The following is a 114235-nucleotide window of genomic DNA, read 5'->3' as shown; positions in this document are numbered from 1 at the left end:
TTCGCGAGAAGGCGCCGTGCCCCGGTTGTGGAGCCCCGCTTGTACCGAGCGGGGCTTTTTTCGTGTCGCGGTGCGTACGCCAGTGGGCAGCGCAGCACGAATGAAGCCCCGCCCAGTGGTCGAGTCCACTACGTGCGGCCGCCGTCCGACGGTCGCAGCGCAGAAGGTGCAACCAAGGAGGCCCCATCAGCACCGAGCCCCGCATCAACGACCGGATTCGCGTCCCCGAGGTGCGACTCGTCGGTCCCAGCGGCGAGCAGGTCGGCATCGTGCCGCTTGCCAAGGCGCTGGAGCTCGCGCAGGAGTACGACCTCGACCTGGTCGAGGTCGCGGCGACCGCCCGGCCGCCGGTGTGCAAGCTCATGGACTACGGCAAGTTCAAGTACGAGTCGGCCATGAAGGCCCGTGAGGCGCGCAAGAACCAGGCGCACACGGTCATCAAGGAGATGAAGCTCCGGCCGAAGATTGACCCGCACGACTATGACACCAAGAAGGGTCACGTCGTCCGGTTCCTCAAGCAGGGTGACAAGGTCAAGATCACGATCATGTTCCGTGGTCGCGAGCAGTCCCGCCCCGAGCTGGGCTTCCGACTGCTGCAGCGGCTGGCGAACGACGTCCAGGACCTGGGCTTCGTGGAGTCGTCGGCCAAGCAGGACGGCCGCAACATGATCATGGTTCTTGGCCCGCACAAGAAGAAGACCGAGGCCATGGCCGAGGCCCGTGCGATCGCCGACGCCCGCAAGGCGGAGCGTCAGGGTCGCACCGGCAACCCGGACGACGCCCTGGACGCCGACGACGACGCGGCACTCGAGGCCGAGAACGCGGCCCTCGAGGCGGAGGCGGACGAGGACGACGACACCGACGAGGTGGACGTCGACGAGACCGCCGAGGCCGAGGTCGAGGCAGCCGAGGCTCCGGCAGCCGAGGTCGAGAAGCCGACCGAGACCACTCAGGACGCCTGAGCGGGTTCGGTCAAGGTAGTGGGGCGGTCCCGCCCCACCCACCAGATCCATCCGGTTCCCGCCCGCGTGGCAACACGCGGGCGGGTGGCGGACCGACGAGGAAGAGACGGCGATATGCCGAAGCAAAAGACGCACAGCGGCGCCAGCAAGCGCTTCAAGATCAGCGGCTCCGGGAAGGTGCTGCGCGAGCGTGCCGGCCGTCGCCACCTGCTCGAGCACAAGCCCTCGACGCTGACCCGCAAGCTGGCCGGCACCGTTGTCGTTGCCCCGGCCGACGCGAAGAAGATCAAGAAGCTTCTCGGCAAGTGATCGCCTCCCACGGCCCGGCCGTGGGACTCCGGCTGATCCTTCCCGACCCATTCGTTTAACGGACCGCGTGAAGTAGTCCGTGGTCCAACCCAAGGAGTAATGAAGTGGCACGCGTCAAGCGGGCAGTAAACGCCCACAAGAAGCGCCGGGTCATCCTCGAGCGGGCCAGCGGTTACCGCGGCCAGCGGTCGCGCCTGTACCGCAAGGCCAAGGAGCAGGTCACCCACTCGCTCGTTTACAACTACAACGACCGCAAGAAGCGCAAGGGCGACTTCCGTCAGCTCTGGATCCAGCGCATCAACGCTGCGGCCCGTGCCAACGGCATCACGTACAACCGCTTCGTGCAGGGTCTGAAGATCGCGAACGTCGAGATCGACCGCAAGATGCTGGCCGAGCTCGCCGTGAACGACCCGGGCGCGTTCGCCACGCTCGTCGAGGTCGCCCAGAAGGCGCTGCCCGAGGACGTCAACGCCCCGCGCGTCGCCGCCTGAAACTGATCCTCATCGAGGATCGATCGGCAGCTGCTGAGACACACCCAGACCCGCAGGTTCGCCTGCGGGTCTGCGTGCGTTGGGCCCTCCGGCAACCGGGGCCCCGGCCCTCCTGACCGACCGCCACCGCGTCACCCCAGAGACGAGACCATGCAGAGCACCGAACCACCCCTGCTCACCTCCCTGCGTTCGCCCCGGGTGATCGCCGCCCGCAAGCTGGCCCGGCGCAACCAGCGGAGCAAGGAGCGGCGCTTCCTGGCCGAGGGCCCGCAGGCGGTGCGCGAGGCGGTCGCGTACGGGCGGCTGGCGGGCTCGGAGGAGCACGCGGTGGTGGAGGTCTACCTCACCCCGGAGGCGGCCGAGCGGCACGCTGAGATCGTGACCGCGGCACTGGCCGAGGGCCTGCCGGTGCTGACCGCGACCGACGAGGTGATCGCCGAGATCTGCGACACCGTCACCCCGCAGGGCATCGTGGCGCTGTGCCGGTTCCTGGACACCCCGTTCGAGCAGGTGCTCGCGCTGAAGCCGCAGCTGGTCGCCGTGCTGGCGCACGTGCGCGACCCCGGCAACGCGGGCACGGTGCTGCGCACCGCCGACGCGGCCGGGGCGGACGCGGTGATCCTGACCGACGCCTCGGTGGACCCGTACAACCCGAAGGCCGTCCGGGCCTCGGTGGGCAGCCTGTTCCACCTGCCGTTCGCGGTCGGGGTGCCGGTGGAGGAGGCGGTCGGCCGGCTGCGCGAGGCGGGCGTGCGGGTGCTGGCCGCCGACGGGGCGGGCGACCGGGACCTGGACCAGGAGCTGGACGAGGGCACCCTCGGCGCGCCCGGGGCCTGGGTCTTCGGCAACGAGGCCTGGGGCCTGCCGGCGGAGACCCGCGCACTCGCGGACGAGGTGGTGCGCGTGCCCATCCACGGACACGCCGAGAGCCTCAACCTCGCCACGGCCGCCGCCGTGTGCCTGTACGCCTCCGCGCGCGCCCAGCGGTCCCCCGGAGGGTGTCGCGCACAGGGGTAGGGGCGCTAGGGTCGGACAGTGGGGGCACGTGCACGGTGGGTAAGCGGGGAGGGCACCCATGGCCGGTAACGGCGCCGAACTTGACCTGGACGATCTGCCGGACGGGTTGGTGGTCGCCGACGCGTCGGGTGCGGTGATCCGGTTCAACCGCGCCGCCGCCCGGCTGACCGGCATCCGCGCCGAGGCGGTGCTCGGCGCGCAGCTGGAGCACGCGCTGCCGCTGGAGGACCTGGACGGCCGCCGCTGGTGGCCGCTGACCGACCCGTACGGCGGGCTGCCGATCAGGACCGGGCAGCCGGAGCGGAACCTGCTGCTGCCCGGGAGCCGGGAGGTGCTGGTCTCGGCCCGGTACGTCCGGGAGCATCCGCTCGGGCCGGTCCGCCAGGTGGTGGTGGCCCTGCGCGGCACCGAGGCCCGGCGGCGGACGGAGCGCAGCCACGCCGAGCTGATCGCCACCGTGGCGCACGAGCTGCGGTCACCGCTCACCAGTGTGAAGGGCTTCACCAAGACGCTGCTGGCCAAGTGGGAGCGGTTCACCGACGGCCAGAAGCGGGTGATGCTGGAGACCGTCGACGCCGACGCGGACCGGGTCACCCGGCTGATCGCCGAGCTGCTGGACATCTCCCGGATCGACGCCGGGCGGCTGGAGCTGTCCAAGCAGGTGGTGGACCTGCCGGCCGCGGTGCGGCGGCACGTGGAGGGCAAGGTGGCGGCGGGCATCGCGGCCGACCGCTTCGACATCCGGATCGAGCAGCCGCTCACCACGCTCTGGGCCGACCCGGACAAGCTCGACCAGGTGCTGGCCAACCTGCTGGAAAATGCCGTGCGCCACGGTGAGGGAACTGTCACGATCGAGCTGGCGCCCGCCAAGGAAGTGGTGGAGAGCGCCGGTCGGGAACGAGTCCTGGAAGGGACGGCGGTGACGGTGAGCGACGAGGGCAGCGGGATTCCGGAGGAATCCATGCCGCGCGTCTTCACCCGCTTCTGGCGCGGCTCCAAGCGCGGCGGCACCGGCCTCGGCCTCTACATCGTCAAGGGCATCGTCGAGGCCCACGGCGGCACCATCCGGATCAGCCGGGCGCCCTCCGGCGGCGCCTGCTTCCGATTTATCCTGCCCGCCGGAGTGCCCGACTTCATGTTGTGAGGAGTCCGGGCCCGGCGGGCGGTTCGCAGGCTGCGACTACACTCGACCTTTGCGTTGTGTGACGCCCTGCGCGGCTGTGCCGCGGACACCCCTCCTGATCGCTTTCGGGACCGGCTGCCCGTGCCCCGGCCACGCAGTGCGTAGCGCAAGGGCGAGGCACCCCACTTCACGAGCAGGAGCACGGGAAAGATCGAGATGTCGGCACCCAATAAGTCGTACGACCCGGTAGAGGTCGAGGCACTCAAGCCCGAAGAGGTCGAGCGCGCCCGGGACGAGGCCCTCGCGGCCTTCGCCGCGGCCGGCTCCCTGGACGAGCTCAAGCAGGCCAAGGTCGCCCACACCGGCGACCGTTCGCCGCTGTCGCTCGCCAACCGCGAGATCGGCGCGCTGCCCCCGCAGGCGAAGGCCGCGGCCGGCAAGCTGATCGGCCAGGCGCGCGGAGCGGTCAACCAGGCGCTGGCGAAGCGCCAGGTCGAGCTGGAGGCGGAGCGGGACGCCCGCGTGCTGGTCGAGGAGGCGGTGGACGTCACGCTGCCGTACGACCGCACCCCGCGCGGCGCCCGGCACCCGCTCACCACGCTGGCCGAGCGGATCGAGGACACCTTCGTGGCCATGGGCTACGAGGTGGCCGAGGGCCCCGAGGTGGAGGCCGAGTGGCTGAACTTCGACGCGCTCAACCTGGGCCAGGACCACCCGGCCCGGTCGATGCAGGACACCTTCTTCGTGCAGGCGCCGGACGGCTCCGCCGAGTCCGGTGTGGTGCTGCGGACCCAGACCTCCCCGGTCCAGGCCCGCACCCTGCTCGACCGCGAGCCCCCGGTCTACGTGGTCTGCCCCGGCCGGGTGTACCGCACCGACGAGCTGGACGCGACCCACACCCCGGTGTTCCGCCAGGTCGAGGGTCTCGCGGTGGACGAGGGCATCACCTTCGCCGACCTCAAGGGCACGATCGAGCAGCTGGTCGAGAAGCTGATCGGCGGCGGCCTGGAGCTGCGCTGGCGGCCCTCGTACTTCCCGTTCACCGAGCCGAGTGCCGAGATCGACCTGCAGTGCTTCGTCTGCCGGGGCGAGAGCGTCGGCAACCCGGACCGCCCGTGCCGGACCTGCTCCTCCGAGGGCTGGATCGAGCTCGGCGGCTGCGGCGTGGTCAACCCGCGCGTGCTGGTCGCCTGCGGGGTGGACCCGCAGCGCTACAGCGGCTTCGCGTTCGGCCTGGGCCTGGAGCGCATTCTGATGAACCGCCACAACGTCGCCGACATGCGCGACATGGTCGAGGGTGACGTCCGCTTCACCCTCCCGTTCGGGATGGAGATCTGATGCGCGTCCCGCTTTCCTGGCTGCGCGAGTACGTCGACCTTCCGGCGGGTGAGACCGGCCGCGACGTCGCGGCCCGGCTGGTCCGCGCGGGTCTTGAGGTGGAGACGGTCGAGCAGATCGGCGCCGACCTCAAGGGCCCGCTGGTGGTCGGCCAGGTGCTCTCAATCGACGAGCTGTCCGGCTTCAAGAAGCCGATCCGGCACTGCTGGGTGAACGTCGGCGACGCCAACGGCACCGGCGAGCCGCAGGAGATCGTCTGCGGCGCGACCAACTTCGCCGTCGGCGACAAGGTGGTCGTGGTGCTCCCGGGCGCGGTGCTGCCCGGCCCGTTCCCGATCGCCGCCCGGCAGACCTACGGCCACACCTCGGCCGGCATGATCTGCTCCGCCCGCGAGCTGGGCATGGGCGACGACCACAACGGCATCATCGTGCTCCCGCCGGAGTACGAGCCCGGCACCGACGCGATCGAGCTGCTCCAGCTGGTCGACGAGGTGCTGGACATCGCCGTCACCCCCGACCGCGGCTACTGCCTCTCGATGCGCGGGGTGGCCCGCGAGGCCGCCGCCGCGTACGGGCTGCCGCTGGCCGACCCGGCGCTGCTGGACGTGCCCCCGGCCAACAGCTACGGGTACATGGTCAAGGTCGCCGACCCGACCGGCTGCGACCGCTTCGTGGCCCGCACGGTCACCGGGGTCGACCCGGCCGCGCAGTCGCCGATCTGGCTCCAGCGCCGGCTGCAGAAGTCGGGCATCCGCCCGATCTCGCTGACCGTCGACATCACCAACTACGTGATGCTGGAGGTCGGCCAGCCGCTGCACGCGTACGACCGCAGCCGGGTGGACGGGCCGATCCAGGTCCGCCGCGCGTACGAGGGCGAGACGCTCACCACGCTGGACGGCGCGAAGCGCAAGCTCTCCGCCGAGGACCTGCTGATCTGCGACAACTCGGGCCCGATCGGGCTCGCGGGTGTCATGGGCGGCGCCTCGACCGAGATCGTCGACCCGGTGACCGACCCGGAGACCGGTGTCACCACCGGCTCGACCGAGATCATCATCGAGGCCGCGCACTTCGAGCCGGTCACCATCGCCCGTGCGGCGAAGCGGCACAAGCTGCCCTCCGAGGCGTCCAAGCGCTTCGAGCGCGGCGTCGACCCGGAGGCCGCCCGGGCCGCCGCGCAGCGCGCGGTGGACCTGCTGGTGCTGATCGCCGGCGGCACCGCCGAGGCGGGCGTCACCGACATCGCCGCGCCGCACCCGGTGCGCACCATCGCCATCGACGCGGACCTGCCGGACCGGGTCGCGGGCACCGAGTACGGTCGCGAGACCGTCACCCGGCGCCTGCAGGAGATCGGTGCCACCGTCGCGGGCGCCGACATCCTGGAGGTCACCCCGCCGAGCTGGCGGCCCGACCTCACCGACCCGTACGACCTCGCGGAGGAGGTCATCCGGCTGGAGGGGTACGACAACGTCCCCGCCCGGATGCCCACCGTGCCGCCGGGCCGCGGTCTGACCGAGGCCCAGCGCTTCCACCGCCGTACCGGCGTGGCGCTGGCCGGGGCGGGCTTCGTCGAGGTGAACAACTACCCGTTCATCGGCGAGGCCGCGCTGGACGCGCTCGGCCTGGACGCGGGCGACGCCCGCCGACGGACCGTCAAGCTGGTCAACCCGCTCAACGACGAGGAGCCGTCGCTGCGCACCTCGCTGCTGCCGGGCCTGCTCGGCGCGCTGCGGCGCAACATCGGCCGGGGCAACACCGACCTGGCGATCTTCGAGCTGGGCACGGTCTTCCTGCCCAAGCCGGAGCTCAAGGTCGCGCCCCGACTGCCGGTCGACCGCCGTCCGAGCGTCGAGCAGCTGGCCGAGCTGGACGCCGCCCTGCCGAACCAGCCGCGCCGGGTCGCCGTCGCGCTGGCCGGCGAGCGGCTGCCGTCCGGCTGGTGGGGCAAGGGCACCGGTGCCTCCTGGGCGGACGCCGTCGAGGCGGCCCGTACGGTGGCCCGCGCCGCCGGGGTCGAGCTGACGGTCCGCCAGGCGCAGTACGCGCCCTGGCACCCGGGCCGGTGCGCCGAGCTCTCGGTGGACGGCACCGTGGTCGGCCACGCCGGTGAGCTGCACCCGCGCGTCATCAAGGCGCTGCACCTGCCGGAGCGCACCTGCGCGATGGAGGTCGACCTGGACCTGCTGGGCGCCGACCTGTCCGGCCGGGTCTCCGGGCCGCCGGTCTCCGGCTACCCGGTGGCGACCCAGGACGTGGCGCTGCTGGTCGACGCCGCCGTCCCCGCCGCCGAGGTGGAGACCGCGCTGCGCGAGGGGGCGGGCGAACTGCTGGAGTCGATCCGGCTGTTCGACCTGTTCACCGGTGAGCAGGCGGGCGAGGGCAAGAAGTCGCTGGCGTACACGCTGCGCTTCCGTGCCGGCGACCGCACGCTGACGGCGGACGAGGCCACGGCCGCCCGCGAGTCTGCGGTCGCGGCCGCCGCTGCCCGGACGGGTGCGGTGCTGCGCGGCTGACGGTCGTTCACGCAGGTCAGCAGGGCCCTGCCCCCGGTTCGCCGGGGGTGGGGCCCTGTTTCGTTGTGGGCTCAACTGCCGGTTTTTTGGTGCAAGTTGTCGCCGGACCCTTGCGGTCGGGGTGCTGGACGCGCTTCAATCCTCACCAGTTAGGAAAGTTTCCTAACACTCTGGCCCCCACGGAGTGCCCCCCATGCATGCGCTGAACCGTCGTACCGTCATGACCGGCCTGCTGGCCGCCACCGTCTCGTTCGCCCTCCTCGGCGGCACGGCCCAGGCCGCCGGTGTCGGCCTGGACGACCCGGCGAAGAAGGAGATCGCGATGAAGCTGGTCTCCAGCGCGGAGAACTCCTCGCTGGACTGGAAGGCCCAGTACAAGTACATCGAGGACATCGGCGACGGCCGCGGCTACACCGCCGGCATCATCGGATTCTGCTCCGGCACCGGCGACATGCTCGACCTGGTCGAGTACTACACCCAGGTCAAGCCCGGCAACATCCTGGCCAAGTACCTGCCCGCGCTGCGCAAGGTGGACGGCACCGACTCGCACACCGGCCTCGGCTCCGCCTTCGAGAAGGACTGGGCCACCGCCGCCAAGGACTCGGTCTTCCAGCAGGCCCAGAACCACGAGCGCGACCGGGTCTACTTCAACCCGGCGGTCAACCAGGCCAAGTCCGACGGCCTGCGCGCGCTGGGCCAGTTCGCCTACTACGACGCCATCGTGATGCACGGCAACGGCGGCGACGCCACCAGCTTCGGCTCCATCCGCAAGCGGGCCCTGGCCAAGGCCAAGACCCCCGCCCAGGGCGGCGACGAGACCACCTACCTGAACGCCTTCCTGGACGCCCGGGTGTGGGCGATGCAGCAGGAGGAGGCGCACTCCGACACCAGCCGGGTGGACACCGCGCAGCGGGTCTTCCTGAAGGCGAAGAACTTCGACCTCAACCCGCCGCTCAAGTGGAAGGTCTACGGCGACAGCTTCAGCATCAACAGCTGACGGATAACGTTTGGAAATCCGCCCGGCTGCTGTGATCCGATGTCCGCTGCGATCCCGCCACCCGGTGGGCACCACAGACTGGACACCGCTGATCATGCACTCCGACGGCACCACCACCGCGCAGCCGCCCCAGTGGCAGGGCCCGCCTCCGGCTCTGGCGGCGTACCGTTCGCCGCGCGGCCTCGCGGTGGCGGCCTCGATCCTGGTCGGGGTGGTGGCGCTCGCCGACCTGCTGGACGCCGCGATGGCCTTCGTGGTCCGCGGTGACTACCAGCAGCTCGTCGACGAGCCGGAGCTGTCCGGGGACCTCGTGGTCAACAGCGCGGTGGTGTGGGCGGGCACGTCCGGCCTGACGGTCCTGGCGCTGGTGGCCGCCGGCGTGGTCTTCGCCTGCTGGTTCGTCCGGATCCGGAAGAACGCCGAGCTGCTGGCCCCGCAGGCCCCGCACAGTCGGAGTGCGGGCTGGGTGGTCTGGGGCTGGATCGTCCCGGTGGTCTCGTTCTGGTTCCCGTTCCAGATCGCCCGGGACTGCTGGCGGGCGAGCGCGCCGAAGGGCGATCCGTGGGGCTCGGAGCTGGTGCTGCGCCTCTGGTGGGCGGCGTGGCTGCTGTCGCTGGCGGCCGGGCAGGCCGCCCAGCAGCTCGTCGGCGCCGAGGAGACGCCGGAGGCGTACGCCACCGCCTTCGGGGCGGTCGCGGTGGCCGACCTGGTGGACGTGGTCGCGGCGGTGCTGGCGATCCTGGTGCTGCGCAGGCTGACGGCGCTTCAGGACGCCACGGCGGTCCGGGCCGCAGCGGAGTCGCGACCGGCGGCCGCCTGGCAGTGGCAGGCCTGACGGTCGGTCGGTTGGTCGGGGGCGTGGGCTTGTGGGAGCCCGCGCCCCCGATCTTTTTCGTCAGCAGCCGTTCAGCACCGAGGTCAGGGCCGACTTCTCGGCGCTGTCCACGGTGAGGTGGTAGTAGTACTTCACCTGCACCCAGGCGCGGACGTAGGTGCAGCGGTACGCGGTGCGCGGCGGCAGCCAGGTGGCCGGATCCTGGTCGCTCTTGCTCTGGTTGCTGTTGTCGGTGACCGCGATCAGCTGGGGCCGGGTCAGGTCGTTGGCGAAGGCCTGCCGCTGGGCGGTGGTCCAGGCCCAGGCGCCGGAGCGCCAGGCCTCGGCCAGCGGGACCATGTGGTCGATGTCGATGTCGCTCGACGCGGTCTCGGTGATGCCGTCGTACTGGCTGTACCAGGAGCCCGAGGTGGCGGCACAGGAGGAGCTGACCACCACGTTCACGCCGTCCCGCTTGAGCACGGTCTCGCGGGTGTCGCAGGAGCCGGAGACGGTGCTCCAGTGCGGGAAGAGCGCGCGGTCGTAGGTCGAGGCGTGCGAGTCGGCGGCGACGGTCAGGGTGGCCAGGTAGCTCCGGGCGGTGGCGGCCGAGACCGGCGTCGGCAGGGCGGCCTGAGCAGGGGAGGCGAGGCCGATCAGGGTGGCGGAGGCCAGCAGCGCGGCACCGGCCGCGGCGGCGGCGCGACGGACTCGGGACATGGCGAACTCCAGTGCTCGACGGGGGAGTTGGGGCACCCGAGCGGCTCGGGTGGATGCGCTCCGCCATCATGGGGGGCCACTGGTTTACGCGGGTAGACCCGGGAGGTAAATTTCTGCCGGTCCTTCTTCACCGCAGCTGCCCGCCGAGCCGCCCGTCGAGCCGCCCCGGATGCGGCCCGGTCCGGCAGCGGTGATCCTGGGAGGGTCCAATAGCTCCGCAGGAAGGACCGAGCCGTGTTCGACAAGCTGAAGAACATGATCAAGGGCCACGAGGACACCGTGCGCACCGGAGTCGACAAGGCCGGCGACGCGGTCGACGAGAAGACCGGCGGCAAGTACAGCGGCCAGGTCGACAGCGCGCAGCAGAAGCTGAACGAACAGCTCGGCACCCAGGAGCCGCCGGCCCCGCAGTAGCCGCACAGCAGGAAGGCCGGGCCCCGTACCGACGTCGGTACGGGGCCCGGCCTTCGTGCTGCTGCCGGGGTCAGCTCGGCAGGCGGAGTTCGTACAGGTGGTCCGGGGTGGCGACCGAGGTGACCGCGCCGGCCAGCACGGTGCTCGGCTCGCCGCCGTCGGGCAGCAGGATGTCGGTGTTGAGCAGCACCACCATGGTGGCGTCCTGCTCCGGCAGGTACATCGTCACGCTCTCGTAGCCGGGCAGGGACCCGTTGTGCCCGATCCAGCCGTTCGTGCGGAACAGGCCGAGCCCGTACCCGGCGCCCGGGGGGAACCCGGGGACGGGGAGAAACTTCTCCCGCTCCCGCTGGGTCTCGGGGGAGAGCAGCTCTCCGGTGGCGACCACCTTGGCCCAGTGGTGCAGGTCGTGCAGGTCGGAGATCATCGCCCCGGCCGCCCAGCCCCAGCTCGGGTTCCAGTGGGTGGCGTCGGCGACCGAGTCGTCCAGGGTCTGCCTGGTGTAGCCGTGCGCGTACGGCTGCGGGAACTCGGCGCCGGTCGGGAACAGGGTCCGGTCCAGGTGGGCCGGGCCGGTGACGCGGTGGTGGATGAAGTCGGCCAGCGGCATCCCGCCGAGCTTCTCCACCAGCAGGCCGAGCAGGACGGTGTTGGTGTTGGAGTACTGGAACTCCGCCCCGGGGGCGAAGACGTTGTCGTGCTTGAAGGCGTACCCCAGCAGTTGCTGCGGGGTGAACGGGCGGTCCGGGTCGCTGAGCAGGTCGTGGACGAAGTCGTCGTCGAAGGTGTACGAGAACAGGCCGCTGCGCATCTCCGCCATCTGACGGATGGTGATGCAGTCGCCGTCGGGGACGCCGTCGAGGTACTTCCCGATCGGCTCGTCCAGTCCGACCAGCCCCTCGTCGACCAGCTCCAGCACGGCGGTGATGGTGAAGGTCTTGGTCTCGCTGCCGATCCGCATGTTCAGGTCGGGCGTCATCGGCCGGTGGGTCTTGGTGTCGGCCTCGCCGAAGGAGTGGACGTACGTGCCCCGGCCGGGCAGCCACAGGCCGACGGTCACGCCCGGGACACCGGTCTCCTGCCGGGTGCGCTCGATCACCTCGTCCAGCCGGGCCACCAGCGCGGGGTCCAGCGGGGTGTCCTGGCCGTGCGGGCCGGAGCCGGCCACGGCGGCCGTCGGCGGGGCGGCCTGGGCCGTGGGGGCGGCCAGGGCGAGCGGGGTCAGGGTGGCGAGGGCGAGCAGGGCGGCGGCGAGTCTGCGGGCAGGGCGCATGGCGGGGGCGTCACTTCCGGTCCGAGGGACGTTGCCAGGCAACGTCACCATCCGCCCCGCCCCCGGGCCGGGCGCCCACGAACCCCGCCCGGCGAGTCCACCCGTACGGACCTGGCCCCGGATCGTCCGGTCCGGGGCCAGGTCCGTACGGCGGCTCGGGTCAGGCGCTCGCGGTGTAGTCGTAGAAGCCGCGGCCGGACTTGCGGCCGAGCAGGCCCGCGTCGACCATCCGGGAGAGCAGCGGGGGAGCGGCGTAGAGCTGCTCCTTGTACTCGTGGTACATCGACTCGGCGATCGACAGGATGGTGTCCAGGCCGATCAGGTCGCAGAGGCGGAGCGGGCCCATCGGGTGGGCGCAGCCGGCCTCCATGCCCTTGTCGATGTCGGAGGCGGTGGCCACGCCCGACTCGAACATCCGGACCGCCGAGAGCAGGTACGGCACCAGCAGGGCGTTGACCACGAAGCCGGCCCGGTCGCGGGCCCGGATCGGCTCCTTGCCGAGCACCTGGACGGCGAAGCCCTCGGTCCGGGCGGTGGTCTCGGCGGAGGTGGTCAGGGTGGGGATGACCTCGACCAGCTTCTGGACCGGCGCCGGGTTGAAGAAGTGCAGGCCGATCACCTGCTCCGGACGGGAGGTGGCGGCGGCCAGCTTCACGATCGGGATCGAGGAGGTGTTGGAGGCGATGATGGCGTCCCGGCGCTCCATCACCTGGTCCAGGGTCTGGAAGATCTTGATCTTGATGTCCTCGCGCTCCGCCACCGCCTCGACCGCCAGGTCGCGGTCGGCGAAGTCGCCCAGGTCGGTGGTGAAGGCGATCCGGGCGAGGGTCTCGGCGCGCTGCTCCTCCGTCAGCTTCCCGCGCTGGACGGCGGTTTCGAGCGAGTTGGTGATCCGGGTGCGCCCGAGCTCCAGGGCCTCCCCGGTCGCCTCCGAGACCAGCACGTCCAGGCCCGAGCGGGCGAAGACCTCAGCGATGCCCGACCCCATGAGGCCGCAGCCGACTACTCCGACGCGCGCGATGTCACTCACTCAGTTGCCCTCTTCACGGTGGAGCTGGGGGTGCCCAGCATGCGTTTCAGCGGTGGCGCGACGGTGTCGTGGCCGTACGTGCCGCCCGGACGACGGTACTACCCGGCTACCGGCGAGTTCATCTCCGGTCCGGGATGTGATCTCCGTCGGGAGGTGCGTGTACGGAAGCTGGGCTGATCGGCTGACAGGCGGCCCGGTCGGCCCCGGTGATCCGACCGGGGCGGCCGGGCGGCCCGAAGAATACGGAGGAGTCGACGAGGGAGTACTGACGCATGCCTACGGGATCGCTCGCAGGTCAGGTCGCGCTGGTCACCGGGGCGGGCCGCGGGATCGGGCGGGAGATCGCGGTCGGGCTGGCCGCCGAGGGGATGGCGGTCGGCCTGGTCGGCCGCAACCATCCGACGCTGGTCGAGACGCTCAAGCAGTGCGTGCGGCACGGTGCGCGCGGGGTCGCGGTGACGGCCGACGTCACCCGGCCGGGACAGGTGCGCGAGGCGGTCCGGGCGGTCGAGCGCGACCTCGGGCCGGTCGACTTCCTGGTCAACAACGCCGGCCAGGTGGACCGGGACGAGGTGCCGCTCTGGGAGACCGACCCGACGCAGTGGTGGCAGGTGGTGGAGACCAACCTGCGCGGTCCGTACAACCTGCTGCGCAGCGTGCTGCCCGGGATGGTCGAGCGGCGCCGGGGCCGGGTGGTGAACCTCAACTCGGGTTTCGCGCTGCGGCCGGACGGCAACTACACCGCGTACGCCACCTCGAAGGGGGCGCTGCTCCAGCTCTCCGACAACATCGCCGACTCGCTGGCCGCGCACCACGTGGTGGTGCTGGACATCAGCCCGGGGGCGGTGGAGACCGGGATGACGGCCGGGATGCCGATGTTCAAGGACATGAAGGCCTGGGGCAGCATCCCGTACATGGTGGCGGTCACGGTGGACGCGGCCCGGGGGCGGTTCGACGCGCTGCACGGCCGGTTCATCCACGCTGGGCGGGACAACCTGGAGCAACTGGTGGACCTGGCCGGGGAGATCCGGGAGGCGGACGCCCGGACGCTGCGGCTGCGGGCGTACGGCGAGGACGACCCGATCGGCTGAGAACCTCCTTTTCGTCCTCTTGACGATAATGGCCCCCGCCGTTTATCGTCAGGGGGACGATTAGTGCTGCTCCGAGGGGGACACCATGGCCGACATCACCAAGCGGTTCGGCTTCCGGCACCTGCGTGCCGCGCCGACCTCGCACGTGCGCCACCTGCGCCGGGGCGAGCTGGCCCACGACGGCACCGGGCTGGCCTTCTGGTTCCGTCCGCTCACCGCCGCGATATCCGAAGTACCGGCGGACGACCGCGAGTTGGCGATGCTGTTCCACGCCACCACGGCCGACTTCCAGGACCTCACCGTGCAGGCCGCGGTGACCTACCGGATCACCGACGCCGCGGTGGCCGCGACCCGGGTGGACTTCGGAATCGACCCCGACACCGGCCGCTGGCGGGCCGAGCCGCTGGACCAGCTCGGCACCCTGCTCACCGACATCGCCCAGCAGTACGCGCTCGAACTCATCGCCCGTACCTCGCTCGCCGAGGCGCTGGCCGACGGCATCACCGCGCTGCGGCACCGGATCGGGGAGGGCCTGGCCGACGAGCGGCGGCTGGCCGAGACCGGGCTGTCGGTGGTCGCGGTCCGGATCACCGCGCTGCGGCCCGAGGCCGAGATGGAGCGCGCGCTGCGCACCCCGACCCGGGAGCAGGTCCAGCAGGACGCCGACCGGGCCACCTACGAGCGGCGCGCCGTCGCGGTCGAGCGGGAGCGCGCGATCGCCGAGAACGAGCTCGCCAGTCAGATCGAACTGGCCCGCCGGGAGGAGCAGTTGGTCGAGCAGCAGGGCGCCAACGCGCGCCGGCTGGCGGAGCAGAACGCGGCCGCCGACGGCATCAGGGCCGAGGCCGAGGCGGTCCGCCGGACCCGGCTCGCCGCCGCCGAGGCGGAGGCGGCCCGGATCCTGGCCGCCGCCCAGGCCGACTCCGACCGCGACCTCGGTGCGGCGAAGGCCGAGACCGAGGCGGCCTGGCTGAGCGCCCATCAGCAGGCCGGGCCCGAGGTGCTGCGGGCGCTCGCGCTGATCAAGCTGGCCGAGCACCTGCCGAACATCGACAGTGTCACCCTCACCCCCGACGTGCTGACCGGCCTGCTGGCCAGGCTCGGCGCCGACCGGTGAGCCTCGCCCCCCGGGTGGTGCTGGTGCACCGCCGCACCGAGTACGAGGAGCTGCTCGCCCGGCACGGCTCGCGCGGGCAGGCCTCCTTCTTCACCGGCTCGCGCGGCCGCTCGCTGGCCGAGGTCGAGGAGCGCCACCACCGCTCGCTGGCCGCGCTCGCCGAGGTGGCGGGCGCGGTGCCGCTGGACTGGCGGCGCAGCCGGGTCGAGCGGGCCGACCTGGACCGCTTCCTCTTCAGCCCCGAGGACCTGGTGGTCGTGGTCGGCCAGGACGGGCTGGTGGCGAACGCCGCCAAGTACCTCACCGGCCAGCCGGTGATCGGCATCGACACCGAGCCGGGACGCAACCCCGGGGTGCTGGTCCGGCACCGTCCCGAGCAGGCCGGGCTGCTGCTGCGGGCCGCCGCCGGGGCGGGCGGGGAACGGGAGTTGGAGCAGCGCACCATGGTGGAGGCGGTGGCCGACGACACCCAGCGGCTGCTCGCGCTGAACGAGGTCTACCTCGGTCAGAGCGGTCACCAGACCTCCCGGTACCGGCTGACGGCCGGCGGCGGCCCGGAGGAGGCGCAGGCGTCCTCGGGGGTGCTGGTGGGGACCGGTACGGGCGGTACGGGCTGGTGCCGGTCGGCCTGGCTGGAGCGGCACAGCCCGCTGCGGCTGCCCGGTCCGACCGCCGGTGAGCTGGCCTGGTTCGTCCGCGAGGCCTGGCCCTCGCCCGCCACCGGGACCGACCAGGTGCAGGGCCTGCTGACCGGGGGCGAGCAGCTGACCCTGACGGTCGAGTCGGACCGGCTGATCGCGTTCGGGGACGGGGTGGAGTCCGACGCGCTCCAGCTGAGCTGGGGTCAGACCGTCCGGGTGGGGGTGGCGGAGCAGCGCCTGCGGCTGTTCGCCTGACAGGCACCGGCTCTCGGGCTGATCATCGGATCATGAGCGAATCCTCTCTTGACCAGTGGCGTGCCGTCTTCGACATCGAGATCACCTTCTCCAACGGCGGCGGTCTCAGCGCCGAGGGCTTCCGGGTCGACGTCCCGACCGAGCAGGTGGACGACGCCACCGTGGCGAACCTGTTCGTCCGGCAGCTCGGGCTGACGATGGTCGGCGGCGCGGACGTCGCCAACCTGCGGGTGATCCGGGAGGCGCACAAGAACCCGGCGAGCACCCCGAAGGCACCGGGGACCCGGCGCCGGACGGTCGAGCTCAGCCACCCGATCCGGGACGGGCTGATCACCTACCCCGGGCTCCCGGCGCCGCACATCGAGGACCACCTGAGCTGGGCGGCCTCGCACGCGAGCTACGGCCCGGGGACGGAGTTCCAGATCGGCCGGATCGAGATGGTCGCCAACACCGGTACCTACCTCGACACTCCGGCGCACCGCCACCGCGACGGCGCGGACCTGTCCGGCGTCGGCCTGGACCGACTGGCCGACCTGCCCGGACTGCTGGTCCGGGTCACCGGCGCCGCCGCGCGCGCGATCGACGCGGCCGCCTTCGCGCCGTTCGACCTCGCGGGCCGGGCGGTGCTGGTGGAGACCGGCTGGTCCGGGCACTTCGGCACCGAGGCGTACGGCACCGGCCACCCGTACCTGACCGCGGCGGCCGCCGACTTCCTGGTCCAGCAGGGCGCAGTCCTGGTCGGCATCGACTCGCTGAACATCGACGACACCGCCGACCTGGCCCGCCCGGCCCACACCGCCCTGCTCAGTGCGGGCATCCCGATCGTCGAGCACCTCCGCGGCCTGGACCAACTGCCGGTCGACGGCTTCCGGTTCACCGCCGCACCCCCGCTGATCGAGGGCATGGGCACCTTCCCGGTCCGGGCGTTCGCCACCATCGACGAGTAGCCCGGCGCCCGCACTCAGGAGGCGGGCAGGGGCGGTGCGGCCGGGCCCGGGCCGAGGGTGGTGGTGCCGGGGGCGGCGCGGTGGCCGAGGCCGGTGCGGTAGACGTCGAGGGCGAGCTCGGTGCGGCCGGTGCGGCGGTAGAGGTCGCCGAGCAGGCGGCAGAGGTCGGCCAGGTCGCCTGCGGCACCGGCCTGTTCGAGCAGCGAGAGGGCCCGGACGTAGTGCTCCTCGGCGTCCTCCGGGGCGTCCTGCTCCTCGGCGATCAGGCCGAGCAGGCGGTGCGCCCCGGCGGCGTGGACGGCGCCCCGGTGCGGGCCGAGCCGGTCCAGCAGGGTGTGCAGCAGCAGGCCGGCCTCCTGGTGGCTGCCCCGGCGGCGGAGCACGTCGGCGAGCTCCACGTCGACCTGCTGCGCGAAGAGCTCGGCCTGCTGGGCGGTCAGCATCGTCCGGGCGGTGCGCAGTTCGCGTTCGGCCAGGTCGAGGTCGCCGGCCTGGGCGTGCACGTAGCCGCGCATCCAGTGGCACTTGGCCAGGTCGGAGTTGAGCCGCAGCCGCTGGTACAGCTGCTGGGCCCGGGCCAGCGAGGCGTCGGCCTCGGCGGTGCGACCCTCGGCGATCAGGGTGCGGGCGACGCTGCGGTGCAGCCCGGCCACCAGGGCCGGGTCGGTGGCCTCGGGGGCCAGGGCCAGGGCGAGTTCGGCGGCCTGGGCGGCCCGGGCGTGCGCGCCCATGTCCATGTAGGGGCCGATCACGGCGGCGTAGAGCAGCAGCAGGGCGTCCGGGTCGGGCAGGCCGGTGGCGTTGAGCCGGTCGATCGTGCTCTCCAGCAGGTAGCAGGCGTACCGGAGTTCGCCCGCCAGCAGGTGGGTGACCGCGCGGCCGCGGACGGCGGCGGCGCGTTGCGGCAGCGGCTGGTCCGCCAGCAGTGCCTCGGCGGCCTCGAAGTGCTCGCGGGCCGGGCCGAGTCGGCCGCTCTCCAGGGCGCACTCGCCGAGCCCGAGCAGGGCGGCGGGGCGGACGGCGTCCACCCCTTCCTGCTCGGCCCGGGCCAGCACGGCCGCGAACCCGGCGCCGGCCCGGCCGGTGTCCCCGGCCGCGAGCAGCCCCTGCGCCTCGGTCAGGGCCAGCCGCAGCTCGGACGCCAGGTGGGCGGGGCGGCCGGTGGCCAGCTCGTCGGGGGTGATGCCGAGCCGCTCGGCCAGGTAGCGCAGCGCGGCCTCGGAGGGGCGGACCCGGCCGGCCTCCAGGGTGGAGACGTACGCGGCGGTGTACCCGGACCCGGCCAGCGCCCGCTGGGTCAACCCCCGCTCCCGGCGCAGCTGTTGCAGTCGCTGCCCGATCGCCGAAGGCTCGGTCTGCACCGTCATGGCCGCTTCCTCCCGGTCGTTCGTCCGACCCATTGTCCCGGGTGCGGTGGGTGGCCTAGATTAACCCACCGATTAAGTCTGATTAACACTCAACTTATCTTCCGGGGAGGAACCCTCATGCACCGCAGCAGACTCACCACCCTCGCCCTGACCGGCGCCCTCGCCCTGACCGCACTCGGCACCGGCTCCGCCTCGGCGGCCCCGGCTCCGGCGGCCCCCGCCCCGGTGGCCCGGCCCGGCCACCAGGTGGAGGCCTTCGCGGAGGACGGCACCATCTCGCACGCCCAGGCCCCGGCGGGCTCCCGGTTCACCGCCCCGCGCGCGCTCGCGGCCGCGCCGGTGGCCGGGGACGGCACGGTGACCCCGATCGTGCAGAGCGGCCCGACCGCCGCCAAGCTCGACATCGTGATGGTCGGCGACGGCTACACGGCCGGCCAGCAGGCGCAGTTCCGCGCCGACGCCGCCGCCAAGTGGCAGCAGATCGCGGCGGTCGAGCCGTACAAGACCTACCGGGGCCTGTTCAACGTCTGGGCGGTGGAGGCGGTTTCGGCCGAGTCCGGGGTGAGCGGCGACCCGGACAAGGCCACCGTCCGGCAGACCGCGCTGGGCTCGTACTTCTGGTGCGACGACGTGGAGCGGCTGCTCTGCGTGGACACCGACGCGGTGGAGCGCTACGCCGCCAAGGCCCCGCAGGCCGACCTGGTGATCGTGGTGGCCAACAGCGCCAAGTACGGCGGCGCGGGCTACAACGACGTGGTCTCCTCGCTCGGGTACAGCGGAATCGCCACCGTGGCGGGCGGCAACGCGCAGTCGGGCCAGATAGCCGTGCACGAGACCGGGCACTCGCTCGGCAAGCTCGCCGACGAGTACTTCTACGCCGGGCAGGGCACCTACCAGGGCAGCGAGCCCGCCGAGGCGAACATCTCCAAGCTGACGGCCGCTCAGCTCACCCGCACCCGGACCAAGTGGTACCGCTGGCTGGGCCAGACCTCGCCGGACGGCGGCAAGGTCGGTGCGTACCTGGGCGGCGGCTACTACGAGAAGGGCCTCTACCGGCCGACCGACAACTCGATCATGCGGTCGCTCGGCCGGGAGTTCAACCTGCCCGGCCGGGAGGCGATGATCGCCGGGTTCTACCGCTACGCCAGCACCCTGGCCAGCAGCACCCCGACTTCGGCCGGGCTCACCCAGGCCGACCGCCTGAGCGTCGAACTGCCGGTGCCGGGAACGCAGTTGCGCTGGTACCTGGACGGCCGCGAGGTCGCCTCGCTGCGCGACCGCACCGCGCTCGACCTGTCCGCGCTCAAGCTGACCGGCCCCAAGGGCCGGGCGCACCGGCTCACCGCGGTGGCCACCGACCCGACCTCGGCGGTGCGCGACCCCGGGCTGCGCACCGGCCTGACCGACTCGCTGAGCTGGGAGGTCACCCGGTCCCGGTGACGGGAACGCGCAGCGGGGCCGCGCCCGTCAGGACGCGGCCCCGCTCCGGTCGGCCGGGTGTCACCGCAGCAGGGTGGCTCCGGCCCAGTCGGCGTGGTCGCTGTTGATGCCGTCGCCGGCGTCGGTCGCCTTCAGCACCAGTGAGTTGACGCCGGCCACGCTGATGTCGATGGACTGGGTCGGGCTGGTCGGGGTCAGGGCCGAGGGGCTGGAGTAGAGCTTGACGCCGTCGCCCCAGACCTCGAACGTGACCGTGGCGTTCGCGCCGACCTCGTCGTCGATGCCGATGTCCGAACGGAACCGGGTGTAGCCGCCGTTCAGCGTGTAGGTGATGGCGCTGACGGCGTGGGTGCCGATGCCCTTGGCGTAGCCGGTGCCGTTGAGCCTGATCGGGTTGCCGTCGACGCTCCTGTCCTTGTGGACGGTGCCCGACCCGATGGCGGGGGTGCCGGTCCAGTCGAGGTCGCTGAGCGCCATCGGCGTCTGCCGGTTCGCGATCAGCCGGGCTCCGGCCCAGTCGGCGTGGTCGCTGTTGATGCCGTCGCCGGCGTCGGTCGCCTTCAGCACCAGCGAGTTGACGCCGGCCACGCTGATGTCGATGGACTGGGTCGGGCTGGTCGGGGTCAGCGTCGAGGGGCTGGAGTAGAGCTTGACGCCGTCGCCCCAGACCTCGAACCTGACCGTGCCGCTCGCGGTGATCTCGTCGTCGATGCCGACGTCGGAACGGAACCGGGTGTAGCCGCCGTTCAGGGGGTAGGTCACGCTGCTGTTGGCGTGGGTGCCGATGCCCTTGGCGTAGCCGGTGCCGTTGAGCCTGATCGGGTTGCCGTCGACGCTCCTGTCCTTGCGGACGGTGCCGAAGTCGCTCCTGGCGTCGCTCCAGGCCAGCTCGCTCAGGTTGACCGTGGGCGGGGCGGCGGGGGTGGTGACGGCGACGGTGTTGCTCGTGCCGGAGACGTTCCCGGCGGCGTCGACGGCCTTGACCGTGAAGGAGTACGGCGTCGAGGCCGCCAGCCCGGTCGCGGCGAAGGTGGTGCCGGTCGCGGAGCCGACCAGGGTCCCGTTCCGGTAGACGTTGTAGTTGGCCACGCCGACGCTGTCGGTCGACGCGGTCCAGCCCAGGTCCACGCTCTCCGAGGTCAGGTTGGCCGGGGCCAGGGCGGTCGGCGCGGTCGGCGCGGTGATGTCACCGATCGCGGTGCCCGCGACCACGGACGCACCGGCGGCCACCGGCACGGTCACGTAGGAGACCGTCTGGCCGTACAGCGTCTTGGTCTGCGGCGTCCGGGCGACGCCGTTCACGGTGATGGTGGAGGGGGTGCCGTAGAACTGCGCCTCCCAGGTGACCGTGCTGCCGGAGTTGTTGGTCAGCGTCGAGGCCGTGGTGCCGGTGTGCTTGAGCTTCAGGTCGCTGTCGCCGACCTTGAGGTGGTCCAGCTCCACCCACGGCGTGTCCGAGGTCAGCCGCGAGACGGTGGCCACCTTGTGGTTCGGGGCGTCCGGCTGGATGCCCATCATGCCGTCGGTGACGCTGCTGACCGCGAGGAAGGAGATCTCGGGGTAGCTGTCCCGGCCGGTCAGGAGCTTCTTCAGCCAGGACCAGCCCTCGGCGGAGCGGTTGTACTGGTAGTACATCTCCGGCAGGTAGGAGGTCGCCTCGACGTTCAGGTTGTCGTCGTTGGCGGCGATGAAGTCCAGGTAGTTGCTGGTCCGGGGACCCTGGTCGCCCAGGCCGGTCAGCATCATCAGGAAGCTGGCCTCGTGGCCCCAGCTGCTGTAGCCGTTGCCGGCCGCGTCCTTGCCGCGCATGTACCGGTTGGCCGACGCGTCGAACCAGTTGGCGTCGAAGTAGCTGCGCACCCGCTGGGCGCGGTCGGCCCACTTGGTGCTGTTGGCGGTGTCGCCCTTGGCCTTGAGGATCTCCGAGTAGGCCAGCATCGACTGGTACTGGTACCCGAGCGAGTCGGCCGCGGAGACCAGGTTCTCGTTCGGGAACTCGAAGAACGTCGCCGTGTACTCGCCGGGCTGCTTCTTCGATACCGGCTGCTCGGCGGACGGGTTCGCGTCGTTCCAGCTGACCTCGTGGTCGGTCAGGAACTTGCCCATGGTCGAGTCGTAGTACGCGGACAGGGTCGGGTCGTTGATCCAGTCCGCGTTGCCGGTCCACTGGTACTGCTTGTACGCCTTGGCCATCAGGTTGAACGGCGAGGGCAGCTCGCGGAAGCCGGTGCCGTCGATGTAGTACATCGCGCCGGAGGAGCTGTGGGCCCAGAGCGGCCACCCGTTCTGCCCCGGGTCGTCGGCGTCGGCGGCGAACAGCTTCAGCATGTTGAGCGTCTCGGCGTCGAGGCCGAGCATGTGCGCGCCGTCCGACTGGTGGGCGATGTCCCGGTTGTAGAAGGACTCCCGGTTGGTGTACGCACCCCAGTAGCCGGGCGTCACCGTCGGGTTGGCGGCGTTCTGCAGGCGCCACCACTCCGGCTCGTGCCCCATCATCGGGTTGCCCGGGTAGAACGTCATCCCCAGGGCCCGGTTCTTGCCCCAGTTGAAGCCGTCGTTCAGGGTCGCGTTCGGCGAGCTGATGGTGAGTGCGCTGGTCGGTGCGCCCACGTGCGGCTGGACCGTGATCCGGTCCACCCGCGGCACCTCACTGGCCGAGACGGCGGTCAGCTCGATCACGTCGCCGGCCTTGAGCGCCACGCTGCTGGAGGTGCGGGTGTCGATGCTCACCGGGTCGGTGTAGTCCCGGCCGTAGCGCTGGTTGGTGGACCAGGAGTCCACCACGGCGGAGTTCACCGTGATCCGGTAGACCACCCCGTTCGCGACGTCGCCGTTGTAACGGGTGATCAGGTCGTAGCTGCCCGCGGCACCGGTGTAGGTGGTGGTGGCGCTGCTGGTCTGTCCGGCCACGCCCCGGGCGTAGGTGACGGTGTCGACCGGGTTGCCGTTCCAGGTGTGGCTGACGCGCTCCGAGGTGAAGTTGGTGAGCGACATGTTCTCCACTTCGATCACGTACGGTGCTGCCGCCGCCGCCACTGCGGGGGAGACGGGGAGCGCTACGACCGTGCTGACCGATGCGAGTACTGCGGACAGGGCACAGGCAAGTCGCCGCATGAGCGGTCGATCCTTTCGGGTGGGGGAGTCCGTGGGGGTCCTGCGGGGAGGAGCGGGCAGGCGTCGGCAGCGCCGGGCGCGGCAGTGGGGTATGGGGTAACTCCCGCTGTCGCACGGCGTGTTGAAAGACGGTGGACTGTGTCGCCTATTGAGTACTTTTCAGAGAAGTGGTGTCAATAGCTGTGTCGGGTCCGATCGGACCCGACGGCTGCCGCAGTTGCCCGGGCCCGGCCCGGGGGGATTCGCATCTGCACAGGTCAGGGGCATGGTTCGGGGTGGAGGCCGCCCTCAGGATGCCGGATCGGACTGCCAACTTGCAATCATGAAATGATGCGACGTTGGAAAGTTTTCAATGATGCATTGCAGGTCACTGCAAGCGTGAGTAGTCTCTGCCTGCCCCGAAGGGCCCTGTCCGTGCACCCGTCAGGAGGCTCCCGTTGTCCCCCTTCCCGAGCCCGCCGACCCCGGACGGCGCACCGCGATGGCGCGCGGGTGCGGACCGGCGTGGGATGGGCGGGTGACGTACCGTCAGCCCGCATGGACCCGGGCCTGGGCCGACCTGCCGCCCGTGGCGGGTGCCGCCGTGATGGCCACCGGCATCATCTCGATCGCCCTGGAGCTGAGCGGCCACCACGGCCTCTCGGTGGCGGCGCTGGCCCTGGCCGGGGCGCTCTGGCTGGTGCTGGCGGCCGACTTCGGGCGGCTGCTGGTCCGGGACCTGGCCCGGTTCGAGGCCGAGGCGGACACCCCGCCCGCGCTCACGGCGGTGGCCGCCACCACCGTGCTCGGCGCCCGGCTCTCGGTATTCGGATGGGGCCGGGTGGCGGCGGTGCTGCTGGTGCTGGCCGTCCTGCTCTGGCCGGTGCTGCTGACCGCGGTGCTGCGGCACTGGCAGCGGCGGATGCCCGGCGCCGCCTTCCTGGTCTGCGTGGCCACCCAGGGCATCGCCGTCCTGGCCGCCACCCTGGCCGCCGCCGGCCACCGGCCCTGGCTGGACCGGGTGGCGCTGGCGTTCTTCCTGCTCGGCCTGCTGCTGTACGTCGAGGCGCTGGTCCGGTTCGACCGCCGGCAGCTCCTGAGCGGGGCGGGCGACCAGTGGGTGGCGGGCGGCGCGCTGGCGATCTCCGCCCTGGCCGGGGCCAAGCTGACGGCCTCGCAGGTGTGGGGCGGCGAGGCGCTGCGCACCACCACCCTGGTGCTGCTCGGGTTCGCGCTGGCCTGGTACGCGGTGCTGCTCGGGGCCGAACTGGCCCGGCCGCGCCCGCACTACGACGTCCGGCGCTGGGCCACCGTCTTCCCGCTGGGCATGACCTCGGCGGCCTGCCTCACCGTGGCGGACGCCACCGGGGTCGGCTGGCTGCGCCCGCTCGGCGAGGTGCTGCTCTGGGTCGCGGTGGCCGGCTGGGGCCTGGCGGTGGCGGGCGCCGCGGTCAGTCGCGCGTCCTGAGCCAGGCCAGGTGGGCGGCGTACACCTTGCGCCAGAGCCGGCCCCGGTCGGCCTCCGGCAGGTCGAGGCCGAAGACGTCGCCGAGCGCGGCGAACCAGTCGGCGGGGGCGGTGAGTTCGGTGCTGCTCCGGCCGGTGGAGTCGGTGCGGGTCAGCACGCAGCCGCGCAGCGCGTCCAGCCCGTCGGCGTCCCGGCGCAGCACGCAGGCGGTGCCCGCGAACTGCGAGTCGGGGGAGCCCGAGAGCCACTCGTGCTGGGCCAGGAAGTCCGCCCCGGTCGCGGTCTCCTTGCGGAAGTCCATTCCGGGGAACGAGCCCTGCGGGTCGTGGGTGAACCGCCACCCGCCGGGCTCGGCCGCCGAGGGCGCCAGCCCGAAGTCGAACGGACCCTGACGGTACGTCCCCTCGCGCAGCGGCAGCGGCTCGTACAGCCCGTCCCCGAGCCCGGTGTCCGCGAACCAGAGCTGCCCCTCGCACTCCACCGTCAGCGCCAGGTGGTTGGCGTTCGCCCCGGCCGGGGTCGCCGGGTCCACCTGGACCCCGCCCACGTGCCACTCCACCCGGTAGCCCAGCGCCGTCAGCAGCGCCGAGAACGCCCCGTTGAGATGGAAGCAGTACCCGCCCCGCCCGTCCAGGATCCGCCGCACCGAGTCGGCCGGCTCGATCGTGGTCGGCCGCGCCAGCTGGATCTCCAGCGTCTCGTACGGCACCCGCTCCACCTGCGCCCGGTGCAGCGCGAACAACCCGTCCACCGTCGGTTGCCCCGGCCGCTCGACCCCGAGCCGCCGCAGGTACCGGTCGACAACCGTGTCAGTCAGCATGCCCGCACACTAACCGGTATGACCATCACCCAGCAGACCCTTCGTCAGGTCCGCCCGACGCCCCGCCGTGCGGACGTCTGTTCGGCCCGGGTACGGTCGGCGGCATGACAGCGGACCAAGGGCAGGCCGGGCGGATCGTCTTCCTCAACGGGACCTCCAGCTCCGGCAAGTCGAGCCTGGCGGCCGCGCTGCTGCGCCGGCTCGAACCGCTCCACTTCCACCTGGCCGTCGACGCCTTCAACGCGATGTCCGCCAGCAGGGACCTGTCGCCCGAGGAGCTCGACCTCGCGCTCCGGCGGATGCGGAGCGGGTTCCACCGGGCGATAGCGGGCATGGCGGCGGCGGGCAACCACGTCGTGGTGGACCACGTGCTGAGCGAGCCGTGGCGGCTGCGGGACTGCCTGGAGGTGCTGGCCCCGTACGAGGTGCTGCTGGTCGGCGTCCGCTGCGCGCTGCCCGAGCTGGAACGCCGGGAGCGGGCCCGGGGCGACCGGCCGGCGGGCCTGGCGGCGCTCCAGTACGAGCGGGTGCACGCGCACGGCGTGTACGACCTGGAGGTCGACACCGGTCGGTACAGCAGCGAGGAGTGCGCCGCGCAGATCGCCGCCCACCTGGAGGGCGGGGCGAAGCCGACCGCGTTCGACGAGCTGAGGTTCGAGCTCAGCTGAGCTCGGCCGCCAGCAGGTCCATCAGCAGCCCGTCGTGCCACGTCCCGTCCGGGCCGCGCTCGTAGGACCGCATCACCCCCACCGGCCGGAAGCCCACCTTGGCGTAGCAGCGGATCGCGGCCGCGTTGTCGGCCGCCGGGTCGATCACCAGCCGGTGGAAGCCCAGGGTGCCGGTCAGGTGGCGGGCCAGCGTCCGGACCGCGTCCGCGCCCAGGCCCCGGCCGTGCACGGCCGGGTCGAGGAAGATGTCGATGCCCGCGTGCCGGTAGTCCGGGTCGGTCTCGGCGTACCACTGCACCGCGCCGACCACCCGCCCCGCGTGCTCGACCGCGAACACCTCCGTCCCCGGATCGGCCAGGCTCTCCGCCACCTCGGCGGGCAGGTCGCCGGTCCCGTGCCAGCGGGCGAACACCTCCGGGGCGGCCCGGATCTCGGCCAGCGGGGCGACGTCCTCGGCGGTGGCGGGGCGGAGCGTGACGGCGGTGCCGTACAGCGTGGTGGACATGGACCGGACGTTACCCGCCCCGGACGGAACCGGCCCGCCCGTCTCTGACCTCCTGTCAGCCGTGGACACGGGAGCACGGCGACGGGGACGGGGACGACCGGTGGCCGGGACGGCCGTCCTGGTGACGGCGGTACTGCTCCGGCCCGGGCTGGTGCCCAACGGGTGGCTGCGGCTGGGCAGCCTGCTGGAGACCTTCCTGCCCTGGCCCTGCCGGTCCTGGCGCTGCTGCGCCGCTCCGCCCCGGCGGGGGTGGCGGTGGCGCTGGGCGCGGTGGTCTGGGCCGTGCTGTTCGTCCCGGTCGGGGACACCGGGCCGGGGTCGCTGACGGTGGTTCAGCACAACGTGGACGACGCCAACCCGGACCCGACCGGCACCGCCCGGACCCTGGCCGCCGCCGGCGCCGACCTGATCGCGCTGGAGGAACTGCTCCCGGAGCGGCTGCCCGAGTACCAGGCCGTGCTCGGCGCCGACCACCCCCACCGCGCGGTCGAGGGCACCGTCGGCCTCTGGTCCAGGTACCCGCTCACCGACGTCCGCCCGGTCGACCTCAAGCCGCGCGGCCTGGCCGCCGACTGGCGCCGGGCCCTGCACGCCACCCTGCACACCGAGCAGGGCGAGACGGCGGTGTACGTGGTCCACCTGCCGTCCGTCCGGCTCGGCCCGGGCGGCTACCGCACCGACCCCCGGGATGAGAGCGCCCGGCTGCTGGCCGCCGCCCTGGCCGCCGAACCGCTGCCCCGGGTGGTCCTGCTCGGCGACCTCAACGGCACCCTGGACGACCGCGGCCTCGCCCCGGTCACCGATCAGCTGGGCGAGGGCGGCCGACGGGAGCTCAGCTGGCCCCGCTCCTTTCCGCTGGCCCGGATCGACCACGTACTGACCCGGCACGCCGCCGTGACCGGCAGCCGGACCCTGCCCGCCACCCCCAGCGACCATCTGCCGGTGGCGGCGCGGATCAACCTCGGCGGGCTCGGATAGCCTGGGCGGACGATGGAAAGTTTCACGACGCCATGGGGCGAGTTCGAGCTGAGCCGCTTCCCCGAGGACCCGCGCGACCGCCTCCGGGCCTGGGACGCCGCCGACGAGTACCTGCTCCGGCAGGTGCACGGGACCGACGACACCCCGCCGGTGGACCTGACCGGACGGGTGGTGCTGCTCGGTGACCGCTGGGGCGCGCTGGCCACCGCCCTCGCCGCGCACCGGCCCACCCAGATCTCCGACTCCTACCTCGGCCGCCGCGCCACCGCCGCCAACCTGGCCCGCCACGGCGCCGGGCCGGACGCGGTCGAGCTGCTCACCACCCAGGACCCGCCGCCGGAGCGGATCGACGTACTGCTGGTCCGGGTGCCCAAGAGCCTCGCGCTGCTGGAGGACCAGCTGCACCGGCTGGCCCCCGCCGTGCACGCCGGGACGGTGGTGATCGGGGCGGGCATGACCACCGAGATCCACACCTCCACCCTGCACCTGTTCGATCGCATCCTCGGCCCGACCAGGACCTCACTGGCCGTCAGGAAGGCCCGGCTGATCCTCTGCACGCCCGACCCGGCGCTGCCCAGGACCCGCAGCCCGTGGCCGATCAGCTACCAGCTCCCCGACGGCATCGGCCCGGTCTCCGGACGGACCGTCACCAACCACGCGGGCATCTTCTGCGCCGAGCGCCTCGACATCGGCACCCGCTTCCTGCTCGCCAACCTCCCGGCCACCACCGGCCCGAAGCGGATCGCCGACCTGGGCTGCGGCAACGGCGTGGTCGGCACCGCCGCCGCGCTCGCCAACCCGGGGGCCGAGCTGCTCTTCGTGGACGAGTCGCACCAGGCGGTGGCCTCCGCCGAGGCCACCTTCCGGGCCGCGCTCGGCCCGGCCGCCAAGGCCGAGTTCGTGGTCGGCGACGCGCTGGCCGGCGCCGAACCCGACTCGGTCGACCTGGTGCTCAACAACCCGCCCTTCCACAGCCACCAGGCCACCACCGACGCCACCGCCTGGCGGATGTTCACCACCGCCGAGCGGGCGCTCCGTCCGGGCGGCGAGCTCTGGGTGATCGGCAACCGGCACCTCGGCTACCACGTCAAGCTGCGCCGCCTGTTCGGCAACTCGCAGGTGGTCAGCAGCGACCCGAAGTTCGTCGTCCTGCGGGCCGTCAAGAACTAGGCCGCAGTCACTGCGCCGGCCGGATGGCCAAGTCCCGCTCGGCCGGCGGGCCACCCTGGGCCGGCAGCCTGCCGGAGACCGAGACGGTGGCGGTCATGGTGGCTGCGGGCGCCGGGATGGAGCTGATGGACACCCAGGTGTCCACCCCCGCGTAGGACTTGGAGCTGGGGGAGGTGGTGCTGCCGATCGCCGTGTTCCCGCTGCTGCCCGGGTAGGCGTCGCCCGCGTCGCCGCGGTTGTGGGCCAGCTCCAGGTCGCGTCTGGCGTCGGCCTGGACCAGGCCGACCCGGTAGTGGTGCTCGTCCGTGTTGCCGGTCCTGCTCTCGTCGACGTGCCAGACCAGCAGGCCCGCGCCGGGCAGCGAGACGTCGTAGCCGCTCCGCTGGCGGTTCTCCACCAGGAAGTACTCGCTGCCACCGGCGCCGTCCTTCCAGAGCCGGTGCACGGTGTGGCCGGACTTCACGTCCTCGAACGCGACGGTGCCGCCGGTGGTGACCACGTCGACGCCGGCCCAGCCCTGGTTGACCTTGCACCAGGCCGAGGGGTGCACCGGGATGTCGCCGCCGCCGCCCCAGGAACCGCCGCCCATCAGGTACCAGTTGCCGACGCCCTCCGAGCTGCCGTCGGTGTCGTACAGGTCGGGGAAGCCGAACAGCAGGTGGCCCAGCTCGTGCGCGCAGACCCCGATCCTGGCGTCCTCGGGGATGGTGAGGTAGGCGAAGACCCTGGTGCCGTCGGCGTCGAGCGCGGCGGGCAGGGTCCACTTGTGGGACCAGATGTCGCCCGGGTCGCCGCTGACCTCGCCGCCCGAGCCGGCGTGCACCACGATGAACGCGTCCACGAAGCCGTTGCCGTCGTTGTCGTACGGGGCGAGGTCGATCAGCGGGTCGGCGGCCAGGGCGGTGTCACGGGCCATCAGGTGGGCGCGCGGCTCGCCGCCGGGGCGGCCGATGCCGAAGTTGCCGTTGGCGTACCAGGCCAGCGTCTGCGGCAGCCGGATCGGGCCCACCACCTCGCCGACGATGTCGATCAGACCGTGCGTCACCTCCCGGTAGTACTCCCGCACGCTGCCGTGCGGGAGCTCGCCGAGGGAGAAGAACAACTGCTCGAAGTGGGCCTTCGGGGCCGCCATCGCACGGTCGGAGAAGTCGGCCAGCACCACCGCGACCCGGAGCGGGCCGCGCAGCGGGGCCCGGTCGGCGGCGGCCGACTGGATGGTGTCGTACGGGGTGCCGAGCGGGAACTCGTCGGGCGGCAGGATCGCGCCGTCGTCGAAACCGAGCCGCTTCGGGGTCCGGCCCACCGCCAGCTGGCCGCTCAGCTCGTCGGGGCCGGAACGGACCCGGGCCAGCTCCTGCCGCAGGCGCTCGCGCAGCTCGGGACTGGGGGCGACGGCGCAGAAGTCGGACCGGACGGCGCGGGTTCGGGACATGGCGACTCCCTCGACAGCTGACTGCGATCTCGTGGCTACTCATGGTAGGGACGCGAGCGCGCGTTGGATACGGTCGGTCGAGGGAGAACGCCCGCCAGGTCAGTCCTGTTCGACCACGAAACTCTCGGTGGCGGCCTTGCTGGCGCCCAGCCGGCCGAGCAGTCCGTCCGCCCCCTCCAGCTCCAGCAGGGAGAGCAGGACGTGCTCGGTGCCGACGTGGTTGTGGCCGAGCCGGAGCGCCTCTCGGAAGGTCAGCTCCAGCACCTTCTTCCCACCCGCGTCGTACGGGATCAGCCCGGGCACGTCCTCGACCGGCGCGGGCAGCACCGCGCCGACCGCCGCGCGGACCGCCTCGGGGGTCACACCCTGGGCGGCCAGGGCCCGGGCGCCGGTGGACTCGGGGGCGGCGAGCAGGCCGAGCACCAGGTGCTCGGCCCGGATCTCCAGGTTGCCCGCCGCCCTGGCCTCCTCCTGGGAGGCCATCACCACCTGCCGGGCCCGGTCGGTGAACCGGCCGAAGCCCTGGCTCGGGTCGAGATCGCCGGGCTCGCCCGGGTCCTTGGCGACGAAGCGCTTCTGGGCGGCCTGGCGGGTCACGCCCATGCTCCGGCCGATGTCGCTCCAGGAGGCGCCGGAGCGCCGGGCCTGGTCCACGAAGTGGCCGATCAGGTGGTCCGCCAACTCACCGAGGTGGTCGGCGGCGATGACGGCGCCGGAGAGCTGCTCCAGCGCATCGGGGTGGACCTTCTTGATGGCGTCGATCAGGTCGTCGAGCCGCACGGGGATCGTCATGCGTCAACTGTAGGTTGCCTTTTGTCGCAGCGTCAACCACGCGTTGACATCTTCCCGGTCAGGCCCCCGTCGGCTGCTGCCGCACCGCGGGCCGGGCCGCCGGACCGGCCGGCCGCCGGCGCAGCACCGACCGCAGCACCGCGGGTGCGAACAGCCCCTGCGGCGGCGCCTGGAGGTTGGCCACCCGGAGGAAGGCCCGGGCCACCTGCGGGTCCTCGGCCGCCGCCCGGTGCAGCCGGGCGATGTACCGGTTGACCAGCCGCACCCGGAGCGGGCGGCTGCCCTCGACGAACGGGAAGCGCAGATCGCCGCCGACCGACATGTCCCACGGCACGTCGACCGCGGCCGCCGCCCGCCGGAAGAAGTCCCGGACGGCCGCCGCGCCGCTGCCCTGCGCCAGCGACTCCCGCAGCGCCACGGCCTGCACGGCCGCGGCCGTCATGCCCTGCCCGTACGAGGGATTGAACTGGCACAGCGCGTCGCCGAAGACCAGGTAGCCCTTCGGGAGCCGGTCGATCCGCTCGTAGCGGCGCCGGATCGACACCGGGATGCGCATCAGCCGGGGTTCCGTCAGCGGCTCCAGCCGCTCCAGCAGCCGGTGCAGCTCGGGCACCGGCAGCCGGGCCGCGAAGGCGTGGAAGCCCTCCGGGTCGACCGGCGGGTTGTCGCCGTTCATGCCGAACAGCGTCACCAGCCAGCGGTCCCCCTCCGCGCTCAGCGCGACCCCGCCGCGCGGTGCCGACGCCGAGGCGCCGATCACGTACGCGTCGGCCTCCGCCCCGCCCGGCAGTCGCCGGTACTCCCGGGAGACGTACACCAGCCGGGAGTCCACCCGGTCCTCCTCCGGCGGCTCGTAGCCGAGCGAGCGCAGCCAGGCCTCGCCCCGGTTGCTCCGCCCGGTGGAGTCCACGAACAGGTCGGCGGGCACGGTGTGCGGCTCGGTGTTGACCTCCAGCAGCCGCACCCCGGTGATCCGGCTCCGCCCCGGGTCCGCGACCGGCTCCAGCACCTCGCACCGGTCCTGGATGCTCACCCCCGGCAGTGCGGCCACCCGCGAGCGCAGATAGCGCTCCAGCGCGGGACGGCTGACCAGCAGGCAGGGCAGCTCCGAGTGCCCCGCGCTCATCGGGTACCCGTCGTTGAACCAGCGCACGTCCGCCTGCGCGTCCCGGATCAGCGCGCCGCCGGCGACCAGGTCCGCCCCCAGGCCGGGGAACAGCTCCTCCAGCACCTCGAACCCCCGCGACAGCACCCCGTGCGCGTGGTGGCTCTGCGGCACCCCCCGGCGCGCCACGCCCTGCTCCGGCAGTGCGTCCCGGTCGACCACCGTGACCTGCCCGTACGTCTCCGACAGCACCCGGGCCGCCAGCAGCCCCCCGATCCCCGCCCCCGCAACGACCGCGTGCCCGCCCCTGTCACCCGTCATGCTGTCCTCCTCGTCCCCGGCCTCGGGGACGAGCATGGCTCACGCGACTTGACGGACGATTGCCATCCGATTGGCGACCGCCTGCGGCTCCGTCAGGAGCCGCAGGCGGCGCTGCTCAGCACTGGGGCCGACGACCGTGGTTCGCCTTGCGCTTGGCGCGTGCCTTCTTCTTCCGGCGCCGCTTCGACGACATGGCCACTCCTCTCGCAACGGGATGTTCCGACCACCGTTCCACGCCGGGTCCGGCCCCGCCTCCCGGTGCGGCCGTACGGCTGGGGGCCCGACCTGACACACCGTCGGTGCGGGAGCCGGTGACCCGGCAGAGTGTGGCTCTGGCCGCCGAGGGCTCCTTGCATGAATGTTCCGTGATGCGTATATTCATGCCGAGTCCTAGGAGGGATCATGGCATTGCGAGTCGCCGTCGCCGGCGCCAGTGGATACGCGGGCGGGGAGGTGCTGCGCCTGTTGCTCGGGCACCCGGAGATCGAGATCGGGGCACTGACCGGCGGGTCGAATGCCGGCGCCCGGTTCGGTGCGCTCCAGCCCCATCTGCTTCCCCTTGCGGACAGGGTATTGGAGCCGACCACCCCCGAGGTACTGGCCGGTCACGACATCGTCTTCCTCGGCCTGCCGCACGGGCAGTCGGCCGCCGTCGCCGAGGCGCTCGGCGACGACGTGCTGGTGGTGGACTGCGGGGCGGACTTCCGGCTCAAGGACGCGGCGGTCTGGGAGAAGTTCTACGGCTCCCCGCACGCCGGCACCTGGCCGTACGGCCTGCCCGAGCTGCCCGGCCACCGGGCCGCGCTCAAGGGCAGCAAGCGGATCGCCGTCCCCGGCTGCTACCCGACCGCCGTCTCGCTCGCGCTCTTCCCCGCGTACGCCGCGAAGCTGGCCGAGCCCGAGACGGTGGTGGTGGCCGCGTCCGGCACCTCCGGCGCGGGCAAGGCGGCCAAGGCGCACCTGCTGGGCAGTGAGGTGATGGGCTCGATGAGCCCGTACGGCGTCGGCGGCGGCCACCGCCACACGCCGGAGATGGCGCAGAACCTCGGCCCGGTCGCGGGGGAGGACATCACCGTCTCGTTCACCCCGACCCTGGCGCCGATGCCGCGCGGCATCCTGGCCACCTGCAGCGCCAAGGCAAAGCCCGGCGTGACCGCCGCGAGCCTGCGGGCCGCGTACGAGGAGGCCTTCGCGGGCGAGCCGTTCCTGCGGCTGCTGCCGGAGGGCCAGTGGCCGCAGACCAGCTCGGTCTACGGCTCGAACGCCGCGCTGGTCCAGGTCGCCCTGGACGAGCACGCCGGCCGGATCATCGCGATCAGCGCGATCGACAACCTGGTCAAGGGCACCGCCGGCGGCGCGGTGCAGAGCATGAACATCGCCCTCGGGCTCCCCGAGGAGCTCGGCCTCCCGCTGAACGGAGTTGCACCGTGACGAACACCCCCAGCATCGGCGTGACGGCGGCGAAGGGCTTCCGCGCCGCCGGGGTGACCGCCGGCATCAAGGCCAGCGGCACGCCCGACCTGGCCCTGGTGGTCAACGACGGCCCGTCCAACGCGGCGGCCGGCGTCTTCACCTCCAACCGGGTCAAGGCCGCCCCCGTGCTCTGGTCCGAGCAGGTGGCCAAGGGCGGCCGGATCTCGGCGGTCGTCCTCAACTCCGGTGGCGCCAACGCCTGTACCGGACCGCTGGGCTTCCAGGACACCCACGCGACCGCCGAGAAGGTGGCCGCCGAGCTGGAGCTGAGCGCGGGCGAGGTGGCGGTCGCCTCCACCGGCCTGATCGGGCTCCGGCTGCCGATGGACCTGCTGCTGCCCGGGGTGGAGCAGGCCGCCAAGGCGCTCACCGCCGACGGCGGCGAGGCCGCCGCGATCGCGATCAAGACCACCGACACCGTGCACAAGACCGCCCAGGTGACGCGGAACGGCTGGACCGTCGGCGGCATGGCCAAGGGCGCGGGCATGCTCGCCCCCGGCCTGGCCACCATGCTCGTGGTGCTCACCACCGACGCCGACGTGCCGGCCGAGGGCCTGGACGCCGCGCTCCGCAGCGCGACGGACACCACCTTCGACCGGATCGACTCGGACGGGTGCATGTCCACCAACGACACCGTGCTGCTGCTGGCCTCGGCCGCCTCCGGGATCGCCCCGGCGCAGGACGAGTTCGCCGCCGCGGTCTCGGCCGTCTGCGCCGACCTGGCCCGGCAGCTGATCGGTGACGCCGAGGGCGCCAGCAAGGACATCCGGATCGACGTGACCGGCGCCGCCACCGAGCAGGAGGCCGTCCAGGTGGCCCGGGTGATCTCCCGGAACAACCTGCTCAAGTGCGCCCTGCACGGCGAGGACCCGAACTGGGGCCGGGTGCTGGCCGCGATCGGCACCACCGACGCCGCCTTCGACCCGAACGAGCTGAACGTGGCCATCAACGGCGTCTGGGTCTGCCGCGACGGCAGCGTCGGCGACGACCGCGACCTGGTCGACATGACCGGCCGCGAGATCGTCATCACCGCCGACCTGAGGGCCGGTCAGGCCGCCGCCACCGTGTGGACCAACGACCTCACCGCCGACTACGTGCACGAGAACAGCGCCTACTCCACCTGAGCCGGGGGACCCCGTGAAGATCGCACCCAAGGGCGAACAGGCCCGTAACAACACCGCGTTGCCCAAGGCGCGGACCCTGATCGAGGCGCTGCCCTGGCTGGAGCGCTTCCACGGCAAGACCGTGGTGATCAAGTTCGGCGGCAACGCCATGGTGGACGAGTGTCTCAAGGCCGCCTTCGCCCAGGACGTGGTCTTCCTCCGCTACGCCGGCCTGCACCCGGTCGTGGTGCACGGCGGTGGCCCGCAGATCAGCGAGCAGCTGAGCAAGCTCGGCCTGGAGTCCTCGTTCACCAACGGCCTGCGGGTCACCACGCCCGAGACCATGGACGTGGTCCGGATGGTGCTGGCGGGCCAGGTCCAGCGCGAGCTGGTCGGCCTGCTGAACGAGCACGGCCCGTGGGCGGTCGGCATGACCGGCGAGGACGCGCACACCATGACGGCGGTCAAGCGCTACGCCGTGGTGGACGGCGAGCAGGTCGACATCGGCCTGGTCGGCGACATCGTCAACGTCGAGGCGGGCGCGGTCAAGGCGCTGATCGCGGACGGCCGGATCCCGGTCATCTCCTCGATCGCGCGCGGCACCGACGGCCACGTCTACAACATCAACGCGGACACCGCCGCCTCCGCCCTGGCGGTCGCGCTCGGCGCGGAGATGCTGGTGGTGCTGACCGACGTCGAGGGCCTGTACGCCGACTGGCCGAACTCGGACGACGTGATCAGCCAGCTCGGCACCACCGAGCTGGAGGCCATACTGCCCACCCTGGCCAGCGGCATGCTGCCCAAGATGGAGGGCTGTCTGAACGCGGTCCGCTCCGGCGTGGGCACCGCCCGCGTGCTGGACGGCCGGGTGCAGCACAGCCTGCTGCTGGAGATCTTCACCGACGAGGGCATCGGCACCATGGTCGTGCCGGACGACGAAGCAACGGTCCTGGGGGGCCTGGCATGACGAACGATCAGCTCACCCAGCGGTGGCAGCACACGCTGATGGACAACTACGGCACGCCCCGGATCCCGCTGGTGCGCGGCGCCGGCTCGACCTTCTGGGACGCGGACGGCAACGAGTACCTGGACCTGGTCGGCGGGATCGCGGTCAACGCGCTCGGCACCGCCCACCCGGCCGTCGTGGAGGCGGTGACCGCGCAGATCGGCCGGCTCGGCCACGTCTCCAACCTGTTCATCGCCGAGCCGACCGTCCGGCTGGCCGAGCGGCTGCTGGAGCTGTTCGGACGCCCCGACGGCCGGGTGTTCTTCTGCAACTCCGGCGCCGAGGCCAACGAGGCCGCCTTCAAGATCAGTCGGCTGACCGGCCGGACGCACCTGGTCTCGCTCCAGGGCGCCTTCCACGGCCGGACCATGGGCGCGCTGTCGCTCACCGCCCAGCCGGCCAAGCAGACCCCGTTCGTGCCGCTGCCCGGTGACGTCACGTACGTCCCGTTCGGCGACATCGAGGCGCTCCGGGCGGCCGTCACCACCGAGACCGCCGCCGTCTTCCTGGAGCCGATCCAGGGCGAGAACGGCGCGATCCCGCTGCCCGAGGGCTATCTGACGGCGGCTCGGGAGATCACCCGGGCCACCGGCACCCTGCTGGTGCTGGACGAGATCCAGACCGGCGTCGGCCGGACCGGGCACTGGTTCGCCCACCAGGCGTACGAGGGCGTCGAGCCGGACGTGGTGACGCTGGCCAAGGGCCTCGGCGGCGGTCTGCCGATCGGTGCCACGGTGGCCTTCGGCGCGGCGGCCGAGCTGTTCCACGCGGGCCACCACGGCACCACCTTCGGGGGCAACCCGGTGGTGGCGGCGGCCGGTCTGGCGGTGCTCGACACCATCGCCGCGGACGGGCTGCTGGAGCACGTGCAGAAGGTCGGCGAGCAGCTCCGGGCCGGGATCGAGGCGATCGGCTCCCCGCTGGTCGACCACGTCCGGGGCGCGGGCCTGCTGCTGGGCATCGTGCTCACCGCGCCGGTCGCGGCGAAGGTCCAGGCCGCCGCCCAGCAGGCCGGTTTCCTGGTCAACGCCGCCGTGCCGGACGCCGTCCGGCTGGTGCCCCCGCTGGTGCTCACCGAGCAGGAGGCCGACCGCTTCCTGGCCGCTCTGCCGGAGATCCTGAACAGCGTCGCCCCCGACGCGAACGTCTGAGCGACCTCCGGGAGAATCCTCGACATGACCGCACCCAACCCCGACCAGCCCGCCGCCGGGCCGACATCGCAGGTCCCGCAGACCCGCACCGCCCGGCACCGGCGGATCGTGGACCTGTTGACCCGTCAGCCCGTCCGTTCGCAGAGCCAGCTGGCCAAGCTGCTCGCCGACGACGGACTGGTGGTCACCCAGGCCACCCTGTCGCGGGACCTGGACGAGCTGGGCGCGGTGAAGATCCGGAACCGGGACGGCGCGCTCATCTACGCCGTCCCGGCCGAGGGCGGCGACCGCACCCCGCGCGCCCCGATGGGGGAGTCCGCCACCGAGGGCCGGATGGCCCGGCTGGCCGGCGAGCTGATGGTCTCGGCCACCGCCTCCGGCAACCTGGTGGTGCTCCGCACGCCGCCGGGCGCGGCGCAGTTCCTCGCCTCGGCGATCGACCAGGCCGAGGTGTTCGAGATCATCGGCACCATCGCCGGTGACGACACGGTGCTGTTGATCAGCCGTGACCCGTTCGGCGGCCAGGCCCTGGCCGACCACCTGATGCAGCTGGCCCAGGCCAAGGCGCAGTAGCGGTACCACCGCACCATGTTTTGAATTTCATACGGACTAGTGCATACTTATGCCTGTCGTCGTAACCCTGTTCGCACTGTTGTGAAGGAGAAAGCCGTGACCGAGCGCGTCGTACTCGCCTACTCGGGCGGTCTGGACACGTCCGTCTGCATCGGCTGGATCGCCGAGGAGACGGGCGCCGAGGTCATCGCCGTCGCCGTCGACGTCGGCCAGGGCGGCGAGGACCTGGACGCGATCCGTCAGCGCGCGCTGGACTGCGGCGCCGTCGCGGCCGAGGTCGCCGACGCCCGCGACGAGTTCGCGGACGAGTACTGCCTGCCGGCCCTCAAGGCCAACGCCCTCTACCAGGGCCAGTACCCGCTGGTCTCGGCGCTGTCCCGGCCGGCCATCGTCAAGCACCTGGTCGCCGCCGCCAAGAAGCACGGCGCCACCACGGTCGCCCACGGCTGCACCGGCAAGGGCAACGACCAGGTCCGGTTCGAGGTCGGCATCCAGTCGCTGGCCCCCGAGCTGAAGTGCATCGCCCCGGTCCGCGACTACGCGATGACCCGGGACAAGGCGATCGCCTTCGCCGAGGCGAAGAACCTCCCGATCGTCACCACCAAGAAGAACCCGTACTCGATCGACCAGAACGTCTTCGGGCGCGCGGTCGAGACCGGCTTCCTGGAGGACATCTGGAACGCCCCGATCGAGGACGTCTACGAGTACACCCAGAACCCGGCCACCCCGCGTGAGGCGGACGAGGTCGTCATCACCTTCGAGGCCGGCGTCCCGGTGGCCATCGACGGCCGCAAGGTCTCGGTGCTGCAGGCGATCGAGGAGCTCAACAAGCGCGCCGGTGCCCAGGGCGTCGGTCGGCTCGACATGGTTGAGGACCGCCTGGTCGGCATCAAGTCCCGGGAGATCTACGAGGCCCCCGGCGCGATCGCGCTGATCACCGCGCACCAGGCGCTGGAGAACGTCACGGTCGAGCGCGAGCTGGCCCGCTACAAGCGGCAGGTCGAGCAGCGCTGGGCCGAGCTGGTCTACGACGGCCTGTGGTTCTCCCCGCTCAAGCGCGCGCTGGACGGCTTCCTGAACGAGGCCAACCAGGTCGTCTCCGGCGAGATCCGGATGGTCCTGCACGGCGGCCGCGCCGTGGTCAACGGCCGCAAGTCGGACCAGTCGCTGTACGACTTCAACCTCGCCACCTACGACACCGGCGACACCTTCGACCAGTCGATGTCCAAGGGCTTCATCGAGATCTTCGGAATGTCGTCGAAGATCGCGGCCCGCCGCGACCTGGCCTGAGCCACGCAGTGAAAGCCCCGGCTGCCCTGGGCAGCCGGGGCACCGTACTACCCGAACCCGTATGAAGGAGCCCACGCGATGACCGCCGATCAGAACGCAGACGTCCGCCTCTGGGGCGCGCGCTTCGCCGACGGCCCCTCCGAGGCGCTGGCCAAGCTCTCCGCCTCGGTCCACTTCGACTGGCGGCTGGCCCCGTACGACATCGCCGGCTCCAAGGCGCACGCCCGGGTGCTGCACCAGGCCGGGCTGCTCAGCGAGGAGGAGCTGGCCGGCATGCTCGGCGGGCTGGACGCGCTGCTGGCCGACGTGGCGTCAGGCGCCTTCACCGGCACGGTCGCCGACGAGGACGTGCACACCGCGCTGGAGCGCGGCCTGCTGGAGCGGCTCGGCCCCGACCTGGGCGGCAAGCTGCGGGCCGGCCGGTCGCGGAACGACCAGATCGCCACCCTGTTCCGGATGTACCTGCGGGACCACGCGAAGATCATCGGCGGTCTGGTGCTGGACCTCCAGCACGCCCTGGTCGGCCTGGCCGAGGCGCACCCCGACACCGCGATGCCGGGCCGCACCCACCTCCAGCACGCCCAGCCGGTGCTGTTCGCCCACCACGTCCTCGCGCACGTGCAGGCCCTCGGCCGGGACGCCGAGCGGCTGCGCCAGTGGGACACCCGCACCGCCGTCTCCCCGTACGGCTCCGGTGCGCTGGCCGGCTCCTCGCTCGGCCTGGACCCGGAGGCGGTCGCCGCCGAGCTGGGCTTCGAGCGCGGCTCGGTCGGCAACTCGATCGACGGCACCGCCTCGCGGGACTTCGTGGCCGAGTTCGCCTTCGTCACCGCGATGATCGGGATCAACCTGTCCCGGATCGCCGAAGAGGTGATCATCTGGAACACCAAGGAGTTCGGCTTCATCACGCTGCACGACGCCTTCTCCACCGGCTCCTCGATCATGCCGCAGAAGAAGAACCCGGACATCGCCGAGCTGGCCCGGGGCAAGTCCGGCCGCCTGATCGGCAACCTGACCGGCCTGCTGGCCACCCTCAAGGCGCTCCCGCTGGCCTACAACCGGGACCTCCAAGAGGACAAGGAGCCGGTCTTCGACTCCTGTGACACCCTCGAGGTCCTGCTGCCCGCCTTCACCGGCATGATGGCCACCCTGACGGTCCACCGGGACCGGCTGGAGGAGCTGGCCCCGGCCGGTTTCTCGCTGGCCACCGACATCGCCGAGTGGCTGGTCCGGCAGAACGTCCCGTTCCGGGTCGCGCACGAGGTGGCGGGCGCCTGCGTCAAGGTCTGCGAGGGCCTGGGCATCGAGCTCTCCGACCTGACCGACCAGCAGTTCGCCGAGATCTCCGCCCACCTGACCCCCGAGGTCCGCTCGGTGCTCATGGTGCACGGCTCGATCGGCTCCCGGAACGGCCGGGGCGGCACCGCCCCGTCCGCCGTCGCGACCCAGCTGGCCGAGCTGAAGGCCGACCTGGCGGTCCAGCAGGAGTGGGTCCAGGGCTGACGTCCACCCGGTCGAAGGGGCGCCCTCGGGCGCCCCTTCGTCGTTCTCCCGTACGTGATCCGTTACGCCGAACTGCGCCCCGTCCTCACCCGAACGGACTGGGTGGTCCCGTCCGTCGAGGAGCAGGTGCTGACCGCCGCCAGGGAGCGCGCGGTGCGCCGCGCGCTGGCCCGGCTGCCGGGCCGCTGCCCCGAACTGATGACGGCGCTGGCCGAGGCCCCGGAGCTGACGTACCGCCAACTCGCCGAGCGGCTCGGCCTCCCGCAGGGCAGCATCGGACCGACGCGTTCGCGCTGTCTCGCCTGTCTGCGCGCCCTCCTGCACAACGAGCGGCCGCAGTGACGCCCCGGTGCTGCCGGAGTGATGCTCACCACGTCCGGCGGCCGGAAGGTTGCCGGGGGCGGACGAGTGGGTAGAGCGGTGGCGAACGTGCCCTTGACGGTCCCTCAAGCGGCCGGATACTGGGCGTGCGACAGATCCGGCCCGGGGGACAGCCCGGGCACGACTGCGCCACCCCCGGTCAGGGCCGATCCCCGGCCGGGAATCCTTCGCAGGGCAACCGGTGCGCCACCCTCACCCCGTGCACCGGGAACTAACGATGGGGAGGCCCCCGCACATGGGCATGAGCGTGAACATCTCGGTGGCGAACGAAGAGGACGCGGAGCAGATCCTCAAGCTCCAGTACCTCGGCTACCAGTCCGAAGCCGAACTGTACGGCGACTGGGCGATCGAGCCCCTGACCCAGACCCTGGAGAACCTGCGGGCCGAACTGGCCGAGCGCCACGTCCTGGTCGCCCGGCTCGGCGACGAGATCGTCGGCACCGTCCGCGGCTCGGTCGACCGCGAGGGCACCGCGCACGTCCACCGCCTGGTGGTGCACCCCCGGATGCAGCGGCACGGCCTCGGCGGCCGGCTGCTGGAGGCGGTGGAGCGCCAGCTGAGCGCCGAGTACCCGGTCAGCTCGTTCGAGCTCTTCACCGGCCACCGCAGCCTGGGCAACCTGCGCCTGTACGCCCGGCACGGCTACCGGCAGACCGGCGTCCGCGAGGTCAGCCGCAGCCTGAGCATCGTCACCCTGGAGAAGCAGGTCGCGGTCGCCGCCGCGGCCTGACCCCGGGGCCGCAACCCGGACGGCGCCCGACCTGATGACCGGTCGGGCGCCGTTCGGGCTTGGTACGGCTGTGTCGTGTCCGCATTTCGGACCGGAGTTCCTGATAATTGGGACCGTGTCCATATGTCTGATTTACTTTTGCCCATGACCACGACGACGACCTGCATCCCCACCGGCGCCACGCCGGCAGGTGAGCGACGCATGTGTTGTTGTCGAATGTGTCGTTCCTGAGGGCCTTCGCCCCGTTCTCGCCGCGCCCCTCGCACTGACCCGTAAGGGCCATGCCCACGCGCGCCCGGGCCGTTCCGCGGCCACGATCGAACCATGGCCGGACCTGACCCACCATCAGCGGTGCGCCTCCGCACGCCGTCGTCCGCCCCCGACCAACGGAAGCAGCCGTGATCACCACCAAGGACCTGACCAAGGTCTACCGAACCCGAGGCCGCGAGGTCACCGCCCTGGCCGGGGTGGACCTGCACGTGCGCGAGGGCGAGGTCTACGGAGTCGTCGGCACCAGCGGCGCCGGCAAGTCCACCCTGATCCGCTGCGTCAACATGCTGGAGCGCCCCAGCTCCGGCACGGTCACCGTGGACGGCGTCGACCTCACCGCGCTGCCCGGCACCGAGAACCGGGCCGGCCGCGACCTGCGCGACGCCCGCCGCCGGATCGGCATGGTGTTCCAGCACTTCAACCTGCTCGCCTCGCGCACCGTCCAGGAGAACGTCGAACTCCCGCTGGAGATCATCGGCCTGGACCGCACCCAGCGCCGCCGCAAGGCCGGCGAACTGCTGGAGCTGGTCGGCCTGGCCGACAAGGCCCGCACCTACCCGAGCCAGCTCTCCGGCGGCCAGAAGCAGCGGGTCGGCATCGCCCGGGCGCTGGCCGGCGACCCCAAGGTGCTGCTCTCGGACGAGGCCACCTCGGCACTCGACCCGGAGACCACCCGTTCCATCCTGGCCCTGCTGCGCGACCTCAACCGGCAGCTCGGCCTGACCGTGCTGCTGATCACCCACGAGATGGACGTGATCAAGTCCGTCTGCGACTCCGCCGCCCTGATGCGCGGCGGCCGGGTGGTCGAGGCCGGGAAGCTGACCGAGCTGCTCGCCACCGAGAGGTCCGAGCTGGCCCGGGAGCTGTTCCCGCTGGGCGAGTTCGGCCAGGGCCACCCCGGCAACACCGTGCTGGAGATCACCTTCCAGGGCGACACCTCGGCCCGCCCGTTCGTCTCCCAGCTGGCCCGGACCTACCAGATCGACATCAACATCCTGGGCGCCGCGGTCGAGACCATCGCGGGCCGGATGGTCGGCCGGATGCGGGTCGAGCTGCCCGGCGGGCACCAGGACAACGTGGTGCCGATCGGCCTGCTGCGCGAGCAGGGCCTGCAGGTGGACGTGCTGGACGCGACGGACGGGGCAGCGGCATGACCTGGGACGAAATGCTCGAACTGATGAAGCCCGCCACGGTGGAGACCTTCCAGATGGTCGGCGTGGCCTCGGTCTGCACCGTGCTGCTCGGCCTCCCGCTCGGCCTGCTGCTGGTGCTCACCGACCGGGGCGGCGCGCTGCAGAACATCCCGGTCAACCGGGTGCTCGGCACCGTGGTGAACGTCGGCCGCTCGCTGCCGTTCATCATCCTGATGGTCGCCCTGCAGGGCTTCACCAAGGCCCTGACCAGCACCACCATCGGCTGGGAGGCGGCCACCGTGCCGCTGACCATCGGCGCGATCCCGTTCTTCGCCCGGCTGGTGGAGACCTCGGTCCGCGAGGTGGACGGCGGGCTGCTGGAGGCCGTGCACGCGATGGGCGGCGGCACCTGGACCAGCGTCCGCAAGGTGATGCTCCCCGAGTCGCTGCCCGCCCTGGTCTCCTCGACGGTGACCACGGTCATCGCGCTGATCGGCTTCTCCGCGATGGCCGGCACGGTCGGCGGCGGCGGGCTCGGCACCCTCGCGGTCAACTACGGCTACCAGCGGTTCGAGACCACCTTCATGTGGGTGATCGTCGCCGAGCTGGTGATCATCGTGATGGCGATCCAGCTGATCGGCGACCTGATCGTCCGCCGGCTGGCCGACCGGGGCGGCTCCGGTGGAAAGACCCGGCTGCTGCGCCCGCGCGACACCCCCTCCGAGAAGGACGAGGAACTCGTCCTTCCGCACTGACCACGTGGCCGGCCCCGACCGGGCCGACCGCGAGACCTGGCCGCCGGACCGTCAGAAACCGTCCGACCGGCCGTCCGTTCCATGGAGAAAGGCACTTTTCGTGCGTAACGTCCTGAAGTTCACCAGCGTCATCGCCACCGCCGGGCTCGCCCTGTCCCTGACCGCCTGCGGCAGCGACTCCTCGTCCGGCTCCAGCGCGGACGCGCCGCTCAAGGTGATCGCGAGCCCGACCCCGCACGCGCAGATCCTGGACTTCGTCAAGAAGAACCTGGCCGACGCGGCCGGGCTCAAGCTCGACGTCAAGGTGGTCACCGACTACGTGACCCCCAACACCGCCGTCCAGGACGGCTCGGCCGACGCGAACTACTTCCAGCACGTGCCGTACCTCGAGGACTTCAACAAGAAGCACGGCACCGAGATCGTCTCGGTCGAGACCGTGCACCTGGAGCCGCTCGGCCTGTACTCCAAGAAGGTGAAGTCCGCCGGCGAGCTCGCCAACGGCGCCACCGTGGGCCTGCCCAACGACGCCACCAACGAGGGCCGGGCGCTGAAGCTGCTGGCCGACAACGACGTCATCAAGCTGAAGGACGGCGTCGGCACCGCCGCCACCCCGGCCGACGTGACCAGCAACCCGAAGAACCTCAAGTGGAAGGAGCTGGACGCCGCCCAGCTCCCGCGCTCGCTCGGCGACCTCGACGCCGCCGTCATCAACGGCAACTACGCGCTCGACTCGGGCCTCAACCCCTCGACCGACGCCATCCTGCTGGAGAAGGCCGCCGGCAACCCGTACGCCAACATCCTGGCCGTGAAGAAGGGCAAGGAGAACGACCCCCGGGTGAAGAAGCTCGCCGAGCTGCTGCACTCCGACAAGGTGAAGGACTACATCAACACCACCTTCAAGGGCTCGGTCATCCCGGCCTTCTGAGCCGGGTCCTGACGGTCCGTGACGGCACCCCCGCCCCTGGGCGGGGGTGCCGTCGTGCCGTTTGCCGGTACCGTGTCACGGCCCGAGCAGGGCGGGGCGTACCGTGAAGTACACGACCCGGCGAGGAGAGAGACGGATGGCAGCGAGCTTCCCCGAGACCGCGATCAGCACCGAGCGGCTGATGCTGCGCCCTCTCGCGGAGACGGACGCGCCCAGCCTGGTGGCCATGATGGCCGACGAGCAGGTGCACGCCTGGACCGCCATCCCGCAGCCCTTCACCGAGGGCCACGCGCTGGAGTGGATCCGGGAACTGGCCCCGGCCCGCCGGGCGGAGGGCCGAGGAATCGTTTTCGCCGTCACCGAGCACCTCACCCAGCGGGTCGTCGGCGTGGTCGAACTGCGCTGCACCGACTGGCGGTTGCGCTCCACCGAGGCCACCTGCGTGACCGCCGCCTGGGCCCGCGGCGAGGGCTACGCCCCCGAGGCGGTGAACGGGGTGGCCCAGTGGCTGTTCGAGGACCGCGACTTCCTCCGGCTCGAACTGCGCACCGCCGCCGGCAACACCGCCGGCCAGCAGGTGGCCCAGAAACTCGGCTGCATCAGCGAAGGGGTGCTGCGCAGCGCCTGGATAGTGCGCGACGGCGAGGAGAGCCGGACCGACCTGATCCTGTGGAGCCTGCTCCCCGAGGACCTCGAACCGGTCGGACCCCGTGAGCTGCACTTCTCGGCCGAGCGTTAGCGCCATCCGAAAGTGCCGGACCCGGTACGGACGTTGAACGTTCCCGAGCCCGGCGCCGCCGTTCCCCGCACCGGGGACCGACGCAGCGGAGCGTTGGGCGGCCGGACGGCTGTGCGAGCGGGTAGCCTCGCAGCGTGACCGGCCGATCGGCCGTCGGGAGCCGAGGGAGCAGCGGTAGATGGCGGACCGGATCACGGTCATCGGGTGGGACGGCACACCACTGACCGAGGCGGCCGCCTCGGCACTCGCGGGCGCGACCCTGGTCGCCGGGGCGCCCTTCCAACTGGCCGCGCTGCCGGTCCCGCCCGGCGCGGAGCGGGTCGTGCTGGGGAGCGTGCAGCAGGCCGCGCGCCGGATCACCGAGCACCGGGGCGCCGCCGTGGTGGTGGCCGAGGGCGACCCGGGCTGGTTCGGGGTGGTCCGCGAGCTGCGCCGCCCCGAGTACGGCCTCGAACTCGAAGTACTGCCCGGGGTCTCCTCGGTGGCCGCCGCCTTCGCCCGCGCCGGCATGCCCTGGGAGGACGCCCAGGTGGTCAGCGCGCACGGCGGGCGGCTGCGGCGGGCGGCCAACGTCTGCCGGGCGTACCCCAAGGTCGCGGTGCTCACCACCGCCGGCGCGGGGCCGAGCGAGCTCGCCCTGATGCTCCGCGGGGTGCACCGCACCTTCGTGGTCTGCGAGGCGCTCGGCACCCCCGAGGAGGACGTCACCGTACTGACCTCGGACCGGGTGCCCGACCACGACTGGCGCGATCCGGCGGTGGTGCTGGTGATCGGCGGCCCCGGTCCCAACCACGCACCGGCCGAGACGGCCGGCTGGCTCGCGGGCCGCCCGCTCGGCTTCCCGGGCCCGGACCGGGGCTGGGCGCTGGAGGCCGAGGCGTACGCGGGTACGGAGCGGAGCGCGGGAGCGGCGGGCGGCCAGGGTTCCGCGCTGCCCCCGCACGTCCGCGCGCTGGCGCTGGCCCGGCTCGGACCGGTGCCCGGCGAGCTGCTCTGGGCGGTCGGTGCGGGCAGCGGTGCGCTGGCGGTGGAGATCGGACGTTTCGGTGCGGCGGTGGTCGCGGTCGAGGCGTCCCGCTCGGCCTGCGCGCAGATCGCCGTGAACGCCCGCCGGTACGGGGTCGAGGTCGAGGTGGTGCACGGGGTCGGCCCCGAGGTGCTGGGCGGCCTGCCGGAACCGGACGCGGTGGTGGTGGAGTCGGGCGGCGCCGAGGTGGTCAGGGCGGTGCTGGACCGCCGCCCCGAGCGGCTGGTCGCGGTCGCGCACTCGCTGGGCGAGGCGGAGGAGATCCGGGCCGCCATCGCGGGCGCGGGCTACCGGGTGGACGGCGCACTGCTGCAGTCCGCGCCGCTCGGCCCCGGCCGCTCCGGCGCGGCCGGCCTGGGGCTCGGGCCGGGGGAGCAGAGCCTGGTGCTCTGGGGCGAACAGGGCTCCTGACGGGCCTTCCACCGGACCGGCCGGACCGGCGTGATTCGGACACCGGTTCGGAAGTCGATCGCGGATGGCCGGTAGGGTGAGCCGTTCGAGCGCGCATGCGATCGACGGTTCGTGTCCAGTTCGTCCTGTCTGCCACCTTTCTGACGTGGCGGAACCCACAGGCCGGAGCGGTCGCTGACATTCGACGCGAAGCGGGTCGGGCCGGAAGAATGCCATCGGGCCCGGTGCGGTCGTGCCGGTTGTCCCGGGCTGTCGTTGTTTCTGATGGTGTGCCACCCCTCCCACGGGCGGCGCCCGGTCCGGAGCACGGCACGGCGGACGCCGGGCCGGTGGACGGACGGATGAACGGGCGGGAGCACGGCCCGCCCCGAGCGGAGTTGGGCGCGGCGGTCGGCGATCACCGCGCCAAGGGTGCGGCAGCGCCCGGAAGGAGCTTTGACATGACCGATGGCGGCCACGTTCCCAGCGAGGGCCTGCCCGAGCACCTGCTCGGCGGCGCCGACCCGCTCGGCCGCCCGGAGGGCGTCCTGGCGCCGGGTGCCGAACCCCACCCGGCCTACACCTTCCTGGACCAGCCCGACGGGCTGGACGAGGACGAGGACGTCCTGCTGATGCCGGGCCCGCAGGTGTCCTGGGGCGACGCGGCCGTCCACGGGGCGGTCGAGACGGTCGTGGTGAACGAGCCCTTCGCCGCCCCGATCGCCGAGACCATGACCCTGCGCACGGTCGAGGAGCCGCTCGCCGCCCCGGCCGGGCAGCCGGTCGAACCGTCCTGGCCGCCGCTCACCCCGCCCGTCCTGGGCGTCCCGCCGGTGGTTGCAGAACCGGTTGCTCAGCCCGTCCCGGAGACCCTCGGGCAGCCCGCCCAGCCCCGCGAGCAGCTGACGGCCCCTCAGCCGCCGCGCCGCCCGCTGCACGCCGGGCCGCCGATCCCGGACCCCTCACTGATGACCGGCCACGTGCCGGTCCGCTCCCTCGCCGACCGGGGGCCCTCGGGGGGCACCCCGGCGTACGGCGTGCCGATCGTGCCGGTGCCTGCGCCCGTAGCGGTTCCTGTTCCCGTGCCTGTTCCCGTGCCCGTGCCGGTGCCCGCTCCTGTCGTGGCGTCGCCCGTGGCCGAGGCCCCCGTCGTGGCGCCGGTCGAGGTCCAGCCCGAGCCGGTCCCGGTGGTCGAGGCCCCCGCCCCGGTCGTGGCCGAGCCGGTTGCGGTCCCTGTCGTCGTGGCGCCGGTCGAGGTCCAGCCCGAGCCGGTGCCGGTGGTCGAGCTGCCCGTCGTGGCCGAGCCGGTCGCCGTCGAGGTACCGGTCGCGGTCGCGGTCGAGGTCGAGGCCCCCGTGGTGGAGCCCGTGCCCGAGCCCGTGGTCGAGCTGCCCGTCGCCGTCGAGCCGGTGGCCGTCGAGCCGGTGGCGGCCGAGCCCGTCGCCGTCGTGGTCGAGCCGGTCGTGGTGGCCGAGCCGGCCGAGCCGGTCACGGTCGAGGAGGTGCCCGAGCCCGTCGCCATCCCGGCTCAGGCCGCCGCCCCGGCCCGCCAGCCGGGCCGGATCTCCGCGTTCCTGGCCGCCCCGGCCCCGCACGGTCTGCCGACCGTCGAGGCCGAGCCCCGTCCCGAGGCCGTCCCGGCCGCCGAGACGGTCAGCGGCGAGCTGACCCCGGCGACCTTCCCGGTGCAGCTCCAGGAGTCGCCGGAGGCCGAGGTCGCGCCCGAGGCCGAGCCCGAGCTGACGGTCGCTCAGCCCGAAGCCGAAGCCGTACCGGAGCCCGAGCCCGAGTCCGTCGCGGTGCCCGAGCCCGTCGAGGCCCCCCAGGCGCCCGAGGTCCCGGCCGAGGTCGAGCCCGAGCCCGTGGCCGCAGTGCAGCCCGAACCCGAGCCCGAGCCCGACGCCGTCGAGCGCCCGCCCGCCGCCCCCGGCTACGACGAGGCCGGCCGGGACGCGGTGCACCAGGTGATCCGCGAGCGCCGCGACATCCGCAACGGCTTCCGCCCGGACGCGATCCCGCACGAGGTGCTGATCCGGGTCCTGGAGGCCGCCCACACCGCCCCCAGCGTCGGCTACTCGCAGCCGTGGGACTTCGTGGTGATCCGCTCGGCCAAGACCCGCCGCCGGATGCACGAACTGGCGGAGCGCCAGCGCGAGGCGTACGCCGACTCGCTGCCCAAGGCCCGGGCCAAGCAGTTCAAGGAAATCAAGATCGAGGCCATCCTCGAGACCCCGGTGAACATCGTGGTCACCGCCGACCGCACCCGTGGCGGCCGGCACACCCTGGGCCGGCACACCCAGCCGCAGATGGCCCCGTACTCGGCCGCTCTGGCCGTGGAGAACCTCTGGCTGGCCGCCCGCGCCGAGGGCCTGGGCGTCGGCTGGGTGAGCTTCTTCGATGAGGAGGAGATGGTCCGCGAGCTCGGGTTGCCCGAGCACCTGGACGTGGTCGCGTACCTCTGCGTCGGGTACGTGGACTCCTTCCCCGAGGAGCCCGAGCTCCAGCAGCAGGGCTGGGCCAAGAAGCGCCCGCTCTCCTGGGTGGTGCACGAGGAGCAGTACGGCAACCGCGCGCTGCCCGGCGAGGAGCCGTCCAGCCTGCTCGCCGACACCCTGCGCGGCATCCGCCCGCTGGACGCCAAGGCGCTCGGCGAGGCGTGGGACCGGCAGAAGCGGATGACCAAGCCGGCCGGTTCGCTCGGCATGCTGGAGATCATCGCGGCCCAGCTGAGCGGCCTGTCGCGGAAGTGCCCGCCGCCGATCCCGGAGCCCGGCTGCGTGGCGATCTTCGCGGGCGACCACGGCGTGCACGCCCAGGGCGTCACCCCGTGGCCGCAGGAGGTCACCGCCCAGATGGTGGCCAACTTCCTGGCCGGGGGAGCGGTGGTCAACGCCTTCGCCGCCCAGGTCGGGGCCGAGGTCTGCGTGGTCGACGTCGGCGTCGCGGCCGAGCTGCCCGAGCCGATCCAGCAGGGCCGCACCACCGGCCTGCTGCCGCGCAAGGTCAAGCCCGGCACCGACGACATGACGCAGGGTCCGGCGATGAGCCGGGACGAGGCGCTGAAGGCGGTCGAGGTCGGCATCGAGACCGCCCGCGACCTGGTCGCGGCCGGCAACAAGGTGCTGATCACCGGCGACATGGGCATCGCCAACACCACCGCCTCCGCCGCCCTGATCTCGGTCTTCGCGGGCCTGGACCCGGCCGAGGTGACCGGCCGGGGCACCGGCATCGACGACGAGACGCACGCCCGCAAGATCGACGTCATCCGCCGCGCCCTGACGCTGCACCAGCCGGACCCGGCCGACCCGATCGGCGTACTCGCCGCCGTCGGCGGTCTGGAGCACGCCGCGATCGCCGGCTTCCTGCTCGGCGCCGCCTCGCTGCGCACGCCGGTGATCCTGGACGGGGTGATCGCCGGTTCGGCCGCGCTGGTCGCCAAGGCCATCGCCCCCGAGGTCCTGGCCGCCTGCATCGCCGGGCACCGCTCCGCCGAGCCCGGCCACCAGGCCGCGCTGGCCAAGCTCGGCCTGCGTCCGCTGATCGACCTCGACCTGCGCCTCGGCGAGGGCACCGGTGCGCTGTTGGCCCTCCCGCTGGTGCAGAGTGCGGCCCGGGCGATGCACGATGTAGCCACCTTCGACTCCGCCGGCGTGACGGAGAAGAACTGACGTTTCAGCAGGACCCCCGCACCGGCCCGAGGGCGCGCCGGTGCGGGGGAGCGTTGCGCACCACCGTAAAACCCTCTCCTCCCTGCCCCCAGGAGCACCACCGATGACCACCGCGCCCAACCCCCACCCCAGCACCGAGGGCCGCACCCCCTACCCCGTCGGGCTGCTGCTGACCGGCCGACGGGTCGTCGTGGTCGGCGGCGGCCAGGTCGCCCAGCGCCGCCTCCCCGCGCTGATCGCGGCCGGCGCGGACATCCAGCTGATATCGCCCGCCACCACCCCGGCCGTCCAGGCGATGGCCGACGCCGGCGAGCTGACCTGGCACCGCCGCGGCTACGCCGAGGGCGACCTGGCCGACACCTGGTACGTCCTGGTCGCCACCGACGACCCGGCCGTCAACACCGCCGTCTCCGCCGAGGCCGAGCGCCTGCGGGTGTTCTGCGCCCGCAGCGACGACGCCTCGGCCGCCACCGCCTGGACCCCGGCCTCCGGCCGCGACGGCGGTGCCACCGTCTCGGTGCTGACCGGCGACCCCCGGCACTCCGCCGCGCTGCGCAACGCCATCGTCGAGGGCCTGCGGGACGGCTCACTGGCGACCCGTCAGTTCCGCGCCCGGGGTGCGGGCGTTGCGCTGGTCGGCGGCGGCCCCGGCGACCCGGACCTGATCACCGTGCGCGGCCGCCGCCTGCTCGCCGACGCCGACGTGGTGGTCGCCGACCGGCTGGCCCCGCGCGAGCTGCTGGCCGAACTGCCGCCGCACGTCGAGGTGATCGACGCCTCCAAGATCCCGTACGGCCGCTACATGGCCCAGGAGGCGATCAACCAGACCCTGATCGACCACGCCAAGGCGGGCAAGTTCGTGGTCCGGCTCAAGGGCGGCGACCCGTACGTCTTCGGGCGCGGCGGCGAGGAGCTGCTGGCCTGCGTCGAGGCGGGCATCCCGGTCACCGTGGTGCCCGGCATCTCCAGCTCGATCAGCGTCCCGGCCGCCGTCGGCATCCCGGTCACCCACCGGGGCATGACGCACGAGTTCACCGTCATCTCCGGCCACGTCGGCCCGGACGAGCGCTCGCTGACCAACTGGGAGGCGGCCGCCCGGATGACCGGCACCCTGGTGCTGCTGATGGCGGTCGACAAGATCGGCGCGATCGCCGCCAAGCTGGTCGAGCACGGCCGTCCGTCCGACACCCCGGTCGCGGTGGTCCAGGAGGGCACCACGGCCGCCCAGCGCCGGGTCGACGCCACCCTCGCCACGGTCGGCGCCGTGGTGACGGCCGAAGGCATCAAGCCCCCGGCCGTGATCGTCATCGGCGACGTGGTGCACGTCCTCGGCTAGCGCCTCTCAGCGCCGCTCGGGCCGCGGCCGGGCCCGAGCGGTGTGCCAAGATCGAACCGTGGCTGAACCGACCCTGATCACCGACCCCGCCGACCCCCGGCTCTCCGACTACACCGGCCTGACCGATGTCGAGCTGCGCCGCCGTCGCGAACCCGCCGAGGGCCTCTTCATCGCCGAGGGCGAGAAGGTGATCCGCCGCGCGGTGGCCGCGGGCTTCCGGATGCGCTCGATGCTGCTCACCGCGAAGTGGCTGGACGTCATGTCCGACGTGATCGCCGACACCCCGGCACCGGTGCACGTGGTGGAGCCCGACCTGGCCGAGGCCGTCACCGGCTACCACGTGCACCGGGGCGCCCTCGCCTCGATGGAGCGCGCGCCGCTCCGCCCCGCCGCCGACCTGCTGGCCGACGAGGGGCTCCGCCGGGTCGCGGTGTTCGAGGACATCGTCGACCACGCCAACATCGGGGCCGCCTTCCGGAACGCGGCCGCCCTCGGCGTGGACGCCGTCCTGCTCACCCCGCGCTGCGCCGACCCGCTCTACCGCCGGGCCGTGAAGGTCTCGATGGGTGCGGTCTTCCAGGTGCCGTGGACCCGGCTGGAGTCCTGGCCGGCCGACGTCGACACCCTCCGCTCCGCCGGCTTCGCGGTCGCCGCGCTCTGCCTGAGCGACCGGGCCATCACGCTCGACGAACTCGCCGCGCGGGACGACAGCAGGCTCGCCCTGGTCTTCGGTACGGAGGGCGACGGCATCGCCCCCAGGACCCTGGCCGCGGTCGACCTGCACGTCCGGATCCCGATGGACGCCGGCGTCGACTCCCTCAACGTGGCGGCCGCCTCGGCCGTGGCCTTCTACGCCACCCGCCCACGGAGCAGCTGACCCGTCCGGCGAGACGTAACGTCTTGCCAGGACCTGGCGTCGTGCTCTACTCTCAACGAGACGGACCGTTCCGTCTCGTTTTCCCTCCGACAGAGGATGCCCTTGCGCCCTGCTGCTTCTGCCGTCACCCAGATCACCCTCTCCGACGTGGTCAAGCGCTACGACGACCGGATGGTCCTCGACCGTGTCTCCTGCACCGTCCGGCCCGGCGAGCGGATCGGTGTGGTGGGGGACAACGGTGCGGGCAAGTCCACCCTGCTCAGGCTGCTGGCCGGGGCCGAGCGCCCCGACAACGGCACCGTCCGGGTGGTGGCCCCCGGCGGTACCGGCCACCTCGCCCAGACCCTCGCCCTGCCGGACCGGGCCCGGGTCGGCGACGCCGTCGACCTGGCGCTCGCCGAACTGCGGGCCCTGGAGCGACTGATCCGGCAGACCGAGCTGACCCTGCGTCAGGCCGGCCCGGCCGAACTGGCCGCATACGGCGAGCTGACCGCCGCCTGGGAGGCGCGCGGCGGACCGTCCGCCGACCGGGCCGTCGAGGTCACCCTGCGCCGCCTCGGCGAACGCGGCCCGCTGGACCGCGACCGCCGGCTCGGGACGCTCTCCGGCGGTCAGCGGTCCCGGTTGGCACTCGCCGCCACCCTGGCCGCCGAGCCCGAACTGCTGCTCCTGGACGAGCCGACCAACGACCTGGACGACGAGGCCGTGGGCTGGCTGGAGCAGCGGTTGCGCACGCACCGGGGGACCGTGGTCGCCGCCACCCACGACCGGGTCTTCCTGGACCGGGTCACCACCGCGGTCCTGGAGGTGGACGACGCCCTGCACACCGTCCACCGCTACGGGAACGGCTACCCCGGCTTCCTGGCCGCCAAGGCGGCCGCCCGGGCCCGCTGGGCGCACGAGCACGAGCGGTGGCGGGCGGAGGTGGTCCGGCACACGGCGCTGGCCGAGTCCAACATCGGCAGCCTGGCCGCGATCCCGCGCAAGGCCCCGGCCGCCTTCAGCGGTGCCGGCGCCTTCCGGGCCCGGTCCCGGGCGCACGGTGCGATGAGCAGGATCCGCAGCGCGCGGGAGCAGCTGCACCGGCTGACCGAGCGTCCGGTGCCGCCGCCGCCCGTCCCGCTGCGGTTCACCGGCGGCATCGCGGCGGGCGGGGCCCAGCCGGTCGAGCTGGCCGGGGTCGGGGTGGAGGGCCGGCTGGCGCCGGTCTCGCTCCGCCTGCCCCCCGGCGGCCGGCTGCTGGTCACCGGGCCGAACGGGGCGGGCAAGTCCACCCTGCTCCAGGTGCTGGCGGGTGAGCTGACACCCGATCAGGGCACCGTCCGCCGGGCGGCCCGGGTCGGTCTGCTGCGCCAGTACGACGGACCCACCCGGAGCGGCCGTACGGTGCTGAGTGCCTTCGCCGCCGGGCGTCCGGGGGAGCCGGCCGACCAGGCCGACCGGCTGCTCGGCCTCGGACTGTTCCGGGCCGCCGATCTCGGCACGCCGGTCCGCGAGCTCTCCACCGGGCAGCGCCGCAAGCTCGAACTGGCCCGGCTGGTCACCGAACCGGTCGACCTGCTGCTGCTGGACGAGCCGACCAACCACCTGGCGCCCGCCCTGGTGGAGGAGCTGGAGCAGGCCCTGGCCGACTACCGGGGCACCGTGATCACCGTCACCCACGACCGCCGCCTGCGGGCCGCCTTCAGCGGCCCCCGGCTCGAACTCGCCGGGCCGGACCGATCGTCACCCGCCCGTACGGCGGCCGACCCGGGCCGGGCGTAGGGTCAACTGCCGCCGGTCCCGGTGCCGCCGGAGACCCCGGCGCCCGGCCAGGACTCCTCCAACTGCCCGTCACCGCGCACCGTGTAACGCGTCGTCGACCCGGCACCCGTGTGCGAGACCCGCTCCTCCCGGACCAGGGCACCGCTCTCGATCCGCCAGGCGGCGGTCGCCTGCGGGTCGGCCACCGAGGCCCGCGAGGCCAGCAGCACCGGGGTGTCCGCGCTGAAGCCGTACAGCTGCACCAGGTCCACCGGCGCCGAACCCTCGGCCCGCCGCAGCACCACCAGCGCCGCCGGGGCGCCGTGGTAGCGGGCGGGCACCACGGTGGAGAGGCCGACCTGGATGCCCTCCACGGCCGAGCGGCCGTCCCGGAGCCGGATGGCCGGGCCGCCGGACGGGTCGGCGTAGCTGCGGTTGGGCCAGTCCACGGTGGGCAGGGCGACGCCCGCGGCCGGGCCGAGCCCGGCGTCGGCACTGGCCCTGGCCACCGCCGCGAACGGTGCGGCGGGCGGCTGGACGCCGTCGATCGAGACCGAGACGGGCGACCCGGACGCGACCGGGGAGCCCACGGCGGGCACCGGGCGCACGCCCTGGTTGCTGCGGTTCTCGCAGCCCTGGGCCGCCGCGATCGCCAGCGCGACCCCGACGGTGACGGTGACGAAGACCACCACCCGCTGCCGGAGCAGTCGGCGCCTGGCCTCGGCGGGGCGGCCCGGCAGGGTGTGCTGGCGCTCCCGCTGCGGCCCGCCGGTCCGGGCGGGCGGGACGGGGCGCCCGTCCGGGGCGGTCTGACGCTCCCTCAGCAGCTCGGCGGCCACCGCCTGCGGCATCGGCGCGGTGGTCTGCCGGTCCGGCCGGCCCGGGCCCGCGGGCCTGCGGGCCTGCTGGGGCCGGGCGGCTGCGGGCTGCGGCGCGGCGGCGGCGCGCCGGGCGGCGGGGGGCAACAGGGTGGCCCGGGAGGCGAGTTCGGTCAGCCGCTCGTGCAGCGCGGCGGCGCCGGGCCGCTCGGCCGGCTCCTTGGCCAGGCAGGCCCGGACCAGCGGCGCCAGCGACGGCGGTACGGCGGAGAGGTCGGGCTCCTCGTGCACCACCCGGTACAGCATCACCTCGGACGAGGCGCCGGAGCCGAACGGGGAGTCCCCGGTGAGCGCGTACGCCAGGGTGGCGCCGAACGCGAACACGTCCGTGGCCGGCGTCACGGCCGCCCCCCTGACCTGCTCGGGCGCCAGGAAGCCGGGGGAGCCGACGGCGGTGCCGACATGGGTGAGCGTGCTGGCCCCGCGCGACCAGGCGATGCCGAAGTCGATGATCCGCGGACCCTTGGGGGAGAGCAGGATGTTGGACGGCTTGAGGTCGCGGTGCACCACCCCGGCCTCGTGCACCTTCACCAGCCCGTCGGCCAGCGCGGCGCCGATCCGGGCCGCCTCCGGCCAGGGCAGCGGCCCCTCCTCGCCGACCCGCTTGTACAGCGAGGGACCGGGGACGTACGCGGTGGCCAGCCAGGGCCGCTCGGTCTCGATGTCGGAGCCGACCACGCGCGCGGTGCAGCCGCCGCGGATCTTCGAGGCGGCGGCGATCTCCCGGGCGAACCGGGTCCGGAACTCGGCGTCCTCGGCCAGCTCGGCCCGGATCAGTTTGAGCGCGACCCGCTGGCCCTTGCGGTCGGAGCCGAGGTACACCACACCCATCCCGCCGGCGCCGAGCCGACGGTGCAGCCGGTAGGGGCCGACGATGCGGGGGTCCTCACGCCTCAGCCGCATCATCGCCATAGTCAGTTCTTCCCGTCAGCCTGAAGGGTGAGACCCCGTCGGTTGGGGCACCGTCAGAATCCTGTTCCGGCACAGCTTACGGACTCCGTGCTGCGGTGTGCTGATACGCAACACCCGCCGGGCCGGTCGGATTGTCGGATCTGCCCGGACGGCCCTGCTGACCAGCGGCGGAACGACCCCTGGGGGTGGCTCTCAGGGTTGCCTAGGGGCTCACCGGCACCCGGTCTCCCCCTCCGGTAGTAGGCCGGGCGGCCCGGCGTCATCCTCGGGGATGCCCAGGGAACGGTACGCGGGCATGACGACCCCGTCGGTGCCCCCGCATACCTTTGTACTCAGCGGTGGGCGGCCGGCTCGTCCCCCGAGGTAACCGCCCACCGCCACCGACATGACACCAGGTCAGCGACGAGCACGACGAAGGCAGGAGCACCGACCATGGCCACCCAGCTCACCGAAGCCGGCCGCAGCCGCACCGGGTTCCGCCGGTCCCCGGCCGGCGCCGCCGAGCCGGGCACCCGGCACCCGGCGGTGGCCGTGGCCATGGTCCTCCCCTTCGCCGTCGCCCTCCTGGTGCTCTTCGGCGGCTGGGACCAACTGGCGACACAGACCAGGGCCGTCGCCGATCTGATCGGGCGCTGACCTCTGGGGAGAGGTCCGGCGCCGGGCCGGGGTGAGCACCGCCAGGGACACGCGGACGGGCGAGGCGGTGCAGAGCACTCCGGCAGCATGAGCAGGGGCCGGGTACGGATCGTCGGTGAGGACGATCCGTACCCGGCCCCTGCTGCTGTCCGCCGATTTCCGGGAACGCCGAAGGCCCTGATCCGATGTCGGATCAGGGCCCTCGACCTGCGGTGCGCGATACTGGGATTGAACCAGTGACCCCTTCCGTGTCAGGGAAGTGCTCTCCCGCTGAGCTAATCGCGCGGGTGGTGGTGCGGTGCTGCGGACGGGCCCCGGGGGGACCGAGTGCGCGATACTGGGATTGAACCAGTGACCCCTTCCGTGTCAGGGAAGTGCTCTCCCGCTGAGCTAATCGCGCGGGTGGTGGTGCGGTGCTGCGGACGGGCCCCGGGGGGACCGAGTGCGCGATACTGGGATTGAACCAGTGACCCCTTCCGTGTCAGGGAAGTGCTCTCCCGCTGAGCTAATCGCGCGGGGAGGGGCCCTGGCGAACCAGGGACACCTCTTGGAGGTGGAGACGGGATTTGAACCCGTGTACACGGCTTTGCAGGCCGTTGCCTCGCCTCTCGGCCACTCCACCAGGCAACACACACAGAAGAACGATCTTACACTGTTCTCCGTCGAGCGGACGACGAGATTCGAACTCGCGACCCTCACCTTGGCAAGGTGATGCTCTACCAACTGAGCCACGTCCGCCTGTCTCCCGGTCACTTCACCGCTTGTTTGCGGCTCCGTTTCCCGGCGACGTGTTGAACTTTAGCGGATTCCTGGGCCAGCTCAAATTCCGTTCCCGCAGCGTGCCGCCGGGGTGCCTCCGAGATGGCGCCCCGTCAGCTCCCCGGGGCCTCCGCGGCCGACGCCCGGGACCCCCTCCGACCTACACTTCAAGCCACCGCACTCCCTCAGCCTTCCGCACCCACGCACGTGCGGAGCAGCACCGAATCCGCGCAGGAGAACCGTGTCCGGCCGTACCGCACCCCACGCCACCGCCGTTCCGATGGCCCGCTTCGGCGGGCGCCTGGCCACCGGCCTGCGTGAGGTCAGCTCGGACCCGGCCGTCCTGGACACCGAAGGCTTCTGGGCCGTCGCGTACGACTTCGAGGGCCGCCTCACCTGTGCCCGCTTCGACCAGGTGCGGTCCGATCCGGCCCCGCCGCGCACCGGGGGCTGGCGCGGCCCGGACCCGGCCGACTGGCACAGCTCGCTGGACCGGGACGCCTACACCGCGGGCGTCCGCCGCATCCGCGAGCACATCGCGGCCGGCGAGGTCTACCAGGCCAACCTCTGCCGGGTCCTCTCCGCGCCGCTGCCCGATCCGGACCGTACCGACATCGACGCCCTCACCGGGCTGCTCGCGCACGGCAACCCCGCCCCCTACGCCGGGACGATCCGGCTGCCGGAGCACGGCGTCGAGATCGCCACCGCCTCGCCCGAGCTCTACCTGCGCCAGGACGGCCGCGCCGTCTCCTCCGGACCGATCAAGGGCACCGGCCGCACCGAGCACGACCTGCTGGAGAAGGACCACGCCGAGAACGTGATGATCGTCGACCTGGTCCGCAACGACCTCGGCCGGGTCTGCGAGACCGGCAGCATCACGGTGCCCGACCTCTGCGTGGTGGAGAAGCACCCCGGGCTGGTCCACCTGGTCTCCACCGTCGCGGGCCGACTGCACGGCGGTGCGGGCTGGGGCGCGCTGTTCGACGCCACCTTCCCGCCCGGCTCGGTCACCGGTGCCCCCAAGTCCAGCGCCCTGCGGATCATCGACGCGCTGGAGACCGCCCCGCGCGGCCCCTACTGCGGTGCGATCGGCTGGGTCGACGCGGACCGGGGCGAGGCCGAACTCGCGGTCGGCATCCGGACGTTCTGGATCGACCGGACCTACCCCGGCGCCCCCGTCCTGCGCTTCGGCACCGGCGCCGGCATCACCTGGGGCTCGGATCCCGACCGCGAATGGGACGAGACCGAACTCAAGGCCGCCCGCCTGGTCGCGATAGCCTCGGGCACCGATCAGCACCCGAGGAGCAACAACTGATGATCTGGGTCAACGACTCCCTGGTCGACGACGGCAGCGCCGCCGTCTCCGTACTCGACCACGGACTCACCGTCGGCGACGGCGTCTTCGAGACCGTGAAGGCGGTGGACGGACAGCCCTTCGCACTCACCCGCCACCTGGACCGGCTCAGCCGCTCCGCCCGCGGCCTCGGCCTGACCGACCCCGACCACGCGGTGGTCCGCGCGGGCGTCGCACAGGTCCTGGCCGCCAACCCGATGCCGCTCGGCCGGCTCCGGATCACGTACACCGGCGGCATCTCCCCGCTCGGCTCGGAGCGCGGCACCGACCCCACCACCCTGGTGATCGCCCTGGGCAGCGCCAACCCCCGGCCGGACACCACCGCCGTGCACACCGTGCCGTGGCGCCGCAACGAGCACAGCGCGGTGGCCGGTCTGAAGACCACCTCCTACGCGGAGAACGTGGTCGCGCTGGCCGCCGCCCACCGGGTCGGCGCCTCGGAGGCGGTCTTCGCCAACACCGCCGGACAGCTCTGCGAGGGCACCGGCTCCAACATCTTCGTGGTGCTCGGCGGACGGCTGCTCACCCCGGCCCTCGCCTCCGGCTGCCTGGCCGGCATCACCCGGCAGCTGGTGGTCGAGTGGACCGGCGCGGAGGAGGCCGACCTGCCGTTCGCCGTCCTCGCCGACGCGGAGGAGGTCTTCCTCACCTCCACCCTGCGCGACGTCCAGTCCGTCACCCGGATCGACGACCGCACCCTGGCCGGCCCCGGCCCGGTCACCCTCAAGGCGATGGCCCAGTTCGCCGAACGCGCCGCGGACGACCTCGACCCGTAGGCAGCGCCCCGAACCCCCGGTGGGCGGTTGCGCGCAGCCCACCGGGGAAGAGGTCACCACATGACCACCACGCTGCGTCCCGAGCACCCCGAGGAGCTGCGACCCGGCGGGGGCCGGAGCAGGCGGTGGCTGATCTGCGTGAACGGCCGCCCGGTGGGCGGGCTGCGGACCACGGCGACGCCGTACGGGGACCAGCGATGGGGCGAGATCTCCGAGTTGGAGGTCGGCTCGGGGCAGCGCCGGGGCCGGGCCACCGTCGGGGCGCTGGCGGCGGAGGAGGTCCTGCGGGCCTGGGGCTGCCGCCGGGTGGACGTGACCGTCCCGGCCGAGAACGACGCCGCGCTCGCCCTGGCCGAGGCGCTCGGCTACACCGAGCGGATGCGGAATATGGCCAAAAGCCTCGCCGAACTCCCGCCGCTCCCAAGCCGGTTGACGGTCCGTCCGATCGGTCCGGAGCGGTACGAGGGGTGGCTGGAGCAGGCCAAGGCCGGCTATCTGCACGACCTGGCGGCCTCGGGTCTGGGCGAGCGCCAGGCCCGGGCCAAGTCGGACGCCGACCACCTGCGGCTGCTGCGCGATGGCCACGCCACCCCCGGCACGGCCCTGCGCGAACTGACCGACGCGCAGGGCGTCCTGCTGGGAACGCTCTGGCTGACGCTGCGTCAGGACCAGCTGCCGAACGGCGAGGCGCTGGCCTGGGTGATGACCGTCGCGGTCGAGCCCGCGCACCGGGGCCACGGCCACGGCCGCACCCTGATGCTGCTCGCCGAACGCGAGTGCCTGACGGCGGGGGTGGCCCAGCTCGGGCTGAACGTCTTCAGCAGCAACGCGGTGGCGATCCGGCTGTACGAGTCGCTGGGCTACCGGGTCACCCGCAGGGTGCTGGGCAAGTCGCTTGCCTGAGCCCCGGCGCCCCCTCGGTCAGCCCGCCTCGATCAGGGCGACGATCCGGTCCAGCAGGCCGTCCTGGCTCTTGCCGCCGTCCAGCCGCTGCCCGGCGATCACGTACGTCGGGGTCCCGGTGATCCCGATCGCCCGGCCCTCGGCCTGGTCGGCGTCGATCACCAGCATGTGCCGGCCGTCGATCAGCGAGAGCTCGACCTCCTCGGCGTCCAGACCGAGCTCTCCGGCCAGCGCGGTGAGCACCGGCTGTCCGGTCCGGGCGAGCTCGTCGCAGCGCGCCAGCAGGGCCTCCGCGTACGCCCAGCCCTGCCCCTGGGCGAACGCCTCCTCGGCCGCCTCGGCGGCGGCGTACGCGTGCTTGTTCTTCTCCAGCGGGAAGTGCCGCAGCTCGATGGCGAGCGCGTCGCCGTACCGGGCGCGCAGGGTCCGGACGTCGTCCAGGGCGGTGCGGCAGTCGGGGCACTGCAGGTCGCACCAGAACTCGAGGCGGGGGAGGGGGGCATCAGTCATGCCGCCCAGTCTTTCACCCGCCGCAGCCCGCCCGGGCCAGGCCGGGTGGTCAGCCGGCGGCGACGGTCTCCGCCCGCTGGCGGGCCCGGTACGCGGCCACGTGCAGCCGGTTGCCGCAGGTGCGGCTGTCGCAGTACCGGCGGGAGCGGTTGCGGGACAGGTCGACGAAGACCCGGGCGCAGTCCGGCGCCTCGCAGCGGCGCAGCCGCTCGCGCTCGCCGGCCATCACGATGAACGCCAGCGCCATGCCCAGCTCGGCGGCCAGGTGGTCGCCGATGGCGGCGTGCGGGGCGAAGTAGTGGATGTGCCAGTCGTGGTGGTCGTGGTTGGTCAGCCGGGGCGTGGTCCCGGCGGCCGCGACCACGGCGTTGACCAGCTCGGCGGCCTCCTCGGTGGAGCCGGCCGAGAACACCTCGCGCAGGCGGCCGCGCAGCAGCTGGACGGCGGCCAGGTCGGCCGGGGTGAGCGAGTCGACCTCGCTGATCTCGTGCCGGGCGACGAAGGCGCCGAGCGCCGTCAGCTCGGGCAGCTGTTCGGTGCCGCAGGCATCCGGCGAGGTGTTGAGCAGCTCGACCAGAATGCCCAGGGCGCATTCGGTGTCATGGGTGATCAGCACGTGAGGCTCCTCGCGCGGCGGGGGGCCGAGGGCCCCCGCGTCGGTCGTCACCGTGGACTCTACCGGGAGCACCGGTTCGGACGCGGCGTTCCCGGTACGGCGGGCGGACGGGCGAAGGCCCCGGCACGCTCCGGTCGGAGTGGTGCCGGGGCCTGGCCCCGAGGCCGCGTGCTGGGCGGCTGTGAGTGCGACCGTGCCCCCGAGTAGGACGGACGCGGTGGCGGGACGACCCGTCGTCGAGGCGGTTCAGCTCTCGGCGAGGATGTGGGACAGCTCCCGGTCGAGATCGAAGTGACGGTGTTCGGTGCCGGGTGGCACCGCGGCGTCGGTGCGCTTGAGGAACGACTCGAGCGCGCGAGCCGGGGCTTCCAGCAGGGCTTCTCCTTCCGGAGAACTCAGGGCGATGCAGACCACCCCCTGACCGTGGCTGCGCGAGGGCCACACCCGGACGTCGCCGGTACCGGTGGGTCGGTGCAGCCCCTCCGCAAGGAGGTCGCGGGCGAACACCCACTCGACGGTCTCGTCGGCACCCGTATGGAAGGTGGCGTGCACGGCATAGGGGTCGGCAGTGTCGTAGCGCAGGCCCGCGGGGACGGGCAGTGACGACTCGCTGGACACGATGAGGCGCAGGTGCAGCTCGCAGCTGACCGTGGTGTTCATAAGCGCCAGGGCCTTTCGCTCAGTGTGCGCTCGGGGAATCGCACGTCGGCGAACGGACCATCCCACCTGAAAGCCCGGTGTAAACCCGTCTGTCCCGATTCAGGCGCGAGTCGTACCCCTTCCGGCGCATTGCAGAATCGCTACGGCAGCCGGATCAGCCCCATCGGGCCGGGCGCCTCCGGTAGTTTTCGCCGCATGGCTGTACGAAACGACAATCCTGAGCCCGAGGGCCCGGAGCAGAGTGCCGCGGAGACCACCGACCCGGGTCTCGGTTCCAAGGCTCCGCACTTCATCCGCCGGTCCCGTCCGCTGCACCTCAGCTGGCAGGTGGCGATCTTCCTGGTCGGCCTCGCGGTGGTCGCGCTCGGCGTGGTGATGCTGCCGCTGCCCGGTCCGGGCTGGGTGGTCATCTTCCTGGGCATGGGCATCTGGGCGACCGAGTTCGTCTGGGCCCAGCTGGTGCTGCGCTGGACCAAGCGCAAGGTGACGGAGGCGGCACAGCGCGCGCTCGACCCCAAGGTGCGCCGCCGCAACATCATCATCACCAGCATCGGCCTGGTGATCATCGCGGGCCTGGGCGGCTGGTACCTGTGGAAGTACGGGCTCACCATGCCGTGGAAGCTGAGCTGACCGCCGGGGTGTTCGGAGCACCCCATGGCATGCGGTAATGTTTTCCCTGCACCCGGGCGATTAGCTCAGCGGGAGAGCACTTCGTTCACACCGAAGGGGTCACTGGTTCGATCCCAGTATCGCCCACCCGGAATGCACAGTAAGGCCCCGGCCAATTCAATTGGCCGGGGCCTTCTGCCGTTTCCGGGTTCCGTTCCGGCGACCTGACTGATTCACCATCAGTCTCCGCCGCCGGCGCGGGAACTGGGGGCCCGTCGGGTGCACCCCGGCGGATGCGGTTTGCGGAGTCACCCCCAAGTGGTGCTACTGTTCTTCTCGTTGCCCGGGCGATTAGCTCAGCGGGAGAGCACTTCGTTCACACCGAAGGGGTCACTGGTTCGATCCCAGTATCGCCCACCCGGAGTCAACACTCAGGCCCCGACCGGAAGTTCGGTCGGGGCCTGAGGCGTTCCCGGAGCCGGGCGGCGCGGCTCAGGCAGCCGCCTCGCAGCGGTGGTCCAGCGCGAGCCGGCGGCCGCAGGTGCAGCGGGCCGGGCGGAGCGGCCAGGCGAAGTCGACCCGCTCGCGGGTGCCCTCGCGGTCGAACCAGTTCTGCAGCCCCCGGGCCTGCGCCGCGTGCCAGACCGCCTGCCGCAGGTGCAGCTCGGCCGGCGTCAGCGTCCCCAGCGGCACCGGGTACCTGACGCCCAGTGCGCGCACCAGTTGCAGCGTCGCGGTCGCGTCGGCCGTCGCGTCGTGCGCCCCGTACAGGGTCACGCCGTAGTGCGCGCACAGGTCGGTCAGGGTGCGCCGGCCCTTGCGGTAGCGATCGACGTACTTGTCCATCACCCGGGGGTCCAGCACCAGCAGTTCGGTCCCGCCCAGGCTGTCGGCGAGCGAGCTGCCGCGGTGCCGGCGCAGCTCGCGGTCCAGCAGGGTGAGGTCGAACGGGGCGTTCATCACCACCAAGGGCACGTGCGCCAGGGCCTGTTCGGCCAGCGCGCGGGCGATCTCGGCGACCACCACCCGGGGCGGGCGGCCGAAGTCGCGGGCCCGCTGGTCGGTGATGCCGTGCACCGCGCGGGCCGCGTCCGGGATCGGTACGCCGGGATCGGCGAGCCAGCTCACGGTACGGGCCGGTGCGGCCGGTCCGGACTGGACCACCAGCGCGGCCGAGACGATCCGGTCGGTCTCGACGTCCACACCGGTGGTCTCGGTGTCGAATGAGGCGAGTGGGCCCTGGTACCAGGGCTGAGTGTGCGGCACGGCTGCGGCCCCCGATCCCCACCGGGCGGTGCCCGGCGCGCCACCGAGGACCAGTGGCGCGCCGGGCACAGCGGCGTTCTCCCTTGGTGATACCGCAGTTGACGCCCCCTCAATCCCGCGGTTCGGAGCGTCGCCGCCGCCGGGGGTATATGGGTGCGCGGTCGGGGCTCCGCTCTCGGTACCATCGGACACGCGCAGCATGGTGCTGTGGCGCACAGATGTCAGGAGAGACCGGTGACCGACGTCCGGATCATCATCAACCGCGAACCCGATCGGGAAGAGCGCGTGGTGACCACGGGCACTACCGCCGCCGAGCTCTTCGCCGACGACCGCTCGATCATCGCCGCCCGGGTCGCCGGTGCGCTGAAGGACCTGGCGTACCAGGTGCAGGACGGCGACGAGGTCGAGCCCGTCGTGATCTCCAGCAAGGACGGCCTGGACATCCTGCGGCACTCCACCGCGCACGTGATGGCGCAGGCCGTGCAGCAGCTCTTCCCCGAGGCCAAGCTGGGCATCGGCCCGCCGGTCAAGGACGGCTTCTACTACGACTTCGACGTCGAGAAGCCGTTCCACCCCGATGACCTCAAGGCCATCGAGAAGAAGATGCAGGAGATCATCAAGCGCGGGCAGAAGTTCTCCCGCCGGGTGGTCACCGACGAGGCGGCCGCCCAGGAGCTGGCCGGCGAGCCGTACAAGATCGAGCTGATCGGTCTCAAGGGCTCCGCCGCCACCGCGGGCGAGGGCGCCGACGTCGAGGTGGGCAGCGGCGAGCTGACCATCTACGACAACGTGGACGCCAAGACCGGCGAGCTCTGCTGGGGCGACCTCTGTCGCGGCCCGCACCTGCCGAGCACCCGGATGATTCCGGCGTTCAAGCTGATGCGCAACGCGGCCGCCTACTGGCGCGGCAGCGAGAAGAACCCGATGCTCCAGCGCATCTACGGCACCGCGTGGCCGACCAAGGACGAGCTGAAGGCGCACCTGGAGTTCCTGGAGGAGGCCGCCAAGCGCGACCACCGCAAGCTCGGCGCCGAGCTGGACCTGTTCTCCATCCCGGAGGAGATCGGTTCGGGCCTGGCGGTGTTCCACCCCAAGGGCGGCATCATGCGCCGGGTGATGGAGGACTACTCGCGGAAGCGGCACGAGGAGGCGGACTACGAGTTCGTCTACACCCCGCACGCCACCAAGGGCAGCCTGTTCGAGCTCTCGGGCCACCTGGACTGGTACGCCGACGGCATGTACCCGCCCATGAAGCTGGACGGCGAGGTCGACTACTACCTCAAGCCGATGAACTGCCCGATGCACAACCTGATCTACCGCTCGCGCGGCCGCTCGTACCGCGAACTGCCGCTGCGGCTGTTCGAGTTCGGCACCGTGTACCGGTACGAGAAGTCCGGCGTGGTGCACGGCCTGACCCGGGCCCGGGGCTTCACCCAGGACGACGCGCACATCTACTGCACCCGGGACCAGATGGCGGACGAGCTCGACTCGCTGCTCACCTTCGTGCTGGACCTGCTGCGCGACTACGGGCTGAACGACTTCTACCTGGAGCTGTCCACCAAGGACCCGGAGAAGTTCATCGGCTCGGACGAGGACTGGGAGGAGGCCACCGAGACCCTGCGGGCGGCCGCCGAGAAGCAGGGCCTGGAGCTCGTGCTCGACCCGGCCGGTGCCGCGTTCTACGGTCCGAAGATCTCGGTGCAGGCCCGGGACGCGATCGGCCGGACCTGGCAGATGTCGACCATCCAGGTCGACTTCCAGCTGCCGCAGCGGTTCGAGCTGGAGTTCCAGGGCTCGGACGGCAACCGGCAGCGGCCGGTCATGATCCACCGGGCGCTGTTCGGCTCGATCGAGCGGTTCTTCGCGGTGCTGCTGGAGCACTACGCCGGCGCCATGCCGCCGTGGCTCGCCCCGGTCACCGTGGTCGGCATCCCGATCACCGACGAGCACATCCCGTACCTGCAGGAGATCGCGGCCGAGCTCAAGAAGCAGGGCATCCGGATCGAGGTCGACTCCTCGGACGACCGGATGCAGAAGAAGATCCGCAACGCCCAGAAGGCGAAGATCCCCTTCATGCTGATCGCCGGCAACGACGACGTCGAGGCGGGCGCGGTCTCCTTCCGCTACCGCAACGGTGAGCAGAAGAACGGCGTGCCGGTCGCCGAGGCGGTCGCGGAGATCGTCGACGCGGTCAGCCGCCGGGTCCAGGTCTGACGCACAAGTACGTGTGCGGGGCAGCCTCTTCAACGAGTCTGCCCCGCACTGCTATGCACGGACGCTGCGGCGAATATGCTGATCAGCATGACGAGTGAGCCGGAACTGCAGCAGGGCGTGGGGGAGCCGGACGGCTTCCGGCGCCTGTGGACGCCTCATCGGATGGCATACATCCAAGGTGAGAACAAGCCCACCGGGCCCGCCCCGGACGACGGTTGCCCGTTCTGCTCGATCCCCGCGCTCAGCGACGAGGACGGGCTGATCATCGCCCGGGGCGGTTCGGTCTTCGCGGTCCTCAACCTCTACCCGTACAACGGCGGGCACCTGATGGTGGTCCCGTACCGGCACGTGGCGGACTACACCGACCTGGACGCCGCGGAGACCGAGGAGCTCGCCGACTACACCAAGCGCGCCATGACCGCGCTGCGGGCCGCCTCCGGTGCGCACGGCTTCAACATCGGGATGAACCAGGGCGCCGCCGCCGGGGCGGGCATCGCCGCGCACCTGCACCAGCACGTGGTGCCGCGCTGGGGCGGGGACACCAACTTCATGCCGGTGGTGGGCCACACCAAGGTGCTGCCCCAACTGCTGGCGGACACCCGGAAGATGCTCGCGGAGGCGTGGCCGCAGAGCTGACCGCACGACAGTGGGGCCGCACCGGACGCCGGTGCGGCCCCACCTGCTGTCCGGCCGGGTCAGCCCGCGTCGACGCTGTCCGCCTTGAACGGCCGGACGCCCTGCATCTCCGACCTGAGGATGCCGATCCGGTTGGTGAAGCGGTCGATGTTGACGTCGTGCTCGGCCAGGAACTCCAGCGTCGCCGCCATCACCGCGTTGACCACCGGGGTGGCGCTGAACAGGACGTCGTCCGACTTGAACCGGCTGGTCCAGGTCCGGTCCGCCCAGGCGCCGCGGAGCGAGAACGGCTCCGGCAGCGAGACCGAGCCGCCCAGCCAGGTGAGCAGGGTCGGCAGCTTGAGGAACGGGGCGCGGAGGGCCTGGCGGACCACCTCGTCGTTGTTCACCAGCGGGAGGACGACGGTGCGCTCCTCCCAGAACTTGCCGGTCTTCGGGACCTTGATCTCCTTGGGCTTCGGCTTGGCGCCGAACAGCGAGTGCAGCGGGCCGAGCGCGTGGCCGGAGACCGAGACCCGCAGGGTGTTGTTCATCACGGTCACACCGATCAGCACGGTGGAGACCAACTGGCCCTTGTGCAACACCAGTTGGGCCGAGGTGCGGTGCCGGCTGTCGGTGCCGAGGGTCTGCCGGTTGGCGATCGCCTGGAGCGCGAAGTCACGCATCCGGTAGCCGTCCATGTCCGGACCGCCGGGGCGGCCGATCTCGTCGGCGCCCTCGGGGATGTCCACCACCAGCCACTGCTGGACCGCCATGTGCGGCATGCCGCCGCCGGAGACCTCGCTCTGGCCGAGCGTGCCCAGCCTGGCGGTGATCCGCCGGGCCAGGTCCCACGGGTGGAAGGCGCGGAAGTCCGCCTGGCCCTCGGCCGGGCGCAGCTCCTCCACCACCTGCCAGTCGCCCCAGCGCATCCCCGCACCGAGCAGGCCCTTCGCGCCCGCGTAGTGGTGGATGTTGGTCTCCTGCTCGACCGTCAGCCGCTCCAGCGAGGCCCGCAGCTCGGTCGCCTTCTTGTCCAGGTCGTCCCGGGGGACGGCCTTGGGCACGGTCGCCGCCAGGGCGCTGCCGTCGATCAGACCGCCCCAGCGCTCGCGCAGTTGGATGGTGCTGCGCAGGCTGATCCGCTTGGCCAGGTACCAGCCCAGCACCGGCGCCAGCGCCATCACCCGGAAGTACAGTCCGAACGGGCCGGCGATCGGTGGCCAGAGCGCGAGCACCGCCGCGACCGCGACCGCGACCAGCACCAACAGGGTGTTGAAGAAGCCCTGGCGGCCGGGCGACTTCTTCCTGAAGAACGCACGGCCGTAGAACACCGCGAGCCAGATCAGCGCGCCCGGCAGGAACAGCACGCCGGTGAGCAGGGTGACCACCATCAGCTGGCGGTCGCGGGCGTCCCGCAGCTCCTGGGCGGCCAGGCAGTGCTCGACCACCATCCGGGTGTCGGTGCCGAACGACGGCACCAGCGGGTTGCGGCCCTTGCCGATCGTCCGGTCGAGCACCGCGCGGGTGAAGGCCTCGCCGGTGCTGGGCCGGAACAGCTTGAAGAACTTGCCCTCTTTGAGCTTGACGCCTTCGAGCGCGGCGAGCGCCTCGACCTCGGTGTCCCGGTAGGCCGCCGAGGAGAGCAACTGGGTGACCGCGGTCTGCGGCCCGACGTCCGTACGGGGTATCTGCGCGCCCGGGGTCATGTCGAGCTTGGTCACGGCGGCTCCCCTCCTCCCCTTGTGTCAGCGGCAGGTTACCGCGCGACCGGTACGGCGCGCGGATGATCCTCTGAACAGCCGTCACTTCCGGTACACGTCGGCCTTGGAGGCATCGTGCCCAGTTTCGGACGGCTTCGATCCTGTGGGCGGGGTCGTGCCGGTGCGGGCCGGGCGATGGTGCAGGATCGGGGGTATGAGCGAGCTTCGACCGACCGATCCGGTGCTGATCTACGACGGCGACTGCGCGTTCTGCACCAGCAGCGTGCAGACCGCCGAGCGCTACCTGCGGGCGAGCCTCTCGGCGGGCAACTGGGAGGCGGTGCCGTACCAGTTCGCCGACCTGGCCGCGCTGGACGCCCGGGCGGGCGGGCTCGGGCTGATCACCGCGGAGCGGGCCGAGCAGGAGGTGCTCTGGCTGACACCCGCCGGGGACGTCCACAGCGGTGCGCAGGCAGCGGCCCGGCTGCTGCTGCGGAGCGGCGGCGCCTGGGCCTACCTCGGCGCGCTGCTCACCCTCGCCCCGGTCCGCCCCCTGGCCGCCCTCGGCTACCGCTGGGTCGCCCGCAACCGCCACAGCCTCCCGGGCGGCACCCCGGCCTGCTCGCTGCCGCGCCGCTAGCGGTACTGCGCGGCCAGCGCCGCCGGCATCGGTGCGTGGCGGACGTAGCTGCGGGAGAAGGTGCCCGTGCCGTGGGACAGCGAGCGGAGGTCCACCGGGTAGTGGGCCAGCTCCAGCTCGGGGACCTCGGCGCGGAGCAGGCTGAGGCCGGGGCCGCCCGGCTCGGTGCCGAGGACGTGGCCCCGGCGGGCGGAGAGGTCGCTGAGGACCGCGCCCTGGTACTCGTCGGGCAGCAGCACCCGTACCTCGGCGACGGGCTCCAGCAGCCGTACCGAGCCGTCGGCGGCGGCCTCCCGCAGGGCCAGTGCGGCGGCGGCCTGGAAGGCCGCGTCGGAGGAGTCGACCGAGTGCGCCTTGCCGTCGGTCAGGGTGACCCGGACGTCGACCACGGGGTAGCCGGCCAGCACGCCCTTGGCGAGCTGGCCGCGGACGCCCTTCTCCACCGAGGGCACGAAGTTGCGGGGGACGGCGCCGCCGACCACGTGGTCGACGAACTCGACGCCGCCGCCCGGCAGCGGCTCCACCGTCAGGTCGCAGATCGCGTACTGCCCGTGCCCGCCGGACTGTTTGACGTGCCGTCCGTGGCCGGTGCCCGGGGCGGCGAAGGTCTCGCGCAGGGCGACCCGGTACGCGACGGCGTCGACCTGGACGCCGTAGCGGGTGCGGAGCCGGTCCAGCACGACGGCCTGGTGGGCCTCGCCGGTGCACCAGAGGACCAGCTGGTGGGTGTCGGGGTTCTGCTCGACCCGGAGCGCCGGGTCCTGGGCGGTGAGGCGGGCCAGGCTCTGGGCCAGCCGGTCCTCGTCGGCCTTGCTGTGGGCCTCGACGGCGGTGGGCAGCAGCGGTTCCGGCTGGGGCCAGCGGTCCAGGGCGGCTCCGTCCGCGCTCAGGGTGTCGCCGGTGCGGGCGGTGCCGAGCCGGGCCAGGCAGACCAGGTCGCCGGGGAGCGCCTGCGGTACGGGGCGCTGGTGGTGGCCGAACGGGCTGGTGATCGCGGTGACCCGTTCGCCGCCGAGCGGGGTGTCGGGGCGCAGGGTGCCGGTGAAGACCCGGACCAGGCTGAGCCGGCCGACGTACTGGTCCTCGCCGGTGTGCACCACCTGGGCCAGCACGGGGGCGTCGGGGTCGGGGGCCGGGAGGCCGTCGGTGCGTTCGGCGGGGGAGGGAAAGGCGTCGACCACCAGGTCGAGCAGTTCGGTGGCGCCGAGCGGGGCGGCGGTGCAGAGCAGCGGGTGGACGGTGTTCTGCCGGAGCTCGCGGCGCAGTGCGGCGGTGAGGGCGTCCGGCTCCAGCTCCTCGCCGGCCACCCAGCGCTCCAGCAGGGTGTCGTCCTCGCCGGCGATGGCCTCCACCAGGGCGCCGCGGGCGGCCCGGTCGGGTTCGGGAGCGTCGCCGTAGCCGCGGCCGGTGAGCAGCTCGACCGAGCCGGTGAGCCGCCCGTCCCGGAAGCCGGGCAGGAACAGCGGCAGGACGGTGTCGGGGTGGCCCTCGCCGAAGGCCTGCTGACAGGCCGTCACGGCCTCGGGGCCGTGCACCCGGGTGAGCGCGATGGCGGTGGGGAGCCCGGCGGCCCGGCACTCGCGCCAGAGGGCCAGCACGGTCGGGCCGACCGGTTCGGTGGCGGAGACGACCAGGACGGCGGCCTCGGCGGCGCGCATGCCGGCCCGGCGCTCGCCCGCGAAGTCGGCGTAGCCGGGGGTGTCGATCAGGTTGATCTTGTGGCCGCGCCAGGCCAGCGGCAGCACGGCGAGCTGGACCGAGCGCTGCTGCTGGTGCTCGATCGCCTCGTGGTCGGAGACGGTGCTGCCGTCCGGCACGCTGCCGGCCCGGGTGATCGCCCCGGCGGCGAGTGCGAGGGCCTCGGCCAGCGCGGTCTTGCCGGAGCCGGGGGCGCCGACCAGGACCACGTTGCGCAGCCGGCCGGGGTCCTCGACGGGCGGCGGCGGTGGGGCGGTCCGGTCCGACATGGCGCACCTCCGTGACGGTGGGTGTGCCCTCAACTGCCCTGGGTGGCGGCCGGGTGGGCCGGGGTCCGGCTCGCGGGCGTGGGGCGGCGGAGCGTGCGAGCGGCGTGGATACCATTGTCCAGCCGGGCGGGCCGATCCGCTCGGCCGCCCGCCGCCCGCTGGGTGGGGGCGGGTTCCGTGAGATCGGGGCGGTCCGGAAGGCCATGCTCAACAAGTACGCACGTGCCTTCTTCACACGTGTCCTGACGCCGTTCGCCGCTCTGCTCCTCCGCTGGGGAGTGAGCCCGGACGCGGTGACACTGATCGGGACGGCCGGGTCGGTCGCGGGTGCGCTGGTGTTCTTCCCTCGCGGGGAGTTCTTCTGGGGCACCATCACGATCACCCTCTTCATCTTCTCCGACCTGGTGGACGGCAACATGGCCCGCCAGGCGGGCACGTCCAGCCGGTGGGGTGCGTTCCTGGACTCCACCCTGGACCGGGTCGCCGACGCGGCGATCTTCGGCGGCCTGGCGCTCTGGTACGCGGGCAAGGGCGACAACGACCTGCTCTGCGCGGTGGCGCTCTGCTGCCTCGCCAGCGGTCAGGTGGTCTCGTACACCAAGGCCCGGGGCGAGAGCCTGGGCTTCCCGGTGGACGTCTCCGGGCTGGTCGAGCGGGCCGAGCGGCTGGTGATCACCCTGGTCGCGGCCGGGGTGGCGGGCCTGCACGGGTTCGGGGTGCCGTACGTGGAGTGGCTGCTGCCGGTGGCGCTCTGGGTGGTCGCGGCGGGCAGTCTGGTGACGGTCGCGCAGCGGATGCTGACGGTGCGCCGGGAATCCCGGGAAGCGGAGGCGGCGGCGTGAAGGAGCGATTGGTCGACGGGGCGTACGCGCTCGGCTGGGCGGCGCTCAAGCACCTGCCCGAGCCGGTGGCGCGCGGGTTGTTCCAGCAGATCGCGGACTACACCTGGCGCCGGCGCGGCAAGGGCGTGCTGCGGTTGGAGACCAACCTGCGGCGGGTCCGGCCTGAGCTGGACGAGGCCGGGCTGCGGGAGCTGTCCCGGGTCGGGATGCGGTCCTACCTGCGGTACTGGAAGGAGTCGTTCCGACTCCAGACCTGGGGCACCGACCAGCTCGCCGCACAGTGCCAGGTGAAGGGCATGGAGCAGCTGGAGCAGGCCCTGGCCGACGGTCGGGGCGCGGTCGCCGCGCTGCCGCACATGGGCAACTGGGACCTGGCCGGGGCCTGGGTGGCCGGGGCGGCGGGGCACCCGTTCACCACGGTCGCCGAGCGGCTCAAGCCGGAGTCGCTGTTCGACCGCTTCGTGGCCTACCGGGAGAGCCTGGGCATGGAGGTGCTGCCGCTCACGGGGGCCGGGGTCTCGGTGATCGGCACGCTGGCCCGGCGGCTGCGGGCCGGGAAGCTGATCTGTCTGGTCGGTGACCGGGACCTGTCCGAGGCCGGGCTGCCGGTGGACTTCTTCGGTGAGCAGACCCGGATGCCGGCCGGTCCGGCGGCGCTGGCGCTGCGCACGGGGGCGGCGCTGTTCCCGGTGACGCTCTGGTACGACGGCCCGGTGATGCGGGTGGTGATCCACCCCGAGGTGGTGCCGCCCGCCGAAGGGGACCAGCGGGAGAAGACCTCCGCGATGACGCAGGCGATGGCCGACATCTGGGCGGACGGCATCCGCGAGCACCCGGAGGACTGGCACATGCTGCAGAAGTTCTGGCTGGCCGATCTCGAGGGAGTCAAGTGAGGATCGGGATCGTCTGCCCGTACGACTGGGACGTGCCCGGCGGGGTGCAGTTCCACATCCGCGACCTGGCCGAGCACCTGATCGGCCTCGGCCACCAGGTCTCGGTGCTGGCCCCGGCCGAGGACGAGTCGGCGCTGCCGCCGTACGTGGTCTCGGCGGGCCGCGCGGTCGCCGTGCCGTACAACGGCTCGGTGGCCCGGCTGAGCTTCGGCATCCTGTCGGCGGCCCGGGTGCGGCGCTGGCTGAACGACGGCCACTTCGACATCCTGCACGTGCACGAGCCGTCCTCGCCGAGCCTGTCGATGCTGGCCGCGTGGTCGGCCTCCGGGCCGATGGTGGGGACCTTCCACACCTCGAACCCGCGTTCGCGGGCGATGATCGCGGCCTCGCCGATCCTCCAGCCCGGCCTGGAGAAGATGAGCGCCCGGATCGCGGTCAGCGAGTACGCCCGCCGGACCCTGGTCGAGCACCTGGGCGGCGACGCGGTGGTGATCCCGAACGGGGTCGACGTCCGCTTCTTCGCCGACGCCTCGCCGGACGAGCGGTGGCAGGGCGGCGCCCTGGACGGCGGGCCCGGCACGATCGGCTTCATCGGCCGGATCAACGAGCCGCGCAAGGGGCTGCCGACGCTGCTCGCCGCACTGCCGAAGATCCTGGCCGCCCGGCCCGGGGTCCGGCTGCTGGTGGCCGGCAAGGGCGACGAGGAGGAGGCGGTCGCGGGGCTGGCGCCCGAGGTGCGGGACCGGATCGAGTTCCTCGGGATGGTGAGCGACCGGGAGAAGGCGCAACTGCTGCGCAGCGTCGACCTGTACGTGGCGCCGAACACCGGCGGCGAGAGCTTCGGGATCATCCTGGTCGAGGCGATGTCGGCGGGTGCGCCGGTGCTGGCCAGCGACCTGGACGCGTTCAAGCAGGTGCTGGACGGCGGCGAGGCGGGGGAGCTGTTCCCGGTCGAGGACGCGGGGGCGCTGGCGGAGGCGGCGGTGCGGCTGCTGGCCGATCCGAAGCGGCTGGTCGAGCTGCGGGAGGCCGCGTCGCGGCACGTCCGCCGGTTCGACTGGTCCACGGTCGGCGCGGACATCCTGGCGGTGTACGAGACCGTCACGGACGGCATGCCGGAGGTGGCCGAGGACGTCCGCGGCGGCTGGCGCGAGCGGCTCGGCCTGGCCCGGGACTAGGGCCCGAAGTGCCTGCCCCGGTGGGTATGTTGAACGCAGCTGGGGGCGGCGCCGCCGTTCCCGAACCCCTGACCGCAGACGGGTAGTGCAGCGTGCCGCAGATTCTGGTTGACCATTCGGCCGGCCTCGACCTCGACCGGGTCGGTCTCGCCAAGGAGTTGCACGTGGCGATCACCGAGGTGATCGACGCGGAGGTGGCGGCGTGCAAGGCGGTGTTCCGGCCGGCCGCGGAGTACGTGGTGGGTGACGGGACGTCGGACGAGGCACTGGTGCTGGTGGAGATCAAGATCCTGGCGGGCCGCAGCAGCGAGCAGCGGGCCGAGCTGACCCGGCGGGTGCACGAGCTGCTGCTCGCGCACGTGCGGGTGCCGGTCGCGATCGGGGTGCAGGTCACCGAGCTGGACCGGGCCACGTATCGCTTCGAGCACCACCCGGCGAGGTAGCGTACCGCTCCGTGACTACCTGGATCTGGGCCGCGGTCGCGGTCGTGCTGTTCGGCATGTACCTCAGTTGGACGGCGGGACGGCTCGACCGGCTGCACGCCCGGATCGACGCGGCGAAGGCCTCGCTGGACGCGCAGTTGCTGCGGCGGTCGGCGGTGGCGCTGGAGCTGGCGACCTCGAAGCAGCTGGACCCGGCCGCGTCGATCCTGCTCTACCAGGCGTCACATGCCGCCCGGCAGGCGGAGGACGACCACCGGGAGGTGGCGGAGAGCGAGTTGAGCCTGGCGCTGCGTGCGGTCTTCGCCGATCCGGAGCAGGTCGCGGCGCTGACCGCGGTGCCCGGCGGGGAGGACACCGTGAAGGAGCTGACGACGGCGGTGCGGCGGGTGCCGATGGCGCGGCGGTTCCACAACGACGCGGTGCGGGCGGCCCGGGCGGTGCGCGAGCACCGGCTGGTCCGCTACTTCCGGCTGGCCGGGCGGGCGCCGTTCCCGCTGGCGTTCGAGATGGACGACGAGCCGCCGCTGGTACTGACTCCGCAGGGCGCCCCGGCCTGACCCCATAAGGAGGGAAATCGGTGGCTGTTCAGCCTCTTTGTCGTAACCCGTAGGCCCTTCTGGCCCGGATGGTGCGTGGTCCGCGCCCCGTTCGGGCCTACGATAGGGCGATAGCACTGGTTCATCTTCGAGTGAGGTCTCACGTGTCCACCACCCCCATCACCGCTGACCAGCCGCAGATCGGCACCGCCCGCGTGAAGCGCGGAATGGCCGAGCAGCTCAAGGGCGGTGTGATCATGGACGTGGTCAACGCCGAGCAGGCGAAGATCGCCGAGGACGCCGGTGCCGTGGCCGTCATGGCCCTGGAGCGGGTGCCCGCCGACATCCGCAAGGACGGCGGCGTCGCCCGGATGTCCGACCCGAACATGATCGAGGAGATCATCGCCGCGGTCTCCATCCCGGTCATGGCGAAGTCCCGGATCGGCCACTTCGTCGAGGCCCAGGTCCTGCAGTCGCTCGGTGTCGACTACATCGACGAGTCCGAGGTGCTGACCCCGGCCGACGAGGTCAACCACTCGGACAAGTTCGCCTTCACCACCCCGTTCGTCTGCGGCGCCACCAACCTCGGTGAGGCGCTGCGCCGGATCGCCGAGGGCGCGGCCATGATCCGCTCCAAGGGCGAGGCCGGCACCGGCAACGTGGTCGAGGCCGTCCGCCACCTGCGCCAGATCAAGAACGAGATCGCCCGCCTGCGCGGCTACGACAACAACGAGCTGTACGCGGCTGCCAAGGAGCTGCGCGCTCCGTACGAGCTGGTCAAGGAGGTCGCCGAGCTCGGCAAGCTCCCGGTGGTGCTGTTCTCCGCCGGTGGCGTGGCCACCCCGGCCGACGCCGCGCTGATGCGCCAGCTCGGTGCCGAGGGCGTCTTCGTCGGCTCCGGCATCTTCAAGTCGGGCGACCCGGCCAAGCGCGCCGCCGCCATCGTGAAGGCCACCACCTTCTACGACGACCCGAAGATCATCGCGGACGCTTCCCGCAACCTGGGCGAGGCCATGGTCGGCATCAACTGCGACACCCTGCCCGAGAGCGAGCGGTACGCCAACCGCGGTTGGTAGTACCGGTCCGGTCGGCCCGCCGCGCAGCCTTGATCGCGCGGCGGGCCGCCGCACGTCCCACCGCACCAACGTGACGAAGAGGTAGTAACCGTGAACACCCCCGTGATCGGCGTCCTGGCACTCCAGGGCGACGTCCGTGAGCACCTGATCGCGCTGGCCGCCGCCGACGCCGTGGCCCGCGAGGTCCGTCGGCCCGAGGAGCTGGCCGACGTCGACGCGCTGGTGATCCCCGGCGGGGAGTCCACCACGATGTCGAAGCTGGCGCTGCTGTTCGGCCTGATGGAGCCGGTCCGCGAGCGGGTCCGGGCCGGGATGCCGGTCTACGGCACCTGCGCGGGCATGATCATGCTGGCCGACAAGATCCTGGACGGCCGGGACGACCAGGAGACGGTCGGCGGGATCGACATGACGGTCCGTCGGAACGCCTTCGGCCGGCAGAACGAGTCGTTCGAGTCCGGCGTCGCCTTCGACGGCCTGGGCGAGCAGCCGGTGCACGGCGTCTTCATCCGCGCCCCCTGGGTCGAGGAGGTCGGCGCCGGGGTCCAGGTGCTGGCCGAGCTCCCCGCGGCGGACGGTCCGGACAGCCGGATCGTGGCGGTGCGTCAGGGCAACCTGCTGGCCACCTCGTTCCACCCCGAGCTGACCGGTGACCACCGGGTGCACGAGTACTTCGTACGCATGGTCGAGAGTGCCGGTCGCTGAAGCGGCCTGCGGCACCGGTAGGATCCCTTCTGTTCATTTCCCCCTGGCGACGAAAAGGAGCTGGTGATGTCCGGCCACTCTAAATGGGCTACCACCAAGCACAAGAAGGCCGCGATCGACGCCAAGCGCGGCAAGCTCTTCGCCAAGATGATCAAGAACATCGAGGTGGCGGCCCGGACCGGTGGCAGCGACCCGGCCGGCAACCCGACGCTCTACGACGCCATCCAGAAGGCGAAGAAGAGCTCCGTCCCGATCGACAACATCAACCGCGCGGTCAAGCGCGGCGACGGTGCCGAGGCCGGCGGGGCCGACTACTCGACCATCATGTACGAGGGCTACGGCCCGAACGGCGTGGCGGTCCTGATCGAGTGCCTCACCGACAACCGCAACCGTGCGGCCTCCGACGTCCGGGTCGCGATGACCCGCAACGGCGGCAACATGGCCGACCCGGGCTCGGTCTCGTACCTGTTCAACCGCAAGGGCGTCGTCATCGTCCCGAAGGCGGACGGGGTCGACGAGGACAAGGTCTTCGAGGTCGTCCTCGAGGTCGGCGCCGAGGAGGTCAACGACCTCGGTGACTCGTTCGAGGTGATCAGCGCGGCCACCGACATGGTCGCCGTGCGCAGCGCGCTGGTGGACGCCGGGATCGACTACGACTCGGCCGACGCCAACTTCGTGGCCGACCTCCAGGTCCCGCTGGACGTCGACGGCGCCCGCAAGATCTTCAAGCTGATCGACGCCCTGGAGGACAGCGACGACGTGCAGAACGTCTTCGCCAACTTCGAGATCAGCGACGAGGTCGGCGCCGAGCTCGACGCCGAGTAGGTCGGGCAATTCGCCTGTCGCTCCGGCCCGGTGGTCCTCCCAGGACCGCCGGGCCGGTGTCGTTCGTCCGGTTGTCCGACCCGACCGGTAGCCTTCGCAGGTCGGACGACTGGAGGCGGGGCGAAGGTGCGGGTGCTGGGAGTTGACCCTGGTCTGACCAGGTGCGGAGTCGGCGTGGTGGAGGGGACTCCCGGCCGGCCGCTCACCATGGTCGGGGTCGGGGTGATCCGCACGCCCGCCGAGGCGGAGATCGGGCCGCGGCTGCTGCTGATCGAGCAGGGCCTGGAGCAGTGGCTCGACACCCACCAACCCGAACTCGTCGCGGTGGAGCGGGTGTTCGCCCAGCACAACGTCAGCACCGTGATGGGCACCGCGCAGGCCAGCGCGGTCGCGATGCTCTGCGCCACCCGGCGCGGCATCCCGGTCACCCTGCACACCCCCAGCGAGGTCAAGGCCGCCGTCACCGGCTCCGGCCGGGCCGACAAGGCCCAGGTCACCGCGATGGTGACCAGGCTGCTGCGGCTGGCCGAGCCGCCCAAGCCCGCCGACGCCGCCGATGCGCTGGCGCTGGCGATCTGTCACATCTGGCGCGGCGCGGCGCACAACCGGATCGCCGCCGCCGTCGCGAGTCAGCCCCGTCGTGCCACCAGCAGGGAGTACCGCCGATGATCGCCTTCGTCCAGGGCCCGGTCGCCGCCCTCACCCCCGGCAGCGCCGTGGTCGAGGTCGGCGGGGTCGGCATGCTGGTGAGGTGCACCCCGCGCACGCTGGCCGCGCTGCGGATCGGCGAGCCCACCCGGCTGACCACCGCGCTGATCGTCAAGGAGGACTCGCTCACCCTGTACGGCTTCGCCGACGAGGACGAGCGCGCCACCTTCGACGTGCTGCTCACCGCCAGCGGGGTGGCCGCCACCATGGCCCTCGGCATGCTGGCCACCTTCACGCCCGACGAGCTGCGCCGGATCGTCGCCCAGGGCGACGCCAAATCGCTCACCGCCGTCCCCCGGATCGGCCCCAAGCTCGCGCAGAAGCTGCTGCTGGAGTACAAGGACAAGCTCGGCGCCCCGCACGGCAGCGTCCCCGCGCAGAAGCCGATCGCCGCAGGTCCGGCCCCGTGGAGCGAGCAGCTGCACGCCGCCCTGGTCGGCCTCGGCTACGCTCCGCGCGAGGCCGACGAGGCGGTCGTCGCCGTCACGCCCGAGGCCGAGGCGCAGCGCAGCACCGATGTCGGCGCCCTGCTCAAGGCCGCGCTGCGCACCCTCAACCGCACCCGCTGATGGACTTTCAGGAGCCCGCCCAGATGAGCCCGTACGACTCCGAGGACCGGGTGGTGGCCGCGGCCGCCGACGGCGAGGACCAGGCGGTCGAGGCCGCGCTGCGGCCCAAGCTGCTGGACGAGTTCATCGGGCAGGAGCGGGTCCGCGAGCAGCTCTCGCTGGTGCTGCAGGCCGCCCGCAAGCGCGGCACCACCCCGGACCACGTGCTGCTCAGCGGCCCGCCCGGGCTGGGCAAGACCACACTGTCGATGATCATCGCGGCCGAGCTGGGCGCCCCGATCCGGATCACCTCGGGCCCGGCGATCCAGCACGCCGGCGACCTGGCGGCGATCCTCTCCTCCCTGGCCGAGGGCGAGGTGCTGTTCCTGGACGAGATCCACCGGATGTCCCGCCCGGCCGAGGAGATGCTCTACCTGGCGATGGAGGACTTCCGGGTCGACGTGATCGTCGGCAAGGGGCCCGGCGCCACCGCGATCCCGCTGGAGCTGCCCCCGTTCACCCTGGTCGGCGCGACCACCAGGGCCGGGCTGCTGCCGCCGCCGCTGCGCGACCGCTTCGGCTTCACCGGCCACATGGAGTTCTACGCGCCGAGCGAGTTGGAGCGGGTGGTGCACCGCTCGGCCGCCCTGCTGGACGTGGAGATCGACCCGGCGGGCGCCGCCGAGATCGCCGGCCGCTCGCGCGGCACGCCCCGGATCGCCAACCGACTGCTGCGCCGGGTCCGGGACTTCGCGCAGGTCAGGCACGACGGCGTGGTGGACCGGGAGATCGCGGCCCGGGCGCTGGCCGTCTACGAGGTCGACGCACGTGGTCTGGACCGGTTGGACCGGGCGGTGCTCGACGCGCTGCTCCGGCTGTTCGGCGGCGGCCCGGTCGGCCTGTCCACGCTGGCCGTCGCGGTGGGGGAGGAGGCCGAGACGGTGGAGGAGGTGGCCGAGCCGTTCCTGGTCAGGGAGGGGCTGCTGGCCCGGACGCCGCGTGGCCGGGTCGCCACCGCGGCCGCCTGGCAGCACCTCGGGATGGTCCCGCCGCCGCAGTCGCCGCGGGGCGCGGTGCCCGGGCAGCCGGATCTGTTCGGCGGCGCGAGCAGCTGATCCTCCGTCGGACGGTTCGGTTCAGGCCACAGGTCGTAAGCAAACTGTGCAGGCGGATGGTCGCCACCAACGGCGGCAGGATGACATGCTTGGCGTTGTCCGATCAGAGCGGGTCGCTTAGACTCCGCCGGACCGCCCCTCTCGACCTGATGGGCCGACCAAATCTCCACTGGCCACCCCTCGGTGGGCGGCCTGATAAGGACACCAGGCTGTGGAAACGCTCCTCCTTCCCCTGATCATGATCGCTGTGCTGTTCATGCTGTTCCGGTCCAACAAGAAGCGCCAGGACCAGGCCAAGCAGATGCGCTCCGCGATCGAGCCCGGTTCGGGCGTCCGCACCATCGGCGGTATGTACGCGCTGGTGAAGTCGGTCAACGAGGAGACCGTGGAGCTCGAGGTCGCGCCGGGCACGGTGGTGCACTACACCAAGGGCGCGATCGCCGCGGTGCTGGACCCGGAGGAGTACGACGCGATCATCAACGGCCGTCCGATCGAGGACGAGTCCGTGGACGCCGTCGACGAGGCCGATGAGGCGGACGAGAAGCCGCTCAGCCTCGACAAGAAGGACGAGTCGGACACCGACGGTACCGACGACGAGGCTCCGAAGAGCAAGTAGTACGGTCGGGCACACCCTCGGCCGCGCGCCAACCGGTCGCGCGTTCACAGGACCTCACGGGCCGTCGGGCCACCTTCCCCCTATCCGCCACCTACCGGACAGGGGTCCGGGGACCGGCGCCATGGACAGGGAGAAACGAGCAAGGTGGCATCACCCAAGTCGCGCCCGCGCGACGGTTACCCGGGGCGGGCACTGGCCTTCATCCTGGTGATCACCGTCGGACTGGTCGCCCTCATGTTCGGGACGGGCCACACCACGCCGCGTCTCGGGATCGACCTCGCCGGTGGCACCAGCATCACGCTGACCGCCAAGTCGGATGACCCTGCTGCGATCAACAAAGACAGCATGGCCACCGCGGTCAACATCATCCAGAAGCGCGTCAACGGCTCTGGTGTGACCGAGGCCGAGGTGCAGACCCAGGGCTCCAGCACGATCATCGTGAACATCCCCAAGGGGAACGGTGACAACCAGGAGGCCATCAAGAAGGTCGGCGAGACGGCCAAGCTCTACTTCCGTCCGGTCCTGGCCCTGGCGCCGACCGGTGTCGCGGCGCAGCCGCCCGCGGCCACCCCGAGCGCTGCGGCCTCGGGCGCGCCGTCGGCCACCCCGAGCGCCGGTGCCTCGGCCGCCGCGGCCCCGTCCCCGAGCGCGAGCAAGACCGCCGGGCGCGCCGTGACGGACGGCCTCAAGGCCGACCCGACCGCGAGCGCCACGCCGAGCGCGGCCGCCACGCCGTCCGCCGCTCCGAGCGCCCCGAGCGCCGCCGAGATGACCGCCGCGCTCACCCAGGGCACCGTCCCGCCGGAGCTGGCGACGCAGTTCGCCGGGCTGGACTGCTCCGACCCGAGCAAGCGGCTGGACTACCAGAGCGACCCGACCAAGAACGCGGTCGCCTGCAGCTACGACGCCGAGCAGGGCCTCTGGTACAAGTTCGCCCTCGGCCCGGTGGCCGTGAACGGCCAGGACATCGACAAGGCGCTCGCCTCCTTCGACACCCAGCAGGGTGCCGGCTGGCAGGTCCAGCTCCAGTTCAACGGTGACGGCTCCAAGGCCTTCGCCGCGACCACCGGCCAGCTCGCCACCCAGGCCTCGCCGGCCAACCAGTTCGCGATCGTGCTCGACGGTCGGGTGGTCTCCCACCCGTACGTGAGCCAGTCGATCAGCGGCAGCGCGGTCATCTCCGGCAACTTCACCCAGACCGAGGCCAAGGCCCTGGCCAACGTGCTGAGCTTCGGCGCCCTGCCGCTGACCTTCGAGACCAGCGACGTCACCACGGTCTCCCCGCAGCTCGGTGGCGACCAGCTGAAGGCCGGCCTGGTGGCCGGCGGCATCGGCATGCTGCTGGTGGTGCTCTACTCGCTGGTCTACTACCGCGGCCTCGGCCTGGTGTCGATCGCGGGCCTGGTGGTCTCCGCCGCGCTGACCTACGCGATCATGTCGCTGCTCGGCGCGGGCATCGGCTTCGCGCTGAACCTGCCCGCGGTCTGCGGCGCCATCGTGGCGATCGGTATCACCGCGGACTCCTTCATCGTGTACTTCGAACGGATCCGCGACGAGGTCCGCGACGGCGCCCCGCTGCGCCCGGCGGTCCAGCGCGCCTGGCCCCGGGCCCGGCGCACCATCCTGGTCTCGGACTTCGTCTCGTTCCTCTGCGCCGCCGTGCTCTACCTGGTCTCGGTCGGCAAGGTGCAGGGCTTCGCCTTCACCCTCGGCCTGACCACCGCGCTCGACGTCGTGGTGATCTTCCTCTTCACCAAGCCGCTGATCACCCTGCTGGCGCGCACGAAGTTCTTCGCCGAGGGCCACAAGTGGTCCGGCCTGGACCCGAAGCGCCTGGGTGCCCGTCCTCCGGTGCGCGGTCGTCGCCGCACCTCCGCCACCGCAGCGAAGGAGGTCTGACGCGATGTCACGCTTCAGCAACCTCGGTCACCGTCTCTACCAGGGTGAGGTCAGCTTCGACTTCGTCGGACGGCGCAAGCTCTGGTACAGCCTCTCCGCCCTGATCGTGCTGATCGCCGCCCTCGGGCTGGCGCTCGGCCTCAAGCTCGGCATCGAGTTCCAGGGCGGTTCGGTCTACACGATCACCAAGCCGGGTCTGACGGTGGCCCAGGCCAAGTCCGCCTCGGAAGAGATCCTGCACGACACGGCCGCGCTGGTGCAGTCCACCGACAAGGGCACCATCCGGATCCAGGTCAGCTCCGAGGAGCAGCTCCCGGCGACCACCTTCGTCGCCGAGCTCTCGTCCAAGCTGGCCGTCCCGGCCGACGACATCAACGCCCAGGTGGTCGGCCCCAGCTGGGGCGAGGAGATCTCCAAGAAGGCGCTGCTCGGCCTGGTGATCTTCATGGTGCTGGTCACCATCTACCTGGCCATCGCGTTCGAGTGGCGGATGGCGATCGCGGCCCTGGTGGCGCTGATCCACGACCTCCTGATCACCATCGGCGTCTACGCCCTGGTCGGTTTCGAGGTCACCCCGGGTACCGTGATCGGCTTCCTGACCATCCTCGGCTACTCGCTCTACGACACGGTGGTCGTCTTCGACACCGTGAAGGAGAACGCCAAGGGCATCACCAAGCAGAACAAGCGCACCTTCAGCGAGGCGGCCAACGCCGGCCTCAACCAGACCCTGGTGCGCTCGATCAACACCACCGTGGTGGCGCTCCTCCCGGTCGCCGCGCTGCTCTTCATCGGTGGCGGCCTGCTCGGCGCGGGCACCCTGAACGACATCTCGCTCGCCCTGTTCATCGGCCTCGCCGCCGGTGCGTACTCCTCGATCTGCGTGGCGACCCCGCTGTACGCGCAGCTCAAGGAGATGCAGCCGGAGATGAAGGCGCTGGCCAAGCGGGTCGCGGCCCGCCGGGCCTCCGACGCCAAGGAGGCGGCCGAGAAGGCCGCGTCCGGCGAGACGGACGCGCCGCAGGACGACGAGGAGGACGGGGAGCCGACGGGTATCGTCGGTAACCGCAACCAGCCGGTCAGCCGGTCCCGCACCAAGGGCCGTCCGTCCGGCAAGCACTGACCGAATCGTCGAAGGACCCCCGTGACCTCTCCCGACCCCGTCCTGGCCGAGCTGCTCAACAGCCGGATCAGGGACGTACCGGACTACCCGAAGCCCGGCGTGCTGTTCAAGGACATCGCGCCACTGCTCGCCGACGCCGAGGCCTTCGCGGCCCTCACCACGGCGCTGGCGGACCGGGCCAGGGCGCTCGGTGCGACCAAGGTGGTCGGTCTGGAGGCACGGGGGTTCGTGCTGGCCGCCCCGGCGGCCTTCGCGGCCGGGCTCGGCTTCGTGCCGATCCGCAAGAAGGGCAAGCTGCCCGGTGAGGTGCACGCGCAGTCCTACGACCTGGAGTACGGCTCCGCCACGCTCGAGGTGCAGTGCGACGCGTTCACCCCGGGGGAGCGGGTCCTGGTGGTCGACGACGTGCTGGCCACCGGCGGCACCATCGGCGCCTCGCTGGACCTGGTCCGCCGGGCCGGCGCCGAGCTGGCCGGCGTGGTCGTCCTGATGGAGCTCGGCTTCCTGGACGGCCGCGAGCGGCTCGCCCCGCACCTGGGCGACGCGCCGCTGGAGACCCTGGTGACGGTCTGAGACCTGCGGGACCACTGAGGCACGGGCATCCTGAGGATGCCCGTGCCTCAGCCTTTACCAGGGCTCGGTACCATGAAGAATCATCCGTTCCCCTTCTCGTGCGAGGGGAAGGCACCGCGCCACGAGGAGTGTCCTTGCCCGACGAGGTTGTGCCCACGGCCAAGGCCGCCGCCCCCGACAGTCGGCCCACGCCCTCGGGGGCCACCCCGGTACGGTCGACGCCGCCCCCCGCAGTGGTCAAGCCCTCCGCCACCGGCGGCATGCGGGCCCGGCTGGCCCGCCTCGGCGGTCAGCGCAGCACCGTGCTCAACCCGGTGCTGGAACCGCTCTTCCGGACCATCAGGGCCCAGGACCCGAAGGCCGACCCGGCCCTGCTGCGCGACATCGAGCGCGCGTACGAGATCGCCGAGAAGTGGCACCGGGGCCAGAAGCGCAAGAGCGGCGACCCGTACATCACCCACCCGCTCGCAGTGTCGACCATCCTGGCCGAACTCGGGATGGACGCCGCGACCCTGATGGCGGGTCTGCTGCACGACACGGTGGAGGACACCGACTACGGCCTGGAGACCCTGCGCAAGGACTTCGGCGACTCGGTGGCCCTGCTGGTCGACGGCGTGACCAAGCTGGACCGGGTGAAGTTCGGCGAGGCCGCGCAGGCGGAGACCGTCCGCAAGATGGTGGTCGCGATGGCCAAGGACCCCCGGGTCCTGGTGATCAAGCTGGCCGACCGGCTGCACAACATGCGCACCATGCGGTACCTCAAGCGGGAGAAGCAGGAGCAGAAGGCCCGCGAGACGCTGGAGATCTACGCCCCGCTGGCGCACCGGCTGGGCATGAACACCATCAAGTGGGAGCTGGAGGACCTCGCCTTCGCGATCCTCTACCCCAAGATGTACGACGAGATCGTGCGTCTGGTGGCCGAGCGGGCGCCCAAGCGGGACGAGTACCTGGCCACCGTGATCGACCAGGTCCAGGGCGACCTGCGGGGCGCGCGGATCACCGCCCAGGTGACCGGCCGTCCGAAGCACTACTACTCGGTCTACCAGAAGATGATCGTGCGAGGCCGCGACTTCGCCGAGATCTACGACCTGGTGGGCATCCGGGTCCTGGTCGACACCGTCCGCGACTGCTACGCGGCGCTGGGCACCATCCACGCGCGGTGGAACCCGGTGCCGGGGCGGTTCAAGGACTACATCGCGATGCCCAAGTTCAACATGTACCAGTCGCTGCACACCACGGTGATCGGTCCCGGCGGCAAGCCGGTCGAGCTGCAGATCCGTACCTTCGACATGCACCGCCGCGCGGAGTACGGCATCGCCGCGCACTGGAAGTACAAGCAGCGCGCGGTGGCCGGCGCCTCCAAGGTCCGCACCGACACCCCGTCGCAGGTCCGCAAGGACGACAAGGCCGGCGCGGTCAACGAGATGGCCTGGCTGCGGCAGCTGCTGGACTGGCAGAAGGAGACCGAGGACCCGAGCGAGTTCCTGGAGTCGCTGCGGTTCGACCTCTCCAACAACGAGGTCTTCGTCTTCACGCCCAAGGGTGACGTGATAGCGCTGCCGGCCGGTGCGACGCCGGTGGACTTCGCCTTCGCGGTGCACACCGAGGTCGGGTACCGGTGCATAGGAGCACGGGTCAACGGCCGGCTGGTGCCGCTGGAGTCGACGCTGGAGAACGGCGACGCGGTGGAGGTCTTCACCTCCAAGGCGGAGAACGCCGGGCCGTCCCGGGACTGGCTGGGCTTCGTCAAGTCGCCCCGGGCCCGGAACAAGATCAAGGCCTGGTTCTCCAAGGAGCGCCGCGAGGAGGCGATCGAGCAGGGCAAGGAGGCGATCGCCCGGGCGATGCGCAAGCAGGGTCTGCCGATCCAGCGCATCCTCACCGGCGACTCGCTGGTCACGCTGGCGCACGAGATGCGCTACCCGGACATCTCGTCCCTGTACGCGGCGATCGGCGAGGGCCACGTCGCGGCGCAGAACATCGTCCAGAAGCTGGTCCAGGCGCTCGGCGGCGAGGACGGCGCGACCGACGACCTGGCCGAGACGGCGACCCCGACGACCCATCAGAACCGGGCCACCAGGCGCCGGGCGAAGGGCGACCCGGGCATCATCGTCAAGGGCGTGGACGACCTCTGGGTCAAGCTCTCCCGCTGCTGCACCCCGGTGCCGGGGGACCCGATCGTCGGCTTCGTCACCCGGGGCAACGGCGTCTCGGTGCACCGGGCGGACTGCGTCAACGTCGAGTCGCTGACCCAGCAGCCCGAGCGGATGATCGAGGTCGAGTGGGCCGCCACCCAGTCCTCGGTCTTCCTGGTGGCGATCCAGGTCGAGGCGCTGGACCGGTCCCGACTGCTCTCGGACGTCACCCGGGTGCTCTCGGACCAGCACGTCAACATCCTGTCGGCGGCGGTGCAGACCTCCCGGGACCGGGTGGCGATGAGCCGCTTCACCTTCGAGATGGGCGACCCGAAGCACCTCGGGCACGTGCTCAAGGCCGTCCGCGGCGTCGAGGGCGTGTACGACGTCTACCGGGTCACCTCGGCCCGGAAGTAGGGCGGCAGACGGAAAGGACCCCCACCGCCGGAAGGCGGTGGGGGTCCTTTCTTTCAGCGGCCGGTCGATCCGATCAGCCGCTGAACTCCTGCAGGCTCTTGAGGGCCTGGTCGAGCAGCTCCTGCCGGCCCGCCAGCTCCTTCTCCAGCTTGGCGACCTTGCTCGCGTTGCCGGCCGCACGGGCCTTGTCCAGCTCGCCCTGGAGCTTGTCCACGGCGGACTGCAGCAGGCTGCTCATGCCGGTGGCCCGGGCGCGGGCCTCCGGGTTGGAGCGCTGCCACTCGGCGTCCTCGGCCTCGCGGACGGCCCGCTCGACCGTGTTCAGCCGGCCGTCCAGCTTCGGCTTCGCGTCGCGCGGGACGTGGCCGATCGCCTCCCAGCGCTCGCTGACGTCCCGCAGTGCGGCCTTGGCGGCCTTGAGGTCGGTGATCGGCAGGATCGCCTCGGCCTCGACCAGCAGGGCCTCCTTGAGCTTCTGGTTCTCGCCCTGCTCGGCGTCCCGCTCGCTGAAGGTGGCCGAACGGGCCTGGAAGAAGACGTCCTGCGCGCCCCGGAACCGGGCCCACAGCTCCTCCTCCGCGTCCCGCTGGGCGCGGCCCGCCGCCTTCCAACTGGTCATCAGGTCCCGGTAGGCGGCGGCGGTGTCACCCCACTCGGTGGAGTTGGAGAGCGCCTCGGCCTGGGCGACCAGCTTCTCCTTGACCGCGCGGGCCTCCTCGCGCTCGGCGTCCAGGGTGGCGAAGTGCGCCTTGCGGTGCTTGGAGAAGACCGAGCGGGCGTGCGAGAAGCGGTGCCACAGCTCGTCGTCGCTCTTGCGGTCCAGCCGGGGCAGGCCCTTCCAGGTGTCCACCAGCGCGCGCAGCCGGTCCCCGGCCTCCCGCCACTGGGTCGACTCGGCGAGCTGCTCGGCCTCGGCGACCAGCTTGTCCTTGGCCGCCCGGGTCTCGTCCTGGGCCTTGGCCTTGGCCGCCTTGCGCTCGTTCTGCCGGGTCTCGATCTCGCCGGTCAGGGTGTCCAGCCGCTTGGCGAGCGCCGCCAGGTCACCGACCGCGTGCGCCTCGACCACCTGCGCGCGCAGGTGGTCGAGCGCGGTCTGGGCGTCCTTGGTGGCCAGGTCCGTCTTGCGGACCCGGTGCTCCAGCAGGGCGATCTCGGCCGCCAGGCCCTGGAACTTGCGCTCGAAGTAGGCGAGGGCCTCCTCGGGGGAGCCTGCCTGCCAGGAGCCGACGACGCGCTCGCCGTCAGCGGTCCTGACGTAGACGGTCCCCTGCTCGTCGACACGGCCCCACGGGTCGCTGCTCACAGCGCGCCTCCTCCACATGACGTCGCGGTCCGCACGGAGCGCGTACGTCGTCCACAGTTGATGTGCGGCGGACCGATGGAGTCCGCCGTCCGAGCCGTCTGGGTGGTGCGCCGAGGGTGACGGCCGACGGTCAGGGCACCCTATACAACAAGCAAGATAGGCGACCAGCACCGGCGTTGTCCGTATCCGGGCCGGGCGGGTTCCGGCGTGGCCGGGCCCCGGTCGCCCGGGGCCCGGCCACGCTGCGGATCAACTCTTGGTCGCGGTCACCGAGTTGAGCACCACGTTGGCGTTCGGCGCACCGTCGCCGCCCCCGCCCTGGACACCGCCGCCGGCGATGTTGGTGAGCACGTCGAGCCCACCGGTGATCTTCCCGAACGGGGTGTAGTTCGGGGGCAGCTGGGTGTCCTTGTAGACCAGGAAGAACTGGCTTCCGTTCGTGCCCGCACCGGCGTTGGCCATCGCGACGGTGCCCGCCGGGTAGGTCGCGCCGGTCAGGTTCTCGTCCGCGAACTGGTAGCCGGGGCCGCCCGAGCCGGTGCCGGTCGGGTCGCCGCACTGGAGCACGTAGATGCCCTCGGTGGTGAGGCGGTGGCACTTCACGTGGTCGAAGTACTGCTCGCTGGCCAGGTAGGCGAAGGAGTTGACGGTGTGCGGGGCCTTGGCGGCGTCCAGCGCGATGGTCACCTCGCCGCAGCTGGTGGCCAGCTTCGCGGTGTAGCCGGCCTTGGTGTCGATCGCGAGCGGCGGCTCGGTCTTCCACTGCTTGCCGTTCGGCGCACCGGCGGCCGGCGGCTCGCAGCCCTTGACCGGGACGGCCGCGGCGGTGGGCGTCGGCGCCGCCTTCGCGGCGGTGTCCTTCGCCTTGGGGTCGGAGTCGAAGACCCCGCCGGCCCAGGCGCCGCCGGCGGCGATCACCACGACGGCGAGGGCGCCGCCGATGACCGCGTTCCGCCGCTTGGCCTTCTTCTGGGCCTCGGCCCGGCGCTCCGCCTGCCGCTCGTACTTCTCGCGGGCGAGCTGACGTCGACGCTGTTCGCTGGTGACCACCGGCCGTGTCTCCTGAAAGGTGGGGGGTTCTTCGGATGCTGACTTCGGGAATGCTGCTGCGGATCATCGCATCCACAGGCGGCCAAGTGTAGGGACCTCGTGTGTAAGTACGAGATCAGCTGTGAAGGTCCGGGGTCACGATTCCGCCGATAGGACGGCCCCGGACTCGCGCACAACCGGTTAGGAGCCGGTGCGGTGCCGCCGGTAGGCTGCAGGTGGTCCATTCAGGGGCCGCCAGCCGATCGATACCCGATTGAGAGGAATCACGTTGTTCGTCGCCGGATTTCCCGCCGGAGCCTGGGGCACCAACTGCTACCTGGTCGCGCCGGCAGCCGGTGAGGAGTGCGTGATCGTCGATCCCGGGCACGAGGCGACGCAGGGGGTCGAGGACCTGATCCGCGAGCACCGGCTCAAGCCGGTCGCGGTGCTGCTGACGCACGGGCACATCGACCACATCGCCTCGGTGGTGCCGGTCTGCGGCGCCAAGGGCATCCCGGCCTGGATCCACCCCGAGGACCGCTACATGATGGCCGACCCGGCCCGCGGCCTGGGCCGCTCGCTCGGGCAGCAGATCATGGGCTCGATCACGGTCGGCGAGCCGGACGACGTACGGGAGTTGACCGATCGCAGCGTGCTGGAGCTGGCCGGTCTGAGCCTGACGGTCGATCATGCGCCCGGCCATACCAAGGGGTCGGTGACCTTCCGGACGCCTTCGCAGGACGACATCCCACCGGTGCTGTTCTCGGGCGACCTGCTGTTCGCCGGCTCGGTAGGGCGTACGGACCTCCCGGGGGGAGACGGCGAGGCGATACTCCGCTCGCTGGCCCGGGTCTGCCTGCCCCTCGACGATTCCACCGTGGTCCTCTCCGGCCACGGCGGCCAGACCACCATCGGCCGTGAGCGCGCCACCAACCCCTACCTCCAGCAGGCGGCGGGAGCGCTCGACGCTCCGGCCTTCCCGCGACGAGGAATGTGACGGATAGAGAAGTTGAGCACCTTCGCCGCCCCCAAGGGCACCTACGACCTGCTGCCGCCGAGCTCCGCCACCTACCTGGCGATCCGCGAGCGGCTGTCCGCTCCGCTCCGGCGCTCCGGCTACGGCTACATCGAGACCCCGGTCTTCGAGGACATCAAGCTCTTCTCCCGGGGCGTCGGTGAGTCCACCGACATCGTCTCCAAGGAGATGTACAGCCTGACCACCAAGGGCGGCGACGAGCTCGGGCTGCGGCCCGAGGGCACCGCCTCGGTGGTCCGCGCGACGCTCCAGGCCAACCTGCACAAGCTCGGCAACCTGCCGGTCAAGCTCTGGTACTCCGGCTCCTTCTACCGCTACGAGCGGGCCCAGAAGGGCCGCTACCGCCAGTTCGCCCAGATCGGTGCCGAGGCGATCGGTGCCGAGGACCCGGCGCTGGACGCCGAGTTGATCATCCTGGCCGACGACGCGTTCCGCTCGCTCGGGCTGAGCGACTACCGGCTGCTGGTCAACAGCCTGGGCGACAAGCAGTGCCGCCCGGTCTACCGGACCGCGCTGGTGGACTTCCTGGCCGGGCTCGACCTGGACGAGGAGACCCGCCGCCGGGCCGAGATCAACCCGCTCCGGGTGCTGGACGACAAGCGGCAGTCGGTGCAGGACCAGCTGGTCGGCGCGCCGATGCTGCGCGACTACCTGTGCGGGGAGTGCAAGGCGTACGACGAGCAGGTCCGGGCGCTGCTGACCGCCGCGGGCGTGCCCTTCGTCGACGACCCCAAGCTGGTCCGGGGTCTGGACTACTACACCCGCACCACCTTCGAGTTCGTGCACGGCGGTCTCGGCGCCCAGTCCGCGATCGGCGGCGGCGGCCGCTACGACGGCCTGTCCGAGATGCTCGGCGGCCCCGCGCTGCCGTCCGTCGGCTGGGGCCTCGGCGTGGACCGCACCTTCCTCGCGATGGAGGCCGAGGGCATCGTCCTCGACCTGCCCGCCACCACCTCGGTGTACGCCGTGGCGCTGGGCGAGGAGGCCAAGAACGTGCTCTTCGGCAAGGTCGTCGAGCTGCGCCGGGCCGGGATCGCCACCGACCTCGCCTTCGGTGTGAAGACCATCAAGAACGCCATGAAGTCCGCCGACCGTTCCGGCGCCCGCTTCGCCCTGGTCGCCGGGGACCGAGATCTCGCCGCCGGTGTGGTCCAGCTCAAGGACCTGACCACCGGCGAGCAGACCCCCGTCGAACTCGAAGCACTCGTCACCACCCTGAAGGAGAAGCAGCTGTGATCCGCACGCACGACGCGGGCACGCTCCGCGCGGAGCACGCCGGAACGACCGTCACCCTGGCCGGCTGGGTAGCCCGCCGCCGCGACCACGGCGGCGTGGCCTTCATCGACCTGCGCGACGCCTCCGGCACCGTGCAGATCGTCGCCCGCGACCTGGAGGCGATCGGGGACCTGCGCTCCGAGTACTGCGTCAAGGTCGTCGGCGAGGTCCGGGTCCGCCCGGAGGGCAACGAGAACCCCGAGATCCCGACCGGCCAGGTCGAGCTCGTGGTCGGCGCCCTCGAGGTGCTGTCCGAGGCCGCCCCGCTGCCGTTCCAGGTCGCCGAGTACGAGCCGGGCACGGTGAACGAGGAGGTCCGCCTCCGCTACCGCTACCTGGACCTGCGCCGCGAGGGCCCGGCCCGCGCGCTGCGCCTGCGCTCCAAGGTGAACCACATCATCCGCACGGTGATGGAGGAGAACGACTTCCTCGACATCGAGACCCCGTACCTGACCCGGTCCACCCCCGAGGGTGCCCGCGACTTCCTGGTCCCGGTCCGGCTCCAGCCGGGCCACTGGTACGCCCTGCCGCAGTCGCCGCAGCTGTTCAAGCAGCTGCTGATGGTGGCCGGCATGGAGCGGTACTACCAGATCGCCCGCTGCTTCCGGGACGAGGACTTCCGCGCCGACCGGCAGCCGGAGTTCACCCAGCTCGACATCGAGGCCTCGTTCGTCGACCAGGAGGACATCCTGGCGCTCGGCGAGAAGGTCGTCTCCCGGATCTGGTCCGAGGTGCACGGCTACGAGCTGCCCAGCCCGCTGCCCCGGATGACCTACGCGGACGCGATGAACCGCTACGGCTCCGACAAGCCGGACGTCCGCTTCGGCCAGGAGCTCACGGACCTCACCGAGTACTTCAAGGGCACCGAGTTCCGGGTCTTCCAGGCCCCGTACGTCGGCGCCGTGGTGATGCCCGGTGGCGCCTCCCAGCCGCGCAAGCAGCTGGACGCCTGGCAGGACTGGGCCAAGGCGCGCGGCGCCCGCGGCCTGGCCTACGTGCTGGTGGACGCCGAGACCGGCGAGCTGCGCGGCCCGGTGGCCAAGAACCTGTCCGAGGAGCACCTGGCCGGCCTCGCGGCCGCCGCCGGTGCCAAGCCGGGCGACGCGGTGTTCTTCGCGGCGGGCAAGAAGACCGCCTCGCAGGAGCTGCTCGGCGCGGCCCGGCTGGAGATCGGCCGCCGCTGCGACCTGATCGACGCGTCGCAGTGGGCCTTCCTCTGGGTGGTCGACTTCCCGATGTTCGAGCCGATCGAGGACGACAAGGGCGAGTTCCAGGGCTGGCACGCGGTGCACCACCCGTTCACCGCCCCGACCGCCGAGTCGCTCGCCTCCTTCGACACCGACCCGGGCGCCGCGCTCTCCAACGCGTACGACCTGGTGCTCAACGGCTCGGAGCTGGGCGGCGGTTCGATCCGTATCCACCAGCGCGACGTGCAGAAGCGCGCCTTCGACGCGATCGGCCTGTCGGAGGAGGAGGCGCAGTCGCAGTTCGGCTTCCTGCTCGACGCCTTCAACTACGGCCCGCCGCCGCACGGCGGGGTCGCCTTCGGCCTGGACCGTATCGTCACCCTCCTCGGCGGGTACGACACCATCCGGGACGTCATCGCGTTCCCGAAGACCTCCACCGGCGGCGACCCGCTGACCGGTGCGCCGACCCCGATCACCCCGGCCCAGCGCCGGGAGGCCGGTGTCGACGCGAAGCCGAAGCAGCGCGACGAAGCGAAGTCGGAGACGGCCGAACAGGCCTGACGCTCCATCGGTACGATCAGGGCCCCGGTCGGTGCGAGGTTTGCACCGGCCGGGGCTCTCGTATCATCTCGTCCACAAAGGCGTGGAAGGATCAACCATGAACGTCAGCACCAGAGTTGAGCTCCCCTCGGACGCACCCGCGACCCGGCGGGTGCACATGGCGGCCTTCCCCGGACCGGACGAGGCCGACCTGGTGGACGCGCTGCGGCGGGACGGCAGCTGGCTGCCGGAGCTCTCCGTGGTCGCGGTGGACGAACGCGAACTCATCGTCGGCCACGTCCTGTTGACCCGGCTGGAGGTCGGCGACTCCGGCGCCCTGGCGCTCGCCCCGGTCGGCGTCGCCCCCGAGTGGCAGCGCAAGGGCATCGGCCGGCTGCTGGTCCGGGCCGCCCTCGACGCCGCGGCCGCCGCGGGCGAGAAGCTGGTCGTGGTCCTCGGCGACCCGGCCTACTACGGCCGCTTCGGCTTCACCCCGGCCGCCGACCACGAGGTCAGCGGGCCGTTCGACGTCCCCGCCGAGTACTTCCAGGTGCTGCCCCTGCCCGCGTACGACGGCACCCCGAAGGGGCACTGTCGCTACCCGGAGCCGTTCGGGGACTGTTAGGGCGGAGCCGCCGGTCAGCAGAGCTCCGAGGCCGCCGCAGGCGCCTGGAGGGTGACGGTCGCGCGGCAGCTCTCGACGAAGGCGGCCATCGCGGCGGACTGCGGGCGCTCGCGGAGCCAGTAGAGGCCGACCTGGCTGGGGCTGAGGCCGGTGACGTCGCGGTAGACGACGTCGGGGCGGGAGGCGAGGCGGCGCATGGACTCGGGGGCGAAGCCGATGCCCTGGCCGCAGGCGACCGCGGCGAGCCATTCGTCGGCGTTGTGGACCACCGTGCCGATCCGGGTGGCGCCGCCGAGCCAGTAGTCCCGCCAGAAGCCGGCCTCGGCCGGGATGGCGACGAAGGGTTCGTCCAGCAGCTCGGCCAGGTCCAGCACCTCGCGTCCGGCCAGCGGGTGCTCGACGGAGAGCACGGCCACCCGGGGCGAGACGCCGATCGGGGCACCGGCGTAGGCGGGGCCGAGGTCGGCGGGGGCGTGCCAGAGGGCGAGGTCGATCTCGCCGGTGCCGAGACCCGCGGTGACGTCGAACCAGTTGTTCTGCCGCATCCGGACCTGCCAGCCGGGCATCCGGCGGCCGAAGTCGGCCAGGGTGGCCCGGCCGACCAGGTTGATGGTGCTGCCCTCGAAGCCGACCCGGAGCAGCCCCTCGGCCTCGGTCGCGGCCTGCCGGGCGGCCCGGACGGCGCCGTCCCAGCCGTCCAGCACGGCCGCCGCGTGGACGGCCAGCGCCCCGGCCGCCGGGGTGGGGGTGACCCCGGCCCGGGTGCGCTCGAACAGCTGCACCCCGAGCAGGGCCTCCAACTGCCGGATCTGCTTGGTCAGGGTCGGCTGGGAGACGAACAGCCGGGCCGCCGCCGCGGTGAGCTGCCCCTCCTCGCAGACCGCGGCGAAAGAGCGCAACAGCCGGGTGTCGATATCCATGCCCCAAGGTTATGGAACGGTGAATTGGACCCGGGGCCGGGGGCTGCGGCAGGGTGGGCCCTCCGCCGGCGGGAGCCGGTACCGGCAGTACAGGGGTCTTCCGGTACCGGGGCCGCGCCGACCTGCGCGGGCTGCTGATCGGCCGTAACGTGAGTGCTCATCAGCACCCGTGACTGGAGGGCCCGATGGCGGCGGACGGCAGGAAGCGACTCCCGAAGAAGCCGTACGAGAAGGAGCTGCTCCGGCTGCAGAGCGAGTTGGTGAAGCTCCAGGAGTGGGTCAGGGCCGAGGGGGTCCGGCTGGTGGTGCTCTTCGAGGGCCGGGACGCCGCCGGCAAGGGCGGCGCCATCAAGCGGGTGACCGAGTACCTCAACCCCCGGGTCGCCAGGATCGCCGCGCTGCCCGTCCCGACGGAGCGTCAGCGCGGGCAGTGGTACTTCCAGCGGTACGTGGAGCAGCTGCCCGCCGCCGGCGAGATCGTGCTGTTCGACCGGAGCTGGTACAACCGGGCCGGGGTGGAGAAGGTGATGGGGTTCTGCACCCCGGAGGAGTACTGGCAGTTCCTGCACCAGGCCCCGACCTTCGAACGGATGCTGATCGAGGCGGGCATCGAGCTGCGCAAGTACTGGTTCTCGGTCAGCGACACCGAGCAGGAGCGGCGGTTCCGGGACCGGCTGGAGGACCCGCTGCGGCGCTGGAAGCTCTCGCCGATGGACACCGAGTCGATCTCGCGCTGGGAGGAGTACTCCCGGGCCAAGGACGAGATGTTCGTCTACACCGACATCCCGGAGTCGCCCTGGAACGTGGTGGAGAGCGACGACAAGCGGCGGGCCCGGATCAACATGATCGCCCACCTGCTCTCCACGCTGCCGTACCACGAGGTCAGCCTGCCCGACGTGGAGCTGCCGCCCCGGCCGTCCTCCCGGGGCTACCAGCGGCCGCCGCGCGACCTGCAGAAGTACGTGCCGGACCACGCGGACCGGTTGAAGAGGTAGGGCTGTCGGCGCACTGGCATACCCTTCAAGGCGTGGAACCGGACCTCTTCACCGCAGCCGCCGAGGAACGCCAGCTCCAGGAGCCCGGGCGGGCCCCGCTGGCCGTACGGATGCGCCCGCGCACCCTGGACGAGGTGGCGGGGCAGCGGCAGCTGCTCAAGGACGGGTCCCCGTTGCGGCGGCTGGTGACCAGCACCCGAGGCCCGGCCGCGACCAGTTCGGTGATCCTCTGGGGGCCGCCCGGGACCGGTAAGACCACGCTGGCGCACGTGATCAGCCAGGCGGTGGAGGGCCGGTTCGTCGAGCTCTCCGCGATCACGGCCGGGGTCAAGGAGGTCCGGGCGGTGATCGAGGGCGCGCGGCGCGCGGTCGGGATGAGCGGCCGGGAGACGGTGCTGTTCCTGGACGAGATCCACCGCTTCTCCAAGGCCCAGCAGGACTCGCTGCTGCCCGCGGTGGAGAACCGCTGGGTGACCCTGATCGCCGCCACCACGGAGAACCCGTACTTCTCGGTGATCTCCCCGCTGCTGTCCCGCTCGCTGCTGCTCACCCTGGAGTCGCTGACCGACGACGACATCCGGGTGCTGCTGCGCCGCGCGGTGGCCGACGAGCGCGGTCTGGGCGGGCAGCTGACACTCAGCCAGGAGGCGGAGGACCACCTGGTCCGGATGGCCGGGGGAGACGCCCGCCGCTCGCTCACCACGCTGGAGGCGGCGGCCGGGGCGGCGCTGGAGAAGGGCGAGGAGTCGATCTCGCTGGCCACCACCGAGACGGCGGTGAACCAGGCGGCGGTCCGCTACGACAAGGACGGCGACCAGCACTACGACGTGGCCAGTGCCCTGATCAAGTCGATCCGGGGCAGCGACGTGGACGCCACCCTGCACTACCTGGCCCGCATGATCGAGGCGGGCGAGGACCCGCGCTTCATCGCCCGTCGGCTGATGATCTCGGCCAGCGAGGACGTCGGCCTGGCCGATCCGACGGCGCTCCAGACGGCGGTCGCGGCCGCCCAGGCGGTGGCCCTGATCGGCTTCCCCGAGGCCCGGATCATCCTCTCCCAGGCCGCCATCGCGCTGGCCCTGGCGCCGAAGTCCAACGCGGCCTACCTGGCGATCGACGCGGCACTGGCCGACGTCCGGCAGGGCCTGGCCGGCGCGGTGCCGCCGCACCTGCGGGACGGGCACTACAAGGGCGCCGCCAAGCTCGGCCACGCCCAGGGGTACCAGTACCCGCACGACCTGCCCGAGGGCATCGCGACGCAGCAGTACGCGCCGGACGAGGTGCACGGCAGGGAGTACTACCGGCCGACCAGGCGCGGCGGCGAGGCCAGGTACGCGGACACGGTCGAGTGGACCAGGGCCCGGCTCAAGGGCGATCAGTAAACCTGTACACTTTGCCGAAGTGCCTTGTCCCGGGTACGGCGGTGAGCGAGAGCCCACCGACCGTCCGCACCAGCGGGGCAGTGGCCCGAGCCTCCCTCTCGCAGGGAGTCTCCTGGAGCGTTGCGCACCGTTTTCGGTGTCGCGGGCAGCCCACCACCTTCCCGGCGGTGGGCCGGACGTGTGCAAGCACAGATGTGCCCGGCTCGGAGAGCGGCTGATCACCCTTCGGGGTGGTTTTTCTCCGGGTCGCGAGGAGCGACCTCCATCAACACCTGGTGCAGCCGTATTCATTCGCAAGGAAGGTTTGGTTCATGGCGAACCAGAAGCGCCCCAAGGTCAAGATTGCCCGTGCCCTGGGCATTCCGCTGACCCCGAAGTCCGTCAAGTACTTCGAGGCCCGCCCGTACCCGCCCGGCCAGCACGGCCGTGGCCGCAAGCAGAACTCTGACTACAAGGTCCGTCTGACCGAGAAGCAGCGTCTGCGCGCGCAGTACGACCTCAGCGAGAAGCAGATGGCCCGCGCGTTCGACCGCGCGAAGAAGGCCGAGGGCAAGACCGGTGACGCGCTGATCGCCGAGCTCGAGGTCCGCCTCGACTCGCTGGTGCTGCGTTCGGGCATCGCCCGCACCATCTACCAGGCCCGCCAGATGGTCGTTCACGGCCACATCGAGGTCAACGGTGGCAAGGTCAACAAGCCGTCGTTCCAGCTGAAGCCGGGCTACGTCGTCACCGTGCGTGAGCGTAGCAAGGAGAAGGTCCCGTTCCAGGTCGCCCGTGAGGGTGGCTACGCGGGTGAGGGTCAGACCCCGAAGTACCTCGAGGTCAACCTCCGCGCCCTGGCGTTCCGCCTGGACCGTGCCCCGCAGCGTCGTGAGGTCCCCGTGATCTGCGACGAGCAGCTGGTCGTCGAGTACTACTCGCGCTGACCCGCGGTCGGTACCGAGCCCCGCAGCCTTCCGGCTGCGGGGCTCGGCCCGTTTCCGGGGGCCTCCACCAGGGCCTGGCCGAGCACCCGGGCGGCCGCCTGGTCCAGGTCCAGCGCCGCGCCCAGCGCGAACGCCTCGGCGAACTCCTGCTCCGTCAGCCCCTCCCGGGCCCGCTCCTCGCAGGTCCGGTACGGGCCGTTGAACGAGCTGGACCCGAAGAACGGCTTCCCGACGGCCCGCCAGATCCGGTGCGCCGCGCCCTGCAGCACCCGGGCCTCGTACAGGTCGGGGGCCGGGCCCTCGGTCTCCAGCACCGCCAGCACGTCCAGCGCCAGCACCACCCCGAGCAGGTCCCGGAACAGGTGGTTCAGCCGCACGCACTCCCGCGCGTGCGCCCGGGCCGTGCGCAGCTCGCCGGACACCCAGTTCGAGTACGCCATCGCGTAGAGCCCGTAGGCGTACGCCCACTGCTCGCCGTGCTCCTCGCAGGTCTCCCGGACCTTCTCCAGCCAGTGCTGGCCGGCCTCGGTCTCGCCCTGGAACAGGTAGGCGACGCCGAGCTCGAACATCGCCATCAGGACGTTGCTGTTCAGCTCGCCGATCGCGTCGTAGTGCCACAGCGCGTCCTCGAACAGCTCGGTGGCGCGGCCGAGTTCGTCCCCGATCAGGGCGGCGCAGCCCTGCCGGTGCACGGCGTAGGCCAGCGCCCGGTCGTCGCCGGTCTCCAGCGCCTGCCGGTGGCACTCCGCCAGCGCCGGCCTGGCCCGGACCAGGTCGCCCTGCAGGGTGGCCATGTACCCGGTGACCCAGAGCGCCTTGGCCCGGGCCTCGGTCGGCTCCGGGGCCAGCGCGAGCGCCCGGTCCAGCCAGTGCCGGCCCTCGCCCAGGTGGCCGGAGCCGACCCAGTAGAACCAGAGCGTGCCGGCCAGCAGCAGGGCGAGCTGCTCCTCGCCGGGCTCGGCCAGGCAGAACTCCAGCGCGGTGCGCAGGTTGGGGTGGGCCAGTCTGGTCCGCTCGGCGGTCTCGCTCTGGCGCGGGCCGAACCACTCGATCTCGCCCCAGGTGGCCACCCCGAGGTACCAGTCCCGGTGCCGGCAGCGCAGCCGGTACTCGTCGCCGGTGGCGCGCAGCCACTGGGCGCCGTACTCCCGCAGGGTGTCCAGCAGCCGGTACCGGACGCCGAGTTCGCCCTCCTCCCGGAGCAGCACCGACTTGCCGATCAACTCCCCGATCAGGTCGAGGAGTTCGTCGGCGGCCAGGCCGTCTCCGGCGCAGACGTACTCGGCCGACTCCAGGTCGAAGCTGCCGGCGAAGACGGAGAGCCGGGCCCAGGTCAAACGTTCCTGCGGTGTGCAGAGCTCGTGACTCCACCCGATCGTCGTCCGCAGCGTCTGGTGCCGCTCCGGCGCGGTCCGGTCGCCGCCGGTCAGCAGCCGGAACCGGTCGTTCAGCCGGAGTGCGATCTGCTCGACCGACAGCGCCCGCAGCCGTCCGGCGGCCAGCTCGACCGCGAGCGGGATGCCGTCCAGCCGGCGGCAGAGCCGGGAGACCTCGGCCAGGTTCCGGTCCGTCAGCTCGAAGCCGGGCAGGACCGCGGCCGCCCGGTCGGCGAACAGCCGGACCGCCTCGGCGGGCCCGCCGCCCGGGTCGCTGACCGGGAGCGGCGCGATCGGCAGCCGGTGCTCGCCCGGAACCCGCAGCGTCTCCCGGCTGGTGGCCAGGACCCGCAGGCCCGGCACCGCCCGCAGCAGCGTCCCGACCAGCTCGGCGCAGGGCGCCACCAGGTGCTCGCAGCCGTCCAGCACGATCAGCAGCTCGCGGTCGGCCAGCTGCTCGACCAGCACCTCCTCGGGCGGGCGGGCGGTCGAGTCGGTCAGCCGCAGCGCCTCCAGCACGGCGTGCCCGAGCAGCAGCGGGTCCCGCACGCTGCCCACCTCGACCAGGCGGACGCCGTCCGCGAAGCGGGGAGCCGCGGCGGCGGCCGCGCGCAGCGCCAGCCTGGTCTTCCCGACTCCGCCGGGACCGGTCACCGTGACCAGTCGCCCGACCGTCAACAGCCCGGCCAGCCCGGCGAGTTCGGCCTCCCGCCCGACGAAGCTGGTCATCTCGGCGGGCAGCCGGTTCGCGGTACTGAACACTTCCGTCGCCCCCGTGGGTCCGACCCGGGGCCCGCGACCTGCGAGCCATCCCGCCCAACGACCTGACCCGCCGGTAGGTTACTGAGCCTGGCCGGTCGGCACCCGGTGCGGCGGGCCCCTGGGCGGTGCAACCCGAGGTCTGCGGAGCGCGATAGGGTTCAAGTCTGAGATACGTGGCAAGTAGGGAGCGCGCAAGGTGTCCGTGGGAGAGCTGGCCGGCCTGTTGGTGGCCGTGTTCTGGGCGGTCCTGGTCACCCTGCTCGCCGTGGTGCTGGTGCGGCTCTCGAAGGTGCTGCGGGAGGCGACGGTGCTGGTCGCGGCCGTGACCGAGCAGGCCGTGCCGCTGCTGACCGACGCGGGCGCCGCCGTCCGCAGTGCGAACGAGCAGCTGGAGCGGGTCGACGAGATCACCGCCAACGTGCAGGACGCCGCCGCGAACGCGAACGCGCTGTCCTCCACGGTGGCCGCCACCATCGGCGGGCCGCTGGTGAAGGTGGCCGCGTTCAGCTACGGCGTGCGCAAGGCGGTCAGCCGCCAGCAGGCCGGTCTGACGGTGCCGCAGCAGGCGGGCGAGCGCGAGGAACTGGCCCGGTTGATCCGGGCCGAGGTCAGGGCGGCCACCGCTCCGCGCGGTGGCGGCCTGCTGGGGCGGGTACGCCGAGCGGTGAGGGGCTGACCATGGTGCGACGCATCTTCTGGATGGCGGTCGGCGCCGGTGCCGCCGTCTGGGCCATGGGCAAGGCCAACGAGGCCGTGCACCGGCTGACTCCGGACAGCCTGTCGGGGACGGCCGCGCGCGGCGCCCTGCACCTGGGCGACACCGCCAAGCGCTTCGCCGCCGACGTCCGCGCCGGGATGGCCGAGCGCGAGGAGCAGCTGCGCGGCGACCTCGGCCTGGACGGCACCGCCGTGGTCGAGCCGCCCCGGCGGCGGGCGCTCCGCGGCGAGCCGCCGCTCTCCATCGACGGAGGGGCCCGAGCTATCTCGGCGGCACCGGGTTCACCCGCTGCCGCCCTGCGCCCCAGCAAGCAACGCAAGACCCCCCAAGCCATTGATTCGACGCCGCGTCAGCTCGACGAGCTGCCCGGCGGAACCACCAACCGGAAGGACCAATGATGGAGTCGGCAGAGATCCGCCGCCGTTGGCTGCGCTTCTTCGAGGAGCGCGGCCACACCGTTGTTCCGTCGGCGTCCCTGGTCGCCGACGACCCCACCCTGCTGCTGGTCCCGGCCGGCATGGTGCCCTTCAAGCCGTACTTCCTCAGCGAGGTGAAGCCGCCCTTCAGCCGCGCGACCAGCGTGCAGAAGTGCGTCCGGACCCCGGACATCGAGGAGGTCGGGAAGACCACCCGGCACGGCACCTTCTTCCAGATGTGCGGCAACTTCTCCTTCGGCGACTACTTCAAGGAGGGGGCGATCAGCTATGCGTGGGAGCTGCTGACCACCCCCGTCGCGGAGGGCGGCTACGGCCTGGAGCCCGAGAAGCTCTGGATCACCGTCTACCAGGACGACGACGAGGCCGAGGCGATCTGGCGGGACAAGATCGGCGTCCCGGCCGAGCGGATCCAGCGCCTCGGCAAGGCCGACAACTTCTGGTCGATGGGCGTCCCCGGCCCGTGCGGCCCGTGCTCGGAGATCAACTACGACCGCGGCCCCGCGTACGGCGAGGAGGGCGGCCCGGCCGTCAACGGCGAGCGCTACATGGAGATCTGGAACCTGGTCTTCATGCAGTACGAGCGCGGCGCCGGCTCCGGCAAGGACGACTTCCCGATCCTGGGCGACCTGCCGAACCAGAACATCGACACCGGCCTCGGCCTGGAGCGCCTGGCCACCATCCTGCAGGGCGTCGACAACCTGTTCGAGATCGACACCAGCCGGATGATCCTGGACCGGGCGGCCCAGCTGACCGGCCACACGTACGGCGCCGAGGAGAAGTCCGACGTCTCGCTGCGCGTGGTCGCCGACCACATCCGCACCTCGGTGATGCTGGTCGCCGACGGCGTGACCCCTGGCAACGAGGGCCGCGGCTACGTGCTGCGCCGGATCCTGCGCCGTGCGATCCGCAACATGCGCCTGCTGGGCGCGACCGAGCCGGTCGCCAAGGTGCTCGCGGACGTCACCATCGACGCGATGGGCCCGCAGTACCCGGAGCTGTTCACCGAGAAGACCCGGATCGAAGCCGTGATCGTCGGGGAGGAGGCCTCCTTCCTGGAGACGCTGCGCAGCGGCACCACCCTGCTGGACACCGCCGTCGCCGAGACCAAGTCCGCGGGCTCGGCCGTGATCACCGGGGCCAAGGCGTTCCAGCTGCACGACACCTACGGCTTCCCGATCGACCTCACCCTGGAGATGGCCGCCGAGCAGGGCCTGTCCGTGGACGAGGACGGCTTCCGCTCCCTGATGAAGGAGCAGCGGGACCGGGCCAAGGCCGACGCCAAGGCCAAGAAGCACGGCCACGCGGACGTCTCCGCCTACCGCGAGGTGGCGGACCGCTCCGGCGCGACCGTCTTCACCGGCTACACCGACTCGCACGGCGAGGCCACCGTGGTCGGCCTGCTGGTCGACGGCGTGTCGGCCCCGGCCGCGCACGAGGGCGACGACGTCGAGCTGGTGCTCGACCGCACCCCGTTCTACGCCGAGGGCGGTGGCCAGCTGGCCGACCAGGGCCGGATCCGGCTGGACTCCGGCGCCGTGGTCGAGGTCCGCGACGTGCAGGCCCCGGTGCCCGGTGTGGTCGTGCACAAGGGCCGCGTGGTGGTCGGTGAGGTCGTGCTGGGCGCCCAGGCGTTCACCCAGATCGACCTGGACCGCCGCCGGGCGATCGCCCGCGCGCACTCCGCCACCCACCTGACCCACCAGGCGCTGCGGGACGCGCTCGGCCCCACCGCCGCCCAGGCCGGGTCCGAGAACGCCCCGGGCCGGTTCCGGTTCGACTTCGGCTCGCCCAACGCCGTACCGGGCTCGGTGCTGGTGGACGTCGAGCAGAAGATCAACGACGTGCTGACCCGTGAGCTCGAGGTCACCGCCGAGGTCATGACGATGGATCAGGCCCGCAAGTCGGGTGCGATCGCGATGTTCGGCGAGAAGTACGGCGACGCCGTCCGGGTGGTGACCATCGGGGACTTCTCCAAGGAGCTCTGCGGTGGCACCCACGTCGGCAACACCGCCCAGCTGGGCCTGGTGAAGCTGCTCGGCGAGGCCTCGATCGGCGCCGGTGTGCGCCGGGTCGAGGCGCTGGTCGGCGCCGACGCGTACCGGTTCCTGGCCAAGGAGCACACGGTGGTGGCCCAGCTGACCGAGCTGGTCAAGGGCCGTCCGGAGGAGCTGCCGGAGAAGATCTCGGGCATGCTCGCCAAGCTCAAGGACGCCGAGAAGGAGATCGAGCGCTTCCGCGCCGAGAAGGTGCTCGCGCTCGCCTCCGGCCTCGCCGCGGGTGCCGAGGACGTCAACGGCGTCTCGGTGGTGGCGGCCCGGGTGGCCGACGGCACCGGCGCCGACGACCTGCGCAAGCTGGTCCTGGACGTGCGGGCCCGGCTGGGCTCCCGCCCGGCCGTGGTGGCCGCCTTCACGGTGGCCAACGACCGTCCGGTCACCGTGATCGCCACCAACGAGGACGCCCGCTCGCGCGGCGTCAAGGCCGGCGAGCTGGTCCGGGTCGCGGCCAAGACCCTCGGTGGTGGCGGCGGCGGCAAGGACGACGTGGCCCAGGGCGGCGGCACCAACCCGGCCGCCGTGGACGAGGCGATCGCCGCCGTCCGCGGCCTGGTCGCGGAGCGCGCCAGCTGATGGAGGATCAGGACGAGAAGGTCTTCCGCCGGGGCCGCCGGATCGCCGTGGACGTGGGGGACGCCCGGATCGGGGTCGCCTGCTGCGACCCGGACGGGCTGATCGCCACCCCGGTGGAGACGGTCCCGGCGGGCGGCCGGTCCCAGGCGAGGCTGAAGGAGATCGTCGAGGAGTACGACGCGCTGGAGGTGGTGGTCGGCCTGCCCCGCTCGCTGAGCGGCAAGGAGGGCCCGGCCGCCGTCAAGGTGCGCGCGTACGCGGGGCGGCTGGCCGCGCTGGTCGCCCCGGTGACGGTGCGTCTGGTGGACGAGCGGATGACCACGGTCACTGCCGCCCAGGGCCTGCGGGCCTCGGGGCGCAGCTCCAAGAAGGGCCGCTCGGTGATCGACCAGGCCGCCGCCGTGGTGATCCTGCAGAGCGCCCTTGAGGCCGAACGGGTGAGCGGACGGGCGCCCGGCGAGAGCGTCGAGCCGGTCAGCTGATCATCCTGGTCTAGCGTCCCGGACGGGGCACCTGCTGGTGAGTCACCGGCAGGGGCCCCGTTTCCGCTTTCCGGAGGGGACGATGACCGATCCGTACACCGCACCCGGCCTGACGCCCGGTCACCTCGGCGCGCCGGTGGCCGAGCCCGAGGGGCTGCCGCCCGGCCGGGGCCCGGAACCGCCCGACCCGCGCCGGCTGCGGACCGGTCTGGCCTGCTGCCTGAGCGTGCTGGCACTGGCCGGGGTGGGCGGACTGGCGGCCCTGGCCGTCCTGCTGCTCCTGCCCGGCGGCCAGGAGAAGGCGGCGGACTTCGCCGGCGCGGGCACCGGCTCCGCGCAGGTCTCGGTGGCCCAGGGGGCGACCCTGACCCAGATCGGCCAGACCCTCCAGAAGGAGGGCGTGGTGGCCAGCACCCGGGCCTTCACCGAGGCCGCGGCCAAGAGCCCGGCGGGCACCCGGATCCAGCCCGGCACCTACACGCTCCGGCAGCGTATGGCGGCCGTCTCGGCCCTGAACGTGCTGCTGGACCCGGCGAACGCCAACGCGCTGACCATCCCCGAGGGCCGGCGGGCCGAGCAGATCTACGCCGCCGTCGACCAGAAGCTCAGACTGGCGGAGGGCACCACCAAGGGGGTGGCCGGGCAGCACGCCGCCGCGCTGGGTCTGCCGGAGGCGGCCCAGGGCAATCCGGAGGGGTTCCTGTTCCCGTCCACCTATCCGGTCACCGGTGAGACCACCCCGCTCGGGCTGCTCCAGCTGATGGTGGCCCAGGCGGCGAAGCGGCAGGCGGCCAACGGGGTGGCCGAGGCGGCCGACGCGTACGGCCGGAGCCCGTACGAGATCGTCACGGTGGCCAGCCTGGTGCAGGGCGAGGCGGACAACCCGGAGGACATGGCCAAGGTGGCCAGGGTGGTCTACAACCGGCTGGCGAAGTCGATGCCGCTGCAGTTCGACTCCACCATCAACTACGCGCTCGGCCGGTCGACCCTGACCACCACCACCGGCGACACCAAGCTGGACTCGCCGTTCAACACCTATCTGCACCAGGGCCTGCCGCCGACCCCGATCGCCAACCCGGGCCGGGACGCGCTCCAGGCCGCGACGCACCCGGCGGACGGGGACTGGCTGTACTTCGTCACGGTCGGGCCGGGCGACACCCGCTTCACCGACAGCTTCGACCAGCACCAGCGCAGTGTCACCGAGTTCAACTCCCGGCAGGCGAAGCGCTCGTCCTCACCCAGCGGCAGCGGGCGCTGACCGTCCGTCCGCAACTTCCTTGGTGAACTCCCGGGTACGGTAACGTCTCCCTCCAGGCGTTGCGCTAGCACGCCGGTTCGAGATGCGTTGCCGGATCGGCTTAAGGGGATCGATGACTGATCTGGGCGGGGGCTACCAGCCCCAGGGCACGCAGCCTTGGCAGCCGGGCGACCCCGGTCAGGGCGGCGTCCCGGGCGAGCAGTGGCAGCAGCCGCAGTACGCCCAGGACCAGTACGGCGGCGGCCAGCAGGGGTACCCCCAGCAGCCGCAGCAGCCCTGGCCGCAGCAGCAGCCGCAGCCCCAGTACGGCCAGCCGCAGCAGCCCCAGCAGCCGGGCTACCCGCAGCAGGGCCAGTACGGCTACGGCCAGCAGCAGCCCCAGCCGCAGTACGGCCAGCCGCAGCAGCCGCAGTACGCGCAGCCGCCGCAGCAGCCGCGCCGCCCGATGCCGCCGCAGCAGCAGCAGCAGCAACCGCAACAACAGCCCCAGCCGCCGCAGTACCAGCAGCCGCCGGCCGCGCCGCAGCCGTCGGGCCCCGGTCCGGACGGCATCGACTGGGAGGCCGAGGCCGCCGCGCTCGACGCCCCGCGCCCCGCGCCCCGGATCGACCCCGAGCCCGAGCCGTGGGCGGACGACGTGGTCGAGTCGTACGAGGAGCCGGAGGAGGAGTCCTTCTTCGGCTCCCAGGACGACTCCCGCTCCGCCGAGCGCAACCGCAAGGAGAAGGGCAAGAAGTCCGGCCGCCGCAACAGCGGTGCCTGCCTGGTGGTCGCGCTGGTGCTGCTCGGCGGTGTGGGCGCGGCCGGCTGGTGGGGGTACGGCTTCTACCAGGACCACTTCGCCCCGCCGCCGGACTTCAGCGGCACCGGCACCGGCAGCGTGCAGGTCGAGATCAAGCCGGGCCCGGGCGAGGCGATGGGCGTCACGCTGAAGGAGGCCGGCGTGGTGAAGAGCACCAAGGCCTTCGTCACCGCCTTCAGCAACAACCCGAAGGCGAACACCATCCAGCCCGGGTTCTTCACCCTGCACCACGAGATGTCCGCCGCCGAGGCGGTCAAGCTCCTGGTCGAGTCGGCCGGCGGCAACGCGCTGATCGTGCCCGAGGGCCGCAAGGCCATCGACACCTACGCACTGATCGACGGCAAGCTGAAGCTCGCGCCCGGCACCACCGCGGGCGTCGCCAAGGCCCAGGTGGCCAACCTCGGCCTGCCGCCGTACGCCAACGGCAACCTGGAGGGCTTCCTCTACCCGACCAAGTACTCCATCGCCGACGGCATGAAGCCCGAGGAACTGCTGAAGCAGATGGTCGCCAACGCCACCCAGCACTACCAGGAGCTCAACCTGGACGCGGGGGCGCAGAAGATCGGCCTCAAGAGCGGCTACGAGGTGCTGATCGCGGCCAGCATCCTGCAGGCCGAGGGCAACAACTCGGCCGACTTCGGCAAGATCGCCCGGGTGCTCGCCAACCGCCTGAACACCAACGCGACCCAGGGCAAGCTGCAGCTCGACACCACGCTGCAGTACAAGCTGGGCCGCACCAAGTTCACCGTGGCGGAGAAGGACGGCGACAAGAGCCCGTACAACACGTACGTGAACAAGGGCCTGCCGCCGACCCCGATCTCCAACCCCGGTGACGACGCGATCAAGGCGATGCTCGACCCGACGCCGGGCGACTGGGTCTACTTCGTCGCGCTCTCCCCGCAGGAGACCCGCTTCGCGGCCACGTTCGACGCGTTCAAGAAGGACGTCAAGGACTACTGCACCGCGAACAAGTGGGCCTTCGACGAGGCCGCAGGCATGTGCAAGACGAGCTGACACAGCGGCCGGGAGCCCGCTGAGCACGGGCGGTAGGGTGGCTGCGCCCATGGGAGCCATGGGGCCCGTCTCAGGAAAGGTGGCCACCTCGTGACCACGCAGCACCGGGCGGCCGTGCTCGGCTCGCCGATCGCGCACTCGCTCTCGCCGGTCCTGCACCGGGCGGGCTACGCCGCGCTCGGGCTGACGCAGTGGCAGTACGGCCGGCACGAGGTGGACGAGGCCGGGCTGTCGGCCTTCGTCGCCGGGCTCGACCCGGCGGAGTGGGCCGGGCTGTCGCTGACCATGCCGCTGAAGCGGGCCATCCTGCCGCTGCTGGACGAGGTGAGCGAGACCGCGCTGAGCGTGGACGCGGTGAACACCGTGGTGTTCGGCCCCGGCGGCCACCGGCGCGGGGACAACACCGACGTGCCCGGGCTGGTGAACGCGCTGCGCGAGCGCGGCATCGCCTCGGTCGACGCCGCCTCGGTGCTCGGCGCGGGCGCCACCGCCTCCTCCGCGCTGGCCGCGCTGGCACAGGTCTGCACCGGTGAGGTCACCGTCTACGTGCGCAGCCCCGAGCGGGCCGCCGAGATGCGGGAGCTGGGGGAGCGGCTCGGTCTGGCCCTCCGTACGGCGGACTGGGCGGACGGGGCCGCGGCGCTGGCCGCCCCGCTCACGATCTCCACCACCCCCGCCGGGGCCACCGACGACTTCGGGGCGGGCCTGCCCGCCGCGCCCGGCGCGCTGTTCGACGTGCTCTACCACCCCTGGCCGACCAAGCTGGTCGCGGCGGTCGCCGAACGGGGGGCCACCGTGCTGGGCGGGCTGGACCTGCTGGTGCATCAGGCGGTGCTGCAGTTCGAGTACTTCACCGGCGTGGCCGAGGGACCGCTGGCCGCGATGCGGACCGCGGGCGAGGCGGCGCTGGCCGGGCCGAGCTGACAAGGTTCGGACCGTTCATGTCCGTAACGCGGACCATGCGCCCGATGGCTCGCGGGACGTGAAAGGATCGTGGCGAACGAACGCCTGGCCTGCTGGCCGCTGACGAAGGAGCTCCGTTGGGTACGTTGCGCTGGCTGACGGCGGGGGAGTCGCACGGTCCCGCACTGGTCGCGACGCTGGAGGGCCTGCCGGCCGGAGTGCCGGTGACCACCGAGCTGGTCGCCGACGCGCTGGCCCGCCGCCGACTCGGCTACGGCCGGGGTGCCCGGATGAAGTTCGAGCAGGACGAGGTCACCTTCCTCGGTGGCGTCCGGCACGGCGAGACCATGGGGTCCCCGGTCGCCGTGATGGTCGGCAACACCGAGTGGCCCAAGTGGGAACAGGTCATGTCGGCCGACCCGATCGACCCGGAGATCCTCGCCGGTCTGGCCCGGAACGAGGCGCTGACCCGCCCCCGCCCCGGCCACGCCGACCTGGCCGGCATGCAGAAGTACTCGATCGACGAGGCCCGCCCGATCCTGGAGCGCGCCTCCGCCCGTGAGACCGCGGCCCGGGTCGCGCTCGGCGCGGTCGCCCGCTCCTACCTCAAGGCGACCTGCGGCATCGAGATCGTCTCGCACGTGGTCGAGCTGGCCGCCGCCAAGGCGCCCGCCGGTGTGCTGCCGCTGCCCTCGGACGAGGCCCGCCTCGACGAGGACCCGGTGCGCTGCCTGGACCCGGACGCGAGCAAGGCGATGGTCGCCGAGATCGACCAGGCGCACAAGGACGGCGACACCCTCGGCGGTGTGGTCGAGGTGCTGGCGTACGGCGTGCCGGTCGGCCTGGGTTCGCACGTGCACTGGGACCGCCGGCTGGACGCTCGGCTGGCCGCCGCCCTGATGGGCATTCAGGCGATCAAGGGCGTCGAGGTCGGCGACGGCTTCGAGCTGGCCCGGGTGCCGGGCTCGCAGGCGCACGACGAGATCGTCCCGGGCGAGGACGGCCTCAAGCGGACCTCCGGCCGCTCCGGCGGCACCGAGGGCGGCCTCTCCACCGGCGAGCTGCTCCGGGTGCGCGCCGCGATGAAGCCGATCGCGACCGTGCCGCGCGCGCTGCAGACCGTGGACGTGCGCACCGGTGAGGTCGCCAAGGCGCACCACCAGCGCTCGGACGTCTGCGCCGTGCCGGCCGCGGGCATCGTCGCCGAGGCGATGGTGGCCCTGGTGCTGGCCGACGCGGTGGCGGAGAAGTTCGGCGGCGACAACGTCTCCGAGACCCGCCGCAACGTGCAGGGCTACCTCGACAACCTGATCGTCCGATGACCGCACCGGTCGTCGTGCTGGTCGGCCCGCCCGGGGCCGGCAAGAGCACGGTCGGCAGGCTGCTCGCGGAGCGGCTCGGGGTCGCCTTCCGGGACACCGACGCCGACATCGAGCAGCTCGCGGGCAAGCCGATCCCGGAGATCTTCATCGACGAGGGCGAGCCGCACTTCCGGGCGCTGGAGGTGCGCGCCGTCGAGGCGGCCGCCACCGCGCACGAGGGCGTGCTCGCGCTCGGCGGCGGCGCCGTGATGGCCGAGCAGACCCGTGGCCTGCTGCGCGACCTCCCGGTGGTGTTCCTGGAGGTGGCGCTCGGCGACGCGGTCAAGCGGGTCGGCCTGGACGCCCCGCGCCCGCTGCTCGCGGTGAACCCGCGGGCCGCCTGGCGCGAGCTGATGGAGGCCCGCCGCCCGCTCTACCTGGAGGTGGCCACCGCGGTGGTGGGCACCGAGGGCCGTTCGCCGGAGCAGGTCGCGGACGCCGTACTGGAAGCACTGGAGTTGAAGACAGCATGAGCGACACCGTCACGATCCACGTCGGCGGCAGTGCCGGGCACGACCCGTACGACGTGCTGATCGGCCGTCAGCTGCTGGGCGAGCTGGGCCGGCTGATCGGCACCCGGGCCAAGCGGGTGGCGATCATCCACCCGGAGGCGCTGGAGGCCACCGGCGAGGCGATCCGCGAGGACCTGGCCGCCGAGGGCTACGACGCCATCCTGCTCCAGGTGCCCAACGCCGAGGAGGCGAAGAGCGCCGAGGTGGCCGCGTACTGCTGGTCGGTGCTCGGGCAGACCGGCTTCACCCGCAGTGACGTGATCGTCGGCCTGGGCGGCGGCGCCACCACCGACCTGGCCGGCTTCGTGGCGGCCACCTGGCTGCGCGGGGTGCGCTGGGTGTCGATGCCCACCACGCTGCTCGGCATGGTGGACGCGGCGGTCGGCGGCAAGACCGGCATCAACATCGCCGAGGGCAAGAACATGGTCGGCGCCTTCCACCCGCCGGTGGGCGTGCTGGCGGACCTGGCCACGCTGGAGACCGTGCCCACGCACGACTACGTCTCCGGCCTGGCCGAGGTGATCAAGTGCGGCTTCATCGCCGACCCGGCCATCCTGGACCTGATCGAGGCCGACCCGGAGGGCGCCAGGACGCCGGCCGGGCAGCACACGGTGGAGCTGATCCGCCGGGCGATCCAGGTCAAGGCCGACGTGGTCTCGGGCGACCTCAAGGAGAACGGCCTCCGCGAGATCCTCAACTACGGCCACACCCTGGGCCACGCGATCGAGCGCAACGAGCGGTACAAGTGGCGGCACGGCGCCGCGATCTCCATCGGCATGGTCTTCGCCGCCGAACTCGGCCGGCTGGCCGGGCGGCTGGACGACGAGACGGCCGACCGGCACCGGTCGGTGCTCGGCTCGGTCGGCCTGCCGCTGACCTACCGCGCGGACGCCTGGCCGAAGCTGCTGGACGCGATGAAGATCGACAAGAAGTCGCGCGGCGACCTGCTCCGCTTCATCGTGCTGGACGGTCTGGCCAAGACCTCGGTGCTGGAGGGCCCGGACCCGCAGGTGCTGGCGGCCGCGTACGCCGAGGTGTCGGCATGACCCGGGTGCTGGTGCTGAACGGCCCCAACCTCGGCCGCCTCGGCAGCCGGGAGCCGGACGTCTACGGCGCCACCTCGTACGCCGGGCTGGTCGAGCGCTGCACCGCGCTCGGCAAGGAGCTCGGCTTCGAGGTGGAGGTCAAGGAGACCAACTCCGAGCAGCAGATGATCGAGTGGCTGCACTGGGCGGCCGACGAGAAGACCCCCGTGGTGATCAACCCGGGTGCCTTCACGCACTACTCGTACGGGATGCGGGACGCCGCCGCGCAGCGGACCGCCCCGCTGATCGAGGTGCACATCTCCAACCCGTACGCCCGGGAGACCTTCCGGCACAACTCGGTGATCGCCTCGGTCGCCTCCGGCACCATCGCCGGATTCGGCCTCGGCAGCTATGAGCTGGCGCTTCGTGCGCTCGCGGAGCAGCTCACCACCCGCTGACGCATGATCAGCAAATATTGATCACTGCCTGGTGGCGGGCTGTGCCCGCCACCGGGCCGACGTGTAGTGTCCCCGTCGGGAGGTGCTCAGTGACGCAGTACGCAGGGGGAGGACACGTGCCGCCGCGGCCGCCGGCGGCACCGCCGGGCTACTCCGTCCAGCCACCGCCCTACCCCGCGCAGACCGGGCACTTCGTGCTGCCGACCGGCGCGCCGGTGCAGCTCCCGCCGCCGCAGGCCCCCGCGCTCACCCTCGCCGTGCTGCTGATCGGCCCGGCCGGAGCGGGCAAGACCACGGTGGCCAGGCACTGGGCCGAGCGCCGGCCCACCGCCACCGCGCACATCAGCCTGGACGACGTCCGCGAGTGGGTGCAGTCCGGCTTCGCCAACCCGCAGTCGGGCTGGAACGACGCCTCCGAGGCGCAGTACCGGCTGGCCCGCCGCACCTGCGGCTTCGCCTGCCGCAACTACCTGGCCAACGGCATCTCCTGCATCATCGACGACGCCGTCTTCCCCGACCTGCCCGCGGTCGGCCTCGGCGGCTGGAAGCGGCACATCGGCCCCGGCATGATCCCGGTGGTGCTGCTGCCCGGCCTCGACTCGGTGCTGGCCCGCAACGCCCGCCGGGCCGGCAACCGCCGGCTCAGCGACGAGGAAGTGGCCCGGATCCACGGCCGGATGGCCGGCTGGTACAACTCCGGGCTGCCGATCATCGACAACTCCCAGCTGGATGTCCCGGCCACCGCGGCGGCGCTGGACCAGGTGATAGCGGCCCGGCTGGCCGGCCGCTAGGGCCTGTCGTCGAACCCCCCGTCTGCGGGCCGCCGCCGGGGCACGCACCTCGCCGGCTTCTCGTCGGTCGATGATGCTCCGCATCTATCTCCCTCCTCGGCACCGCCGAGCCACGCACCCCAACGACGCCCCACCCGCCCTCCGGGCGGACGACGGGGGTTCGACGACAGGCCCTAGTACACCTGGGGCCCGGGCCCGGGCTTGCTGCCGAACGGGAACAGCGGCCAGCCCTGCATGCAGGGGCCGCCGGGCTCGATCGCCTCCGGCCAGCCCATCCCGGCCCGGTAGAGCAGGGTCAGCACCACGGCTGCCGCGAGGACCACAACCCAGCGGAACAGGTGCTCGTCCGGCCCGGTCTTCGCCCGGAGCAGGAACTGAAGCGCAATCAGCAGCGCTGTCGTCAGCAGCCACACCGCAGGCACGGTCAGGAGGAGCAGCCCGCTCCGCGCGGCCGCGTCGTTGCCGAGCGGACAGTCCGCCCAGGCCTGCGTGGTCCACCGGGTCCCGAGCAGGGTGCCCACGAGCGCCAGGACCGGTGCGGCCGGCAGCCACCCGGCGCTCAGCAGCCCGTGCTGCCGCCCCGGCCGGTCCGAAGTCACTGTCATGGGGCCCCCGCTCGATGGATCCGTCTCCGTACAGCAGGGAGAGACAGACCGGAGCGGCCCGCGGTTCCACGGCCCCGCCGACCAGCTCGGGCTGTCGGTCCCACCTGCGAGAATGGGTGCAAAGCCGGACGTCACCAGGGGGAGCAGCCGTGCCCGAGGGCCACATCATCCACCGCCTCGCCGTCGAGAACGCGAAGGCGTTCGCGCACCGCCCGGCCCGGGTCTCCAGCCCGCAGGGCCGGTTCGCGGAGGGCGCCGCGCTGATCGACGGTCAGCAGCTGACGGCCGCCGAGGCGCACGGCAAGCACCTCTTCCTCGGCTTCGAGGCGGGCGCCTGGCTGCACATCCACCTCGGCCTCTACGGCGGCTTCACCTTCGGCACCGGCCCGGCCCCCGCCCCGGTCGGCCTGATCCGGCTCCGGCTGGAGAACGACGCGTCCTACGCCGACCTGCGCGGCCCGAACACCTGTGAACTCCTCACCGGCGCCGAGAAGTCGGCGATCCACGCCCGGCTCGGCCCGGACCCGCTGCGCCCCGGCACGGACCCGGACCCGGCCTGGCAGCGGATCTCCCGCAGTGGCACCACGATCGCCGCGCTGCTGATGGACCAGAAGGTGCTGGCGGGCGTCGGCAACGTCTACCGGGCCGAGGTGCTGTTCCGTCTCGGCATCGACCCGCACCGCGCGGGCCGGGACCTGACCCGGGCCGAGTGGGACGCGATCTGGGCCGACCTGGTCGAGCTGATGCAGGACGGCGCGGGCATCGGCCGGATCGACACCGTCCGCCCCGAGCACACCCCCGAGGCGATGGGCCGCCCGCCCCGGGTGGACGACCACGGCGGCGAGGTCTACGTCTACCGCCGGGCCGCCCTGCCGTGCCTGGTCTGCGGCACCGAGGTGCGGACGGAGTCGCACGCCGCCCGCAACCTCTTCTGGTGCCCGCGCTGCCAGCAGCGTTA

General features: G+C 72.3%; 103 protein-coding genes, 7 tRNA genes and 2 pseudogenes (2 of these 112 only partly in view). 83 read left to right on the top strand and 29 right to left on the bottom strand.

What is annotated here, in order from left to right; all coding sequences use genetic code 11:
• Nucleotides 1-185 precede the first annotated feature (185 nt).
• The 9 genes from infC to ABT118_RS10160 all read left to right on the top strand — a co-directional run bounded on the left by infC (nt 186) and on the right by ABT118_RS10160 (nt 9582).
• Nucleotides 186-962, top strand: coding sequence for a translation initiation factor IF-3 (gene infC, locus ABT118_RS10200; RefSeq protein ID WP_350646586.1), 777 nt, complete (start codon nt 186-188; stop codon nt 960-962).
• 114 nt (nt 963-1076) lie between these two features.
• A complete protein-coding gene (rpmI, locus tag ABT118_RS10195) occupies nt 1077-1271 on the top strand; it encodes a 50S ribosomal protein L35 (RefSeq protein WP_329486877.1) in 195 nt (64 codons plus the stop codon).
• A 104-nt stretch (nt 1272-1375) separates the two neighbouring features.
• Nucleotides 1376-1762 (top strand): 50S ribosomal protein L20, encoded by a 387-nt coding sequence (gene rplT, locus ABT118_RS10190; protein WP_184911856.1) that lies wholly within the window; start codon nt 1376-1378, stop codon nt 1760-1762.
• 150 nt (nt 1763-1912) lie between these two features.
• Nucleotides 1913-2779, top strand: a complete 867-nt coding sequence (locus ABT118_RS10185) for a TrmH family RNA methyltransferase (protein WP_350646272.1) — start codon at nt 1913-1915, stop codon at nt 2777-2779.
• A 58-nt stretch (nt 2780-2837) separates the two neighbouring features.
• On the top strand, nt 2838-3923 hold the full coding sequence (locus ABT118_RS10180) for a sensor histidine kinase (protein WP_350646271.1): 1086 nt from the start codon (nt 2838-2840) through the stop codon (nt 3921-3923).
• A gap of 195 nt (nt 3924-4118) precedes the next feature.
• Nucleotides 4119-5240: a phenylalanine--tRNA ligase subunit alpha gene (gene pheS, locus ABT118_RS10175; protein ID WP_350646270.1), complete on the top strand. Its 1122-nt coding sequence runs from the start codon at nt 4119-4121 to the stop codon at nt 5238-5240.
• Entirely contained in the window at nt 5240-7750 is a 2511-nt protein-coding gene (gene pheT, locus ABT118_RS10170; RefSeq protein ID WP_350646269.1) for a phenylalanine--tRNA ligase subunit beta, read from the top strand. Before pheS ends, pheT begins: the two co-directional genes overlap by 1 nt.
• Before the next feature lie 220 nt (nt 7751-7970).
• On the top strand, nt 7971-8747 hold the full coding sequence (locus ABT118_RS10165; protein ID WP_502884519.1) for a chitosanase: 777 nt from the start codon (nt 7971-7973) through the stop codon (nt 8745-8747).
• Nucleotides 8748-8811: 64 nt separating this feature from the next.
• A complete protein-coding gene (locus ABT118_RS10160) occupies nt 8812-9582 on the top strand; it encodes a DUF4328 domain-containing protein (RefSeq protein WP_350646267.1) in 771 nt (256 codons plus the stop codon).
• A gap of 60 nt (nt 9583-9642) precedes the next feature.
• On the opposite strand, the gene ABT118_RS10155 is transcribed toward ABT118_RS10160, so the two are convergent.
• A complete protein-coding gene (locus ABT118_RS10155; RefSeq protein WP_350646266.1) occupies nt 9643-10281 on the bottom strand; it encodes an HNH endonuclease family protein in 639 nt (212 codons plus the stop codon).
• A gap of 234 nt (nt 10282-10515) precedes the next feature.
• On the opposite strand from ABT118_RS10155, the gene ABT118_RS10150 reads away from it, so the two are divergent.
• Entirely contained in the window at nt 10516-10695 is a 180-nt protein-coding gene (locus tag ABT118_RS10150; protein WP_350646265.1) for an antitoxin, read from the top strand.
• 70 nt (nt 10696-10765) lie between these two features.
• On the opposite strand, the gene ABT118_RS10145 is transcribed toward ABT118_RS10150, so the two are convergent.
• Both ABT118_RS10145 and ABT118_RS10140 read right to left on the bottom strand, forming a co-directional pair.
• A complete protein-coding gene (locus ABT118_RS10145; RefSeq protein WP_350646264.1) occupies nt 10766-11968 on the bottom strand; it encodes a serine hydrolase domain-containing protein in 1203 nt (400 codons plus the stop codon).
• Between the two features lie 160 nt (nt 11969-12128).
• Nucleotides 12129-12998: a 3-hydroxybutyryl-CoA dehydrogenase gene (locus ABT118_RS10140; protein ID WP_350646263.1), complete on the bottom strand. Its 870-nt coding sequence runs from the start codon at nt 12996-12998 to the stop codon at nt 12129-12131.
• A 272-nt stretch (nt 12999-13270) separates the two neighbouring features.
• On the opposite strand from ABT118_RS10140, the gene ABT118_RS10135 reads away from it, so the two are divergent.
• The 4 genes from ABT118_RS10135 (at nt 13271) to ABT118_RS10120 (ending at nt 17049) form a co-directional block, all read left to right on the top strand.
• Nucleotides 13271-14089 (top strand): SDR family NAD(P)-dependent oxidoreductase, encoded by an 819-nt coding sequence (locus tag ABT118_RS10135; RefSeq protein WP_350646262.1) that lies wholly within the window; start codon nt 13271-13273, stop codon nt 14087-14089.
• Between the two features lie 85 nt (nt 14090-14174).
• Nucleotides 14175-15206, top strand: a complete 1032-nt coding sequence (locus ABT118_RS10130) for an SPFH domain-containing protein (protein WP_350646261.1) — start codon at nt 14175-14177, stop codon at nt 15204-15206.
• Nucleotides 15203-16102: an NAD(+)/NADH kinase gene (locus tag ABT118_RS10125; RefSeq protein WP_350646260.1), complete on the top strand. Its 900-nt coding sequence runs from the start codon at nt 15203-15205 to the stop codon at nt 16100-16102. The genes ABT118_RS10130 and ABT118_RS10125 overlap by 4 nt, the downstream gene beginning before the upstream one ends.
• Before the next feature lie 32 nt (nt 16103-16134).
• Nucleotides 16135-17049: a cyclase family protein gene (locus ABT118_RS10120; RefSeq protein ID WP_350646259.1), complete on the top strand. Its 915-nt coding sequence runs from the start codon at nt 16135-16137 to the stop codon at nt 17047-17049.
• Nucleotides 17050-17063: 14 nt separating this feature from the next.
• Here ABT118_RS10120 and ABT118_RS10115 read toward each other — a convergent pair whose 3' ends face one another.
• Nucleotides 17064-18416, bottom strand: a complete 1353-nt coding sequence (locus ABT118_RS10115) for a helix-turn-helix domain-containing protein (RefSeq protein WP_350646258.1) — start codon at nt 18414-18416, stop codon at nt 17064-17066.
• Nucleotides 18417-18533: 117 nt separating this feature from the next.
• Between ABT118_RS10115 and ABT118_RS10110 the strand changes: the two genes are divergently transcribed.
• Complete coding sequence (locus tag ABT118_RS10110) at nt 18534-19856, top strand: M64 family metallopeptidase (RefSeq protein ID WP_350646257.1); 1323 nt, start codon at nt 18534-18536, stop codon at nt 19854-19856.
• Nucleotides 19857-19916: 60 nt separating this feature from the next.
• On the opposite strand, the gene ABT118_RS10105 is transcribed toward ABT118_RS10110, so the two are convergent.
• Entirely contained in the window at nt 19917-22868 is a 2952-nt protein-coding gene (locus tag ABT118_RS10105; protein ID WP_350646256.1) for an NPCBM/NEW2 domain-containing protein, read from the bottom strand.
• Nucleotides 22869-23487: 619 nt separating this feature from the next.
• On the opposite strand from ABT118_RS10105, the gene ABT118_RS10100 reads away from it, so the two are divergent.
• Nucleotides 23488-24417 carry a tellurite resistance/C4-dicarboxylate transporter family protein gene (locus ABT118_RS10100; protein WP_350646255.1) on the top strand — a complete coding sequence of 310 codons (930 nt, stop codon included), beginning with the start codon at nt 23488-23490 and terminating at the stop codon, nt 24415-24417.
• Here ABT118_RS10100 and ABT118_RS10095 read toward each other — a convergent pair.
• Nucleotides 24401-25237: an arylamine N-acetyltransferase family protein gene (locus tag ABT118_RS10095; RefSeq protein ID WP_350646254.1), complete on the bottom strand. Its 837-nt coding sequence runs from the start codon at nt 25235-25237 to the stop codon at nt 24401-24403. The genes ABT118_RS10100 and ABT118_RS10095 overlap by 17 nt on opposite strands.
• Nucleotides 25238-25341: 104 nt before the next feature.
• On the opposite strand from ABT118_RS10095, the gene ABT118_RS10090 reads away from it, so the two are divergent.
• Complete coding sequence (locus ABT118_RS10090; protein WP_350646253.1) at nt 25342-25905, top strand: chloramphenicol phosphotransferase CPT family protein; 564 nt, start codon at nt 25342-25344, stop codon at nt 25903-25905.
• Here the strand turns inward: ABT118_RS10090 and ABT118_RS10085 are convergent.
• A complete protein-coding gene (locus ABT118_RS10085) occupies nt 25898-26410 on the bottom strand; it encodes a GNAT family N-acetyltransferase (RefSeq protein ID WP_350646252.1) in 513 nt (170 codons plus the stop codon). The genes ABT118_RS10090 and ABT118_RS10085 overlap by 8 nt on opposite strands.
• Here ABT118_RS10085 and ABT118_RS10080 point away from each other — a divergent pair.
• Together ABT118_RS10080 and ABT118_RS10075 are read left to right on the top strand one after the other, a co-directional pair.
• Nucleotides 26409-27388, top strand: a pseudogene (locus tag ABT118_RS10080) (endonuclease/exonuclease/phosphatase family protein). The gene ABT118_RS10085 and the pseudogene ABT118_RS10080 sit on opposite strands and share 2 nt — an antisense overlap.
• A gap of 12 nt (nt 27389-27400) precedes the next feature.
• On the top strand, nt 27401-28558 hold the full coding sequence (locus tag ABT118_RS10075; protein ID WP_350646250.1) for a methyltransferase: 1158 nt from the start codon (nt 27401-27403) through the stop codon (nt 28556-28558).
• 7 nt (nt 28559-28565) lie between these two features.
• Here the strand turns inward: ABT118_RS10075 and ABT118_RS10070 are convergent, their stop codons facing one another.
• The 4 genes from ABT118_RS10070 to ABT118_RS32745 form a co-directional block, all read right to left on the bottom strand.
• Nucleotides 28566-29990: a M6 family metalloprotease domain-containing protein gene (locus ABT118_RS10070; RefSeq protein WP_350646249.1), complete on the bottom strand. Its 1425-nt coding sequence runs from the start codon at nt 29988-29990 to the stop codon at nt 28566-28568.
• A 99-nt stretch (nt 29991-30089) separates the two neighbouring features.
• A complete protein-coding gene (locus ABT118_RS10065; RefSeq protein WP_350646248.1) occupies nt 30090-30782 on the bottom strand; it encodes a Clp protease N-terminal domain-containing protein in 693 nt (230 codons plus the stop codon).
• A gap of 58 nt (nt 30783-30840) precedes the next feature.
• Nucleotides 30841-32208, bottom strand: a complete 1368-nt coding sequence (locus ABT118_RS10060; protein WP_350646247.1) for an NAD(P)/FAD-dependent oxidoreductase — start codon at nt 32206-32208, stop codon at nt 30841-30843.
• 115 nt (nt 32209-32323) lie between these two features.
• The gene (locus tag ABT118_RS32745; protein WP_502884518.1) at nt 32324-32401 is read right to left on the bottom strand and encodes a 50S ribosomal protein bL37; all 78 of its coding nucleotides are present in this window, start codon (nt 32399-32401) and stop codon (nt 32324-32326) included.
• A gap of 209 nt (nt 32402-32610) precedes the next feature.
• On the opposite strand from ABT118_RS32745, the gene argC reads away from it, so the two are divergent.
• The 18 genes from argC (at nt 32611) to abc-f (ending at nt 54302) form a co-directional block, all read left to right on the top strand.
• The gene (gene argC, locus ABT118_RS10055) at nt 32611-33639 is read left to right on the top strand and encodes an N-acetyl-gamma-glutamyl-phosphate reductase (protein WP_350646246.1); all 1029 of its coding nucleotides are present in this window, start codon (nt 32611-32613) and stop codon (nt 33637-33639) included.
• A 14-nt stretch (nt 33640-33653) separates the two neighbouring features.
• A complete protein-coding gene (argJ, locus tag ABT118_RS10050) occupies nt 33654-34805 on the top strand; it encodes a bifunctional glutamate N-acetyltransferase/amino-acid acetyltransferase ArgJ (protein ID WP_350646566.1) in 1152 nt (383 codons plus the stop codon).
• A 13-nt stretch (nt 34806-34818) separates the two neighbouring features.
• A complete protein-coding gene (gene argB, locus ABT118_RS10045; RefSeq protein WP_350646245.1) occupies nt 34819-35751 on the top strand; it encodes an acetylglutamate kinase in 933 nt (310 codons plus the stop codon).
• Nucleotides 35748-36941: an acetylornithine transaminase gene (locus ABT118_RS10040; protein WP_350646244.1), complete on the top strand. Its 1194-nt coding sequence runs from the start codon at nt 35748-35750 to the stop codon at nt 36939-36941. Before argB ends, ABT118_RS10040 begins: the two co-directional genes overlap by 4 nt.
• A 24-nt stretch (nt 36942-36965) precedes the next feature.
• Nucleotides 36966-37514, top strand: a complete 549-nt coding sequence (locus ABT118_RS10035) for an arginine repressor (protein ID WP_057241209.1) — start codon at nt 36966-36968, stop codon at nt 37512-37514.
• 96 nt (nt 37515-37610) lie between these two features.
• Nucleotides 37611-38804, top strand: a complete 1194-nt coding sequence (locus ABT118_RS10030) for an argininosuccinate synthase (RefSeq protein WP_350646243.1) — start codon at nt 37611-37613, stop codon at nt 38802-38804.
• 78 nt (nt 38805-38882) lie between these two features.
• The gene (argH, locus tag ABT118_RS10025) at nt 38883-40307 is read left to right on the top strand and encodes an argininosuccinate lyase (protein ID WP_350646242.1); all 1425 of its coding nucleotides are present in this window, start codon (nt 38883-38885) and stop codon (nt 40305-40307) included.
• A 54-nt stretch (nt 40308-40361) separates the two neighbouring features.
• Nucleotides 40362-40649 (top strand): sigma-70 RNA polymerase sigma factor region 4 domain-containing protein, encoded by a 288-nt coding sequence (locus tag ABT118_RS10020; RefSeq protein WP_350646241.1) that lies wholly within the window; start codon nt 40362-40364, stop codon nt 40647-40649.
• 274 nt (nt 40650-40923) lie between these two features.
• Nucleotides 40924-41418: a GNAT family N-acetyltransferase gene (locus tag ABT118_RS10015; RefSeq protein ID WP_350646240.1), complete on the top strand. Its 495-nt coding sequence runs from the start codon at nt 40924-40926 to the stop codon at nt 41416-41418.
• A 398-nt stretch (nt 41419-41816) separates the two neighbouring features.
• Entirely contained in the window at nt 41817-42842 is a 1026-nt protein-coding gene (locus ABT118_RS10010; RefSeq protein ID WP_350646239.1) for a methionine ABC transporter ATP-binding protein, read from the top strand.
• Nucleotides 42839-43576, top strand: coding sequence for a methionine ABC transporter permease (locus tag ABT118_RS10005; protein WP_350646238.1), 738 nt, complete (start codon nt 42839-42841; stop codon nt 43574-43576). Before ABT118_RS10010 ends, ABT118_RS10005 begins: the two co-directional genes overlap by 4 nt.
• Before the next feature lie 100 nt (nt 43577-43676).
• A complete protein-coding gene (locus ABT118_RS10000; RefSeq protein ID WP_350646237.1) occupies nt 43677-44501 on the top strand; it encodes a MetQ/NlpA family ABC transporter substrate-binding protein in 825 nt (274 codons plus the stop codon).
• Between the two features lie 136 nt (nt 44502-44637).
• Nucleotides 44638-45240, top strand: coding sequence for a GNAT family N-acetyltransferase (locus ABT118_RS09995; RefSeq protein ID WP_350646236.1), 603 nt, complete (start codon nt 44638-44640; stop codon nt 45238-45240).
• A 178-nt stretch (nt 45241-45418) separates the two neighbouring features.
• Complete coding sequence (gene cbiE / locus ABT118_RS09990) at nt 45419-46678, top strand: precorrin-6y C5,15-methyltransferase (decarboxylating) subunit CbiE (RefSeq protein WP_350646235.1); 1260 nt, start codon at nt 45419-45421, stop codon at nt 46676-46678.
• 440 nt (nt 46679-47118) lie between these two features.
• Nucleotides 47119-50325, top strand: a complete 3207-nt coding sequence (gene cobT, locus ABT118_RS09985; protein WP_350646234.1) for a nicotinate-nucleotide--dimethylbenzimidazole phosphoribosyltransferase — start codon at nt 47119-47121, stop codon at nt 50323-50325.
• Nucleotides 50326-50428: 103 nt separating this feature from the next.
• Entirely contained in the window at nt 50429-51661 is a 1233-nt protein-coding gene (gene cobA, locus ABT118_RS09980; protein ID WP_350646233.1) for a uroporphyrinogen-III C-methyltransferase, read from the top strand.
• Between the two features lie 58 nt (nt 51662-51719).
• A complete protein-coding gene (locus ABT118_RS09975) occupies nt 51720-52538 on the top strand; it encodes a TrmH family RNA methyltransferase (protein ID WP_350646232.1) in 819 nt (272 codons plus the stop codon).
• A 96-nt stretch (nt 52539-52634) separates the two neighbouring features.
• The gene (gene abc-f / locus ABT118_RS09970; RefSeq protein WP_502884510.1) at nt 52635-54302 is read left to right on the top strand and encodes a ribosomal protection-like ABC-F family protein; all 1668 of its coding nucleotides are present in this window, start codon (nt 52635-52637) and stop codon (nt 54300-54302) included.
• A gap of 596 nt (nt 54303-54898) precedes the next feature.
• Here abc-f and ABT118_RS09965 read toward each other — a convergent pair.
• Nucleotides 54899-56071: pseudogene (locus tag ABT118_RS09965) on the bottom strand (serine/threonine-protein kinase); the annotation flags it as partial.
• A gap of 432 nt (nt 56072-56503) precedes the next feature.
• Between ABT118_RS09965 and ABT118_RS09960 the strand changes: the two are divergent.
• A complete protein-coding gene (locus ABT118_RS09960) occupies nt 56504-56707 on the top strand; it encodes a hypothetical protein (protein ID WP_350646231.1) in 204 nt (67 codons plus the stop codon).
• Between the two features lie 213 nt (nt 56708-56920).
• On the opposite strand, the gene ABT118_RS09955 is transcribed toward ABT118_RS09960, so the two are convergent.
• The 5 genes from ABT118_RS09955 to ABT118_RS09935 all read right to left on the bottom strand — a co-directional run bounded on the left by ABT118_RS09955 (nt 56921) and on the right by ABT118_RS09935 (nt 57445).
• Nucleotides 56921-56992 (bottom strand) — tRNA-Val (locus ABT118_RS09955).
• Between the two features lie 43 nt (nt 56993-57035).
• Nucleotides 57036-57107: transfer RNA gene (locus ABT118_RS09950), tRNA-Val, on the bottom strand.
• 43 nt (nt 57108-57150) lie between these two features.
• Nucleotides 57151-57222 (bottom strand) — tRNA-Val (locus tag ABT118_RS09945).
• Between the two features lie 33 nt (nt 57223-57255).
• Nucleotides 57256-57329: transfer RNA gene (locus ABT118_RS09940), tRNA-Cys, on the bottom strand.
• Nucleotides 57330-57372: 43 nt separating this feature from the next.
• A tRNA-Gly gene (locus ABT118_RS09935) sits at nt 57373-57445 on the bottom strand.
• Nucleotides 57446-57746: 301 nt separating this feature from the next.
• Between ABT118_RS09935 and ABT118_RS09930 the strand changes: the two genes are divergently transcribed.
• Genes ABT118_RS09930 through ABT118_RS09920 form a run of 3 tightly spaced genes read left to right on the top strand, consistent with a single transcriptional unit; the run spans nt 57747 to nt 60499 of the window.
• A complete protein-coding gene (locus tag ABT118_RS09930) occupies nt 57747-58781 on the top strand; it encodes a chorismate-binding protein (protein WP_350646545.1) in 1035 nt (344 codons plus the stop codon).
• Nucleotides 58781-59596 carry an aminotransferase class IV gene (locus ABT118_RS09925; protein ID WP_502884509.1) on the top strand — a complete coding sequence of 272 codons (816 nt, stop codon included), beginning with the start codon at nt 58781-58783 and terminating at the stop codon, nt 59594-59596. The genes ABT118_RS09930 and ABT118_RS09925 overlap by 1 nt, the downstream gene beginning before the upstream one ends.
• 60 nt (nt 59597-59656) lie before the next feature.
• On the top strand, nt 59657-60499 hold the full coding sequence (locus ABT118_RS09920) for a GNAT family N-acetyltransferase (RefSeq protein WP_350646230.1): 843 nt from the start codon (nt 59657-59659) through the stop codon (nt 60497-60499).
• Nucleotides 60500-60517: 18 nt separating this feature from the next.
• Here the strand turns inward: ABT118_RS09920 and ABT118_RS09915 are convergent, their stop codons facing one another.
• The 3 genes from ABT118_RS09915 to ABT118_RS09905 all read right to left on the bottom strand — a co-directional run bounded on the left by ABT118_RS09915 (nt 60518) and on the right by ABT118_RS09905 (nt 62285).
• A complete protein-coding gene (locus ABT118_RS09915) occupies nt 60518-61009 on the bottom strand; it encodes a DsbA family protein (RefSeq protein WP_350646229.1) in 492 nt (163 codons plus the stop codon).
• 49 nt (nt 61010-61058) lie between these two features.
• On the bottom strand, nt 61059-61625 hold the full coding sequence (locus ABT118_RS09910; protein ID WP_350646228.1) for a CGNR zinc finger domain-containing protein: 567 nt from the start codon (nt 61623-61625) through the stop codon (nt 61059-61061).
• 246 nt (nt 61626-61871) lie between these two features.
• Nucleotides 61872-62285, bottom strand: coding sequence for an SsgA family sporulation/cell division regulator (locus tag ABT118_RS09905; protein WP_030056266.1), 414 nt, complete (start codon nt 62283-62285; stop codon nt 61872-61874).
• A gap of 195 nt (nt 62286-62480) precedes the next feature.
• On the opposite strand from ABT118_RS09905, the gene ABT118_RS09900 reads away from it, so the two are divergent.
• From ABT118_RS09900 to ABT118_RS09890, 3 genes are all read left to right on the top strand, one after another.
• On the top strand, nt 62481-62915 hold the full coding sequence (locus ABT118_RS09900; RefSeq protein WP_350646227.1) for a TIGR02611 family protein: 435 nt from the start codon (nt 62481-62483) through the stop codon (nt 62913-62915).
• A gap of 54 nt (nt 62916-62969) precedes the next feature.
• Nucleotides 62970-63041 (top strand) — tRNA-Val (locus tag ABT118_RS09895).
• A 198-nt stretch (nt 63042-63239) separates the two neighbouring features.
• Nucleotides 63240-63311 (top strand) — tRNA-Val (locus tag ABT118_RS09890).
• Nucleotides 63312-63386: 75 nt separating this feature from the next.
• Here ABT118_RS09890 and ABT118_RS09885 read toward each other — a convergent pair.
• Complete coding sequence (locus ABT118_RS09885) at nt 63387-64160, bottom strand: exonuclease domain-containing protein (RefSeq protein WP_350646226.1); 774 nt, start codon at nt 64158-64160, stop codon at nt 63387-63389.
• A 234-nt stretch (nt 64161-64394) separates the two neighbouring features.
• Between ABT118_RS09885 and thrS the strand changes: the two genes are divergently transcribed.
• Both thrS and ABT118_RS09875 read left to right on the top strand, forming a co-directional pair.
• The gene (gene thrS / locus ABT118_RS09880) at nt 64395-66374 is read left to right on the top strand and encodes a threonine--tRNA ligase (RefSeq protein ID WP_350646225.1); all 1980 of its coding nucleotides are present in this window, start codon (nt 64395-64397) and stop codon (nt 66372-66374) included.
• Between the two features lie 75 nt (nt 66375-66449).
• On the top strand, nt 66450-67010 hold the full coding sequence (locus tag ABT118_RS09875) for an HIT family protein (protein ID WP_350646224.1): 561 nt from the start codon (nt 66450-66452) through the stop codon (nt 67008-67010).
• 59 nt (nt 67011-67069) lie between these two features.
• Here the strand turns inward: ABT118_RS09875 and ABT118_RS09870 are convergent, their stop codons facing one another.
• On the bottom strand, nt 67070-68713 hold the full coding sequence (locus ABT118_RS09870; protein ID WP_350646223.1) for an AbeC-like domain-containing protein: 1644 nt from the start codon (nt 68711-68713) through the stop codon (nt 67070-67072).
• 193 nt (nt 68714-68906) lie between these two features.
• Between ABT118_RS09870 and ABT118_RS09865 the strand changes: the two genes are divergently transcribed.
• On the top strand, nt 68907-69332 hold the full coding sequence (locus ABT118_RS09865; protein ID WP_350646222.1) for a thiol-disulfide oxidoreductase DCC family protein: 426 nt from the start codon (nt 68907-68909) through the stop codon (nt 69330-69332).
• Here the strand turns inward: ABT118_RS09865 and ABT118_RS09860 are convergent.
• On the bottom strand, nt 69329-71299 hold the full coding sequence (locus tag ABT118_RS09860; protein ID WP_350646221.1) for an elongation factor G: 1971 nt from the start codon (nt 71297-71299) through the stop codon (nt 69329-69331). The genes ABT118_RS09865 and ABT118_RS09860 overlap by 4 nt on opposite strands.
• Before the next feature lie 203 nt (nt 71300-71502).
• Here ABT118_RS09860 and pgsA point away from each other — a divergent pair, with 203 nt between their 5' ends.
• The 16 genes from pgsA (at nt 71503) to ABT118_RS09780 (ending at nt 86925) form a co-directional block, all read left to right on the top strand.
• Nucleotides 71503-72141 (top strand): phosphatidylinositol phosphate synthase, encoded by a 639-nt coding sequence (gene pgsA / locus ABT118_RS09855; RefSeq protein WP_350646521.1) that lies wholly within the window; start codon nt 71503-71505, stop codon nt 72139-72141.
• Complete coding sequence (locus ABT118_RS09850) at nt 72138-73034, top strand: phosphatidylinositol mannoside acyltransferase (protein WP_350646220.1); 897 nt, start codon at nt 72138-72140, stop codon at nt 73032-73034. The genes pgsA and ABT118_RS09850 overlap by 4 nt, the downstream gene beginning before the upstream one ends.
• Nucleotides 73031-74212: a glycosyltransferase family 4 protein gene (locus ABT118_RS09845; RefSeq protein WP_350646219.1), complete on the top strand. Its 1182-nt coding sequence runs from the start codon at nt 73031-73033 to the stop codon at nt 74210-74212. The genes ABT118_RS09850 and ABT118_RS09845 overlap by 4 nt, the downstream gene beginning before the upstream one ends.
• A gap of 92 nt (nt 74213-74304) precedes the next feature.
• Nucleotides 74305-74655, top strand: a complete 351-nt coding sequence (locus tag ABT118_RS09840) for a 5-carboxymethyl-2-hydroxymuconate Delta-isomerase (protein ID WP_350646218.1) — start codon at nt 74305-74307, stop codon at nt 74653-74655.
• A 56-nt stretch (nt 74656-74711) separates the two neighbouring features.
• Entirely contained in the window at nt 74712-75212 is a 501-nt protein-coding gene (locus ABT118_RS09835; protein WP_350646509.1) for a hypothetical protein, read from the top strand.
• A 143-nt stretch (nt 75213-75355) separates the two neighbouring features.
• Nucleotides 75356-76267, top strand: a complete 912-nt coding sequence (gene pdxS / locus ABT118_RS09830; RefSeq protein WP_184911749.1) for a pyridoxal 5'-phosphate synthase lyase subunit PdxS — start codon at nt 75356-75358, stop codon at nt 76265-76267.
• 90 nt (nt 76268-76357) lie between these two features.
• Nucleotides 76358-76969: a pyridoxal 5'-phosphate synthase glutaminase subunit PdxT gene (gene pdxT / locus ABT118_RS09825; protein WP_350646217.1), complete on the top strand. Its 612-nt coding sequence runs from the start codon at nt 76358-76360 to the stop codon at nt 76967-76969.
• 66 nt (nt 76970-77035) lie between these two features.
• Nucleotides 77036-77794, top strand: coding sequence for a YebC/PmpR family DNA-binding transcriptional regulator (locus tag ABT118_RS09820; protein ID WP_350646216.1), 759 nt, complete (start codon nt 77036-77038; stop codon nt 77792-77794).
• A 126-nt stretch (nt 77795-77920) separates the two neighbouring features.
• Nucleotides 77921-78463: a crossover junction endodeoxyribonuclease RuvC gene (ruvC, locus tag ABT118_RS09815; protein ID WP_350646215.1), complete on the top strand. Its 543-nt coding sequence runs from the start codon at nt 77921-77923 to the stop codon at nt 78461-78463.
• The gene (ruvA, locus tag ABT118_RS09810; protein WP_350646214.1) at nt 78460-79071 is read left to right on the top strand and encodes a Holliday junction branch migration protein RuvA; all 612 of its coding nucleotides are present in this window, start codon (nt 78460-78462) and stop codon (nt 79069-79071) included. The genes ruvC and ruvA overlap by 4 nt, the downstream gene beginning before the upstream one ends.
• A 23-nt stretch (nt 79072-79094) precedes the next feature.
• The gene (ruvB, locus tag ABT118_RS09805; protein ID WP_502884508.1) at nt 79095-80165 is read left to right on the top strand and encodes a Holliday junction branch migration DNA helicase RuvB; all 1071 of its coding nucleotides are present in this window, start codon (nt 79095-79097) and stop codon (nt 80163-80165) included.
• 211 nt (nt 80166-80376) lie between these two features.
• Nucleotides 80377-80781 carry a preprotein translocase subunit YajC gene (yajC, locus tag ABT118_RS09800; protein ID WP_350646212.1) on the top strand — a complete coding sequence of 135 codons (405 nt, stop codon included), beginning with the start codon at nt 80377-80379 and terminating at the stop codon, nt 80779-80781.
• 144 nt (nt 80782-80925) lie between these two features.
• Nucleotides 80926-82680 carry a protein translocase subunit SecD gene (gene secD, locus ABT118_RS09795; RefSeq protein WP_502884507.1) on the top strand — a complete coding sequence of 585 codons (1755 nt, stop codon included), beginning with the start codon at nt 80926-80928 and terminating at the stop codon, nt 82678-82680.
• 4 nt (nt 82681-82684) lie between these two features.
• Nucleotides 82685-83800 carry a protein translocase subunit SecF gene (gene secF / locus ABT118_RS09790; RefSeq protein ID WP_350646211.1) on the top strand — a complete coding sequence of 372 codons (1116 nt, stop codon included), beginning with the start codon at nt 82685-82687 and terminating at the stop codon, nt 83798-83800.
• A 21-nt stretch (nt 83801-83821) separates the two neighbouring features.
• Nucleotides 83822-84373, top strand: coding sequence for an adenine phosphoribosyltransferase (locus ABT118_RS09785; RefSeq protein WP_350646210.1), 552 nt, complete (start codon nt 83822-83824; stop codon nt 84371-84373).
• Between the two features lie 149 nt (nt 84374-84522).
• A complete protein-coding gene (locus ABT118_RS09780; RefSeq protein WP_502884517.1) occupies nt 84523-86925 on the top strand; it encodes a RelA/SpoT family protein in 2403 nt (800 codons plus the stop codon).
• Between the two features lie 73 nt (nt 86926-86998).
• On the opposite strand, the gene ABT118_RS09775 is transcribed toward ABT118_RS09780, so the two are convergent.
• Nucleotides 86999-88228 (bottom strand): DUF349 domain-containing protein, encoded by a 1230-nt coding sequence (locus tag ABT118_RS09775; protein ID WP_350646208.1) that lies wholly within the window; start codon nt 88226-88228, stop codon nt 86999-87001.
• Nucleotides 88229-88477: 249 nt separating this feature from the next.
• Complete coding sequence (locus tag ABT118_RS09770) at nt 88478-89278, bottom strand: peptidylprolyl isomerase (protein WP_350646207.1); 801 nt, start codon at nt 89276-89278, stop codon at nt 88478-88480.
• A gap of 268 nt (nt 89279-89546) precedes the next feature.
• Between ABT118_RS09770 and ABT118_RS09765 the strand changes: the two genes are divergently transcribed.
• The 4 genes from ABT118_RS09765 (at nt 89547) to ABT118_RS09750 (ending at nt 93920) form a co-directional block, all read left to right on the top strand.
• Complete coding sequence (locus ABT118_RS09765; protein WP_350646206.1) at nt 89547-90254, top strand: MBL fold metallo-hydrolase; 708 nt, start codon at nt 89547-89549, stop codon at nt 90252-90254.
• 12 nt (nt 90255-90266) lie between these two features.
• Nucleotides 90267-91529: a histidine--tRNA ligase gene (hisS, locus tag ABT118_RS09760; protein ID WP_350646205.1), complete on the top strand. Its 1263-nt coding sequence runs from the start codon at nt 90267-90269 to the stop codon at nt 91527-91529.
• Entirely contained in the window at nt 91526-93316 is a 1791-nt protein-coding gene (gene aspS, locus ABT118_RS09755) for an aspartate--tRNA ligase (RefSeq protein WP_350646204.1), read from the top strand. Before hisS ends, aspS begins: the two co-directional genes overlap by 4 nt.
• 97 nt (nt 93317-93413) lie before the next feature.
• Nucleotides 93414-93920, top strand: coding sequence for a GNAT family N-acetyltransferase (locus ABT118_RS09750; RefSeq protein ID WP_350646203.1), 507 nt, complete (start codon nt 93414-93416; stop codon nt 93918-93920).
• Nucleotides 93921-93934: 14 nt separating this feature from the next.
• Here ABT118_RS09750 and ABT118_RS09745 read toward each other — a convergent pair whose 3' ends face one another.
• Nucleotides 93935-94840 (bottom strand): LysR family transcriptional regulator, encoded by a 906-nt coding sequence (locus tag ABT118_RS09745; protein WP_350646202.1) that lies wholly within the window; start codon nt 94838-94840, stop codon nt 93935-93937.
• A gap of 185 nt (nt 94841-95025) precedes the next feature.
• Here ABT118_RS09745 and ppk2 point away from each other — a divergent pair, with 185 nt between their 5' ends.
• From ppk2 to rpsD, 3 genes are all read left to right on the top strand, one after another.
• Nucleotides 95026-95835, top strand: coding sequence for a polyphosphate kinase 2 (gene ppk2 / locus ABT118_RS09740; protein ID WP_350646201.1), 810 nt, complete (start codon nt 95026-95028; stop codon nt 95833-95835).
• 32 nt (nt 95836-95867) lie between these two features.
• Complete coding sequence (locus ABT118_RS09735) at nt 95868-97217, top strand: replication-associated recombination protein A (protein WP_350646200.1); 1350 nt, start codon at nt 95868-95870, stop codon at nt 97215-97217.
• 311 nt (nt 97218-97528) lie between these two features.
• On the top strand, nt 97529-98143 hold the full coding sequence (gene rpsD, locus ABT118_RS09730) for a 30S ribosomal protein S4 (RefSeq protein WP_184911720.1): 615 nt from the start codon (nt 97529-97531) through the stop codon (nt 98141-98143).
• On the opposite strand, the gene ABT118_RS09725 is transcribed toward rpsD, so the two are convergent.
• On the bottom strand, nt 98131-100281 hold the full coding sequence (locus ABT118_RS09725) for an ATP-binding protein (RefSeq protein WP_350646199.1): 2151 nt from the start codon (nt 100279-100281) through the stop codon (nt 98131-98133). The genes rpsD and ABT118_RS09725 overlap by 13 nt on opposite strands.
• A gap of 196 nt (nt 100282-100477) precedes the next feature.
• Here ABT118_RS09725 and ABT118_RS09720 point away from each other — a divergent pair, with 196 nt between their 5' ends.
• The 12 genes from ABT118_RS09720 to ABT118_RS09665 all read left to right on the top strand — a co-directional run bounded on the left by ABT118_RS09720 (nt 100478) and on the right by ABT118_RS09665 (nt 112672).
• Nucleotides 100478-100957: a DUF948 domain-containing protein gene (locus ABT118_RS09720; RefSeq protein ID WP_057228183.1), complete on the top strand. Its 480-nt coding sequence runs from the start codon at nt 100478-100480 to the stop codon at nt 100955-100957.
• A 2-nt stretch (nt 100958-100959) separates the two neighbouring features.
• Nucleotides 100960-101397: a DUF6167 family protein gene (locus tag ABT118_RS09715; protein ID WP_350646198.1), complete on the top strand. Its 438-nt coding sequence runs from the start codon at nt 100960-100962 to the stop codon at nt 101395-101397.
• Nucleotides 101397-104066 (top strand): alanine--tRNA ligase, encoded by a 2670-nt coding sequence (alaS, locus tag ABT118_RS09710; protein WP_350646197.1) that lies wholly within the window; start codon nt 101397-101399, stop codon nt 104064-104066. Before ABT118_RS09715 ends, alaS begins: the two co-directional genes overlap by 1 nt.
• On the top strand, nt 104066-104548 hold the full coding sequence (gene ruvX, locus ABT118_RS09705; RefSeq protein ID WP_350646196.1) for a Holliday junction resolvase RuvX: 483 nt from the start codon (nt 104066-104068) through the stop codon (nt 104546-104548). The genes alaS and ruvX overlap by 1 nt, the downstream gene beginning before the upstream one ends.
• An 82-nt stretch (nt 104549-104630) precedes the next feature.
• A complete protein-coding gene (mltG, locus tag ABT118_RS09700) occupies nt 104631-105806 on the top strand; it encodes an endolytic transglycosylase MltG (RefSeq protein WP_350646195.1) in 1176 nt (391 codons plus the stop codon).
• A gap of 112 nt (nt 105807-105918) precedes the next feature.
• The gene (mltG, locus tag ABT118_RS09695; protein ID WP_350646194.1) at nt 105919-107622 is read left to right on the top strand and encodes an endolytic transglycosylase MltG; all 1704 of its coding nucleotides are present in this window, start codon (nt 105919-105921) and stop codon (nt 107620-107622) included.
• A gap of 90 nt (nt 107623-107712) precedes the next feature.
• Nucleotides 107713-108546, top strand: coding sequence for a shikimate dehydrogenase (locus ABT118_RS09690; RefSeq protein WP_350646193.1), 834 nt, complete (start codon nt 107713-107715; stop codon nt 108544-108546).
• Nucleotides 108547-108662: 116 nt separating this feature from the next.
• Nucleotides 108663-109847 (top strand): chorismate synthase, encoded by a 1185-nt coding sequence (gene aroC / locus ABT118_RS09685; protein WP_350646192.1) that lies wholly within the window; start codon nt 108663-108665, stop codon nt 109845-109847.
• Nucleotides 109844-110359 (top strand): shikimate kinase, encoded by a 516-nt coding sequence (locus tag ABT118_RS09680; RefSeq protein ID WP_350646191.1) that lies wholly within the window; start codon nt 109844-109846, stop codon nt 110357-110359. Before aroC ends, ABT118_RS09680 begins: the two co-directional genes overlap by 4 nt.
• Nucleotides 110356-111444, top strand: coding sequence for a 3-dehydroquinate synthase (aroB, locus tag ABT118_RS09675; RefSeq protein ID WP_350646190.1), 1089 nt, complete (start codon nt 110356-110358; stop codon nt 111442-111444). The genes ABT118_RS09680 and aroB overlap by 4 nt, the downstream gene beginning before the upstream one ends.
• A complete protein-coding gene (gene aroQ / locus ABT118_RS09670; protein ID WP_350646189.1) occupies nt 111441-111881 on the top strand; it encodes a type II 3-dehydroquinate dehydratase in 441 nt (146 codons plus the stop codon). The genes aroB and aroQ overlap by 4 nt, the downstream gene beginning before the upstream one ends.
• 41 nt (nt 111882-111922) lie before the next feature.
• Nucleotides 111923-112672 (top strand): AAA family ATPase, encoded by a 750-nt coding sequence (locus ABT118_RS09665; protein ID WP_502884506.1) that lies wholly within the window; start codon nt 111923-111925, stop codon nt 112670-112672.
• A 173-nt stretch (nt 112673-112845) separates the two neighbouring features.
• Here ABT118_RS09665 and ABT118_RS09660 read toward each other — a convergent pair whose 3' ends face one another.
• Nucleotides 112846-113277, bottom strand: coding sequence for a hypothetical protein (locus ABT118_RS09660; RefSeq protein ID WP_350646187.1), 432 nt, complete (start codon nt 113275-113277; stop codon nt 112846-112848).
• A 149-nt stretch (nt 113278-113426) separates the two neighbouring features.
• On the opposite strand from ABT118_RS09660, the gene ABT118_RS09655 reads away from it, so the two are divergent.
• Nucleotides 113427-114235 carry the 5' portion of an Fpg/Nei family DNA glycosylase gene (locus ABT118_RS09655; protein ID WP_350646186.1) on the top strand. The gene runs 1 nt beyond the window's last position, so the window shows 809 of its 810 coding nt (coding positions 1-809); it begins with the start codon at nt 113427-113429; the stop codon is cut by the window's right edge — 2 of its three bases fall inside, at nt 114234-114235.
• Nucleotides 114233-114235, bottom strand: the final stretch of a protein-coding gene (locus ABT118_RS09650; protein ID WP_350646185.1) for an NADH:flavin oxidoreductase. The gene runs 1116 nt beyond the window's last position; 3 of the gene's 1119 nt are visible here — the last part of the coding sequence; its start codon lies off the right edge, out of view — the gene reads right to left on this strand; it ends in the stop codon at nt 114233-114235. The genes ABT118_RS09655 and ABT118_RS09650 overlap by 4 nt on opposite strands.

Origin of the sequence: Kitasatospora sp. NPDC002040 (genome assembly GCF_040296785.1) — a bacterium.
GTDB lineage: Bacteria > Actinomycetota > Actinomycetes > Streptomycetales > Streptomycetaceae > Kitasatospora.
The sequence above is the reverse complement of the archived record's forward strand: the minus strand, read 5'-3'. Positions and strand labels throughout refer to the sequence as shown.

Coding starts and splice junctions, on each gene's coding strand:
- ABT118_RS10110 (WP_350646257.1), top strand. CDS start 18,534: ATGCACCGCAGCAGACTCACCACCCTCGCCCTGACCGGCGCCCTCGCC.
- mltG (WP_350646195.1), top strand. CDS start 104,631: ATGACCGATCCGTACACCGCACCCGGCCTGACGCCCGGTCACCTCGGC.
- ABT118_RS10155 (WP_350646266.1), bottom strand. CDS start 10,281: ATGTCCCGAGTCCGTCGCGCCGCCGCCGCGGCCGGTGCCGCGCTGCTG.
- argC (WP_350646246.1), top strand. CDS start 32,611: ATGGCATTGCGAGTCGCCGTCGCCGGCGCCAGTGGATACGCGGGCGGG.
- ABT118_RS10165 (WP_502884519.1), top strand. CDS start 7,971: ATGACCGGCCTGCTGGCCGCCACCGTCTCGTTCGCCCTCCTCGGCGGC.
- ABT118_RS10015 (WP_350646240.1), top strand. CDS start 40,924: ATGGGCATGAGCGTGAACATCTCGGTGGCGAACGAAGAGGACGCGGAG.
- ABT118_RS09925 (WP_502884509.1), top strand. CDS start 58,781: ATGATCTGGGTCAACGACTCCCTGGTCGACGACGGCAGCGCCGCCGTC.
- ABT118_RS10180 (WP_350646271.1), top strand. CDS start 2,838: ATGGCCGGTAACGGCGCCGAACTTGACCTGGACGATCTGCCGGACGGG.
- ABT118_RS09860 (WP_350646221.1), bottom strand. CDS start 71,299: ATGTCGGACCGGACCGCCCCACCGCCGCCGCCCGTCGAGGACCCCGGC.
- cobA (WP_350646233.1), top strand. CDS start 50,429: ATGACCACCGCGCCCAACCCCCACCCCAGCACCGAGGGCCGCACCCCC.
- ABT118_RS10075 (WP_350646250.1), top strand. CDS start 27,401: ATGGAAAGTTTCACGACGCCATGGGGCGAGTTCGAGCTGAGCCGCTTC.
- ABT118_RS10035 (WP_057241209.1), top strand. CDS start 36,966: ATGACCGCACCCAACCCCGACCAGCCCGCCGCCGGGCCGACATCGCAG.
- cobT (WP_350646234.1), top strand. CDS start 47,119: ATGACCGATGGCGGCCACGTTCCCAGCGAGGGCCTGCCCGAGCACCTG.
- ABT118_RS09905 (WP_030056266.1), bottom strand. CDS start 62,285: ATGAACACCACGGTCAGCTGCGAGCTGCACCTGCGCCTCATCGTGTCC.
- rpmI (WP_329486877.1), top strand. CDS start 1,077: ATGCCGAAGCAAAAGACGCACAGCGGCGCCAGCAAGCGCTTCAAGATC.
- abc-f (WP_502884510.1), top strand. CDS start 52,635: ATGCCCTTGCGCCCTGCTGCTTCTGCCGTCACCCAGATCACCCTCTCC.
- ABT118_RS10115 (WP_350646258.1), bottom strand. CDS start 18,416: ATGACGGTGCAGACCGAGCCTTCGGCGATCGGGCAGCGACTGCAACAG.
- ABT118_RS10130 (WP_350646261.1), top strand. CDS start 14,175: ATGGCCGACATCACCAAGCGGTTCGGCTTCCGGCACCTGCGTGCCGCG.
- ABT118_RS10085 (WP_350646252.1), bottom strand. CDS start 26,410: ATGTCCACCACGCTGTACGGCACCGCCGTCACGCTCCGCCCCGCCACC.
- ABT118_RS09995 (WP_350646236.1), top strand. CDS start 44,638: ATGGCAGCGAGCTTCCCCGAGACCGCGATCAGCACCGAGCGGCTGATG.
- ABT118_RS09930 (WP_350646545.1), top strand. CDS start 57,747: ATGGCCCGCTTCGGCGGGCGCCTGGCCACCGGCCTGCGTGAGGTCAGC.
- ABT118_RS09915 (WP_350646229.1), bottom strand. CDS start 61,009: ATGACTGATGCCCCCCTCCCCCGCCTCGAGTTCTGGTGCGACCTGCAG.
- ABT118_RS09865 (WP_350646222.1), top strand. CDS start 68,907: ATGAGCGAGCTTCGACCGACCGATCCGGTGCTGATCTACGACGGCGAC.
- ruvA (WP_350646214.1), top strand. CDS start 78,460: ATGATCGCCTTCGTCCAGGGCCCGGTCGCCGCCCTCACCCCCGGCAGC.
- ABT118_RS09745 (WP_350646202.1), bottom strand. CDS start 94,840: ATGGATATCGACACCCGGCTGTTGCGCTCTTTCGCCGCGGTCTGCGAG.
- alaS (WP_350646197.1), top strand. CDS start 101,397: ATGGAGTCGGCAGAGATCCGCCGCCGTTGGCTGCGCTTCTTCGAGGAG.
- ABT118_RS10090 (WP_350646253.1), top strand. CDS start 25,342: ATGACAGCGGACCAAGGGCAGGCCGGGCGGATCGTCTTCCTCAACGGG.
- ABT118_RS09715 (WP_350646198.1), top strand. CDS start 100,960: ATGGTGCGACGCATCTTCTGGATGGCGGTCGGCGCCGGTGCCGCCGTC.
- ABT118_RS09960 (WP_350646231.1), top strand. CDS start 56,504: ATGGCCACCCAGCTCACCGAAGCCGGCCGCAGCCGCACCGGGTTCCGC.
- ABT118_RS09920 (WP_350646230.1), top strand. CDS start 59,657: ATGACCACCACGCTGCGTCCCGAGCACCCCGAGGAGCTGCGACCCGGC.
- ABT118_RS09835 (WP_350646509.1), top strand. CDS start 74,712: ATGTACCTCAGTTGGACGGCGGGACGGCTCGACCGGCTGCACGCCCGG.
- ABT118_RS09875 (WP_350646224.1), top strand. CDS start 66,450: ATGCTGATCAGCATGACGAGTGAGCCGGAACTGCAGCAGGGCGTGGGG.
- ruvX (WP_350646196.1), top strand. CDS start 104,066: ATGGAGGATCAGGACGAGAAGGTCTTCCGCCGGGGCCGCCGGATCGCC.
- argH (WP_350646242.1), top strand. CDS start 38,883: ATGACCGCCGATCAGAACGCAGACGTCCGCCTCTGGGGCGCGCGCTTC.
- rpsD (WP_184911720.1), top strand. CDS start 97,529: ATGGCGAACCAGAAGCGCCCCAAGGTCAAGATTGCCCGTGCCCTGGGC.
- ABT118_RS09820 (WP_350646216.1), top strand. CDS start 77,036: ATGTCCGGCCACTCTAAATGGGCTACCACCAAGCACAAGAAGGCCGCG.
- cbiE (WP_350646235.1), top strand. CDS start 45,419: ATGGCGGACCGGATCACGGTCATCGGGTGGGACGGCACACCACTGACC.
- aroB (WP_350646190.1), top strand. CDS start 110,356: ATGAGCGACACCGTCACGATCCACGTCGGCGGCAGTGCCGGGCACGAC.
- ABT118_RS10185 (WP_350646272.1), top strand. CDS start 1,913: ATGCAGAGCACCGAACCACCCCTGCTCACCTCCCTGCGTTCGCCCCGG.
- ABT118_RS10060 (WP_350646247.1), bottom strand. CDS start 32,208: ATGACGGGTGACAGGGGCGGGCACGCGGTCGTTGCGGGGGCGGGGATC.
- aroQ (WP_350646189.1), top strand. CDS start 111,441: ATGACCCGGGTGCTGGTGCTGAACGGCCCCAACCTCGGCCGCCTCGGC.
- pgsA (WP_350646521.1), top strand. CDS start 71,503: ATGCTCAACAAGTACGCACGTGCCTTCTTCACACGTGTCCTGACGCCG.
- ABT118_RS09680 (WP_350646191.1), top strand. CDS start 109,844: ATGACCGCACCGGTCGTCGTGCTGGTCGGCCCGCCCGGGGCCGGCAAG.
- ABT118_RS10095 (WP_350646254.1), bottom strand. CDS start 25,237: ATGCTGACTGACACGGTTGTCGACCGGTACCTGCGGCGGCTCGGGGTC.
- ABT118_RS09750 (WP_350646203.1), top strand. CDS start 93,414: ATGAACGTCAGCACCAGAGTTGAGCTCCCCTCGGACGCACCCGCGACC.
- ABT118_RS10070 (WP_350646249.1), bottom strand. CDS start 29,990: ATGTCCCGAACCCGCGCCGTCCGGTCCGACTTCTGCGCCGTCGCCCCC.
- ABT118_RS10145 (WP_350646264.1), bottom strand. CDS start 11,968: ATGCGCCCTGCCCGCAGACTCGCCGCCGCCCTGCTCGCCCTCGCCACC.
- ABT118_RS10120 (WP_350646259.1), top strand. CDS start 16,135: ATGAGCGAATCCTCTCTTGACCAGTGGCGTGCCGTCTTCGACATCGAG.
- ABT118_RS32745 (WP_502884518.1), bottom strand. CDS start 32,401: ATGTCGTCGAAGCGGCGCCGGAAGAAGAAGGCACGCGCCAAGCGCAAG.
- ABT118_RS09660 (WP_350646187.1), bottom strand. CDS start 113,277: ATGACAGTGACTTCGGACCGGCCGGGGCGGCAGCACGGGCTGCTGAGC.
- ruvB (WP_502884508.1), top strand. CDS start 79,095: ATGAGCCCGTACGACTCCGAGGACCGGGTGGTGGCCGCGGCCGCCGAC.
- secF (WP_350646211.1), top strand. CDS start 82,685: ATGTCACGCTTCAGCAACCTCGGTCACCGTCTCTACCAGGGTGAGGTC.
- ABT118_RS10040 (WP_350646244.1), top strand. CDS start 35,748: ATGACGAACGATCAGCTCACCCAGCGGTGGCAGCACACGCTGATGGAC.
- pheS (WP_350646270.1), top strand. CDS start 4,119: ATGTCGGCACCCAATAAGTCGTACGACCCGGTAGAGGTCGAGGCACTC.
- pheT (WP_350646269.1), top strand. CDS start 5,240: ATGCGCGTCCCGCTTTCCTGGCTGCGCGAGTACGTCGACCTTCCGGCG.
- ppk2 (WP_350646201.1), top strand. CDS start 95,026: ATGGCGGCGGACGGCAGGAAGCGACTCCCGAAGAAGCCGTACGAGAAG.
- ABT118_RS10065 (WP_350646248.1), bottom strand. CDS start 30,782: ATGACGATCCCCGTGCGGCTCGACGACCTGATCGACGCCATCAAGAAG.
- mltG (WP_350646194.1), top strand. CDS start 105,919: ATGACTGATCTGGGCGGGGGCTACCAGCCCCAGGGCACGCAGCCTTGG.
- ABT118_RS09900 (WP_350646227.1), top strand. CDS start 62,481: ATGGCTGTACGAAACGACAATCCTGAGCCCGAGGGCCCGGAGCAGAGT.
- ABT118_RS10135 (WP_350646262.1), top strand. CDS start 13,271: ATGCCTACGGGATCGCTCGCAGGTCAGGTCGCGCTGGTCACCGGGGCG.
- ABT118_RS10005 (WP_350646238.1), top strand. CDS start 42,839: ATGACCTGGGACGAAATGCTCGAACTGATGAAGCCCGCCACGGTGGAG.